The sequence below is a fragment of the Brachybacterium sp. P6-10-X1 genome, assembly GCF_001969445.1.
Lineage (GTDB): Bacteria > Actinomycetota > Actinomycetes > Actinomycetales > Dermabacteraceae > Brachybacterium.
In genome coordinates this window covers 3144057-3259399 of record NZ_CP017297.1, presented here as the reverse complement: position 1 = coordinate 3259399, position 115343 = coordinate 3144057, and the positions used below count along the sequence as shown (strand labels likewise).

Here is a 115343-nt window from a genome sequence, read left to right as displayed (position 1 = left end):
CCCTCCGCCCGCACCTGGATGGGCACCACCGGGTCGCAGCCGCGGTCCTGGACCGGGACCAGCAGCGCTTCGCCGGGTTCGGGGCCGACGAGACCACCGAATTCGAGATCGGGTCGGTGACCAAGACCTTCACCGGCGCCCTGCTGATGGACGCCGTCACGCGCGGCGAGGTCTCCCTGGATACGACGGTCGCCGAGATGCTCGGCGACCGCGCCGCCGGCGCCGAGGTGGCCGACGTGACGCTCGCCGAGCTCGCCTCCCATTCCTCCGGGCTCCCCCGCCTCCCGCTGACGACGCTGCTGACGAGCCTGCCGATGATCGCGCTGCGCAAGGACTCCTATCTGGGCAGTTCCGTCGACGACGTGATCGATGCGGCGCTGAGCGCCTCCCTGTCCGATCGCGGGGAGTACGGCTACTCGAATCTGGGCGTCGCCTTCCTCGGTCAGCTGCTGGCGGTCCGAGCCGGCTCCACGTGGCAGCAGCTGCTCACCTCCCGGCTGCTCGACCCGCTCGGCATGTCCGGGACACGCGCCCCGTTCGACCTCGAGGACGTCGGCGCCGATGCCCCGCGCGGCCGCATCCGCTCGGGCCTGTCCGCCGGAGCCTGGACCATGCACGGCTACGGCCCGGCCGGTGGGATCCGCTCCACCGGGCACGACATGGCGCTCTACCTGGCGTCGATGCAGGACGGATCGAACCCCGGCGCCGCCGGCCTGGAGCCGCGCGTGGACCGCGGCGAGGGCCGTTCGGTCGGGATCGTCTGGGGCATCCGGCGCACCGACAGCGGCGAGGAACTCATCCAGCACAACGGCATGACCGGCGGGTTCGCCGCATTCTGCGGATTCAACCAGGACTCCGGTCGCGGCGTCGTCCTGATGACCGCCTCGGCCCACTCGCCCGACGACCTCGGAGTCGGCATCATCGACGGGAGCATCGACCTATGACGCTGCTGCTGACGGTGATCGCCCCGCTGTTCCTCCTGGCGACCCTCCTCCCTGCTGCCATCGCCCAGCTGAGGCATTGGACGGGTCCGCGCCGTGTGCTGATCGAGGCATGCGGGGCCGGGATCGTGCTGATCGCCGGGTCGCTGGTCCTCCCGATGGCGGGGTGGACGGCGATCGCCTGGTGGGCGGTCCTGGCCCTGTGTGCGGCGGCAGCAGGGGTGGCGACCTGGCGCGCGTCGACCCGACCCGCCCCGCGCCGCGAGGACCTCGCCGGGCGCGCCGCGGTGAACGCCCACCCGGTCGGCGCCCGGGCCCTGCTCGGCAATACGGCGATCTGGATGCTCGCCGCCGTGGTGGTCCTCGTCGGCGGGTGAGAGGACGGCGGCCGCGGCGGCACGAGGCCCCGCGCGGTGGCGCGATGCCCCGCGCGGTGGTGCGAGGCCGCGGCCCGGGCGGATGGCGAGCCGCCGTCGGTCAGCGACGGATCGGCAGCCAGTCCAGGACGTCCTGGATGCCCTGGTCCCAGAAATCCCAGGTGTGGTCGCCGGGGCGCAGACGCGCGGTGAGGTCGACGCTGCGGTGCTCGGCGGTGTCGATGAAGCGGTGGTTCTGCTCGACCAGGGCGTCCTCGGTCCCGCAGTCCAGGAACAGGGCGGGCAGCGAGAGCGGATCCACGGCGCCGAGCCGGCCCAGGAGGTCGTCGGCGGTGCCCGCGATGCCACGTCCGCCCCAGATGCGCTCGGCGAGGTGGCCGGTGTGGTGCTCGAGCCCGAGCGTGGCCGGATCCAGCGCACCGGAGAGGCTGGCCGCAGCGGCGAAGCGCTCCGGATGGTTCAGCGCCAGCTTGAACGCACCGAAGCCGCCCATCGAGAGCCCGGCGACGAACGTGTCCTCCCGGGCGGTGGAGACGCGGACAGTGCGCGCGACCAGCCGCGGCAGCTCCTCGGCGACGAAGGTCCAGTACTTCTCGCCCACCGCCTCGTCGGCATAGAAGGAGCGGCGCACCTCGGGCATCACCACGGCGATGCCCTTCTCGCTGGCATAGCGCTCGATCGAGGTGCGGCGCTCCCAGATCGTGCAGTCGTCGCTGAGCCCGTGCAGCAGGTAGAGGACCGGCACGCCCGGGGCCGCGGCGCTGTGCCCGTCGGCCGCACCATCCCCCTCGGCCCTCGCAGCCCCGTCGGCCCCCTCCATGCCGATCCCGGAGGCGGCCTGCGGCATCAGGACCACCATCGAGGTGCCCATTCCGAGGGACTCGGAGAAGAAGTCGGTGCGCATGCGGATCATCGGGGGAGCTCTCCATCAGGGGTCGGCGTCGGGCGGGGCGTCGGTCGTGCAGCTGATCCCCGGTGTGCGAGGGGCCAACCCCATTGAACACCGCACGCCTACGATGGCGACATGAACACCACGGCGCCGTCCTCCCCGTCCTGGATCCAGGACGCGATCTGCTGGCAGGTCTATCCCCTGGGCTTCTGCGGGGCACCCCCGCATCGCGAGGACCTCGAGGGCGAGGGGTACGGCGGGGCCGCGGGCGAGAACGTCGTCCACCGGCTGCCGCGGCTGCTGGGCTGGCTCGACCATCTCGTCGGCCTCGGCGCGAACGTGCTGCTGCTGAACCCGATCTTCGACTCCGTCTCCCACGGCTACGACACCCTCGACCATCGCCGGATCGACCCGCGGCTGGGGAAGGACGAGGACCTCGACGCCCTGGTCGCCGCGTGCCACGAGCGGGGCGTGCGCGTCGTGCTCGACGGCGTCTTCAACCATGTCTCGGATCGGCATCCGGTGGCGCGCCGCGCGATCTCCGTCGGCCCGAAGGCTCCCGAGGGCGCGCACATCCGCTGGGCCGGCGAGCAGCCCTACGGCTTCGAGGGCAATGCCGACCTGGTCGAGCTGGAGCTGGAGGATTCCGTGGTCCAGGACGCGGTCGTGGACGTCATGACGAGGTGGTTGGACCGCGGGATCGACGGCTGGCGGTTGGATGCGATGTACTCCGCGGGGGCCGCCGCCTGGGCGCCGATCCTCGAGCGGGTCCGCGCCGCGCACCCCGGGGCATGGCTGCTCGGGGAGGTCATCCACGGCGAGTACCCGGAGTTCGCGGACGCCTCGGGCGCGGATTCGATCACCCAGTACGAGCTGTGGAAGGCGATCTGGTCCGCGCTGCATGATCAGAACCTGTTCGAGCTGGCCCATGCCCTGGGTCGCCACCAGGAGTTCCTCGAGGCCGACGGCGGCGCCCACCCGCTGACGTTCGTCGGCAACCACGACACCACCCGCATCGCCTCCCAGCTTGAGGACGGCCGTGACCTGGCCGCCGCGTACGCCCTGCTCGCGCTGCTGCCGGGCGTCCCCGCGGTCTATGCGGGCGACGAGTTCGGCGCGATCGGGGTGAAGGAGGAGCGCGCCGGCGGCGACCACGCGGTGCGGCCCGCCTTCCCGGACGATCCGGCCGACGCCGCCGACGGGACCCATCTCGCGGTGCTGCACCCCGCAGCCGCCCCGCGGATCCTCGAGGTGCATCAGCGCCTGTTCTCCCTGCGCCGCCGCGAGGCCTGGCTGGCCGGGGCGAACGTCGCGGTGCGCGAGGAGACCCTCGAGAACACCTACGCCGAGATCGTGCTGACCCCCCGCTCGGCCGACGGGGACGCCGCGCCTCTGACCCTGGTGCTGAACCTCGGCGAGGAGGACCGACCCGCCCCCGGCCAGGTGCTCGAGACGGTCAGCGGCGCCGACATGCTCGACGGCGTCGGCCGGGCCGCGGACGGCATGGTGCCCGCCCATGGGATCGCCGTGGGGCGGTGAGGGGCGCCCGCTGAGGAGATCCACACGGCGCGGAGAGAGCGTCGATGGGCGCCGCGGACGCCGCTGACGCAAATCAGCCGAGAGCGTAGCGAAACTGTAGAGGCATCCAGATCCGTCTTTATGTCCTTCCTACCAGGCGAAATGCAACCCCATACGCAAATGTCGCCGGGTCGGTCTACAATTCCCGCATGAACGGTGCCGATGGGCTGCGAGTCCCGAGCTTCCTCTTCGACTCACCCCTCGCCTCGAAAGCCGTCGCCCTGTAACGACTTCGCGGCGGCCTCCCTCGGACGACCGAGCATCTCCCCGGCTGTTCTCCTACGCGATGATCCGCACCAACGGCTTCGCTCCTCACGTCGAGTACCAGACGGTCAACCCCACGACGGCCTTCGGAGCTGATCGCGGACAGTACTGCGAACGCCTCTCCGCAGCCGACACTCTCGACAACGATGCCCTCGTCGAATGGGCGGACTTCGTCCTCGACGGGCTGCTCCGCGATCTCGAGGCGCTGCACCACCTGGCTCAAGGGGGCGCCTTGAGCCGCCTGGTCACCTCGTCGATCGACCGAGCACTGCGTGCGGCCCAACTCACTGGGCCCGAGGCTTCCGCCTTGACCGCCGTCGCATCCGGGACGCCTTTTCGGTCGCGAGATCTCACCACGGCTCTCGGACCGGACGCTTCTGCCCGTTCGCGACTCATCCGCGCTCTGCTCGAGCGCCACTCCTCAGAGAACACACACGGGCCCGGCGTAGGCTTCGGGGCCATGAGCACCGCGATCAAACCCGCCGAGTCCGTGAACACCGCCTCCGTCGTCACCGCGGGGCTGATCGGCGGCTGGCTGACCGCCCGCGAGACCGGCATCCGCCCGCTCGGCGGCGTCGTCCTGGCCGCCGCCGGGATCTACGCCGGCCGCACCTGGCTGGCGCGCCGCGGACCCGCCACCACCGCCGTGCTCGGCGCGACCTACGTGGTCGGCTTCGGCCTCTCCCACCCGCTCGCGAAAAAGATCGGCTCCTGGCCGGCGGTGCTCACCGTGACCGCCGCGACCGCCGGCGCCGCGGCGCTGCTGTCCGACGCCGCCTACGGCGAGTGGACCCCCGCCGAGCCCGACGCCTGAGCCGGCGCGCGGCAGCCGCGGCGAGGACCCGCGCCCCTCCTGCCGCCAGGATCCGCCCGTCGCACGAGGCACGCCGGCGACCGCTGTCGACGAGGTCATCGGTCGTCGGCATCGTGATGCATCGACGACGCGGCGCTGAAGCGCTATCCATCGTGGGAATAGTTGACTAGGCTAAGACACCGTTCCCGACCGCCGGGACAGCGCATATCCACTGAGGTCCCCTTTCCCCATGCTCGGCACCATGAGTCGCCTCTGGCAGACGGTCCGCCCCATCCGATTCCGCCTCTATCTGGGCCTGTTCAGCGCCCTCGCCGCCTCCCTCGTGGCGCTGATGATCCCCCAGGTCCTCGAATTCATCGTCAACCGCCTCGAGACCGACGCCGTGGCCTCGACCATCTGGACCGGGGGCGCGATCGTGCTGGCCCTCGGCCTGGTCGAAGCGACGCTGATCTGGATGCGGCGCACCTTCGCCGTGGCCCCCTCGACCACGGTCGAGAAGCAGATCCGCGTGAACTTCTACGAGAAGCTCCAGCACATGCCCGTGTCCTTCCACGACGGATGGAGCTCCGGCCAGCTGCTCTCACGCATGCTCAGCGACATCAATCAGATCCGTCGCTGGATCGCCTTCGGGATGATCATGGTCGTGACCAGCTCGGTGACGATCGTGGTGGGGATGGCGCTGCTGTGGCGCTCCTCCGGCATCCTCGCGATCATCTTCTTCCTGGCCGCGGTGCCGGTCTCGGTGATCGCCTACCGCTTCAACCGCAGCTTCTCCGTGCTCTCGCGCCGCGCCCAGGACCAGAACGGCGACCTGGCCACCACCATCGAGCAGTCGGTGCAGGGCATCCGCGTGCTGAAGGCCTTCGGGCGCGGCCCCACCGCGCTCGAGGACTTCACGGATCAGGCCGACGAGCTGCGCCGCACGGAGGTGCGCAAGGCCACCGCGATCGCGCGCTTCGACATGTCGATGTTCATGCTCCCCGAGCTCGCGCTCGGCATCGCGCTGCTGGCGGGGCTGTACCTGACCGCGAACGACGCGATCACCACCGGCCAGCTGGCCTCGTACTTCGCCACCGCCACCTTGGTGGTGGGCCCGGTGCGGCAGCTCGGCATGCTGCTGGGCCAGGCCGTCAACGCGACCACGGCGCTGGACCGCCATTACGAGGTGATGGACGCGGCCAATGCGATCACCTCACCGTCGGACCCGGCCCCCGTCGATCCCGCCCGCGCCGTGGGCGCCGTCCGCCTGGAGGGCGTCCACTTCCGGTACCAGGACGCCCCGGACCACGTCGGCGACGTGCTGGACGGCGTGGACCTCGAGATCCGCCCCGGCGAGACCATGGCCCTGGTGGGCGTGACCGGCAGCGGCAAGTCGACCCTGCTGCAGCTGGTGCCCCGCCTGTACGAGGTCTCCGGCGGCTCGCTCACCATCGACGGCGTCGATGTGCGCGCCATGGACCTGGTCGCCCTGCGCACCCTGACCGCCTTCGCCTTCGAGGACGCCACCTTGTTCTCCGACTCGGTGCGCGAGAACGTGCTGCTGGGCGCGAACCCCGCGCTCTCCGACCCGGAGCGCGAACAGCTGCTGGACCTCGCTCTGCGCACGGCCGACGCCACCTTCGCCTTCGACCTCCCCGACGGCGTGGACACCCCGATCGGGGAGGAGGGGATGAGCCTGTCCGGCGGCCAGCGCCAGCGCCTCGCCCTGGCGCGCTCGATCGCGGCCAAGCCCGCGGTGCTGCTGCTGGACGATCCGCTGTCCGCGCTGGACACCAAGACGGAGGAGACGGTCACCACGCGCCTGCGCGAGGTGCTCGAGGGCACGACGACGCTGATCGTCGCCCACCGCACCTCGACCGTGGCCCTCGCCGACCGGGTCGCGCTGCTGGACCGCGGCCGCGTGGTCGCCGTCGGCACCCACACGGAGCTGCTGAAGTCCTCGCCCCGCTACCGCTGGGTGATCGCCAATCAGGCCGAGGAGGCCCGACGCGACCAGGACATCGAGACCCTCACCGGGGAGCTGGAGCTGGCCGCGATCCAGCGGGCCGCCCGGGACGAGCCGCCGACCGCGGGCCCGGAGGGCACCCCCTCGGCCGCCCCACCGGGCGACCCCGCGACCGACGCGGACCGCGAACAGGCCGTGACCGCCGGGACTCCCTCCGTCGGGGGCCGACGGCCCGAGGGCGAGGACGGGGAGGAGCAGCGATGACCGCCACGGTCGAGAACAACCGCGATGACGAGCAGCACACGCCGGACGCCGCCGAGGTCAAGGACTCTCGCCGACGCTCCTTCGCCCTGCTCGGAGAGCTGATCTCCCCGGTCAAGGGCCAGTTCGTGGTCATGGGCATCATGGTGGTGATCGCCCAGCTGGCGGTCGTCGCCGGTCCCGCCATCATCGGCTGGGGCATCAACACCGGCCTGCCCGCGCTCCAGGCCGGGGATCCCGGCCGTGCCATACAGGCCGCGGCGCTGACGGTCGCCGCGGCGGTCGTCGGCGGCGTGCTGACCTTCGGCTACGTGCGCCAGTCGGTGGTGGTCGGCCAGCGCATGCTGCTGGCGCTGCGCCGGAGGGTCTTCCGCTTCACCCAGCGCCAGGACCTCGAGTTCCACGAGAGCTACACGTCGGGACGCATCGTCTCGCGGCAGACCTCCGACATGGAGGCGCTGCGCCAGTTGCTGGACTCGGGCGTGAACGTCATGGTCGGCGCGTCGCTGTCGATGGTGTTCACGATCGTGCTGATCGTCTGGAGCGACTGGGTGACCGGGGTCGTGATGCTCCTGATGCTGATCCCCTGCGTGCTGCTGACGATGTGGTTCCAGAAGCGCTCCAGCATCGAGTACCGCGCGATCCGCACCCACTCGGCGCGGCTCATCGTCCACTTCGTCGAGGCCATGGCCGGCATCCGCGCGGTCAAGGCGTTCCGCAAGGAGGACCGCAACCAGAAGGAGTTCGACACCCTCGCCCAGGACTACCGCGACGCCTCGCTGCGGTCCGTCAACGTGTTCGGCATCTACCAGCCCGCGCTGCGCATCCTGGCGAACGTCACCATCGCCGCCGTGCTGGTCGTCGGCGGGTTCCGTGCGCTCAACGGGGACCTGGAGGTCGGCACCCTGGTGGCGCTGGTGCTGTACGCGCGGCGCTTCTTCCAACCGGTCGACGAGATCGCGAACTTCTACAACGCCTTCCAGTCCGCGGTCTCGGCGCTCGAGAAGATCGCGAACCTGCTGGCCGTGCAGCCCCACGTCCAGGAGGCGACCGAGCCCACGCCGCTGCCCGCCTCCAGCGGCAAGATCGACTTCGAGGACGTCTCCTTCCGCTACACGGCCGACGGGCCGCTGGTGCTGCAGCCGATGGACCTGCACATCCCCGCCGGGCAGACGATCGCCCTGGTGGGCCAGACCGGTGCCGGCAAGTCCACCGTCGCCAAGCTCATCTCCCGCTTCTACGACGCGACCGAGGGCAGCGTGCGACTCGACGACGTGGACCTGCGGGACATCTCCATGGAGGATCTGACCCGCAACATCGTCATGGTCACCCAGGAGGCCTACCTGTTCTCCGGGACCGTCGCGGACAACATCGCGCTCGGCAAGCCCGGGGCGAGCCGCGAGGAGATCGAGACCGCGGCGGAGGCCATCGGAGCGGACTCCTTCATCGAGCAGCTCCCCTACGGCTACGACACCGACGTGAACAAGCGCGGCGGGCGCGTCTCGGCCGGCCAGCGCCAGCTGATCTCCTTCGCCCGCGCCTTCCTCGCCGATCCCCGCGTGCTGATCCTCGACGAGGCGACCAGCTCGCTGGACATCCCCTCGGAGCGGATGGTGCAGGAGGGGCTGACGAAGCTTCTGGGGCACCGCACCTCGCTGATCATCGCGCACCGCCTGACCACGGTGATGATCGCCGACCGTGTGCTCGTCGTCCACGGCGGCGAGGTCGTCGAGGACGGCTCCCCCACCGAGCTGGTCGCCGCCGGCGGCCGCTTCGCCGCGCTCTACCAGGCGTGGCAGGAATCGATGTGAGGCGCGTGCCCGGACGGCTCGCCCCGTGACGTCACCCCGCTCTCCCGCGCCGTCGTATCCACTGGCGCTGGGCGAGCAACGAGCCGTTCACACGGCTCCTGCGTGCTCGCCCCGCGCCGGTGGATGTCACGACGAGGCGCCGAGCAGCGCCAGCAGCTCCGCGGTGACGCCCTCGACCTCCACCGGCACCTCCGGCCGCCGGAACTGCTCGGGGGTCAGCAGGAAGCGCTGTTGGAGCACGGCCGGGCCGGGCTCGGTGGACATCTGGGTGCCGTTGTCCGCGTAGCCGCAGCGGCGCGAGACGGCGAAGGAGGCGTCGTTGCCCATCACGGCGGCCGACTCGGCACGCTGTGCTCCCAGGTGGTCGAAGGCGACGGTCAGCATCGCCTGGCGCATGAGCGTGCCCCAGCCCTTCCCGTGCGCGTCGCGCGTGAGCCAGGAGCCCGAGGTGACGGTGCGGCGTTCGGCGAAGCGGTGCGCGGCGATGTCCTGGCACCCGATGAGGCGCCCGTCGGCCCAGATCCCCAGCGGCATCGTCCACTGCTCGGCGGTCAGCTCGGCGCGCAGCCGCCACTGGAAGCGCAGCGCCTCCCGCACCCGGGTGTCGGGGTCATGGCGGTACCAGCCGAACACGTGCGGGGAGTCGGGGTCGGCGAAGATCGGCCGACGGATCAGCGCGGCGTACTCCGGCAGGTCCGCGTCGGCGAGCGGACGCAGGGTGAGGTCCCCGGCCGTGATGACGAGGCCGAAGGGCGGGTGCACGGTGGAGAACGGGGCGAAGGCGGTCATCGCCCCAGGGTAGAGAGCGGGCTCGCCGCGGGCACGCGGTTTTCGTCGGCCGCGGCAGGAGATGGACGGAGGGGCCGGCCGCCGCAGCGGCCGACCCCTCCGGTCGATGGTGCGCTCCGCGATTGCGGGGCGCGGGGTCAGGCCCCGGCAGCGACCGGGACGCGCGATCCGGCATCCTCGGGTGCCGCGGACGCCTCTCGCGTCTCCTGCTGCTCCCCGGCCGATGCCGAGCGCTCGGCATGGGAGACGGCAATCTTGCGGGGCTTGGCCTCCTCGGCCATCGGGATGCTCAGCCGCAGAACGCCATCAGTGTAGCTCGCGTCGATCTTGTCGAGGGCGACGCGGCTGCCCAGGGTGAGTTGACGGGCGAAGGTGCCCGACGGGCGCTCCCGGGCGAGCCAGGCGCGTGCTCCCTCTCCGTCGGCGGCGGGGACCGGGCGCTCGGCGCGGATGGTCAGGGTGCGGTCCTCGACGTCGACATCGATGCTGGACGGGTCGACGCCCGGCAGGTCGATCTCCGCCGTGAAGGCGTCGCCGTCACGGTAGAGGTCCATCGGCATGCCGACCGAGGCCGGGGTGCGGGCGAGGTCCGAGAAGAGTCGGTCGACCTCGTGGAAGGGGCTGAGGGTGCGAGCCATGGGTGTCCTCCTGGTGTGCTCTGGGGTGGCGCCGTCGAGGCGCTGACACCGGGTCCAACTCCCTGAGTCACCACCGTATTCCAAAGTTGAGCGTCAAAGACTCATGTCTTGTGCGTCACGGCTGGGGTGCGCCGCCCCTACAGTGGAGTCCATGGCGATCGACGTGCTGCTGACCGGGTTCGAGCCCTTCGCGGGGGCCGCCACGAACGAGTCCTGGGAGGCCGTGCGCGGCGCGGCGCCGCAGCTGCGCGAGCACGGGCTCGTGGTGGCCGCGGTCGAGCTGCCGGTCGAGTTCGGCCGCGCCGGGGACCTGCTCGCGGGCGCCGTGCGGGAGCATCATCCGCGGCTCGTCGTCGCCGTGGGACTCGCCGCCGGACGCCGCGGCATCACCCCCGAGCGGGTGGCGATCAACGTGCGCGATGCCCGGATCCCCGACAATGCCGGCGCCTCTCCCGTCGACGAACCCGTGGTGCCCGGCGGCCCGGTCGGACACTTCACCGTCCTGCCGATCAAGGCGATGGTCGCGGCCCTGTCGGAAGAGGGCGTCCCCGGCTCCGTCTCGCAGACGGCGGGCACCTACGTGTGCAACGACGTCTTCTACCGTCTCCAGCACCTGCTCGCGGCCGACACGAGCCTGACCGGCATCCGCGGAGGCTTCGTCCACGTGCCCGCGGCCGAGGTGATCGATGCCGTCACCGCCTCACGGGCCCTGGCCCTCTTGGTGAGGGTCGCCCTGGACACGCCGACCGATCTCGAGCGGGCCGGTGGCACCGAGCACTGACTCCGGCTCCGAGCCGCAGCACCCGTAGCAGACTCCCGCGCAGACGTCCACGGGGGTGCACGAACACTGTGCACATCGGCTCTCACTATCCACCGTGACGGTCTGTCAACACCGTCTCGACGCCTGGATCCAGACGTTATCCACAATGTTGTCCACAGACGGGGACGAATGACAGACTTGTAGTTTCGCAGGTACGGGCGATGTGGACGGCGTGTCGGATGTCAGGGGTCCGGGGTGTCTGCTGACCGATCAGTCACCTCGGCTCCCCCACACTGCTGCGCCGCGAAGACCTCGCCGTCACCCCAGGTCATGAAAGTTTCGTGACGCCTGGGGCCTGCCCGACCCGCGTCCTCCGGAACGGGCCGGCCAGAGAGGACGCGCTGGCCAGGAGCCGGTGCACCGTCTGCGCTCACGTCGTGATGCGTCGGGCTGTCGGTCCACCGCACCCACCTTCTGTCCACAACGAATCCTCGGTTATCCACAGCAAGTCCCTGATCGTCCCCCGCCGATCGCTCTTCGTCCCCAATTCCGTCCACAACTGGGGATAGTCACACCGGTGTCATTCACGTCGGCGACGGTGTGCGAGATCCCGCCGAGGCGGCGGTGGGCGGCATCGCGATCCGGGGACGCGGCATCGCGGGTCCGCAGAACGGGCATCTCAGACCCGCGGAGGCGGTGCCTCGGCCCCGTGGAAGCGGCATCCGGGGCCGGCGGACGGGGCATCCGGGGCCGGTGGAAGCGATGCCTCGGACCGCAGGGCGGCCTCTCGGCTCGGAGGAACTCTGCTCAGGCCGGGAGGGTCAGGGTCTTGACGACGATCAGCACCAGGCACAGCAGCACCATGGCGGCGATGGCCCCGGCGTGCAGCAGCGCCGAACGCTTGGCCAGGGCCTGCCGGTCGGCGCCGGGGGCGGCCTTGGGGCGCAGGGCGAACAGGGCCGCCGTCAGGAGGCCGCCGACCACGAGTCCGCCCAGGTGCCCCTGCCAGGAGATGTTGGGGAACGTGAAGGTGATGACGAGGTTCAGGGCGATCAGCACGACGATCTGCGCCGTCTGCCCGCCCAGGCGTCTGTTCACGATGAACATCGCCGCGAACAGGCCGAACACGCCACCGCTGGCGCCGAGGGTGCCGGAGTACCAGGCCTGGCTCATGGGATCGGCGATCAGGTAGACGGCGGTGTGCCCGCCCAGCAGGGACGTGACGTAGACGCCGGCGAACCGCGCATGGCCCATCGTCGGTTCGAGGTACTGGCCCACGACGTACAGCGCGTACATGTTCAGCAGCAGGTGCATGATCCCGCCGTGCAGGAAACCGGCGGTCAGGAACGTCCAGGGCATGGCCATCGCGTACCCGGGCACGAACAGGCCCAGCCCGTAGACGATCGCGGGCACTGCCATCTGGCCGAGGTAGGCGAGCACGCACAGGCCCATCACCGTGTAGGTGACCACGGGCTTGCCACGGCCCATCCCGCCGCCCATCGCGTTGCGCGGGCGCGAGGCGGCCTGCTGCTTGCTGATCTCCCGTTCGCAGTCCACGCACAGCACGCCCACGGACGTGGGCCGCTGGCAGTCCGGGCACGCCGGGCGGTCGCAGCGCTTGCAGCGCACATAGCTCACCCGGTCGGGGTGCCGGGGGCAGACGGGGGGTGCCTGCTGCTCCGGGTGGTCCTCGGCGCTGTAGCCGTAGCTGGGGCGTTCCATGGGGGCCATTCCACCATGGGGAGCTGGGCCGGCGCCGGGCCCCGGGCGGCGAGGAGCGCGACGCCTCGCTCAGGGCGCGGCGTACGGGAAAGCGGCGAAGAGCTTCTCGAACCGTCGGCGCTGCGGGTCGCTGATCGGCCGCTCGGCGGACAGGACGAGCCGGCGCCGCCCCGCCGTGCCGGTACGTGTCCAGGTGCCGACCATCTCGCCGCGACGGATCGCGGAGCGCTTGAAGATCCCGTTGTTGCCGGGCACGAGCGCGCGGTGCCGGGCCTCGTCCATCAGGTAGAGCCGGTCGCGATAGCCGAGCACGAGCTCGTCGAACCCCGGCAGCAGCAGTTCCCGCATGGTCTCCTTCTCCGCGGCGGCGTACTCCTGGACGAGCCCCGGTCGCCACCACAGCTGCTCGCCATCGCCGCCGCGGGCCGCGGCGGCGGTGGTGTGGAGCCTGCCGTCGCGGTCGGCGTAGCCGGTCTCGAGCTGGTCGGTGATCCGCGGCAGCGCGGCGCGGATCGTGCGCAGCGGCAGCTTCGACCACCAGGCGAGGTCCCGCTCCCCCGCCGGCCCGTGGCTGAGGAAGTACCGTCGGGCGAGCTCGCCGGCCGCCGCGGTCTCGTCCCCGCCGAAGGTCCCGTCGAGGTCGCTGCCCGTCGGCAGCCAGCTCCGCGCCAGCACGATCGCGGTCTCCCCCTCCCGCCACGGTCCGTAGGCGGCGACGCCGACGGAGATCAGCTCGCTGAGCAGGTGGTAGCCGCGGCCCTGCCCGGTGTCGATCCCGGCCGCGTCCCACGCCGCGAGCAGGTCCTTGCGCAGCACCCCGCGGCCGCTGCCCGGTCTCGAATGCTCTGTCGCGATCTCCTCGAGCACCTCGCGGGCTCGGCCCACATGGTGCTCGGCCAGGTCGAGCTGTCCGCGCCGGGAGATCGCCGCTCGCAGCGGGGCGGCGGCGCACAGCTCGGTGAGCCAGGCGAGCGTGTCGGCGGCGACGGCGAACACCGTGCCGCGCATGGGGTAGCCGCGCACGATCCCCCCGCGGTCGAAGGCCGCGAGCACCCCCTCGAGGTCTCCGCCGGTGCGCAGCGCGAGGGAGGCCATCACCCCGGCCAGGTCCTGGCCCTGGTGCGCCCCGAAGGCCCGGGCGGCCTCCGTCGGGCCCGCGAAGCGCGACGGCCCCACCAAGCCCTGGGCGAGGATCCGGGCACCGGCCAGATGTCGCTGCGTCATGGACCGAGCGTAACCAGCACCACCGACGCCCCACCGGCGAATACATCGATCGGTTGATCCGGGGCCGGCCCGACCTCCATAGCGTGAGAAGCACCCCCGTCCGGGGACCGTATCCCCTGCCGCCACCAGCGGTTTTCTCACGAAGGACCCACCGTGCCCGCACCCACCCGCACCACCGGCCGTCACCGGGCCGTCGACCCCGCCCCCACCGACCCGTCGGCCGACGGTCGCCTCAAGGACGCCGCCCCGGAGCCCACCGGGGCCGAGGATCCGCCCGGCCCCTTCGACCGTGCCGGCATCCGGATCGCCGCCGCCCTGACGGGCCGCCGCTCGGCCTGGGTGATGCTCGCCGTCTTCGTCGCGCTGCTGGTCGCCATGGCGGGAGGTCTGCGCGGCGCCGGCCCCGCCGCCGGCATGGACGCCCTGCCCGGCGCGTCGGAGTCCTCGCGCGCCGCCGCGATCGCGGACAGCATGGAGGACAACCGGTATCAGCCGGTGTTCGCCGTGGTCACCCGCGACGACGGCGCCGAGCTGACGGCCGACGACACCAGCGCGATCGAGACGCTGCGCGCAGACCTCGCCGAGGTCTCAGGCCGCGACGCCGTCGGCCCCATGCCTGCCGAGGACGGCGAGGCCGACCTGGTGATGACCACGGTCGATTCCGAGGCCGACGACGACGCGGTCGACGCGATGATCGCCGATCTGCGCACCGCGGCCGACGAATCCGCCCCGGCGCAGCTGACCGTGTCGGTCACGGGCGGTCCCGCCGTCGGCTCCGACATCCGCGGTGCCTTCTCCGGCGCGAACTTCACGCTGCTGGCGGTGACCATCGCCGTGGTGGCCGTGCTGCTCCTGCTGACCTACCGCTCCCCCATCCTGTGGCTGGTGCCGCTGTCCGTCGTCGCCCTCGCCGACGGCGCCGCGGGCGCCCTCACCTCGATGCTCGGCGAGCAGTTCTCCCTGGCGTTCGACGCGGGCGTGATCAGCGTCCTGGTGTTCGGCGCGGGCACCAACTACGCGCTGCTGCTGATCTCCCGCTACCGCGAGGAGCTGCACGGGACCACCGACCACCGCGCCGCCCTGGCCACCGCGTGGAGGCGCACCGCCCCTGCGATCATCGCCTCCAACGTGACCGTGGTGCTGGCGCTGATGACCCTCCTGTTCGCGGTCATGCCCGCCACCCGCGGGCTCGGGATCGCCGCTGCGGCCGGCCTGCTGGTGGCGCTGACGGCGGTGCTGTTCCCGCTCACCGCCCTGCTCGCCGTCGTGGGCCGGAAGGTCTTCTGGCCCTTCGTGCCCCGGGCGGAGAACACCGAGAACGCCGCCGACCGTCGGAACGACGCAGAGCACGGGCCGTTCGCGGCCGTCGCCCGCACCGTCACCCGTCGTCCGGCCGTCGCCGTCATCGTCTCGGTGATGCTGCTGGGCGTGCTGGCCACGGGCCTGATCGGCACCCGCGTGGGGCTGTCGCAGGATGAGCAGTTCGCCTCCTCGAACGAATCCTCCATCGGATTCGCCGCGATGGCCGAGCACTACGGCGCGGGGGAGAGCGCCCCGCACCGGATCGTGGTGCGCGAGGAGGCGTCCGACGCCGCCGTGGAGACCGCGGAGACGGTGCCGGGCATCGACCGGGCCTCGGTCACCGGCACCACCCCGCACGGCTGGGCCGTGCTCTCCGCGGTGGGCACGGCCGAGCCGGAGTCCCCGGCCGCGATCGACGAGGTCGAGGGCCTGCGCGATGCCCTGCATGCGCTGCCCGGGGCGGACGCCCTGGTGGGCGGGACCACGGCGAGCGCCTTGGACGTCCGCGCGGACTCCGCCCGGGACCTGCTGGTGGTGGCGCCGATGATCCTCGCGGTGGTGCTGCTGGTGCTGATCGCTCTGCTGCGGGCCGTGGTCGCACCCCTGGTGCTGCTGACGGTGAACGTCGCGAGCTCCGTGGCCGCGATCGGTCTGGGGCTGTGGGCCGGCCGGCTCCTGTTCGACATCCCCGCGCTGGATGTGACGGTGCCGCTGCTGGCCTTCCTGTTCCTGGTGGCCCTCGGTGTGGACTACACGATCTTCCTGGTCCACCGCGCCCGCCACGAGGCCGCGACCCACGGGACGACGCAGGGCATGGTGCGGGCCGTCGGCTCCACCGGCGTGGTCATCACCAGCGCCGGCGTGGTGCTGGCCGCCGTGTTCGCCGCTCTCGGGGTGCTGCCCCTGGTGGTGCTCGGCCAGCTGGGTCTGATCGTGGGCCTCGGCGTGCTGCTGGACACCCTGGTGGTGCGCACCGTGCTGGTGCCGGCGCTGTTCGCCCTGATCGGGGACCGCATGTGGTGGCCCTCGCGTCCGGCCGCCGCACACCGCGCCTGACCGGCGGAGCCCCGCCGCACGCAGAACCGCCCGGCCCTCGGCAGGAGGGACGGGCGGTTCTTCCCGCGAAGCCGGCCGCTCGCTCAGCGCGAGCGCGGCCGACGCCGGGTCACTTCTCGACGGTGACCTTCTCGATGACGATGTCCTCGAGAGGACGGTCGCGCATGTCGGTCTTGGTGACGCCGATCTCGTCGACGACCTTCTTGGAGTCCTCGTCGACGACCTGACCGAAGACGGTGTGCTTGCCCTGCAGATGCGGGGTGGGGCCGACGGTGATGAAGAACTGCGACCCGTTGGTGCCCGCGGGCTTGCCGGTGATGGCGTTCATGCGCTTGCCGGCGTTGGCCATGGCCAGCACGTAGGGCTCGTTGAAGTTCTTCTCGGAGATCTCGTCGTCGAAGGAGTAGCCGGGACCGCCGGTGCCCGTGCCCAGCGGGTCGCCGGTCTGGAGCATGAAGCCGGAGATCACACGGTGGAATACCACGCCGTCGTAGAACGGGCGGGTGACCTTCTCGCCGCTCTCGGCGTCGGTGAACTCGCGGGTGCCCTCGGCGAGGCCCACGAAGTTGTCGACGGTCTTGGGGGCATGGTCGGGGAACAGCTCGAGACGGATGTCCCCGCGATTGGTGTGCAGAGTTGCGAACATGGCGCAATCTTCGCACAGACGACCTCGCGCGCGGCATCGGCACACTCCGGCGACCCGTCGGCCGGAGCCGACCGTTCGGCAGGGAGCGAACCTGACCATTGTCCGAGGAGCACCCATACTCGGTCGCGTTAGAGTTGTCCCACACGGGTCGCGTCATCCTCCGGGATGCCCCGACCCAGGGACCACCGTCGGCCCGACCCGACGGATTCGACCGAAAGGGGAACCTCATGGCGCTGACCTCCAAGCGTGAGACCAAGAAGGCCAAGAAGCAGGCCCAGAAGACCGCCGAGGCTGCCGGTTCGACCGGGCAGCGTGCCGAGAAGGCCGTCGAGGAGCTGCAGAAGCTCGCCGCGACCGTCGGCCCGGTCGTGTCCGAGGGTGCCCGCGAGGCCCGTTCGCGCGCGACCGATCTGGTCGATCAGTACGGCCCGGGCGTCGAGGAGCGGTTCCGTCAGCAGGGCGAGAAGCTCTCCGAGCTGTCCTCGTCCTTCGGCCCGCGCGCCGACAAGTTCAAGCAGGACGTGCAGGACGATTACCTCCCGCGCGCCCGCAAGACCGCCGAGACCACCGGCTCCGTCCTCAAGGCCGCCGTCGACGCGGCCCGCCAGGAGCTCGACAAGGGCCAGGGCGACATCAAGGCCGCCGCCCTGCAGCCGGAGCCGGCCAAGAAGAAGAGTCGCGCCGGCAAGCTGCTGCTCGTCGTCGGACTGGCCGCCGCCGGTGCTGCTGCGGGCTACATCGCCTGGCAGAAGACCCGCCCGGTCGAGGACCCGTGGGCGCCGCCCGCGGACTTCGCCCGTGCGCACTACCCGGCCTCCGCCTCCTCCGACGCGGACTCCTCCACCGTCTCCGACACCGTCGGCTCGGCCGACGCCGGGGACGTGGCCCAGTCCCTGAAGGGCGACGACCGTTCCTCGGACACGGAGCCCAAGGAGGTCAAGGTCGACTCGGATGCGGACGAGGCCGCCGCGAGCGACGACGAGAAGCGCGGAACCCACCGCGGCGACTCCTGAGCTCCGTCCCGGCGCTCTGAGCCCGCAGCATCCCGTGCACGGCGCGGCGATCCCGTCCTCCGACGGTGATCGCCGCGCCGTGTCTCTGTCTGCGCTCTCGCCCGTGATCACGCCCCGGCTCCGGCTGGCGCCCGTCTCCTCGGCCGACCTCGCGGAGCTGTTCGACCTGCATGCGGACCCCCGCGCCTTCGCCGAGGACCTCACCGAGCCGCTCACCGAGCTCGCGCAGATGCGCTGGGTGCTCGGACAGTGGATCGACAGCTGGCGCCGTCACGGGACCGGGTACCTCACGGTGCGCCCCCGAGCGACGGGAGACGGACGCCGGCCCCTGCTGGGCGTCGTCGGACTCACCCCGCTCACGGGCGAGCAGGCCCTCAGCGCGTACTGGCGCCTGGACCCTGCGGCGACAGGTCACGGCCTCGCCACCGAAGCGATGAGCGCCGTGCTCGCCCGCCCCGCGCTCGGAGCCCGCCATCACGAAGTGCTCGCCGTGACGGCTGCCGAGAACCTTCCCTCCCGCGCCCTCGCCGCTCGGCTGGGCTTCTCCCCCGCCCCGCCGGACCGGCCCGTCCCCGGCGATCGGCCGCGCGACGTGCTGCTGATCCGCCCGCCCGACGCACCGCTGTCGCGGCGGAGCACCACCTAGACTCGGGCGCCATGGACACCCGGTCCCTCTCGCCCCCTTCCCCGAGTGCCGGCGCCGGACGCTACGCTCCTTCTCCCAGCGGTGACCTGCACCTGGGAAACCTGCGCACCGCGATCCTGGCCTGGGCGCTGGCACGCCGCACCGGACGTTCCTTCCACCTGCGCGTCGAGGACCTCGATCGTGTGCAGGAGGGCTCCGAGCAACGGCAGCTGGCGGATCTCGCCGCCCTCGGTCTGGACTGGGACGGCGAGGTGGTGCGGCAGTCCGATCGCGGCGTTGCCCATGACGCGGCCATCGACAGACTGGTCGATCGAGGCCTGGTGTTCGAGTGCTACTGCACCCGCCGCGAGATCCAGGACGCGCCGAGCGCTCCGCACGCCCCGCCGGGCGCCTACCCCGGCACCTGCCGCGATCTCACCTCCACCCAGCGCACAGCCGGCCGCGCGCGGATGCGCCAGCTGCAGCGGGAACCGGCTCTGCGCCTGCGCGCCGAAGTCCCCGAGTGGACCGTCGAGGACCTGTGGGCCGGCACGGTCACGGGCGCGGTCGACGATCTGGTGCTGCGCCGGGGCGACGGGGTGGTGGCCTACAACCTCGCGGTCGTCGTCGACGATGCCGCCGCCGGGGTGGACCAGGTGACCCGGGCCGACGACCTGCTCAGCTCCGCACCCCGTCAAGCGCACCTGGCGCACCTGCTGGGACTGCCCGAACCCGGCTACGCCCATGTCCCCCTCGCGGTGAACACCGCCGGGGCACGGCTGGCCAAGCGGGACGGCGCGGTCACGCTGCGCGAACGGCGCGAGCGCGGCGAGTCCGTCGCGGAGATCGTCGGGCGCATCGGGGACTCGCTGGGGCTGCCCGACTGCCGCACCGCCGCGGACGTGCTGGAGCGCTGGGAGCCCGCGTCCCTTTCCCCGGGGTCCCCGGCGTCGGAGCCCTGGGTGGTGGACCTGCCCACCTGAGGCAGTTCGACCACCCCCGGCGGACCCGCCCGGAGCGTCGGGGCCCGACGAACCATCACGACACGCAGCCCGAGCGTGCCGGGTCCACCGATCCGACCCGGAAACGACACGCATCGGTGGAACCGACCGGCGCGTCGCGCCGAGCTCCTCCCCGGAACGTCGCGCACGGCACTCCGGTCGCCGCAACCCCGGCATCCCGGCTGACCGCCGCGCCGTTCCTCGCGCCACACTTGCTACTCATGAGTAACACAACTCGATACATGAGTGTATCGTGTGAGGCGTGATGGAAATCCTCCGCGCACTCCTGACCATCTTCTCCTCCGTGCTCCGCGCCGTCCGGTCCGGGCTCGGCGCCGGCGCGCGCCGTCTCGGCGACGGCCTCGCCGCCGTCGGCCGTGGCCTGCGCGCGGCCGGCTCCGGGGCCATCGCCCTGCTGCCGGGCGAGTGGAAGAAGCCGATCGCGGCACTGTTCGTCGTGGGCCTCGCCCTGGTGCCGCTGATCTACTCCGGCAACATGACGTGGTCCTTCCTGGACCCCAGCAACAACCTCGACCGGGTCACGGCCGCCGTGGTCGACGAGGACGAAGGCGCCACCGTGACGACGCCCGGAGGGACCGACAGCAGCGACGAGAGCCACATCGACGTGGGCGCCGAGTTCACCGACACTCTGGTGGACATGGACAAGGAGACCGTCTACGACTTCGTCGAGGTCTCCCCCGCCGAGGCCCGGCAGGGACTCGAGGACGGCACCTACGGGGCGACCGTGGAGATCCCCTCGGACTTCTCCGCGAACGTGGCCTCGCTCGGCGGCGACGCCGAGGACGCCGCGCCCGCGCTGCTGACAGTCACCACCAACGACTCGGTCAACTACGTGGGCGGCAACTTCACCAAGTCGGTGGGCACGGCGCTGACCGACACCCTGCGGGCGAGCGTGCTCGAGGACTATCTCAGCAACGTCTACGTCGGCTTCACCACGATCCACGACGGCATCGCCGACGCGGTCGACGGCTCAACCGAGCTGGCGGACGGCTCCGCCGAGCTCGCCGACGGCACCGGTGACCTGGTCGACGGCACCGGGGAGCTCACCGACGGCACCGCCCAGCTGGTCGACGGTTCCGAGCAGCTCTCGGCGGGCGCCTCGCAGCTGCACCAGGGCAGCCTCGACCTGGTGGTGGGACTGGACCAGCTCGCCGCCGGCGCGGTGGAGCTCCGCGACGGCGCCGCTCAGCTCGACACCGGCGCAGAGCAGCTCAGCGCGGGGCTGGTCACGCTCGACGAGAAGGGCCGACCCCTGCAGGCCGGTGCCTCCGAGCTCGCCGCGGGCACCGGCGAGATCGCCTCGGGCGCCTCGGACCTCTCGACCGGGGCGAGCCAGGTCGCCGGCGGGACCGAGCAGCTCGACGAGACCGTCGCCGCCGCCCAGCAGCGCCTGGACGAGCTCGGCGTGAACTCCGAGAGCGTCCAGAACACCAGCGACGACCTGACCACCGCGATCGACGAGCTCGAGGGCGCCGCCACCGCGGCCGCCGACCGGCTCGAGCAGCCCGCGACCGACGCCGGCACCCTTACCGCGGCGGCCGACCGGCTGGACGAGACCGCGACCGGGGTCGACGACGCCGCGCAGCAGCTCGCCGACGACACCGCGCAGCGTGCCGAGGACGCCGGGACCCTCCAGGAGGACGCCGGGAGCATCTCCGCCGACGTCGACGAGCTCGACGGGGCGGTGCAGGGCACGCAGGACGCCACCAGGACCGCCGCGGACAGCGCCGCGACGTCCGCCGACGGCGTCCGGGAGTACACCTCCACGGTCGACGACCTCGCGTCCCGGTACTGCGCCGACGGCGGCGGGAACGGCGGGGACGCCGGCGACGGAGGTGGCGAGGACGATGCCGCGGGCGGGGCCGATCCGGCCCTGTGCGAGGAGCTCACGCAGCTCTCCGGGAGCTCGCAGGCCACGCGGGACGACGCCGATGCCGCCGAGTCCGACGCGACCACGGCCGACACCGCCGCCGGGGAGGCCGCGGACATGTCCACCGACGTCTCGGGCACCGCGGACCGGATCTCGTCGTCGGCCGGGGACATCGGCACCTACCTCGAGGACCTCTCGACCACGACCTCGACGCTCGCCGACGGCACGTCCCAGGTGGCCGGGACCACCGGCTCCCTCGCCGAGGACGCCTCGAGCCTGGACTCGGACCTCGCCGCCGTGCGGGAGGATGCCGTGGCGGCCGCGCCCGGAGCCTCGCAGGACGCCTCGGCCGCCGAGCTGGCCGCGGAGCTGGCCGATCAGGCCCGCACCGCAGCGGAGGCGCTGCCCGAGGCCTACTCCTCCCTCGAGCAGGGCGCCACGGACATCCATCGGCTGAACTCCGGCGCCCAGGACCTCTCCACCGGGGCGGAGCAGCTCGCGGCCGCCACCGGGTCCGCGAGCAGCGGCGCCTCCGACCTGGCCTCCGGCGTGGACCAGTACACCGACGGCGTCGGCACCGCCCGCAGCGGCGCCGAGGAGCTCGCCGCCGGGACCGAGCAGCTCGGCACGGGAGCCGACCAGCTCGTGGACGGCACGGCCGATGCCCGGTCGGGGGCCGGACGGCTCGCCGACGGCGCGGGACAGCTCGAGACGGGCACGGACGAAGCCGTCGACGGCACCCGGCAGCTCGACGAGGGCGCCCGCGAGCTCGACGACGGCGCGCAGGACCTCGACGAGGGCGCGGGCCAACTGGCCGACGGCTCCGCGGAGCTGCGCGACGGCCTCGAGGACGCCGAGGAGCAGGTCCCCTCCTACACCGACGCCGAGAACGAGCACCTCTCGCAGACCGCCTCCGACGCGGTGCAGATGGATCTGCAGCGCGAGCACGGCGTGGGGCGCTTCGGCGAGGGTCTGGCGCCGCTGTTCCTCGCGATCAGCCTGTGGGTGGGCGGCATGGCGATCTTCCTGATGATGCCGCCGTTCTCCGAGCAGGCCGCCGCCCGCGGGGCGGGCCCGGTGCGGCTGCTGGCCGGCGGTCTGGTCCCGGCCTTCCTGCTGGGCCTGGTGCAGTCCGCGATCGCGGTCGCGGCCCTCCACTGGGCCGTGGGCATCACCGTCCAGGACCTCCCGCTGATGTTCGCCCTGTCCGCCGTCACGTCCTTGGTGTTCGTGGCGCTGAACCACGGGTTCGGGGCTCTGTTCGGACCGGTGGGGAAGTTCGTGGCGCTGGTGCTGATCGCCCTGCAGATCTCCGGGGCGGGCGGCACCTATCCGGTGGCTACCCTGCCGCCGTTCTTCCAGGCCATCCATCCCTTCCTGCCGATGACCCATGCCGTGGACGCCTTCCGCGGCGCGATCGGCGGGGGCTGGATCGATCCGCGGGGCGACCTGCTGTGGCTCGGCGGCTGGCTGGTGCTCGGCGTCGCGCTGGGGCTGATCGGAGCGGTGGTGCAGCGGCGGGGGGCGCTGCGGGCGGAGGGCCCCGGCGATGGGCCGACGAGATAGGCGGGCCCCGCGGGGCAGGGGGTGGTGGAGCCTCGGGCAGGGATACGCACCTCAACACCGGCGGCGCCGAGGGCTCAGAGGGCACCGAGGGCACAGCGGGTACAGAAGGCACACAGGGCACAGCGGGTACAGAAGGCACACAGGGCACAGCGGGTACAGAAGGCACACAGGGCACAGCGGGTACACAGGGCACCAATTGCCTCGACGATCCCGAGCCCGAGAGGGCCTGACCTCTGGCCGCCCTGCTCGCGGTCGGGTACTGGCGCCATGGCGGGCTTCCTGGCTATATCGCCAAGGCATCCGCTATGTAGCCAGTACTCGACCATGCCCCGCCCCAGCGGCCTGCCCCCACGGACGTGCCCCGGGACCTGCCCCGGAGACCTGCCCCCGGGACCTGCCCCGGGGACCTGCCCCCAGGATCTGCCCCACTCCGGGCCCGCCTCTGCCCCACCCCACCAGCGGCCCCACCCCACCAGCGGCCCCGCCCCGCCGTTGAACCCATCCTCCCCACCGTGCAGCCCTCCACATCTGGTGCCGTCCTGGCCCGCGCCGGCATCCTGTTCGATGGACTGCCCCGATGAGGATTCCTGGAATCATCCATCGTTCGGGGCTGCCGTCCGTCGGGATCTCCGACGCGGATCGACGCCGACTGCTTCGGCAGGGGCATATCCGTCGTGTCGGCACCTGGTACGTCACGGCGGAGGCGCCTGCGGACCTGCTCCCGATCCTTGAGCTCGGCCTACGCGCCACCTGCCTGACCGCGGCGGCGCACCACGGGCTGTGGATACCGCTGCATTCCGGGACCCATGTCTACAGACCGCGCGATGCGCAGGTCATCGGGTCGGTGGCCGAGCTCGTCCCTCACGGGACGGGTCTGCGCAGCTGGCCGGACACCGATCCTGTGGCGGAGCTGTCCCTCGCCCTCGAGCATGCCGCACGATGCCTGCCGATCCCGGAGGCGGCGATCCTGTTCGAATCCGCTCTCCATCGGCACGATCTCACGATGCACGCCGTCCAGGAGTGCCTGTCGCGTCTGCCCCGGCATCTGCGCACGCCCCTCGGACGCGTCAGCCCGCTCGCCGAATCCGGCACCGAGACGGCTGTCCGGTGGTGGCTGGAGTCGCTGACCGTCTCGGTCACCCCCCAGGTGCTGATCGAGGGCGTGGGCCGCGTGGACCTTCTGGTGGGACGCAGCTGGATCATCGAGTGCGACAGCGTGCGGTATCACGACTCGATGGCGCAGTTTCATCGAGATCGGGCCCGCGACCTGCGGCTGCGCTCGCTGGGATACGTGGTGACCCGTCTGACCTGGGAACAGGTCTTCCTCCAGTGGCCGGTGACGAGGGGCCATCTGCTGGCCGTGCTGCGCCGACGCGACCATCGACGGGCACCCTCACGATGAGTCACCTTCGCCTGCTGCCGTTCCCCTCCCCGCCGAACTCCCTGCCCCGGGTGGTCGGGTACTGGCGTCACAGCGTGCGTCCTGGCGATATGGGCAGCGTGCACGCGGTGACGCCAGTTCCCGACGACTCTCCGCGTCCGGCCTGCTCCGGGACCCCTGGGCCCGCGCCGGTGCCCCCTGAGGCCCGCACCGATGCCCCCTCAGGCCCGCGCCGGGACCCCGGGGTCCGCACCGGTGTCACCTGCGGGCTGTGCCGGTGCCACCCGGGCGCTCAGCTGCGCACGAGCTGCCGCCGCCCGGCCCGGGAGGAATCTCCTCCTGGCGTCGGTGCAGCGTCGGCGACGAGCCGATGCCCGGCCGGGCGTGGCGTCGCGCGCGGGGAGGACACGCCACGTGGCAGCGGTGCCCGGCCGAGGCTGCGGATCTCCCAGCCGGCCTCGCGCCACTGCCGCGGGTCCAGGACGTTGCGGCCGTCGATCATCCGGGGCGCGGCGACGAGCTCGGCAGCGACCGCCGGATCGAGGTCGCGGTACTGGCGCCACTCGGTCAGCAGCACCACCAGCTCCGCCCCGGTCAGGGCGTCGTCGGTCCCTGCGACCACGCGGTCCTCGCCCAGGCGTCGGGTTGCCCCGGCCAGGGCCTCCGGGTCGGTGACGCGCACGTCGGCGCCGGCTTCCAGCAGCCGGGCGGCGACGTCCAGGGCCGGGGAGTCGCGCACGTCGTCGCTGTCGGGCTTGAAGGCCGCGCCGAGCACCGTGATGCGGCGACCGTCCAGCTCGCCCAGCGTCTGCTCGGCGAGCGTGACCACGCGGGCGCGGCGCCGCTCGTTGACGGTGTCGACCTCGCGCAGGAACCCGAACGCCTCGCCGACCCCGCGCTCCTCGGCGCTGGCGAGGAAGGCGCGGAGGTCCTTGGGCAGGCAGCCTCCGCCGTAGCCCACCCCGGCACGCAGGAACTTGCTGCCGATGCGGTCGTCCATGCCGAGCGCCCGGGCGACGTCGGTGACGTCCGCCCCGGTGGCCTCGCACATCTCCGCCACGGCGTTGATGAAGGAGATCTTGGTGGCCAGGAAGGCGTTGGCGGAGACCTTCACCAGCTCGGCGGCCTCGTACCCCATCACCAGCCGGGTCACCCCGTGCTCGAGGATCGGGGCGTAGACGGCATCGAGCAGGGCGACCCGCTCGTCGGCGACGTCCGGGTCCGGGATGCCGTAGACGAGCCGGTCCGGGGTCAGGGTGTCCTGGACGGCGAAGCCCTCGCGGAGGAACTCGGGGTTCCACATCAGGCGTGCCCCCGGCACCTGCTCGATCGTGGCGGCGAGTTCTCGGCTGGTGCCGGCGGGGACGGTGGATTTGCCGACCACGAGGGTGGTGGCTCCATCGCGCGCCGGCAGCACGGCGGCCAGGGAGGCGACGGCGGAGCGCAGGTGGCTGAGATCGGCGCCGAAGCCGTCGGCGCGCTGCGGGGTGCCGAGCCCCAGGAAGTGCACGTCGGCGTGGGCCAGCTCGTCGTAGTCGGTGGTGAAGCGCAGGCGCCCGCTGGCCAGCCCGCGCCCCAGCAGCTCCGCGAAACCGGGCTCGTGGAAGGGGGCGCGGCCGGCCTGCAGGGCGGCGACCCGCTGGGGGTCGACGTCCAGGCCGACAACCTCGTGGCCGAGCTGGGCCATGCTGGCGGCGTGGACGGCTCCGAGGTAGCCGATCCCGATCACGGTGATCTTCAGGGTCATGACGTCACGGTCCTCTCATCGGGGGTGGTCGAAGGGTCGTCGGGGATGCGCTCTCGCTCCTCGGGGATGCTCGCGCCGTCCCCGGGGACGGGCACCAGGTCGGCGGCGAGGGATCGTGCGAGGTCGCGCCAGCGGGGTCGGAAGGCGTAGACGCAGGCCAGGCGGGCGAGGGTGCCGGCCTCGTAGGCGGCGAGGGTCGCGGCGGGGATCCGGCCGCGCAGGGCGGCGGCGTCGATCTCCTCGCGCGCGATCCGGGCGTGCTCGGGGCCCCAGATCCGCTGTCTCTCGCGCCAGCTCGCATGGGCGCGCAGGTTGGCGAGGTCCAGGGCGGGGTCACCGATCGCGGCGGTGTCCACGTCGAGCAGCCCGGGGGCCAGGCCCGGCGCGTGGAGGATCTGCTTGTCGTGGAGGTCGCGGTGGATCAGCACGGGCCGGGGCGGGATCTCGAGCCGGGACAGCTCGCGCCGGGCCGAGCCGAGCGCCCGCTCGCGCACGGCGGCCCCGGCCGGGTCGACGTCGGCGGCCCGCTCGTGCCAGGTCTCCAGCACGGCGATCTCCTCGGCGGGGCCGTGGATCGCGGCTCCGCCGACGGGGGCCGGGGCGACGGCGAGCGCTTCGGCCCAGGCTAGGAGCGTGTCGCGCCAGGCGCGTCGCCAGGTGCCGTCCACGCTCGGGAGCGTCTCGTGCAGGGTGGTCCCGGCCAGGGCCGCGGTGGTGCTGGACTCCTCGTCGGCGGCGACCTCGCGCTGGAGGCGGAACGGGCCGTCGAAGGAGCTCGCGCGGGTCAGTGCGTCGTGGAGGCGGCCGGCGCGCCCGGGGCGGACGATCTTCACGTACCGCTCGCCCTCGGGATCCCCCGGGTTCCCGATCCGGAGCACGGCGCGTTTGCCGGGCCGGTGGGAGACGATATGACCCTCCGGGTGCGCGGCGAGGCAGCGGGCCAGGCCGGGCAGGCGCGGGTCCGTTCCGGCCGCGAAGACGGTGGCGGTGCCGGTGACGGGGTCCAGCCGGGCTCCGTGGAGCTGCTCCGCACCGGCCGAGTCGCCCTCCGCCGGATCACCCGTGGCAGGCCCACCCGCGGTCGATCCCCGCCCGGTCGACCCGCTCTCGCTCGAGCCGCCGTCGCGGCGCAGTTCGAGCGGCAGGCCGCGTCCGTCGTCGGGCCAGGCCCGCGCCACCTCCCAGACGGCGCCGCCCGCCACGACCTGCGCGGGAACGAGCGGTGCGGGGCCGGCGGCGGCCGCCCTCGGCAGCGGGAGCATCTCGGGGGCGGCGAGGATCTCCTCGGCCAGCTCCAGTCGGCGTGCGACGGCGACGGGCCAGTCGGGGTGGAACCGACGGATCGGGTCGGCCGCGGCGGCCACGAGGGCCCGTGCGGTCCAGACCGCCAGCTCCTCCGGGACGGGCACGTGCCCCTCCCGGGCGTACCCGTCCAGGAAGGCTCGGGCCAGCTCCTCGGTGTGGGTCACCAGGCAGGAGGCGAGCCACGATCCGAGGTCCGCGCCCAGCGGGCCCCGGCCGGAGCGGTCGAGATCGATGATCCGGATCTGCGCGGGCGACGGGTCGGCCGACGGCACGATCGACGGGTCGGCCGACGGCGCGATCGACGGGCCGGCCGACGGATCGAGGCTCACCAGCACCTGGTCCGGTGTGAGATCGCCGTGGATCAGGCCGTGCCGAGGACGAGTGGGAAGCCGACCCCGCAGCTGCCGGGTGAGGCGGCCGGTCGCGCCGGCGCTGCCGGGCAGCAGCTGCGTGATCGCCTCCAGGGCCGCGGGCACGGGGGCGCCGAGGCGTGCCTCGGGCAGGTCGTCGGCGGCGAGCGCGGCGCCGTGGAGGCGGGCGAGGGCCGCACCGGTCGCGGCCGCGGCGGGCACGGCCTGGTCGTGGCGGGCGTGGTGGGCGAGGTCGCCGTCCCCCCAGTGCTCACCGATCAGCACCGAGGACTTCCCGCGCCAGGGACGCTGCTCGAGAGTGGGCACCCCGAGGGCGAGCCAGGACCGGGTGACCTCCATGATGCCGTCCAGGTCCCGCGCGGCCAGGCGCAGCACCTGGCCGGATCCCGGCAGGTGCAGGACGGCGTGGCGGGCGGGGTTGAAGCTCAGCACGCGCGGTGCGTCCCCGTCAGCGGATCCGGCGGACTCGGCGTTCCCCGCGGAGACGTGGCGCCCGGCAGCGTCGCGGCGGCCGGCAGTGTCGTGACAGCCGGCAGCGTCGTGGGGGCCCGCAGTGTCGTGGCAGCCGGCAGTGTCGTGGCGACCGGCGGTATCGCGGGGGCCCGCGGGGCCGAGGGAGCTGAGCACCCGGTGCCCCGTGCGGCCGATCCGCGGATCGGCCTCGAGGCCGCCGCTGAGCAGGTAGGGACCGCCGGCGGGGCTCGGGTGCTGGGTGAGCGGGACCCCGGAGCGGGCGGCGCGGCGCAGCGCGCCGTCCCGCTTGTCGCGCGAGGCGATCAACAGCGTCCAGCCGACGTCGGACAGCGCGTGGCCGGGAGCTGACGCCTGGCCGGCCGACGCGGCCTCGGTCCGGTGGTGCGAGACCAGGGCGCTGGCGCCGGGCTTGAGGCGGGCGCGGGTCAGGGTGAGCGGGTGGCCGTGCACGGCGGCCAGGGAGGCGGCGTCCAGCAGCGTCCCGGCGCCGGGCAGGTCGGTGTAGGCGGCCAGCAGCGCGGTCGGGTCCAGGACGGGCGGACGGTTCGTGGTGGTCATGCCCGCACCTCCCTCGGCAGGATCGGGGTGCCCAGCTGCCAGACGTCCTCGGTCTCCGGGTCTCGCGCCTCCGGGTCCCGCCTCTCCGGGTCCCGCCTCTCCGGGCCCCGCGCCTCCGGGGCCCGCCCCTCCGAGTCCCGGGCCTCCGGGCCCCGGGCCTCCGGGTCCCCGTCGACGTCGAGCTCGTCCTCGGCGCCCTCCTCGGCGGCGCGCTGCTGGAGGAGCCAGCGGGCGTAGTGCGAGTCGGGGTCGGCGGCGAGCTCGGCGGGGCTGCCGTCCTCGCGGATGGCGCCGTCCTCCAGCCAGAGCACGCGGTCCAGGCCCTCGACGGCACCGACGTCGTGGGTGATGGAGATGGTGGTCCGCGAGCGGGCGAGCTCCCGCAGGGACTCGCCCACCTGGGCCCTCGAGGCGGGGTCGAGGCCGGTGGTGGGCTCGTCGAGCACCACCACGGGCGAGCGTCGGATGAGGGCGCGGGCGATCGCGATGCGCTGACGCTGGCCGCCGGAGAGGGTGTCTCCGCGGTGGCCGAGCTCGGTGTCGTAGCCCTGCGGGAGGCCGGTGATGAAGGCGTGCGCCCCGGCTCGACGGGCGGCCTCCTCGATCTCGGCATCGGTGGCGTCCTGGCGGCCGTAGCGGATGTTCTCCCGCACGGAGACGGAGAACAGCACGGACTCCTGGGGCAGGACGGAGACGTGCCGGCGCAGGTCCTCGAGGGTGACGGTGCGGGTGTCGTGCCCGCCGACGAGGATCGTGCCGTCCTCGGGCTCGGCGAGACGGATCAGGTAGGAGACCAGCGTGGACTTCCCGCCGCCGGAGGGGCCGAGGATGCCCAGGTGCTGACCGGCGGGGATCGTCAGGTCCAGGCCCTCGAACAGGGGCCGACCGTGCCCGTCGCGGGAGCGGATCCCGCAGAAGGAGACGGTGCCCGGGGCTCCGCGCAGCGGCACGGGATCGCTCGGGTCCTCGATCTCGACGCGCTCGTCGAGCAGGTCCGCGATCCGTTCGCCGGAGGCGGTGGCACGGGCGATGCGGCCGGTGTACTTGGCCATGTCGCGCAGCGGCTTCATCGCGATCTTCAGGTACATCATGAACAGCACCAGGTCGCCGGGGGTCATGGAGCCGCGCAGCACCTGCAGCGAACCCGCGACCAGCACGGCGGCCTGGGCGATGCCCACCAGCACGTCGGTGGAGCGCTCCAGTCCGGCCGCCAGGCGCTTGGCCGTCACCCCGGCCTTCATCGCCTTCTCGTTGCCGTCGGCGAACTCGTGGGCGACGGTCTTCTCCAGCCCGTAGGACTGCACCACGCGGATCGCGGCGAGCGCTTCGGCGGCCGCTCCCACCAGGGACCCCTCACCCTTGCGGGTGCTGCGGGAAGCGGTGACGATGTCCGGGGAGGAGCTGCGCGAGAGCAGCAGGTATCCGATCGCGGCCACCACCACGATCGCGGCCAGCGTCGGTTCCAGGATCATCATCACCGCCATCAGCACCACGAGGGTGATCACGTTGCCCACCAGCGGGAGGCCCGCGGTGACGGCGACGTCCTGCAGGCGGCCCATGTCCCCCACCAGGCGCTGGGAGGTGTCCCCGATGGAGGCCCTCTGGTGGTAGCGCAGGGACAGGGCCTGGACGTGGTCGAAGACGCGGGTGCGCAGCTCGGTGGCGATCCGGGCCCCGACCTTCGCGAAGGCGACGGTGGAGAGGTAGTTCGTGCCCGCGCGGCCCGCGATGATCACCACGAGGGCCAGGGCCGCGGCGATCACCGTCTCGGTGAGGTCGAGGCCGAAGGGGGTGACGTCGGGCAGGGAGGCGCCCAGCGACGCGGACACGGCGTCGATCGCGAACTTCAGCGGCCAGGGCTCGAGCACGCGGAAGACCACGTCCGCGAGCAGCGCGACCAGGCCCAGCAGGCACAGCAGCAGGTGACGCGGCAGGTGGGGCCGGACGATCCGCAGGGTGCGGCGCAGGGCCGACGGATCGATGCGGTCCTTCGTGGGGCGGGCGGCGGCGCTCATGAGACCGGCATCCGGGCGAGATCCAGCAGGGCTCGGCAGCGGCTGCGCCAGTCGTGTTCGGCGACCGCGGCCTCCCGCGCGGCGCGCCCCAGACGGGAGCGGCGGGCGGGGTCGGCGGCGAGCTCGTCGAGCGCCGCCGCGAGAGCGTCCACATCCCCCGGCGCGACGAGCACACCGAGCTCCCCCTGGCGCAGCACCTCGGGGATGGTGCCGATCGCGGAGGCGATCACGGGCAGTCCCGCGGCGAGGTACTCGTAGACCTTCAGCGGGGAGAAGTAGTGCTCGCCGGCCGGGTACGGGGCGGTGGCGAGGTCGAGACCGGCCAGCACCTCGGGGACGTGCTCGGGGGCGACGGCGCCGCGGAAGGTGACGCGGTCGGTGATCCCGAGGTGTGCGGCGAGCTGTTCGAGCTCGGGCTGCTGGGGGCCGGTCCCGCAGATGTCCAGGCGCAGGTCGGCCCGGGTGCGGGCGAAGGCCTGCAGCAGCAGGTCGGTGCCGTGCCAGGGCTTCAGGGTGCCGACGAAGCCGACGGTCACGGGGAGCGCGGCGGCCTCCGGAACCTCGGCCGCGGCCGACGGGGCCCGCCGACGCGGGGTGATCCGGGCGGTGTTGACCCCGTTGGGGGTGACGACGACGCGCTCGGGGTTCGCGCCCTGGCCGCGGGCCCATGCGGCCACGGGCTCGGAGACGCAGGAGACCACGTGGGCGGTCCGCAGCTGGGCGCGGGTGGCCGTCTGCGCGGCGGGCTCGTCGTGCAGGTGGCGGTGTCGGCGCTGCTCCTCGATCAGCGGGGCGTTGACCTCGAGGATCGTGGGGATCGGGGCGGCGGAGGCGGGTCCGGGGAGGCGGGTGAGGCGGGCCAGGGCGTCGGAGAACAGCGAGTAGCGCTCGTAGGCGAGGTCGAAGCCGTCGGCCGCGATCTCGGCGGCGATCTCCGCGGCGGCCTCGGCCACTGCGCGCTCGCGCTCGGCGCCGCTCCCCCGGGGCAGGCGGTGGCGACGCACCTCGAGGTCGGCGAGATCGGCGGGCACGTGGTCGTCGGTGCGGGTGCAGAACACGGTCACCTGGTGGCCGTCGGCCCGCAGCGCCCGGACGACCTCCTGGACGTGGACGGAGGCGCCCTTGGTGCCGAAGACCCCGATGCCGGGATCGAGCAGGATGTACGCGATGCGCATGGTCAGCTCCTCGGAGTGGGGGCGGCGGCGAGCACGGGCGCGATGGCACGGTCGCGGGCGACGGGCCGGTCCGCGACCTCGACGAGGTCGCGCAGCCGGGTGGCCTGCCCGTCCGAGGCGTATTCGGCCTCGATGAGCGCGCGGGCGGCGTCGGTCAGGCGGCGCCGCGCGGGGCCCGCCGCGATCGCGTCGCGCAGCGCGGTGGCGAGCGCGGCGGTGTCGTCGCTGCGGATCAGCCAGCCGGTCTCCCCGCTGCGCACCACCTCGGCGACCGCGGTGACGTCGGCGGCGACGCAGGGGATGCCGCTGGCCATCGCCTCGAGCAGCACGGTGGGCAGCCCGTCCGCGTTGCCGTCCTCGGCGATCACGAAGGGGGCGGCGAACAGGTCCGCCTCCTGCAGCAGGGTGCGCACCTCCTCCTGGGTGCGGGGGCCCAGCAGCTGCACGGACTCCTCGAGGCCGTGGGTCTCGATCCGCTCTGTGAGCGTCTCCTGCAACGGGCCGTCGCCGACGATCTCGGCGCTCACCGCGATCCCCGCCTCGCGCAGCGCGGCGACGGCGTCGATCAGGTGCACGAAGCCCTTCTTCTCGACCAGACGGCCGACGGCGAGGATGCGCGGCACGGTCCGGATCTCGGGCCGCGGCAGATACGGGAACCGTCCCAGCTCGAGTCCGTTGCGCACCAGGTGCAGGCGCTCCACCGCCGCGTCGCCGAAGCGCTCGCGCAGATGATCGAGGTTGTAGCGGCTGATGGTGATCGCGTGGTGGGCGTCGCGCAGCTTGCGGGCGAGGTCCTCGTCCCGGACGTCGCGGTGGAAGATGTCCTTGGCGTGCGCCGTGAAGGAATAGGGCACGCCGGCCAGACGCCCGGCGAGGCGGGCCACGGTGGTGGCCATCGAGGCGAAGTGCGCGTGCAGATGGGTGACGCCGTGCTCGCGGGCGAGACGGGCCACCGTGATCGACTGTTCGGCCTCGTCGGCCTCCACCGCGACCATCTCCTCCAGGCTCGACGCGAGGCCGTCGGCGATCTGCGGGTCTGCCATGGCCTCGCGCCAGGTCTCCCAGAGCCGACGGGGGCTGGAGGAGCGCCCGATCGGGATCACGGGGGCCTGGACCCGTGCCAGCTCGGGGTGGAAGCGGGCGTCGGTCGGGGGGCGCAGCGAGAAGATGACGATCTCCTCCCCGGCGGCTTCGCGGGCCAGGATCTCGGAGACGATGAAGGTCTCGGAGAAGCGCGGGTACATCTTCAGCACGTAGCCGATGCGGCGGGGCTGCTCAGACAGCATGGATGCTCACCTCAGCGGGGGTCGGGGCGGCGGCCCGGAGCAGGGCTGCGGCCAGAGGGGGGACGACGACCAGGCCGTCGAGGTCGAGGCCGTCGCGGACGGTGCGGCCGGTGACGGCGCGGCGCCACCAGGCGGTGATGTCGTCGGCGGCGATGTCGGTGATCTGCCGGGTCTCGAGGGCGCCGACGGCGGCCAGGGCCAGGGCGCGGCGCGGCTGCTCCTGACGGCGGCGGCTGCGGGGCACCACGAGCGCGGGGGTGTCGGTGACCAGCAGCTCGGCGACCGTGTTGTAGCCGCCCATGCACACCACGGCGGAGGCTCCGGCGATCAGCTCCGGCACGTCGGGGGCGCTGCGGGCCACCGTGGTGCGCTCATCGGCGATCTCCTGCAGCCCGGCGATCTCCTCGGGGGCCATCTGGGGGCCGGTGATCAGCAGGTGACGGTGGCCGGCGGGCAGTTCTGCGGCCACGGCCAATCGGGCGAGCTCCCCGCCGTCGGAGCCGCCGCCGAGCACCGTCAGCACGTACGGCGGCACCGGAGCGACGGGGGCCCGGCCGGGGGCGGAGGGACGCGCGGCGGGTCGGCCGTGAGCGAGGTACCCGGTGGCGGTGGCGAGCTCGGCGAGCGGCCGCGGCAGTTCCCCGGTGCGACGGGGGTCGTAGACGAGTTCGTCGCCATAGACCCACACCGCATCGAGGTGGCGGGCCACGTGCTCGGCGCCGCCGAGCCGGTCCCACTCCGCGACGGCCACGCGCGGGGCATCCAGGACCTCGCGCAGGCCGAGCACGGCACGGCCGCCGCGGGCGTGCTGGTGGCGCAGCACGGGCAGCAGTTCCCCGTCGATGCCGAAGGGGTGGCGGTCGATGATCAGCAGGTCGGGGCGAAGTGCGGCGAGCGCGGCGTCGATGGTGGCGCTGCGCAGGTCACGCAGGGCGGCGGCGTCGGTGCCGAGGCGGCGCGGAGCGTAGCCGTCACCGCGACGGGTCAGGCCCGGCAGCACCAGCCAGTCCCAGCCCTCGGGGAGCGGATCGCGGCCGGCGTCCGGGTGCCCGGCGATCAGCAGTCCGCGCACGGGGGTACCGGTCAGCGCCGGGAGGTGCTCGGCCAGCGTGTAGGCGAGCGCCCGATTGCGGCGGGCGTGGCCGAGTCCCACGGAGTCGTGGGAGTACAGCGCGATCGTGGTGGCCGCCATGGCTCATCCACCTCCTGTGTGCTCGATGAACACCAGGAGAATGACAAGAGGCCATGAGGGGACGATGAGCCGTCGATGAGGACTTTCTCAGACGCGTCGGTCCGGCGCCGGGCGACACCCGCGCCGCGGAGGGAGGTCGACATCGCGGACCCGCTTTCTCGCGCTGCCCCGGGAGCTCACCGGTCCGGCCGACGGACCCCGCGGGGCTCGGACAGTGGCCCCAGCCTCACCCTCCCGGGTGACGGGGAGGTGGCCGCACGGTGGAGTGCGGACGAGGGTCCCGCGACGTCTCGGGTCAGGTGCCGTCGGCCTCTCGCGTCAGGGGCCGTCGTCCGCCGCTCGCGTCAGACGCCTTCCCCCTGACTCCGCAGCCAGCGCGCGAGGCGGGAGTCCGGATCCGCGGCCAGGGTCGACGGGGCGCCGTCCTCGCGGATCTGCCCGGCCTCGAACCAGAGCACGCGGTCCAGGGTGGAGACGGTCTCGGGGTCACGGCTGCTGACGATCGCGGTCCGACCCTCCCCGAGGGTCGCCAGGGCCGCCATCACGGGGTGACGCTCAGCGACGGAGAGGTCCGCATCGGCGGCCTCGAGCACGACGATCGGGGCATCGCGCAGCAGCGCCCGGGCGATCGCGACCCGGCGTCGCTGCCCGTCGGACAGCACGTCCCCGCGTCGTCGCAGGACGGTGTCGAAGCCGGCCTCGAGCCGGGCGATGACGTCGTCGATGCCGGCGCGACGGGCGGCCTGCTCGACCTCGGCGTCGCTCGCCTCGGGGCGGCCGACGCGGATGTTCTCCCGCACCGTGTCGGTGAAGAGCACCGGTTCGCGCTGGACGACGGCGATCTGGCGGCGCAGGTCGGCCAGGGACAGGGTGCGCGTGTCGAAGCGGTCGAGCAGCACCCGGCCGGTGTCGGGCTGGTCGAAGCGCAGCAGGTAGGAGATCAGTGCCGCCGCCTCGGCCCCGGTGCCGTCCAGCAGGGCGACGTGCTGGCCGCGCGGGACCACCAGGGAGACGGTCTCGAACAGCGGCCCGCCGGTCCCGCCCGCGGTGTCGACGGCGGAGAACACGATCTCCCCGCCGACGCGGCCGACCCCCTGGGTGCGCTCCGGATCGGTGATCCCGGCCCGACGGTCGAGCAGCTCGGCGATGCGGCGCCCGGCCTCCGGGGCCGGCCGCAGGGCCCCGGTGTGCTCGAGCAGCTCGCGCAGTACCAGGATCATGATCAGGAGATCGGCGAGGACGAGCACGACGTCGCCGGGGGTCATGGTGCCGTCCGCGACCCGCGCCCCGCCCAGGAGCAGGGTCGCCAGGACGCCGGCACCGGCGATGACCTGGGTGGCCAGCTGGAGCAGGGAATCGGTGCGGCGCGCCCGGGTCAGGGCGCGGCCGTCCCGCTCCCCGGCCTCGGCGAGCCCGCGCTCGGCGCGGGACTCCAGGCCGTAGGACTGGATGGTGCCGGTCGCGGCGACCAGCTCGTCGGCGGTCTCGGCGAGCAGACGCGCCTCGGTCCGGGCCCTCAGCCGGGCCGCGCGGCGGCGACGCAGCACGAGCGTGGCGACCAGCGCCTGGACCGTTCCGGTCACCACCAGCACCAGCGCCGCCAACGGCGCGGCGATCACCGTGATGATCAGCAGGGACAGCAGGGTCAGGGCACCGGCGGCGACGCGGGGGCCGGCATGGGCGAGCACATCGCGCAGCGTGGCCACGTCGTCGATCAGCGGCCGCACCGCCTCCGGCTCGCTCGCGCCGTCGCGGCGCGACGGGACGGAGGCGGGGTCATCGGCCTGCGGAGTCAGGGAATGGAAGTGCCCGAGCAGTCGGGTGCGCAGGTCGGTGGCGATGCGGGTGCCGACCCGGCCGAGGGCGGCGAGCGCTGTGAACCGGGTCGCGACCTGCACCAGCAGCAGCACGCCGAAGACGATGGCGCTGATCGTCAGCGTTCGGTCCGGGTCGGGGATGCCGGCGAGGGCGGGCAGGTCCGCGCCGGTGGAGGCGACCGCGGCGTCGAGGGCGTACTTCAGCGGGAAGGGCAGGGCGATCAGCATCCACACGCTCAACAGCAGGGCCGAGCCGCCGGTGATCAGCGCCGCACGATGGGTGCGCAGCGAGGGGCCGAGGACCTGCACGACCGGCTGCAGCGGCCCGCCGGGCGCGGGCTCGTCGGCGAGGGCCTCGGCAGCGGAGGTGCCGGCGGCGGGATCGTCGGCGGACGCCTCGGGCGCCGGGCCGTCGGCAGGCGCGAACGCCGTCGAGGATCCCGGGGCGGGGACGGACGCGGAACCGGATCCGGGCGCCGGGATCGTCGGCGCGGGGTCGGGCGCGTCCGGGACGCGCGGCCCGGACGTGCTCGTCGCGCCGACCGGCGCTGCGGTATCCGTCGTCGAACGCGGCTCCGCGGCAGGGGTCCGCCCGCTCCCCGGTGCTGTCGCGTCCGTCGAGGACCACCCCGGGAGCAGTGACTCCCGCGCCCAGCCGTGCTTCTTGGCCCGCGGCGACATCGTGACCGGCACCGGGAAGGCCCGCACACGCTCGCTGTCGACCCCCGGGGGATCCCGGTCCGGATCGTCCGGGTGCTCGGCGTCGTCGGCGCCGGATGCGGGATCTGCGGGGGCCGACGGCGCGTCCTGGACCCACGCGTCCTCGGGCGGCGCCGGCTGCTCGGCACGGAGCTGCGACGAGCGGGCGGCGGCGTCTCCGGCGGGATCGCCCGACGGGATCCCCTCGGCGGGATCACCCGGGGCGACGTCCTGGGTGGGATCGTCCGGAGTGGGGGCGGAGCTCATCGGCGGGCCACCTTCGGGGCGGGCGCGGGCAGCACGCGGCGGGAGGTGACGGCGGGAGCGGGGTGCAGCAGCTCGGAAGGCATAAGGTTCCTGGTCGGCGGTGAGTCGGCCTGGCAGGGCAGCGACGGGCGATACGGCCAGTGTGTCACCACCCGGGCGCTCGCCGAGATGCCCGCCCCTGGAGCTGCATCAGCGAGGCCCGTCGGCGTCGTGCGGTGCTGCGCGTCAGCGGGCGAGCAGCTCCTCGGTGCTGGTGCCGGGCAGCGAGATGGTCACCGGCGTGCCCCACGGGTCCGTGACGCTCACGGAGCGGCCGTCGTCGGCGAACTGGCTGCGAGCCGCCGTCAGACGGCCGGTCAACGCGTCGAGGTCGTCGCGGCCGGGGACGGTGATGGCGACGTCGGCCAGGCCGAGGCTGGTGGCGCGCGGGCCGGCGCCGCGGCTGTTCCAGCTGTTCATGGCGACGTGGTGATGGTAACCGCCGGCCGCCGCGAACAGAGCGCCGGGGTGGGTGCCGACGGTGGTCTCGAAGCCGAGGGTCTCGACGTAGAACGCCCGCGCGGCGTCGACGTCGCCGACCTGCAGGTGGACGTGGCCGACGATGCCGGGGCGCAGACCTGGGCTGGTGGCGACGTCGTCGGTCAGGTGCCTGCGCAGGTACTCGTCGGGATCGAGGAACAGGGTGTCCATGGCGACCTGACCGCCGGACCAGGTCCACTGATCGCGAGGGCGGTCCCGGTACAGCTCGATGCCGTTGCCCTCGGGGTCGGCGAAGTAGAAGGCCTCGGAGACCAGGTGGTCGCTGCTGCCGACGAAGCGGGAGCGGGGGTCCTGGGCGGCGCGCAGCACGGTGCCGGCGAGGGACGCCTGGTCCTCGAAGAGGAAGGCCGTGTGGAACAGTCCCGCCTGGCGGGGATCGACGGCAGGCAGACCGGGCGTGGCGACCAGGCGCACGAAGGGCACGGCGCCGCGGCCGAGGACGCGGTGGACCTCGCCGTCCACGCGGGCCTTCTCCTCGATCGGGGCCAGCGCCAGGGCGTTCTCGTAGTAGGAGCTCATGAGCTCGAGGTCGCCGACGTGGAGGGTCACGGCATCCATGGCGAGGTCGGCGGAGAGGTGCTGGCCGTCCGTCGCGCCGGAGTCGCCGGGCACGGTCAGGGGCGAGGCGGTCATGGGGCGATCCCTTCGATCGATGTCGTCCCGCCCATCATGCCTCCGCTTCGATGAACTTTCAATCATCATGTGAGGAACCCCCTCCCCCGGCCGGGCGTTCGCCACGAGCGCTCGAGCGGCCACGAGGCCCGGCTCCTCGCCACGACCGCGGGGCTGCGGTCGGGCGGTTCAGTCCCCGTACGCGCGCAGCGCCACGAGGTGCGCCGACGGTGCTCCGTTCGTGTCCTCGACCACGACACGCAGGGAGGCGGTGTGCACCGGACGCTCGAAGGGGAAGCTCCGGTGGCGTTCGCGGTTCTCCTCGAGCCGCGCGATCTCCTGCCACTGCGCGCCGACGAGCGCCTCCAGGCGGGCTGTGCGCACCAGGGTCCGCATCGTGTCGCCCGGGGTGCGGTGGTGGTGCAGGTTGATGAGGTCCTCGTTCACGTCGTCGTCGAGCACGAGGTCGATCGTCGCGATCTCCTGCGGGGCCGACCAGCTGAGCTGCAGCCAGGGCTGCGGGTCCTCGGCGGCGTCGGCGGAGACCCACAGGGCGGGACCGCCGTAGGGCCGTGCATAGCCGCCGACCGCCTGCTCGGGGCCGAACGCGCGGGTCGGGGCGGTCGCGCGGAAGCAGATGCCGGTCCCGTGCAGGGTCTCCTTCCAGGACCGCCACTGCTCGGGGCTCTCCTCCCCCGGCGGCAGATCCCGGTGCCTCATCGTGACGGTCCCCGGCTCTGCCCGCTCGCCCTGATGGACCTCGAGCAGGGGGTTCCTCCGCAGCACGACGACCGCGTTCTGGGCGCCGTCGGGCTCCCAGCCCAGCTCGGCCCGCGCCCAGGACCGTCCCCGGCGGACCGGCACCACGACGCTGCGCTCGCGGGCCGCGGGCAGGTAGTTCTGCGGCTTGCCCACGCTGTGCAGCTCGACGAGGAGCTCGGTGTCCTCGGCGGCGTCGACCAGGATCTCCACCTCGGCCAGCATCGGATCGACCGGCAGCACGAGAGCGAGGTCGTGGTCCAGGGCGATCCGCCGGGTGCTCCGCGTCGAGGCGAGCGTCGACTTGCGGGAGGACGAGCTCACCTCGGCGGCGAGCGCGAGGTTCGCCGGGTCGTCGTCGACGACGCCGAGCAGCGAGGCGTCGGCGCGCACCATCGCCCGGTGCAGCTCGGGCAGGTGATCGGCGGCGAGGGAACGAGGGCCCACCCCGAGCCGGCCCGCGACCGCGGCACCGATGCCGGCGGCTTCGCCGAGGACGCCGCAGGTGGCCATCACCCGGGTGCTCCCGAACGCGACGTGGCTGGCGCTGATGTCGCGGCCGGCCATCCACAGGTTCGAGACGTTGCGGGAGTACAGCGCGCGCACCGGGATGTGGTAGTTGCCGTCGGGGTGCCAGTGCCGCGACCCCTTCTCACTGGCGTACACCCCGCCGACGGGGTGGAGGTCGATCGACCAGCCGCCGAAACCGATCCGGTCCTCGAACTCCGTCTGCCCGAGCACGTCGCCCTGGGTGAGGACGTGGTCGCCGACGAATCGACGGTACTCGCGCTTGCCGGGCACCGCGCCCACCCACTCGAGGCTGAGCGTGTCCGCGTCGTACTGCCCGGAGTTCTTGATGTGGTCCCAGAGTCCGTAGCAGACCGCCTGCAGCTCATCGCGGATCCGCTCGTTCTCGTGAACGACGTCGAGGTCGCCGCCCCATTCGATCCACCAGAAGTCGCAGCCGTTCATGGTCTCGCGGATCACCCGGTTCTGCGGGATCGAGGTGGCCGCGATGTCGACCGCGAAGGGCGGGGCGACGAACTTCTGCGGGTGCCCGACGTCCTTGGTGTAGAACAGGATCGTCGATCCGAGCATGTCCTCCCCCGGCCGCTCCGGGGCCCAGGACTCCCCGAACGTCTCGCGCGGCTCGCTGCCCCGCATGGACTCCGCCCCGGCCAGGTGCCCGAGCAAGCCGTCGCCGCTGCAGTCGATGAAGGTCCCGCCGCGGAAGGTGATCCTCCGCTCGGAGCCGCTCATCCATCCCGTGGCCGACCGGATCTCGCGCGCGTCGGCGGGACCGTCGGCCGCGACCTCGGAGACCTCGGTGTTCAAGAACAGCTCGATGCCGTGCTCCGCGCGGACCTTCTCGAGCAGCAGCAGGTCCCAGTAGTACGGGTTCCCGTCGGGGTTGCGGAACTGGTTCTCGACGTACAGCTCGCCCATGATCCCGGTCTCGCGCGCGAACAGATGGATGCCGTGCGCCGTGGCGCCGCAGACCCATACCCGCACCTCGCTCGAGGAGTTCCCCCCGAGGACGGGCCGGTTCTGGACCAGCGCGACCCTGCTGCCCTGCCGTGCGGCTCCGATCGCCGCACAGACGCCGGCGAGGCCTCCTCCCACCACGACGATGTCGGTGGTGACGGTTTCGGTGAGCATGGGGGTCCTTCCTGCAGGGGTGATGAGCGAGGTCAGCGGTCGGTGTCGCGCGGCGGGGCCGACAGGTGCGGCTCGAGGGTCCCGTCGTCCACGAAGCGCATGGTGGGGTCGGCGGAGCGCCGCTGTGCCACGAGCAGCCAGAGCATGCTGGTCAGCAGGGTGTCGCTGGCGCGGCCGGCGAAATGCTGCGTCCACACGGAGCCGTTCCGGATACCGGTGTACACAGCGATGTCGACCGCCTGATCGAGCGCGGAACCTGGCGCCCCGTGGACCGCGATCGTGGTCGTGCCGGCCCGCGCGGCGTCCCGGACCAGCCGCAGCGCGGTCTCGTCGTCGCCGGAGCGGTTGAGCACCAGGACCACATCGCGCGCGGTGAGAGTGCGCGCGACCAGGTCGAGCGTGTGCGGTCCGGTCTCGTGGCACCACACCGCGACACCGATCCGTTGGAGTCTCAGATACAGCTCCCGCACGGCGATGGAGTCCCCCCACTCCCCGTGCAGATGCACCCGCTCGGCGCCGGTGATCGCCTCCGCCGCGCGCTCGACCTGCACCAGGTCGATGACTGCGGCGGCGTCGCGGAGCGCGCGGGCCGCGGTGCCGGCCAGGATGTCCAGCACGTCCTGGGACGTGTCCGCCGGGGTGATCGCCGTGCCGATGTCCCGCTCCCACCCGGACTGGGCGGCCCGGCCGTTGTCGAGCGCGATCGCTGCCCTCAGGGCCGGGAACCCCGCATATCCGAGCTTGCGTGCGAACCGGGAGACAGCTGCGGGCGAGATCCGGGCAGCTGCGGCAACAGTGGTGATCGAGGAGTCCCCGGCGCCGAGCGGATCGGCGAGGATCGTCTCGGCGATCCGCCGATCGCCCGGGTTGAGCCCGGGCAGGCCTTCGCGAAGGCGCTGCAGGGCCGAGGGCGCGGTGGTGTCGGCGGGAGTGCTCATCGGGTGCTCGTCCTTGTGCGTTCTCGGGGGCTGCTGGCGTCGAAGGCAGGCCATGGGCCTGCTGCCTCGATCGACGTCCAGTGTGCTCGAGGCGGTCGGGGCCCGCGGATCACTTCAGGGCGCTCTCGGTCATCGCGCGCACGAACCGGCGCTGGAAGACCAGGAACACCAGCAGGATCGGGACGATCGAGATGACCGACGCCGCCATCGAGAGACCGGCGGCCATCGCCCCGTTCTCGTCGGTGAAGCTGGTCAGCCCCACGGGGAGGGTGTAGTTCTCCGGGCTCGAGAGGAAGACCAGAGGGGTCTCGTAGTCGTTCCAGGACCAGACGAAGGTGAGGATCGCCAGAGCACTGATCATCGACATGGCGTTGGGAAGGTAGATCCGGAAGAAGATCTGGAACTCGCTCGCACCGTCGATCCGCGCCGCCTCGGCGAACTCCTCCGGCTGGGAGACGAAGTACTGGCGCATCAGGAAGGTTCCCAGCACGGTGAACATGCCCGGCAGGATCAGCGCCCACAGCGTGTCGTACAGGCTGAGCTTCTCGAAGTACACGAAGCGCGGGACCAGCAGCAGCTGCGCCGGGATCAGGGACGTGGCGAGGTAGGCGATGAACACCTTTCCGCGCCCGGGGAAGCGGAGCTTGGCGAAGGCGTACCCCGCCAGGGTCGCGGTGCTCAGCTCGCCGAGCACGCGGAGCACGGCGACGAACACGGAGTTCCCGAAGGGGACGAGGATCGAGTTCTCCCCGAACAGGACCTCCGTGTAGTTCTCCCAGCGCGGCTCGTCGGGGATCCACTGCATGGGAATCCGGAAAGCTTCCAGATCCGGCTTCAGGGACGTGGAGATCATCCAGGCGAAGGGCAGCAGGAACAGCAGCGCGAGGAGCCACAGCGGGATGCCCCAGGCCCATCGGCGCACGCGGTCGCGGCGCGCACGCAGCGCCTGCCGCTCGTCCATGCCGACGCCGGGTCCGGGGCCCACGCTCCGTCCGGGGCCCGTGCCGGGGCCGGGGCCTCCGGCTCCGCGCCCCGCCTGCCCGCTCCGGTCGGTTCTCGTCGCGTCAGTCATGCAGCGCCCTCCCTCGCTGGGCTCGCCACATCAGCATCATGATGGCGAAGATGCCGATGAAGGTCACCAGGCCCACCGCGGAGGCGTAGCCGAACCGGTAGAACTGGAAACTGGTCTGATACATGTAGAACGACAGCGTGGTGGTGGAGCTCCCGGGACCGCCGTTCGTGATCAGGGCGATCATGCCGAAGGTCTGCGAGATCCCGACGAACAGCGTGACCAGCAGGAACACGGTGGTGGGGAGCAGGGACGGCCAGGTGATCGCGCGGAACGACGCCCAGGGCCCGGCGCCGTCGATGCGAGCCGCCTCGTACAGCTGGACGGGAGCGTCCTGCAGCGCGGAGAGGTAGATGAGGTTCGCGTACCCGGCCTGGGACCAGATCGTCACCAGGATCAGGGCGGGCAGGGCCCAGTGCGAGGAGGCGAACCATTGCGGCAGGTTCTCCGCCCCGAGGAAGCCGAGGAACTGGTTGACCAGGCCGGCCCCCGGATCCAGGAGCATCTGCCAGGTCATGCCGATCGCGACGATGTTCACGATGTACGGGACGAAGAAGGCGGCGCGCAGCAGGCCTCGGCCCGGGAGGTCGCGGTTCAGCGCCAGGGCGAGCGCGAGGCCCACCACGAGGGTCAGCGGCACGGCGACCCCGGCGTACAGGATCGTGATCACGAGGCTGCGCCAGAAGGTCGGGTCCCGGAACACGGCGATGAAGTTGTCCAGGCCCACGAACTCGATGCCGGCGATGCCCGACACCAGGTTCCACTGGGTGAAGGAGAGCAGCACCACCGAGATCAGCGGGACGAAGGTGAATGCCAGGACGCCGAGGAGGTTCGGCGCGATGAAGAGCCATCCCACGTACGGCGACGGCTCCGACGGCGCCCGTCCCCGTCGTCGCGGTCGGTCGCCCCCGGTCCCGCCCGGCTCCTCGGCCGCCCTGATGCTCGTGTCGACGGTCGCCATGTCAGTCCTCCTCGAACCGGTCGATGAGTGCCTGGGCGTTCTTGTCGACGGTGTCGATGGCCTTGGCCGGGGTGCGTTCGAGGAGCCAGCACACATCGCGCTGCTGCTCGTACTTCTGGGTGATCTCGGTGTACGCGGTCAGCTCGGTGTCCAGGTGCATCCTCGGCTCGTCCTCGAAGAGGGTCCGTCGGAAGGAGTCGACGTCGAAGAACTCCTCCGCGTCCTCGCCGAGGATCCCGGCCAGCAGCTGCTCGTCGTCGACGTCGCCCAGCAGGGAGATGTAGCCGGCATGGACCAGGTCCTCGGCCCCCTCCAGCAGCCAGAACTTGCAGAACTCCCAGGCCAGCTCCTGCTTGGGGCTCTTCGAGTTGATCTGGATGAAGGCTCCGTACTCCCCGGTGTTCCACTCATGTCCATCCAGCGTCGGCACCGGCGCGGCGGCGACCGTGAAGTCGTGGGGGTACTCCTCCTGGTCGGTGAGGAACCGCAGGGAGTAGGGGGCCGTGGTCCACAGTCCGAAGTCCTCGGCGATGAAATTGTTCTGCTGGTACGCCTCGAGCTGACGGGCCAGGGCCTGTGACCAGGGATAGAGCACGCCGTCGCGGATCAGCTCCGCGGCCAGGTCGAAGTGGCGCAGGAACGCGGGGTGGGAGAAGTTGGAGTCGCCCTCCGGGGTGTACCGATAGTTCGGCCCGAGCTCGATGCGGGCGAGGTCGGGCAGCAGATAGGTGCCGTACTTCCCGTCGCCGGCGAGCGCCCGGATGGCCTCGAGATACTCCTCGACGGTCCATGTCGTGGGCAGCTCGATCCCCGCGCGCTCCCTGAGAGTCTCGTTGAACAGCACCATCTGCGGGATCCGGGTCGTCGCCAGCGCCGTGATCTCGTCCCCGTCGATGAGGGCCTTCGGATCCTCTGTGTCCAGGAAGATCTCCAGCTCAGGGGTGGCCCGTACGAGATCGCCGACGTCGGCGGCCAGGCCGGAATCGACGCGCATGGTGAGGTTCGGGACGCCGTAGGTGAAGAAGACGTCGATGTCGACGCCGCCCTGGAGCGCCGTGTTCACCTTGAGGTTCCCCCGGTCGTCGTTGACGTAACGGGTGTAGGTGACGTGGGTGCCCGGGTACCGCTCGTGGAACTTGTCGATCAGCGCCTGGGGGCCGCTCTCGGCCGGGATGCCACCCCAGACCTGCAGGGTGTCCATGTCCTTCGCCGCGGTGGACGAGCAGCCGGCGACGGCGGCTGCTCCCGCAGCGGCTCCGAGCGCACCGGCGAACCGCCGACGACTCAGGGAGCGTCCGGATGCGAGGGGCATGCGAGATCCTTCCGACGCGGCGGTGCGTGGGTCGAGGTCCGGAGACGGTGCACAACTTTTGCATCAGCATCGCCACTCGTCAACCCTTGATGCACATCTTGTGTAGCCCTATCGTGAAGCGACTCCGCGGTCGGGCACCGCACTGGGCCGGCCCGACCAGGCCCGACCTGACCCGACCCGACCCGACCCGACCCGACCCGACCCGACCCGACCCGAGAGGATGCCCGATGGAGCCGCCGACCGACCGGGCACCCGAGGCAGTCCCGCCCCCGGACAGCCCCGCCCCCACCGGACCCGATGGGTTCGACGAGTTCTGGCAGGCGACGATCGCGGAGCACGCGGGCCGCGGCGTCGCCCGCCTCGAGACGGTGACCACTCCCCTGCGCGGCATCGTCGTCCAGGACGTGACCTTCCGCGGGTTCGACGGGCACCCCGTGAAGGGATGGTTGCTGACCCCCGCCCACGGCGGATCGCGCGGGACCGTGGTCCAGTTCCTCGGCAACAACACCGGTCGCGGACTGCCCGAGCAGTGGACGGTGCTGCCGAGCGCCGGGTACACGACATTCGTGATGGACAACCGCGGCCAGTCCGGCCCCGCCTCGGTGGGCGACACCCCGGACCCCGTGGGCAGCGGTCCACAGATCGTCGGCCGCATGACGATGGGGATCCACCGCCCGGAGTCCTACTACTACCGCCGCCTGTTCGTCGATGCCGTGTGCGCGATCGGCGCCGTCCGCCGTCTGGAGACGCCCGGGACCGAGCACGTCTTCGTGGCCGGCGGGAGCCAGGGTGGCGCCACCGCTCTGGCCGCCGCGGCGCTCTGCGAAGGGATCGCGGGCGCTCTCATCGAGGTGCCGCTGCTGTGCGACATTCCTCGCGCGGTGGACACGGCCACGGAAGGACCGTTCCGCCAGATCCGCGACTACCTGCGCACCCGGCGCGGGGACGAGGAGGCGGTCTTCGCCTCCCTGTCGTTCTTCGACGGGGTGCACTTCGCCTCCCGTGCCCGGGCTCCCGCCCTGTTCGCCGTCGGCCTGCAGGATCCGGTGTGCCCGCCCCAGGGCGTCATGGCCGCCTACGAGGCCTACGCGGGCGCCGGGAAGATCCTGCGCACCTACCCGTACGACGGGCATGAGCACGGCCAGTGGCAGCACAGACGTCTCCAGCTGGAGTTCCTGGAGCACCACACCGGGGGCCGCTGAGGACCGGGCCGCCGCCCCCGCGCCGGACGGGCGAGGCCCGACGCGATCAGTCCCGAACGGCGGCGCGGGCGCGGTGGGCACCCTCGAGCTCGGCGGCGCGGGAGCGCACTGCGGCACGCTGGGTGGGATCGGCGGCGACGGAGCGGACCACCCACGCCAGCGCGACGGCGGCGTCGTCCATCAGCCGGTACCCCTCCGCGCTCGCGGCGTGCCCGGCGAACTCCCGGGTGTGCAGGGCGGCCTCCGCGCCGGTGATGCCGACGAATGGGTGCAGCCCCGGCACCCGTCGGGACACGTTGCCCATGTCGGTCGAGGCATTGCTGACGCCGAGCGAGCCGGCCAGGGGACGGCCGAGCGCCGCCATCGCCTCGTTCCACGCGGTGCCGAGCACCTCGTCCTGATCCAACGGCTCGTAGACGGGCTCGGAGGGGTCGATCGCGAGCTCGAACTCGGGCATCGTCAGCGCACGGCACTCGAGGTCGACCACCGCGGTCTCGGGGACGATGTTGGTGACACCGGATTGCTGCGGGACCAGGGCCAGACGCTGGCCGTCCTTGATCCGCTGGCGCAGCAGACCGGCGGCGACCTGTGCGATCACCGCGGCGTCGTTCGCATTGATCCCGTCGGCCGGATGGGCGGCGGCGTGCGCGCCGCGACCGGTGTAGGTGGCACGCCAGCGGCCGACGGCCTGGCTGGCCGAGCCCAGCACGTCATAGGTGTCGGTGTGCGGCGTGGGGTGGGCCATGAGTGCGAGGTGGACGCCGTCGAAGACGCCCCTGTCGATCAGCAGCTGTTTGCCACCGCCGTGCTCCTCGGCCGGGGTGCCGATGACCTGCAGCGTCACGTCCAACTCGTCGACGAGGTCCGCCAGGGCGAGGGCCGCGCCGAGCGAGGAGCCGGCGATGATGTTGTGCCCGCAGCCATGACCGATGCCGGGCAGCGCGTCGTACTCCACGCACAGCGCGGCGACCAGGGAGCCGGAGCCGATGGTGGCACGGAAGGCGGTGGGCAGCTCGGCGAGGCCGCGCTCGAGGATGAAACCGGACCCCTGGAGCAGGTCCGCGCACCGGTCGTGGGCCCGGTGCTCCGCGAAGGCGAGCTCGGGGTCGGCGTGGATCGCTCGGGCGACGGCGTGGACGCGGTCGCGGTGCGCGCGGTAGGCGGCGGCGATCGTGTCCTGCTGGGGGTCAGGAGGCGGCTGAGCGGCGTCGATGATCACAGGCCGATCCTGTCACGGCAGGCGTCGACGCGGCGCGCTCCCCCGGAGCGGTGCCAGGCAGCCGTGCCACGCAGAAGTGCCGCGCAGCAGCGCCACGCTGCAGCGCCACGATGAATCGACCGCCGCGCGCGGGAGCGTCGGCCGCGGCCCCGTTACTGGCCGGAGCGAAGCAGGGGCGGGACCAGGGCGGTGCCTGCGCCGGCGCCGTACAGGCGGGCGGGACGGCCGCCGGTGGGGGCCGCGTGCTTGTCCAGCTCGAGGAGGAATCCGTCCGTGCGGGTGGCCTTGCGGTGGAAGTTGCCGGCGTCCAGCGTCGTGCCCCACACGCTCTCGTAGACCCCGCGCAGCTGGGAGATCGTGAACTCCTCGGGCAGGAAGGTGACGGCGAGGGTCGTGTACTCGAGCTTGGCGCGGGCGCGCTCGACGGCGCAGCCCAGCACGTCGGCGTGGTCGAAGGCGAGCTCGATCTCGGTCAGGTCGTCCACGCTCCACCAGCGGGCGTCGGCGACGTCCTCGCCGCGCTCCGGATCCGGCAGATCCGCACCCAGGGCCATGAACGCCACCGAGACGACGCGGCCGCGCGGGTCGCGGTGCGGGGTCCCGAAGGTGCGCACCTGCTCCAGGTGCACGGCGCCGCTGCCGAGGGAGGCCTCGTCGGACAGCACGCGGTAGGCGGCGTCCTCGAGATCTTCCTCGTACTCGATGAATCCGCCCGGGAGCGCCCAGGCACCGCGGTGCGGTTCGTCGTCGCGCCGGACCAGCAGCACGTTGAGGGCATCGTCCCGCAGGGTCAGGACGATGAGGTCGACGGCGACGCGGATGTCTTCGACGGAGGAGGCCATGGGGTCACCCTAGAACTGGTTATGGTCACGGTGACTCCTGGTGCAGTGCGGGTCACAGCATCACGCCGTGCGGCATCCCTCACAGCGCGGACGACCTGGGGCGTCACCGGTCGGTGACCTGTCACTCAGCAGGTCGGTCACCGTGCGGGCTCGCCACGGCGATGACCTGCCCCGCCGCGCAGAGGATGGGCCCGCCGCACCGAGGACCTGTCACTCGGCGATCCAGCGCGCCCACTTCTCCGGTCGGTGCTCGGCCTCGATGAGGCGCACGGTGCCCGAGGTGGAGCGCATGACGATCGACTCGGTGATGATGCGACCGCCCTCGTAGCGCACCCCGCGCACGAGGTCCCCGTCGGTGATTCCGGTGGCGGTGAAGTAGCAGTTGTCCGAGGTGACCAGATCGGAGGTGGTCAGCACCCGATCCAGATCGTGGCCGGCGTCGAGCGCCTTCTGCCGCTCCGCGTCGTCGATCGGGGCGAGGCGCCCCTGGATCATCCCGCCGGTCGCCTTCACCGCGCAGGCGGCGATGATGCCCTCCGGGGTGCCGCCGGTGCCCAGCAGCATGTCCACGCCGGCCCCGCGGGCCGCCGCGATCGCCCCGGCGACGTCTCCGTCCATGATGAACTTGACCCGCGCACCGGCCTCCCGGATCTCCGCCACCAACGGCTCGTGGCGCGGACGCTCCAGCACGCACACGGTGACCTGGCTGATGGGCTTGCCCTTGGCCTTCGCGACCAGGGCGATGTTCTGAGCGACCGGCAGGCGCAGGTCGACGAACTCGGCGGCCTCGGCCCCCACCACCATCTTCTCCATGTAGAACACGGCCGAGGGGTCGTACATGCTGCCCTTCTCGGCGACGGCGAAGACCGACAGGGCGTTGTTGTACCCGAGCGCGGTCAGCCGGGTGCCGTCGATGGGGTCGACGGCCACGTCGACGTGGGGGCCGGAGCCGTCGCCGACGCTCTCGCCGTTGAACAGCATCGGCGCCTCGTCCTTCTCCCCCTCGCCGATGACGACGGTGCCGTCCATCCGCACGGTATCCATGAAGGAGCGCATGGCGTCGACCGCGGCGCCGTCGGCCGTGTTCTTGTCCCCGGCTCCGACCCAGCGGGCCCCGGCGATGGCGGCCGCCTCGGTGACGCGCACCAGTTCGAGGGCGAGGTTGCGGTCGGGAGCGGTCGAGGGGTCGGAAGGAGTCGAGGTGCTGGAAGGAGTGGTCATGAGGGCCTCCGTCATCGTCGTCGGGGTCGTGGTGCCTCGCTGGTGCGGGCCGGTGGTTCGGCTGGACAGGTCGGTGGCTCGGCTGGGTAGGTCGATAGCTCGGCTGGGCAGGTCGATTGGTTCGGCGGTTCGGCGGAGCGGATCAGTGGTTCGGCTGGGCAGGTCGGCGGTTCGGGTGGGCGGATCAGTGGCCTGACCGGGCGCGGTGATGCCGTGCGGGTTCGTCGGACTCTACCCGGCGGACAGGTAGGGCCGAGGAAACAGCAGGTGAACGGCGCCTCGGGTCGCCGCCCAGACCGGTCCGGGCGCGACACGGGGCACTCGACATCGTTCGCAGGGACCCCGACCGCTCGCATCCGGTGGAGCTATACGAGCAGGCTCCGCCGTATAAGGCGGAGCCTGCTCGTATGACGCCAGTGGACGCGACGGGCACCGGTGAACTCGCTGAAGGGTGAACTCGCTGCAGGGAGGAGAACTCGCGTCACGGGAGAGACCCCGGAGCGGTCAGACGGTGACGGCGTCCTTCTCGCCGGCGGTGAGGCGGTCCTTGATCCCGCCGCGCAGGGCGAGGAACAGGGCGATCAGCCCGACGGCAAGGAGCATGTGGCCGAGCCCTGCGATGCCGGGGATGGCGGCGCTGGTGGTCGTCGGGTCCTGGCCGTCGAGGGTGAGGATGCCGCGCACGGCCTGCATCGCCACGGTGACCACGAGACCCACGTTGTAGGTCCAGAAGAAGACCGTGAAGGAGCGCCGACCGGTCAGGGAGAAGATCGCGTCCAGCGCCAGGATCAGCAGGAACATGACCATGCCGAGGACGAGCAGATGGGTGTGGAGGGTGTTCAGCTGGGTGTGCGTCCCGACGTTGTCGGTGGCTTTGACGAACTCCCGATAGAAGAGTCCGGAGGCGAGTCCGAGGAGGATGTAGGCGAAGGCGGTGTTCAGCAGTCGTGTCATGTCTTCGACTCTAGGAATCATGCATGACCAGGGGATCAACCGAATGATGGAGTGTGGTGGTGGTCCGTGCCACCACGGAGACCGCTGCCCCTCGCGACCCCACGGAGACCGCGGCCCCTCGCGACCCCATGGCGGCCGCGGTCAGCTCGGGACAGGAACGCGGCTCTCTGCCGGGGCACGGACGGCGCGCAGGTGCCAGGCCCACAGCGCCGTGCCCACCACGGCGAAGCCGAGTGCGGTGAGAGCGAGGACCTGAAGACTCGAGGTCACCAGCGGAGCGACCACACCGGCCAGCAGCGCGTTGAGCACGAGGCCGAAGAAGGTGCCCAGCGAGGCGGCGGCACCGCGCTCATGGGGGAACAGGTCCAGCACCTCCAGTTGGATCGGGGCGAACAGCAGCGCCACCGAGAAGGCGATCAGCATCGGCCCGACCACGGCCAGCAGCAGCGACCAGCTGAGTCCGCCGGTGAACGTCGGCGCGATGCTGACCAGCGCCAGGTTCAGGCCGGTCGAGAGCACGGTGCCGACGAAGCCGAAGCTGATCAGGCGCGCGCGGTCCATCACGTCCGCGGCGCGACCCACCAGCCAGGCGCCGGAGGTCATGCCGAGGATCAACGGCAGGAACAGCACCCAGAAGTCCTGCTCCCCCAGGCCCAGCAGGCGCACCACCACGATCGACGCGCCGGCGATGAACACGAACTGGGAGGCGAAGCCGAAGGCCGAGGCGGCAGCCACCCGCAGCATCACCGGGGAGCGTCCCACGTGCAGCAGGGACCCCAGCAGCGCTCCCACGCGCAAGGGGGTGCGGGCCTCGCGCGGCAGCGTCTCCGGCAATCGGGTGGCCGCCAGCAGCACCATCAGTCCGTACAGGCCCACCCCCGTGAACACCCACCGCCAGTCCCCCAGCAGCAGGAGCCAGCCGCCCAGGATCGGCGCGATCGCGGGAGCGACCGAGAAGATCATCATCACCCGGGCCATCAGGCGCTGGGCCTCGGTCCCGGAGAACATGTCACGGATGACCACGCGGGAGACGATGGTGGCCGCGCCGGCGCTCATCCCCTGCAGCACGCGCATCAGGATCAGACTGCCGAGCGTGGGGGCGAGCACGCTGCCGAGCATGCCGATCAGGTAGATCACCAGCCCGCCGATCATGACCTTCTTGCGGCCCAGCGCGTCCGAGAGGGGACCGTGGAAGATCGACATGATCGCGAAGGCGGCGAGGTAGGCGGAGACCAGCTGCTGGAGGGCGACCGTATCGCTGCCGAACTCCGCGCCGATGCGCGTGAAGGCCGGGAAGACGGTGTCGATGCTGAACGGCCCGATCATCGCCAACGAGGCGAGGGTCAACGTGATCCGGGCTCCTGCCGTCTCACGGTGCGGCGTGACGGGCGGGACGTGGGAGGAGGGGTAGGGCGTGGTCACCGGGTCCAGCCTAAGCAGAGGCAGGCAGGAGAGCATCCTCGTCCCGAAGGGTGGAAAGCGCTCGCGCGGAGGTGCGCTCCGTCTGCCGCCGGGCATAGGCTCGTCCCCGCACCGTCGTACCGCGACGACGCCGCGCCCGGTCCCGGCGACCAGGTCCCCGCGACACCCCCAGCGATCTGAGGTCATCCCATGAAGCATCTCGCCATGCCGCACACCGATATCTCCGCGCCGAACGTCGTGCTCGGGCTGATGCGCATCGCCGAGAAGTCCGACGACGAGATCCGCACCCTGGTGCGCACCGCCAGGGACGCCGGTATCGACTTCCTCGACCACGCCGACATCTACGGCGGTTCCGCGCACCGCTGCGAGGAGCGCTTCGCCCAGGCCCTGCAGCTGACGCCCTCCGAGCGGGATCAGGTGACGATCCAGACCAAGGCCGGGATCGTCCCCGAGGGTCCGTACTTCGATTACTCCTACGAGCACCTCATCGAGTCCGTCGAGGGGTCGCTGAGAGCCCTGCAGACCGACCGCATCGACATCCTGCTGCTGCACCGGCCCGACGCGCTGGTCGAGCCCGAGGAGGTCGCCCGTGCCTTCGACGAGCTGCACGCGAGCGGCAAGGTGCGCCACTTCGGTGTTTCCAACCACACCCCGCGCCAGATCGACCTGCTGGCGAAACATCTGAATCAGCCGATCGTCGCCAACCAGCTGCAGCTGTCGATCACGCACTCCACCTTCGTCGCCCAGGGCATCGCGGCGAACATGCAGGGCACCGACCAGGCGATCGTCCGCGACGGCGGCGGGATCCTGGACTACTGCCGCCTCCACGACATCACGGTCCAGGCGTGGTCGCCGTTCCAGGCGAAGTTCTTCGACGGCGTGTTCCTGGGCCATCCGGACTATGCGGAGCTCAACGCCGTCATCGACCGCCTGGCCGCACGGTACGAGGTCTCCCCCGAGGCGATCGCGACGGCGTGGATCACCCGCCATCCGGCCCAGATGCAGGTGGTCCTCGGCACCACCACCCCGCAACGGGTGACCGATTCCGCCGCCGGCTCCGAGATCCCTCTGACCCGGCCCGAGTGGTACGAGCTGTTCCGCGCGGCCGGGTGGATCGTGCCCTGAGCCGCGGCACCGCCTGACCACCGGCCCGCCAGGCACCGCGCGGCAACCTCTACCGTGAACTGCGCCGACCGGCAAGGATGGGACGGAGACCCTTTCACCCACGTGCCGCACCGCAGCGGCGAGGAGGCGCAGCACATGGCCCAGCGACGTATCGGTCTGGTCGGCTACGGGGACGTGTCCGTCGTCCACGTCGGAGCGATCGAGGCGATCGACGGCCTCGAGCTCGTCGGCATCGCCGACCGCGATCCCGCAGCCCGGGGCCGGGCCGCTGCCGAGACCGGTCTGCCCACGTATCCCACCGTCGAGGAGCTCATCGACGCGCTGGGACCGGACTGCGTTCATGTGACCACCCCGCACGACCAGCACGTCGGCCCCTCGCTGGCGGCGCTCGAGCGCGGGGTGCACGTGCTCCAGGAGAAGCCGCTCGCCCATACCCTCGCCGAGGGCTCCCGCCTGGTGGACGCGCTCGGCGCGGTGACCGCACCGCGGGCCGACGGCGGTGCGGGCGCGCCGAAGATCGGCATCTGCTTCCAGAACCGCTACAACCGGGCCGGCCAGGAGCTGGCGCGCCTGCTCGCGAGCGGACAGCTCGGCGCGGTGCAGGGCGCGTGGGCCTCGGTGGTGTGGAGCCGCACCGGCGACTACTACGCGGCCAAGCCGTGGCGCGGCCGGTGGGAGAACGCCGGGGGTGGGCTGCTGATCAACCAGGCGATCCATACCCTGGACCTGGTGCAGTGGTTGATCGGTCCGGTCGAGCGCACCGAGGGGCTGGTCTCCCAGAAGAAGTTCGCCTCGGTCACCGAGGTGGAGGACACGGCGGATCTGGTGCTCCACCACGCCTCGGGAGTGACCACCACCTTCTACGCCACGCTCACGGCGCCGGTGGCGCGCCCGGTCGAGTTCGAGGTGGCCACCGAGAACGCCTACCTCGAGGTGCGGTCCGGGCGCGGCGGCGGGCTCACCGTGCGCTGGGCCGACGGCCGCGTGGACACCTACTCCGACCGGGTCGCGACCGCAGGGGGCCGGGCCTACTGGGGCGTCTCCCACGAGGAGCTGATCCGCGACTTCTACGCCTCCCTGGACGGCCCCGACCCGTTCTGGATCGGTCCCGGCGAGGCCATGGCCTCGCTCGAGATCCTCAAGGACGCCTACGCCAACAGCGGCGTCGGGAACTGACGGAACGCGCCCGCCGGCCCGAGCCCGCAGGCACCGGAGGGCTCAGCAGATTCTGACGAGGCACCCGAGGCACCGCGCGACGGTGGCGTCCTCGGCCGTGAGGGCGGAGGCCGGCGACGGCGGCCGCGAGTTCGTCGTCGTCAGGGTCCCTCCTGTGGTGGGCTCGGGACCGCATCCACCCGGCGGTCTCCATCGAGACGTCACGGGCTGTCGTCCGTATGCGCCCTCACGCTGCGGTTCCGGGGGATCTTGGTGCTCCGTTCGGGGTGACCTCCGCCCCTCGGAAGGTGTTTCGATATGCCTGGGGAGAGACCCCCAGGGCCCGGTGGAACAACTGGCGCAGCGAAGCGCTCGTCCCGAATCCTGAGTCCGAGGCGATCCGCTCGATGCTCATGTCGGAGGCCTCCAGCAGCTCACGTGACACCCTCGCCGCCTTCTCGAACCTGACGTCCGCCGCATGGCTGAGCACGCTGTTCACCGTCGGCGTCTCGTCGTTGGTCGGCTACTCCCTCTGGAACTCCCTTCTCTGATGCTATCCACCGGCTGCGGTCGTGCCGTACACGCCGTCAGCCGCTCCCGGGCCTCCGGCGTCCTGTGGGCGGCGCAGTCGTCCCTCACCAGGCGCAGCACCTCAGAGGGGCAGCCGCAGGAGAACTGCTCGAGAAGCGCCAGGAAATCCTGATGGCGGTGACGCTTCGTGCAGGCCGCGGTCAGGGTGCCACGTCACCCACGCAACCTGTGTCGATGCAGTGATGCTCTTCGGTGGGATACAGGGGGAACGCACCGATCCGCAGTGCGTTCCCCCTGTCCATGCGCCCCTGATCAGCCATTGAACTCCGCAGGGTGCGGGCCGGTGCGTCCGTTCCTCTCCAGTGCATCGAGCTGGGCGATCTCCGCATCATCGAGCTCGAAGCCGAAGACATCGAGGTTCGCGGCGATCCGCTCGGGCGTCACGGACTTGGGGATCACGATGTTGCCGTGCTGCAGGTGCCACCGGAGGACGATCTGAGCGGGTGAGACATCATGCGTCGAGGCCGCGGCGAGAACAGCCGGATCCTTCAGCACCGCGCCCTGCGCCAGAGGGCTCCAGGCCTCCGTGGCGATTCCCAGCCGGGTGTTCGCGGCCACCGTCTCCCGGTTCTGCAGGGCGGGGTGCAGCTCGATCTGGTTGACGGCGGGCACCGTGCCGCCCAGGGCGACCACACGCTCCAGGTGTTCCGGAAGGAAGTTCGAGACTCCGATGGCGCGTGTCAGGCCGGCGGCGGCGAGATCCTCGAATCCCTGCCAGGTGTCGAGGTAGGCGTCCGTGGCGGGGGTCGGCCAATGGATCAGGTAGAGATCCACATGATCCAGGCCGAGGCGCTCGAGGCTCGCTTCCAGCGCCACTCGCGAGGCTTCTCGACCGTGGTCCTCGATCCAGAGCTTCGTGGTGACGAAGACGTCCTCGCGCGCTACGTCGGCGGATGCCAGCGCGCGCCCGACCCCCGTCTCGTTGCCGTAGATCGCTGCGGTGTCGATGCCGCGGTACCCGCTCGCCAGGGCGCTCTCGACGGCGCCCTGGGCGTCGTCATCGGGGACCTGGAAGACGCCGAATCCGAGCTGGGGCATCTGGATGCCTGCGTTGAGGGTGATGGCGGGAATGTTTGTCGACATGGTCTTTCTCTTTCTCTTGGTGGGTGCGTGACGTGGTGGGGTCAGAGCGCGAGCGACGGCTCGCTCACGCTGGCAGGGCGCGGCGCGATCTCGCCGCCGCGCAGGCGCCCGGCCACGAGGTAGACGGCGAGTCCGACCAGGGTGATCGCGGCGCCGCCCCACAGCGGGGCGGTGAATCCGAGCCCGGCGGCGAGGGTGAGGCCTCCGACCCAGGCGCCGAAGGCGTTGCCGAGGTTGAACGCTGCGATGTTCGCGCCCGAGGCGAGGCTCGGCCCGGCCGAGGCGTGGTTCATGATGCGCATCTGCAGTCCCGGCACGGTCGCGAACCCGAACCCACCCATCAGGACGAGCGCGATCACCGTGACGACCTGGGATGTCGCAGCGAGCGCGAACACGGCCAGGACCACGGCGAGCACCGCCAGGACGGTGACGAGAGTGGCGAACAGGTACTTGTCGGCGAAGCGGCCGCCCAGCAGGTTCCCGAGGAACAGACCTGCGCCGAAGAGGACGAGCAGCCACGGCACGGCGCCGGCGCTGAAGCCGCTCACGCCGGTGAGGGTGAAGGCGATGTAGGTGAAGGCTCCGAACATTCCGCCGTACCCGAGGATCGTCACCAGGATCGACAGCCACACCTGGGTGTTGCGGAAGATGCGGAACTCGCCCAGCACGCTGCCGGTGCGCTCGGGAGCGGGGGTCGCCGAGACGAGCACCGCGATGCCGATCAGCGCGATCACGCCGATCACGGTGATCGCCCAGAAGGTCGCGCGCCAGCCGGCAGCCTGCCCCAGGAAGGTGCCCAGCGGCACGCCGGCGACACTGGCGATGGTCAGCCCGGCGAACATGATCGAGATCGCCTGTCCGCGCCGATGGGGAGCGACGAGGTCGGCGGCGACGACCGCGCCGATGCCGAAGAAGGCACCGTGGCAGAGCGCAGCGATGATTCGGCCGAGCATCATCAGGGCGTCCGTATCGGCCAGTGCCGACAGCATGTTCCCGACGATGAACAGCAGCAACAGGGACAGCAGAGCCCTCTTGCGATCGATCTTCCCGAGTGCGGTGGTCAGCACGATGCCGCCGATCGCGACGGACAGGGCATAGCCGGAGATCAGGTAGCCGGCGACCGTCTCGGTCACGCCGAAATCAGCCGCGACCTCGGGCAGCAAGCCCATGATGACGAACTCGGTGAGCCCGATGCCGAAGCCGCCGAGGGCCAGGGCGAAGAGAGCTACAGGCATGAGACATGCTCCTCGAACACAGGGATTGGAAGCGTGTGCAACTGTTGCACACGCAGCCACAGATACTTGCACGCGCCGCCTATAGGCGCAAGCTGGTAGAGTTCCGAGCAACACGAGGAGGAGCATCCATGGGTATTGCGGACGACGCTGTCGAGATCCGGGCGCGCGGCTGGCGAACTCTCACGGCCCTGCACAGCCTGATCGAGACTCGGCTCGAGCGTGCCTTGCAGAGCGAGCACGCGATCTCCGTGGTGGAGTTCAGCGTGATGGACGCGCTGAGCAGGCAGGACGGCTGGCACATGCGGATGCAGCAGCTCGCCCACGCCGCCGCCCTTTCCAACAGTGCCACCACGCGGCTCGTCACCAGGCTCGAGGACCGGGGCTACCTCACGCGGATCCTCTGCCAGGACGATCGACGAGGCATCTACACGGAGCTCACGCCGGACGGATGGTCACTGCTCGAGCGCGCTCGACCCACGCACGACGAAGCACTGCAGGACGCACTCGACGAAGCACTCGAGACACCGGAGCTCCGCCCGCTCGCCGAGTCGCTCCCCGCACTGCGAGCGAGCAGCGCGCCGGGATGACAGAGCCGCCACCACGTCCTGGGCATCATGCAGCCAGGGCGCATCGGAAGCGCCACCATCTCTCTGCCCGGCCATGGGGAGCTCGGATCAGAGACCGGGACCACGAAGCGCTGTGACATCCGCTCCCTTCCGCTCAGTCCGGTCGTCGGCCTGATCCGACAGCACACACGAGGGCGCCCGCCGCCCCCGGTTCGGGAGCGGCGGGCGCCGTCGTGGTGCCGGAGCTGCCGTACGCGCCGACTCGGGCCCTGCCGACGTGCTGCGTCGCCCAGGGCCGGCCGGGGCCGGCCAGAGCCTGTCCGGACGGGTCAGATGACCGAGCGGCCCGCCTTGCGGGCTTCCTTGACGTCTTTCAGGAAGCCGCCGGCGATGGTGACCAGGATGCCGAACACGAGCACCGGCCACATGAGCACGTAGGCGGTCAGCAGAGCAGTCATGGGTCTCTCCTTCCGAGAGGGTGGCGGGGCGAGGCCCCGCCGTGGGGTGGCGAAGGGGTCAGTGGTGGGGGTCAGCGGTCGGTGGTGCCGGCGCCCTCGGCGGCCGGGGACGGACCGTCCGTCGCGGAGCCGTCGGAGGCAGGATCGCCCGCGATGGAGCCGACGCTCTCGTCCTCCTCGTCGAAGTCGCCGGTGACCCTGCGGATCACCGAGAAGTCGAAGTCCTGCTTCGAGCGGACGCTCATCAGGTAGCAGACCAGGAACGAGACCGAGTAGGCGACCAGCGAGCCGGACAGCGTCTCGTAGTCGCGCAGGTAGTCGAAGCCGAAGGGCAGCACGGCGATCGTCGCGATCGCGCCGATGATCACCGCCGGGCGCAGGCCGAAGAAGCCGAAGGACATGATGCCCAGCACCACGCCGACGCCGACGATCGCGAGCAGCTCGACGAACAGCGCCCAGGGCCCGACCAGAGGGATCAGCGCGAAGCGCACCGGCAGGAAGACGGCGAGCGCCGCGATCACGGAGACGGTGAACGCCTTGTTGGTGACCTTCTTCCAGTAGAAGGAGGCGATGACCGGGAAGACCAGGCAGCCCCACAGGGCGCCGACGAACACCAGTAGATCCAGGATGTTGAACTGCGCGGTGGCGAAGTACAGCGCCGCGGCGGTCGCCACGACCATGGTGAGGCGGCCGATCAGCAGCATCTTCTTGGGGTCGACCTTCTGGCGACCGACGGACTGGCCGTAGATGTCGGTCATCACGATCGAGCTGAGCGCCGACAGGTCGGAGTCGGCGGTGGAGGACAGCGAGCCGATGATCATGATGAAGGCCAATGCGATCAGGCCGACGGGCAGGTAGGTGCCGACCATCTGCGGCATCAGGTTGTTGATGTCGCCGTTCATGGGCTCGATGCCCAGGTACAGGGCCATCACGCCGAGCATGCCGATGCCGATCACGGTCGCGCCGTAGCCGATGGTGGCGGTGACGAAGGTGGGCTTGATGAGGTCCTCGCGCACCGCGAACAGGCGCTGGGCGATGGTCTGGTTGCCGATCGCGTAGGCGAGCACCGCGGCGATGTAAGGGGCGCCCTGGTTCATGAAGGCCTCGGAGGAGAAGAAGCTCTCCTGCTGCGGGGTGACATGGCCGGCGGCGACGCCGTCGGCGAACATCGACGGACCGCCGACGACGAAGAAGACGGCCGGGATGATCACGACCGCCGCGCCGAGCATGGCCATGACCTGTGCGAAGTCAGTCAGCACGGAGGCGCGGAAGCCGGACCACAGGGTGTAGAGCAGCACGCCGCCGGCGATGATGACGATGCCGTTGCCGAAGCTCATCGGGGAGAGCATCGCGATCAGCGCGCCACCAGCGATGAAGTTGGAGGTCAACGAGATGACCGAGCCGAGCACGTTGGAGCCGGCGAGCATCAGCTGCGAGGAGCGGCCGTGCCGGGCGTACATGACCTCGGCGAGGGTGTGCGCCTTGGGTGCGACCTTCCGGATCCGCTTGCCGAAGGGGTAGATGAACAGGATCATCAGCGCGCCCCAGAGCCCGTAGTGGATGGGGCCGGAGACGCCGTAGGTGTAGCCCGCGGTCACCGAGGCGTACATCGAGGACGCCCAGATCCAGGTGGCGGTCATGGAGGCGGCGGAGACGCCGAAGCCGATCTTGTTGCCGGCGGTCATGTAGTCGTCGGCGTTCTCCTTCCTGCGGGAGATCGCCACGGACATCCACATCGTGCCGCCGTAGAACAGCAGCAGAAGGAGGATCACTCCGATGGTTCCGAGCTGGGAGGTCTCTCCTGTGGGCGCGGGCGGCACTGCGTACTTCCTTTCATCGCGGGCATTCCGGTCACTCTCGGCCGGTGCACCGCGACGCCGGCGCGATGGCGCGCTGACGTCAGGGGTCCCTTCAGCGGGCCACCGGCAGGCGGCCCTGGAGCGCGTGCCGTCCGACGTCGACCCGGGCGGCGCCTCGCGCCTGCTCCGGGGATGTGCCTCTCGACGACTGCTGCAGAACTCGACCTCGTCGCGAAGGCGGTCCTGCGCATCACCAGCACCCTTAGGGCCGCATAGATACTCGCACACGAGGACTCTGATTGCCAGCTGGAGATACCCGTGAACGCTCACACGTGCAGGTCAGAGCGTCAAAAGTAATTGTCGGACAAGCAGATTCCGACGCTGTCAGCTCGCCCTGCATGGTGATGCAGCACACGGAGTGGTCAGCCGCCTGCGTGGGCCGTGCAGGGGCCCGGTGTCGTCCGTGCCATCGTCGCGGGCCCGCCCTCGTGATCGGAAACCCCACACGCGGAGGCCCGGGCGCCCCGCCCCTCGAGCCCGCCCAGCTCGCCCCGCCTCCCGGTCGACATCGCGGGCACCCACCGTTGCTAAGGTCAGGCCCATGACCCGCATCGGCCTCGTCGTCACCGATCCCACGACCTTCACCGCGGCCGATCCCCATCTCGACGCGGCGCCGCTGCGCGAGGCGCTCCGGCGTCGCGGTGCGGACGCCGAACTCACCGTCTGGCACGACGAGACCGTGGACTGGGCCGCCTTCGACCTGCTCGTGCTCCGCAGCCCCTGGGACTACGCCGGGCGGCCCGCGCAGTTCGCGGCCTGGCTGGAGCGGGTCGATGCGCTCACCGCCGTGCTCAACGAGCCCGAGCTGGTGCGATGGAACATGGACAAGCGCTATCTCGCCCAGCTCGAGGGCGTCGGCGTTCCCGTCGTGCCCACGAGCTACCACCACGAGATGTCCACCCTCGAAACCGCGCTGACGTCCCAGGCGGCCTCGACGCCGCACGTGGTCGTGAAGCCGACCGTCGGCGCGGGAGCACGGCACACGGGCCTGTTCGCCCGCCACTCCCCCGCCGCGCTCGAGCTCGGTCGCGCGATCCTCACCGAGGGCGGTGTCGTGATGCTGCAGCCCGAGGTGCCGGAGCTCTCCGAGGGCCGGGAGAAGGCGCTCTATGTGGTCGACGGTCAGGTCACCCACGCGATCGCGAAGGGAGCCCTGCTCCAGCGCGGCGGAGGCCTGCGCGGCGGCGCCTACCAGGAGAGCCCCGTGGTCCTCGAGGCCACCGCGCAGGAGCAGGCGTTCGCCGGGACGGTGCTGGCTGCGGTCGAAGAGGTGACCGGCCTGCCCCTGCCGCTGTACGGCCGGATCGACACCGTCGACTCCGCCCCGCACGGCCTGGTGCTGCTGGAGGCCGAGCTGTTCGAGCCCCTGTTCAACCTCCAGCTCGTCCCCGAGGTCACCGAGATCTTCGCCGACGCGATCCTCGCGCGGGGGTGAGGGGCACCGAACCCGACCGCCTCACAGCGCAGTGCGCCCGCGCACCCTGCGATTCCAGGCATCGTCCCGGGAGGGGACGGGCCGCCTCACGAACGGGCATGAGAAGAATCAGTGCGCTCGTCACCCTTGAAGGATCGGACACTCAGCGTTCTGATCCCAGGAGGCCATGGCGGCCTCCCCCGGCGACCCCGGACACTGGGCAGACCGCGCCCCCGCGATCGAGGAGATGCTCGCCCGCGACCGTCCGGACCTGCTGGGCCTCCACGCTGATCGCCGACCTCCTCCGGCAGGTCCATCTGCTGGGACTGCCCACGATCGTCACCGGCGATCTCAACTCCGTGGCCCAGGATTCCCCGGCCTCTGCGGTGCTGGTGGAGGACTCCGAGCAGCAGGACTCCTGGCTCGCCGCGGAGAAGCGGCTCAGCCCGAGCTGAGGCACGTTCCGCGCCTTCGAGGATGCGCGAATCCCTGAGTTCCGCATCGACGGGATCCTGCTCAGCCAGGACGTCCGCGTGCTCGACGCGCGCGTCGACGGCTTCCGTCTCGACGGAGCCCTCCCGCGCGACCATCTGCCCGTACGGACGCACGTGGAGCTGCCGGCGCAGCGCGCCGAGCAACCGCGATCCGTCGCTGCCCGACGGATCACGGCGGCGAGGCCGACAGATGCGGTCCTGGCGGCGGCGTGTTCAACGGCCTGTTGCTGCCAGAGGCTGCAGCTCCAGCAGGTGGCGGCCGGGCTCCCGCCCGCGCCGCCACGGCAGGCGGAGGCGCGGCCCGATCACCCCGTCGGCGACTCGCGCCACTCGGAGTCCGGGACCCCGTTGACCTCTTCGTGGCCCTCCGGGACGTCGAACCGCTGAGCCGTCAGATCACGAGGCTGCAGGGCGAACCCCTGCCAGTGCATCTCCATCGGAGACTGGTCCTCGTCGCGGGGAACATGGTGATATCCGACGGCCACCCAGGAGACGACGTCGTCCAGCGTCTCCTCGGCGCCGTCGTCCACGAAGTCCTCGACCCCGTCCCCGCAGTCGCCGGTGTTCTTCACGGCGAAGCGCTCGCACTCGTCGAAGTTGGTGAAGGCGACGTCGTATCCCGTCTCGTGCGCGTGGGCATGGGCATCCGTTCCGGCGTCGGCGAGGACATCGGCGAAGACGAACGAATCGGTCTTCTCCATCTCGATCTGATACGAGATCGGATGGCCGTCCTCGTTCAGCACCTCGGGATTGAGCACCCTCCACCAGCGCCGATCCTGCCACTTCGCGGTCGTGGGGTGCGTCAGCGACGTGAGCTGCCCCGTGAGCTCCGCCGATTCGTCCCCCATCTCTCCGGTGCGCTCGGCATCGAACTGCTGGACCTGCATCCCCCCGTCGCCGCCGAGGGCCCAGTTCACGCGCCAGACCGCGTTGTGCGAGTGGCTGGTGGCGTGCTCGTCCTCCCCCACGTCCCATCCGTGCTCCTCGTCGCTGTAGTCCACGGGCGAGAGGTCCCCGGTCGCGCCGAGCTGCACGTCGATCGAGCCGTCGGCGCCGAAGGTGTACTCGGTGATGTACTCGTACCAGCCGACGCGGGACACGGTGAACAGCTGCAGATCCGTCTTCCGGGTCGCGGCGGGGGCGACGGCGTCGCTCGAATGGTAGGCGACGCCGCCGTCGACCTCGGAGGAGCACAGCACGCCCCGGGTCTCCGATTCGCCGTACGTGCCGTCGCCGATGTTCGGGATGTCCGCGTCGAGGATGCTCCCGGTGCAGATGTCCTCGCCGAGGGTCTTCATCTTGGTGCCGCCGAACCCGGATTCGGTGATGTCATGGGTGTTGCGCCCGCCGTCGTCGTACGGCACCTCGAGCTGCGACAGCGACAGCGAGTCGATGATGCTGATCGGCTCCTCGCCGGGCGGGGTCAGGTGGATGTCGGAGACGACGAGGCCCATGTCCGGGTCGATGGACCAGCACATCGACCAGGTCGCCCCGCTCGAGAGGGACCTGGAGATCTCCTGCCCCTCGCCGCAGTCCAGCTCGGCCGCGGGCGCAGCCGCCGTCGTCTGCTCCTCCGACGCGTCGGGCGGCGATCCCTGGGGGCCGACGGCCACGACCCACACGAGTACCCCGGCGCAGATCGCCAGAAGCGCCGCCACGGCGATCCTGCGCTTGCTCACGGACTTCATCGACTTCATCGACCTCTCCCAGTACGACCTGCCGGCCGACATGCTGACCCTTCTTGGGTCCGACGCGTTGATGTCTGTGGACAGCGGAATGGTGGCGACCCGCAACGGGCCGCCACCATTCCTGTTACTGCCTCATCGGATGGTGTTCGCTCACACCTTCCGACGGTGATGCGTCACCAGTGCGGCAGCACCGGCCATGGTGAGCAGCGCAGCGACAGCCGCCACCGGGAGGACGTCGAACCCGGTATGCGCCAGGTCGCCGCCGGTCCCGGTCCCGGACTCGTCGCCATCGTCGCCCGCACCGGCGCCGGAGGACGAATCGTCGCCGTCGCCGGAGCCGGAGGACGAATCGTCGCCGTCGCCGGAGCCGCTGCCATCGCCCGAGCCGCCGCCGACGGTCGAGTCATCCTCGCCGCCCGGCGCCGGATCACCGCCGCCCTGCGCCTCGGTGACCGTGATGGCGTCCGAGGCGGAGTTGCCGTCACCATCGGTGACGATCAGCTCGTAGTCGCCGGGAGCGACATCTTCAGAGACCGTGACCTCGCTCACGAAGCCGCAGTCGTCACCGACCTCGATCTCCACCGTGGCTCCGACCTGGTTGCCCTCGGCGTCGACCAGCGCGACCGTCGCGGCACCGGGGGCGAACCCGCTGCCCGAGACGGTCACGGTTGCACCGGCCTCGGCGGAATCCGGCTCGATCGCGACAGTCTGATTGCTGACGCAGGAGCCTTCGCCCGGAGTCACCTCGAGGGTGTCCGTGGCCTCGTTGCCCTCAGGATCCGTCGCCGTGACGGTGTAGCCCTCGCCCGGGGTCGCATCCTCAGGGATCGGGAGCACCGTGCCCTCGGGGAAGGCACCGTTCTCATCCGTGGTGACCGTGACCGGATCGCCGACGGCATTGCCCTCGGCATCAGCCAGCTGCACCGAGACCTCGGTATCCGGGGCCCAGCCGCTGGAGACCAGCTCGGAGTCGCTGCCGACAGCCACCGGGGACGACGCGTCGATCGTGGCCTCGGTCGAATCCGCCGGAGTGATCTCGAGCGTGTCGGTCGCCTCGTTGCCCTCGGGATCGGTCGCGGTGATGGTGTAGCCATCGCCGGGCGTCGCATCCTCGGGGATCGGAAGCACGGAGCCCTCGGGGAAGGCACCGTTCTCATCGGTGGTGATGGTGACCGGGTCGCCGACGGGGTTGCCCTCGGGATCGGTCAGCTGGACGGACACATCGGTGTCCGGGGTCCAGCCGTCACCGGTCAGGTCGGACTCGCCACCGGCCGGAGCCGGCGAGGCGTCCACCAGCGGCGCATCCGCCGCGACGACCTCGATGGTGTCGGTGACCTCGTTGCCCTCGGGGCCGACCGCGGTGACCGTGAAGTCACCGGGCTCGGTGCCCTCGGGGATCGGGAGCACCGTGCCCTCGGGGAAGGCACCGTTCTCATCGGTCGTGACCGTGACCGGATCGCCGACGGCATTGCCCTCGGCATCGGTCAGCTGCACCGACACCTCGGACTCCGGGGCCCAGCCCTCGGAGACGAGCTCCGAGTCGTCACCGACGCGCACCGGAGAGGACGCCTCGAGGGTCGCCTCATCGGCCGAATCCGCCGGAGTGACCTCGAGATTGTCCGTCGCCTCGTTGCCCTCAGGATCCGTCGCGGTGACGGTGTACCCATCTGCCGGCGTCGCATCCTCGGGAACCGGGAGCACCGTGCCCTCGGGGAAGGCACCGTTCTCATCGGTCGTGACCGTGACCGGATCGCCGACGGCGTTGCCGTCCGGATCGGTCAGCTGGACGGACACCTCGGTCTCCGGGGCCCAGCCCGCCGATTCCAGGGTGGACTCGCCACCGGCCGGAGCCGGCGAGGAGGCATCCAGCGAGAACAGCTCGGCATCGGCCGCCACCACCTCGATGGTGTCGGTCGCCTCGTTGCCCTCGGGATCCGTCGCGGTGACGGTGTAGCCCTCACGCGGCGTCGCATCCTCGGAGATCGGGAGCACCGTGCCCTCAGGGAAGGCACCGTTCTCATCCGTGGTAACCGTGACCGGATCGCCGACGGCATCGCCCTCGGGATCAGTCAGCTGGACAGACACCTCGGTGTCCGGGGCCCAGCCCTCAGAAGCGAGCGTGGACGCATCGCCCACGCGCACCGGCGAGGACGCGTCGATCGTGGCCTCGGCTGCATCGGCCGGGACGATCTCGAGCGTGTCGGTCGCCTCGTTGCCCTCGGGATCGGTCGCGACGACCGTGAAGTCACCGGGCTCGACACCCTCCGGGATCGGAAGCACGGAGCCCTCGGGGAAGGCACCGTTCTCATCGGTGGTGACCGTGACCGGATCGCCGACGGCATTGCCGTCCGGATCGGTCAGCTGCACCGACACGTCCGTGTCCGGGGTCCAGCCCTCACCGGTCAGAGTGGACTCGCCACCGGCCGGGGCCGGGGTGGACGCATCCACCAGCGGGGCGTCCGCCGCGACGACCTCGAGGGTGTCCGTCGCCTCGATGCCCTCGGGATCCGTCGCGGTGACGGTGTACCCATCAGCCGGCGTCGCATCCTCGGGAACCGGGAGCACCGTGCCCTCGGGGAAGGCACCGTTCTCGTCCGTGGTGACCGTGACCGGATCGCCGACGGCGTTGCCGTCCGGATCGGTCAGCTGCACCGACACGTCCGTGTCCGGGGTCCAGCCCTCGGAGACGAGCTCGGAGTCATCACCGACGCGGACCGGGGAGGACGCCTCAAGGGTCGCCTCATCGGCCGAATCCGCCGGGGTGACCTCGAGCGTGTCGGTCGCCTCGTTGCCCTCGGGATCCGTCGCGGTGACGGTGTACCCATCAGCCGGCGTCGCGTCCTCAGGGATCGGGAGCACCGTGCCCTCGGGGAAGGCACCGTTCTCGTCCGTGGTGACCGTGACCGGATCGCCGGCGGGGTTGCCCTCGGGATCGGTCAGCTGCACGGACACGTCCGTGTCCGGGGTCCAGCCCTCACCGGTCAGAGTGGACTCGCCACCGGCCGGGGCCGGGGTGGACGCATCCACCAGCGGGGCGTCCGCCGCGACGACCTCGAGGGTGTCCGTCGCCTCGATGCCCTCGGGATCCGTCGCGGTCACCGTGAAGTCACCGGGCTCGGTGCCCTCGGGAACCGGGAGCACCGTGCCCTCGGGGAAGGCACCGTTCTCATCGGTCGTGACCGTGACCGGATCGCCGACGGCGTTGCCGTCCGGATCGGTCAGCTGCACCGACACGTCCGTGCCCGGAGTCCAGCCCTCGGAGGTCAGGTCGGACTCACCACCGGCCGGGACCGGCGAGGACGCCTCAAGGGTCGCCTCATCGGCCGAATCCGCCGGAGTGATCTCGAGCGTGTCGGTCGCCTCGTTGCCCTCGGGATCCGTCGCGACGACCGTGAAGTCACCGGGCTCGACACCCTCCGGGATCGGGAGCACGGAGCCCTCGGGGAAGGCGCCGTTCTCGTCGGTGGTGACCGTGACCGGATCACCGACGGCATTGCCGTCCGGATCGGTCAGCTGCACGGACACGTCCGTGTCCGGGGTCCAGCCCTCACCGGTCAGAGTGGACTCGCCACCCGCCGGAGCCGGGCTCGAAGCGCCGATCAGGGGGTCCGTGGCGGCGAGATCACACGCATCGACCCGGACGCCGGCGTTGCCGATGCCCAAGCGTGATGTGCCGTCCAGGACGCCGATGCTCAATGCCGAGACCTCGAGGCCCGAGACTGCTTCTGAGCCATCCGGCATCTGGCAGGTCTGCGTCTCCTGGTGGTTGATCTGCACCGAGAACAGGTTGTTGGCGATCAGCTCGAGGAAGGGATCCAGAGCGGCGCGCACCGGGACCGTCATCAGGTCGGTCTTGATGGTGGTGAACGCTTCGTAGATCACGCCCTCGGGGTTGGTGATCGTCTCGTTGATCGGAGTCATGATCGGCCCCATGGCGCTCATCGCGCCCTCGAGGGCCGCGCAGGTCGCCGCTCCGGTGAGACCGCCGGGGGCGCACTCGAAGTTCGTGACCTCTCCGGCCAGCGTCATGTCCCACGAGGCCGTGGTGCCGTCGGGGGCGGACACCGAAGAGCTGATGCTCACGCTCTCCAGAGAGTCCATCGCGGTCCCGACGGAGAGGTCGACGGTCTCGTCGATGACATCGTGCACGCTGCTCGCGATGAACGGGTAGGTCTCGTCATCGATGAGCTCGGTGTTCGGGTTCTGGTTGTTGATGCCGACGGGACGATCGATGAGACCGTCGTCGTTGCCACCGATCCGGCCCAGGTCGACCACGACGGTGCCCTCGCTGAGATTGATCTCGGCGAGGCCGTCATCCGTGGCGATCGGTCCGAGGAGGGTGGCGTCGAGGACGTCCTCCTGCAGAGTGCTGGAGACTTCGGTGTCCACCGTGAGACCGGGGACCGGCAGTGCACCCGCCAGGTCCAGGCTGTCGTTGATGGTGCCGGTGACCTCCTGCTCCATCTGTCCGGCTGCGTCGCTGAGTCCGTCGCCGGCGGCCTGGACGGCCGGGGAGTGGAGTTCGAGCTTCATATCGCCGACGCGGTACTGGCCCATCTCGCCCACGGCGTCGGGATCCTGGAACTCACCGTTGACCGACTCGACCCACGCACCGCCGAGCCCGAAGCTCAGATCGGCTTGATCGATCATCTGATCGGTGATCGTGTCGGCCCCGCTGGCCTTGGCGATGGACAGGAGATCAATCCGGGCCGTGCCGAATTCGCCGTCCGTGCCATCGAGGGTGAGCCCGCCATCGGCCCCGGCGATACCAGTGATGGCCTCGCCGTTCTGGGCGTCCGTCGCGGTCGACTGGCTCTGGATCGTCCCGACCTCACCGAACTCGAGGAATTCATCGAGCGGGATCTGGTACCCGGAGCCGAAGTCGACGACCTCGTTGCCACCGATGGCGCCGTTGAACGCTTCGGTGTTCGGGCCCGGGTTCGAGTCGGAACCGGCCTGGGACTGCCCGAGGCCGATGATGTCCTCGTCCCCGAGCGACATCCCCACGACGCTGGCCTCGGATTCCGTCGGCTCGTCGGGGTACGTGTTCAGGCCGAGCGCTGAGGCGGGGCCAGCGGTCAGAAGAGCACCCGCCACCCCGAGCGCTGCACCGCGAGCGACCCGGCGTCGCCAAGGGCGCCGTCGTCGAGGTGGGGGTGGGTTGACGAGTGGTCCTCGTTCGGGATCAAGCATGGTTTCCCTCTCTCGCGCGACGTCACCGGGCATTATTTTGCTGACGATCGTCGAAGAGGTGAGCGAAGAATTCCGCCTGGTCCTGATCGTCAACGTACCCAGCCAACATGGAGGAAAGAGAGTCCGTCAAGGGTTGACGCGTTCTTTCCTGAGAATTTCCTCAACGCGCGTGATACACGACCTTCACGCGCCCCGCAAGTGTGGTCCGCGTCGGAGGCACAAACGTCAAAGGAGCCCACGACCTGGCGATACGCATGCACGCAACGCCCTACCAGGCGGTCGAAACGGTCATATCCGTCGGGTCACGACCGGGTAACGAAGCTTGAATCAGCCGCACCGAGCTCGCCATACATGATTTTCAGCGACTGCCCAGGTGGCGAGCCCGAGGATTGCATTGACATCAGGGGGAACGCCCTTGATGTCCGAAATGGGACGCTTACAACAATCGCTTTCAGTGGTCACCCAATTGTTCGATGCCAGCCATGAGAGAAGTTGTGCTCCCTACCGTGCGTCGCACATCCGAGCCACAGTGGCCCATCCCCGGGGCAGACGGACGGGTGCCTGGGCCCTCCGGGCGCCCGGCTTCGGGGGTGAGTCCGAGCGCGACGTCAGCTCTCTGCGGCCCGTGCGGTCGACTCCCGCTCGATCACCTGGGTCTCGAGCTTGAACGGGTGGGCGAACAGACCCGGGTCCGAGGACAGCGCCAGCAGGCGTTCCACGGCGACCTGACCCATCGAGAACAGCGGCTGGCGCACGGCCGTGAGCTGCGGATGGGTCCAGCTGGCGATCATGGTGTCGTCGAAGCTGACCACGCTGAGGTCCTCCGGAATGGAAACCCCGCGCCGGCGGGCGGCCCGCAGCACGCCGACGCCAAGGGTGTCTGCCACCGCGAAGATCGCCGTGGGCGGCTCGGGCAGGTCCAGCAGCGTCTCCGCGCTGCGCTGACCGTCCTCGTAGCCGAAGCTGCCGTGCTCGATGAGCGCGGGGTCCACGGGGACCCCGGCCTGGGCGAGGGCGCTGTGATACCCCTGGACGCGCTGCCGGGCGGGAACGGATTCCTCCGGGCCGCCGATGATGCCGATCCGCCGGTGCCCGAGGTCGAGCAGATGCTGGACGGCGCTGTTGCCGCCCTCCCAGTTGGTTGCGGAGATCGCGACGATGCCCTTGGTGTCGGGACCGATGGTCACAGGGTCGATGGCGATCAGCGGCAGCTTGAGGTCTCGGCTCCAGCGGGCGTGCTGCGGGCCGACCGGCGAGGTCACGGCGATGAGCCCCTCCACCCCGCGGGCGGAGAGGTCCGCCATCATCGCCCGGGTCGGGCCCTGGTAGCCGGGGCCGCGCTCGTCCACGCTCACCACCAGCAGGTCGACATCGGCCCGGCGGGCGGACTGCTCCGCGCCTTCGAGCACCTGGAGCGCGTAGGGGCTGGTGAGGGTGTCGAAGTGGATCATCACGGAGCGTCGGCGGTCGGTCTCGCGCCGCTTGGGCTGATAGCCGAGCGTCCGCGCGGCGGCGGCCACCTCTTCGCGCGTCGAGTCGCGTACGTCGGCCCGCCCGTTCATGACCTTCGAGGCGGTCGCGAGAGAGACCCCGGACCGCTCGGCGACGTCCTTCAAGGTGACGCGGCCCTGCCGCGAACCGTCCTCCGGCATCTCCACATCCTCCCCGTCGATCGCGGCACCGTCACAGCGCGGCACCATCACGGCATCGTCCTGTGGAGGATATCCGCCCGGCGGCGCGCTCTCCGCACCCGATCGCCGTGACCGCGGATGCCACTCCCCATAGCGTAAACCAAATCATAGTTTTCCGACAGTTTTCGTTCCTTTTCTGGTCGTGTCCGGGTCGTGGGACCCGGCCGGCCCCGGTCCCGCCGCCCCCGGATCGCTGACCCGCGGCAGGAGTCCCCCGAGCCCGCCGCCCCTGGCTGCTGCCCGCGACACGCCTGTCGGCCCCCGGCAGCGTCCGTGCGGCATCGACGGCGCGCACCGCGTCGGTCCCACCACGAGGGCGGCGGCTCGCTCCAGCAGCGCCGCCAGCTCGACCGCCAGCTCGACCGGCTGCGCGACCGCCTCTGAGCCCGAAGCGTCCATCCGCCGACGGCCGCAGGCCCCCGCTCGATATCGGGGCATGTCGTCTCAGCCCTTGACGGAGCCGAGCATGACGCCGGTGACGAAGTACCGCTGCACGAACGGGTACACGCACAGGATCGGGATCAGGATGAGGATCATCGTGACCGACTGGATGTTGGCGTTGATCGCGTCGACGCTCCCGCCGGACGCGGCGGCACCTTCGGATGCCGCCGTCGAGGCCCCGGCGATCAGGTTCCGCAGGAACAGCGTCACGGGGAACAGATCCGTCTTGTCCAGGTACAGGAAGGCGTTGAACCAGTCGTTCCAGTATTGCACCGAGTAGAACAGGACCATCGTGGCGATCACCGCCTTCGACAGCGGCAGCACGATCCGGAAGAAGATGCCGAACCAGGAGAGTCCATCGATCTGCGCGGCCTCCTCCAGATCATTCGGCAGGTTCTCGAAGAAGGCCTTCATGACCAGGAGGTTGAACACCGACAGTGCTGGCGGGAGGATCACCGCCCACATCGTGTTCTTCATGCCCAGCGAGGAGATCAGGACATAGTTCGGCACGATGCCGCCGTTGAAGAACATCGTGAAGACGGCGATGCCGATCAGAAGGCTACGGCCTCGCAGATGCTTCTTCGACAGCACCCAGGCATACGTGGTGGTCAATGCCATCGCGATCGTCGTGCCGAGGACGGTGTACAGCACGGTGTTCCCGTAGCTGCGCCAGAAGTCCTCGTTGCGCGCCACCGCCCGGTAGGTGTCGAGGTTGAAGTCGACGGGGAACAGGCTCACCTTGCCGGCGTTGATCGCCCCGGCCGAGCTGAACGACTGAGCGAGCAGCATGACGAACGGGTAGAGCATGATCGCGCACATGATCAGCAGCGCGGTCATGTTCAACACGGTGAAGATCCGGTAGGACCGGGAATCCTTGATCGCCGTGCTCCGTCGGACGACAGGGTCGGGCCTGCGGGCCTCCGCCTGCATCGATTCGATCACCATAGGCTCGTCCCCACCAGTCGTTTCGAGATCATGTTCGCGCCCATGACCATCACGAATCCGATGATCGCCTGGAACAGGCCGATGGCGGCCGCGTAACTGAGGTTGTTGGACACCAGACCCACCCGGTAGAGGTAGGTCGAGATGACGTCGCCGGTCGAATACGTCATCGGGTTGTACAGCAGCAGGACCTTCTCGAAGCCGACCTGAAGGAAGTTGCCGATGTTGAGGATCAGCAGCGTCACCATCGTCGGCCGGATGCCGGGGAGCGTCACGTGCCAGGTCTGCTTCCAGCGATTGGCGCCGTCGATGCGGGCCGCCTCGTACAACTGATCGTCCACCGCGGTCAGCGCCGCCAGGTAGAGGATCGTGCCCCAGCCGACGGTCTGCCAGGCTTCGGAGGCCACGTAGATGAAGCGGAACCACTCGGCCTGCTGCAGGAACGAGATCGCATCCCCGCCGAAGGCTTCGACCAGCTGGTTCACCGTGCCCTGCAGGGACAGGAGCTGGTAGATCATGCCGACCACGATCACCACGGAGAGGAAGTGCGGCAGGTAGCTGATCGACTGCACGATCCGCTTGAAGTGCCGACGGCGGACCTCGTTGAGCATCAGCGCCAGGATGATCGGCAGCGGGAAGCAGACCACCAGGGTCATCGTGCCGATGATCGCCGTGTTCGCGAAGACGTTCCAGAACGCGGGGTCGGTGATGAACAGCTTGATGTAGAACAGGCCGACGAACTCTTCGCCGAAGATGCTGCCGCCCGGACGGAACCGGCGGAAGGCGATCGCGTTGCCGAGCATCGGCACGTAGCGGAAGATCGCGAGATAGATCAGGGGCAGCACGACGAAGGCATACAGCGGCCAGTCGCGCTTCAGCGTGCGTTTCCAGGAGCCGGGCCGCCGCTTGAGCGGCGCCGGCCTCGACACCGCATCCTGCGTCGCGGCCCTCCGTGTCTTGGTCGTCGTCATGGAAGGGTCCCTTCGTCGTCGGTGGGATCGTTCACCCATTCGCCTCGACGAAGCGGGAGCGCGCAGTGTTGATGAGCTCCATGTAGCGGGACATGCCCGCGGCCTCGAGCTCGGCGACGAAATCGTCCCATTCGCCCAAGTCGCGCTCGCCCATGATGAACTGCAGCGTCGCCGTGTCGACGGCGTCCTTCAGGGGGGTCGACATGAGGGAGGCCTTCTCGAGCTCTGCCTCCTCCAGGGGAACCGGCGGGATCGGGTCCCGCGGATCGCGGGTGGACAGCACGTCCTCGATGTACTGCACGAACTCCGGCGTGCTGTAGGACTCCTTGAGCGATCGCGACTCGGTCGACTCCGCCGGGAAGGTCGCGAACCCGAGGTCGGCGTTGATGTCGACCTCGGCGCCGCTGTTGATGTTGTACGACTCCATCGCGAACCCGTCCTTCAGCTCGATCGTGCCGTCGTCCGCCTTCGTGTATGTCTCTCCCTCGATACCCCATCGCAGCATCTCCCGAGCGGCGGGATTGAAGTACAGCCAGTCGGTGAACTGCAGGGTGGCCAGGAAGTTCTCGGACTGGGTGATGTCGGAGTTGAGCATGAAGCCGTGCCAGAAGTTGCGGGGTTCGACGTGATCACCGGCCGGGCCGGCCGGCGGTGGGATCAGAGAGACCTCGAAGTTCCCCTCGCCGACGGTCTCGTTCAGCGCCTGGGCGAACTCGATGGCCGTCCCGGAGGAACCGGATGCCGCGAAACACAGCTCGTTGGCGAACTTCTCGCTGACGTCCGCGGCACCGGAGCCGTCGTTGGACGCGGTGAGCGATTCGCGGTCGATCAGCCCCTCCTCGACCAGCGAGTGGAAGTACTCGACCAGCGACTTGTACTCGTCGGTCGCCGGCGCGTAGACGAGCTCGTCCCCCTCGGAGTCGATATAGCCGCCGCCGAAGCCCCAGCCGGCGATGGTGCCGAAGGCGTGCGCGGCGTAGTTGAGCATCGACTGCGCTTCGAACCCGTCCGCCAGCGGCACCGAGTCCGGGTACGCCTCCTTGACGGCGCGCAGCCCGTCTCGCAGCTCCTCCCACGTGGTGGGGACGGCGCCGACGACGTCCTCGAAGACGTCCTTGCGCACGACCAGGGAGAAGACAGGGACGGAGACCTCCTGCAGGCCGGGGAGCATGTAGTACTTCCCGTCGGCCTGCTTGATGTTCTCGATCATCTGGCCGAGCTCCCACTCCTTGACGTACTTCTGGAAATTGGGCATGTGCTCGACGTAATCGCTCATCGGGACCACCGCCCCGGAGGAGACGTACGGAGAGTCCTCTCCCGTATAGACCAGGGGGATGAGGGTCGGCGCGTCGCCTGCGCTGATCAGCAGGCTGCGCTTCTCCTCGTGGTCGCTGAACGGGATATGCGTCAACTTCAGCTCGACGTTCGTGAGCTCCTTGATGTGGTCGAAGATCCTCCAGGATTCCTCGACCGGAACTTCCGGCCAGTCCGTCCACAGGATGCCGACCTCGATCGGCTCGGTCGCCGTGAACTGGGTGTCGGCGGCGAAGTCCTCCATGGCGCCGACGTTCTGCGCGTCGACGTCGACGGGCTCGTCCTCGGCGCTGCTCGCACCACATGAGGCGAGGGCGATCGAGCCGAATGCGGCAGCGGAGAGACCGACGAAACCTCGTCGGGACTGCGAGAGGTGGAAGGGGTTGAGCGTCATTGCCGTCTCCTCATCGGGATGGTCGCAGCACCGGGACGGTGCGGCGGAGGCATCGGAACGGATGCCCGACGTGCCCTCATCGGTTCATCCGCCGCCACGAGGGCGGAAGGACGGGCCGGTCGGGCCGCCGGTGGGGCCGGCAGCACTCCTGCACGGAGAGCGCGGGCCCCGATCGTGCTGGGTACCGCAGCATCGCGGCACCGACTGCATTACCGAGACTTTCGTTGAAGTTTCGTTGTTGCACTTAACTTAATGGCGAGAGTAACGTAGGTCAAGAGATCCCACAAATACGCCCGCGACGCCGCGGTCGAGGATTGGAGCTGCCATGACCAGGTCATACACCTCAATCTCGCGGCCACCCAGCACGCACAGCCACCGAATCGGCAGGTAACAGTCTTGCAACTTCGAACACGATCGTCACGAAAGTTTCGTTTTCGATGGCATGCTAGGGTCCTGGCAGACCGTCGGACACCGTCTCGGACACCGTCCAGGAGGACTCATGGCGCCACCTCGCCGATCACGCGGTCTTTTCACCGAGATCACCGAGACCGTCTACTGGTTCCTCGTCATCGACGTGATGCTCGTGCTCACCTCGGCGCCCACGATTGTGGTCTGGACGCTGATCGCCCAGGGCGAGCTGAACGCGCTGCTGTTCGCGATCGCCGCGCTCCCGCTGCTGCCGGCGATCTCGGGGGCCCTGTACACCTGGAGGGCCCGGAGCACGGATGACGAGCTGGTCCCGGCGCGCCGCTTCCTGCACGGCTATCGGGTGAATCTGCGCGACAGCATGTCCGTGGGCGGGCCCGCGCTGCTGGTGCTCGGGCTGCTCCTGTTCAACATCGCTCACGGGGATGCCGCGGACACCCGCGCCCTCAACGCGGTCTTCGGGGTGCTGGCGGTCCTCGCCCTGCTGGTCCTGACACGGGCACTGTCGATCGTCTCGGCCTTCTCCTTCCGGACCATCGACGTCTACCGCCTGACGGCGTTCACCCTGCTGACCAAGCCGCTGTCGACGCTGGCGCTGATCTCGCTGGGCGTGCTGACGCTGGGGCTGATCCTCGTGATCGGCGAATTCCTGCTCCTGGTGACCGGATCACTCCTGACCTTCGCCCTCTGGGTCTCGGAGAAGCCCGTCGCCCAGCTGCTGACCGAGAGGTTCGTCCTCACGGACGAGACGGCGCAGGCCGAGTGAGCTCCACCGATCCCCCGCCGCGCGGGATCGAGATCTGTGACCTCTGCCCTGCGACGCCGATCTCGTAGTCGCCGGCGAAGCCACGGACCGCGACCGCTCCGTCGTCGTCAGTGCGAAGCACGTGGCGGCCCATCCACCACTCGTCGCGGATCAGCTGCTTCAGCGCGTGGTAGCCCGGCTTGGGCGACCCATCCGCACGGACCAGGCCGGCCGGCGCCCCCAGCCACGCTCCCGCGTCCCCCAGGCCCCAATAGGTCAGCGACTCGACCGCGGGTCGGGCGAGGACGGTGCGGTAGTGCCGCACCAGTTCATCGGCCTGCCGGTCCTCCCCCTCAGGCGTGGTCGGCCAGGACTCCACGACGTGGTCGTTGAGGTCGACGATGTGGGACGGCATGAGATCGCCGGAGACCAGCGTGGTCTCGGTCAGCTGGATCGGCAGACCGAAGCGGGAGAAGCGCTCGATGACCTCGGTGATCTGCTCCTCTCCCCGGAAACCCTGGTGCATATGGGTCTGCAGCCCGATGGCGCCGATGTCGATCCCTGCGTCCAGGCATTCCTCGATGACGTCCTCGAAGGCGGAGGAGAGATCGAAGTCGTTCAACACCAGACGGGCGTGCGGGTTCGCGGCCCGCGCCGTCTCGAACGCGAGGCGGATGACATGCATCCGCCCACGGGCCCGGGCGAGCCGGGTGACGGCGTTGTCCTCCGCCTCGAAGGTCGGCAGGATCACCGTCTCGTTGATCGCGTCCCACTGGTCGATGAGGCCTGCGAAGTCCGAGGCCTCCCGCGTGATCCGGGTGGTGATCGCCCGCTCGACGTCCTGCGCATCGAGGTCGAGCAGCCACGACGGGGCGAGGGTGTGCCACAGCAGCGGGTGCCCCTTGAGGGTCACGCCCCGGGCGTGCAGGAATCCGGCCAGGCGTCGGAGCCGTTCGGTGTCGGGAGCGCCCGGAGCGGGTTCGAACCATCGCCAGTAGAACGGCAGCGTGGCCATGGTGAACAGGTCCAGCCACAGGGACGTGCACGCATCGGGCTCATCGGGCCGCAGCTCGAAGGCCGTGCACCCGAAGCCGAACGCATGCCGGATCTGCTCGACCTCGACGTCGGCGCCCACCATCGGCTCACCGTGCTCGTCCACGATCCGCACCCGAGCATCCTCGACCCGGGCGGACCTCACGTCGGACCCGACGGACGGCCCGCTCACTCGGCCCCGGCCGGCGCTGAGCCGGCAGTTCCCGCCAGCACGGAGGCATCGATCCTGCCGGGTGCGTCAGGACGCACATCCACCGGGGTCTCCAGCACCCGTTCCCCGTCACCGACCACCCGCGCGTCCCCGACCACGCGGAAGGAGCCCTCGAGGGTGAAGTCCTCGCTGGAGGCGCCCACCCGCACCCGGAACTCGCCCGGCTCGACGATCCGCCGATGATCCTCCCCCACGAAGGAGGTGCGGTCGGTGTGGAGCCGGAAGGTGACCTCGGCGCTCTCGCCGGCGGCGAGGGCGACCTTGGTGAATCCGACCAGGCGCTTCAGCGGCCGCACCACGGAGGCGACGGGATCGCTGAGATAGAGCTGGACGACCTCCTTGCCGTCGCGGTCGCCGGCGTTGGTGACGGTCGCCGAGATCTCGACGGTCCCGTCGGCGGCGATCTCGTCGGCCGACAGGCGCAGGTCGGAGTACTCGAAGGGCGCGTAGCCGAGTCCGAAGCCGAAGGGGAACAGTGGCTTGGGGTCGATGTTCGAGATGCCGTCGCTGACCCAGGCGAGGACCGGGGCGAGGTAGGTGCCGGGCTGGCCGCCCATGCCGCCGGGGATGCCGATCGGCAGGCGTCCGGAGGGGTTCACGCGGCCCGAGAGCACGCCGGCGAGCGCGCTGCCGCCCTCCTCCCCGGGCATGAAGGCCTGCACGATCGCGTGGCAGCGGTCGACGTAGTCCCCGAGGGCGTAGGGCCGGCCGGTGACCAGCACCAGCACCACCGGGGTGCCGGTGGCCAGGACGGCTTCGACGAGCTCGTGCTGGGCACCGGGCAGCTGCAGATCGGCGACGTCGCAGCCCTCCCCGGAGGTGCCGGCCCCGAACAGGCCCGCGATGTCCCCGACGGCGAGGACGGCGACGTCGGAGGCTTCCGAGGCGGTGACGGCCGCGGCGATGCCGGAGGTGTCGGTCCCGGTGAAGTCGGTGCCCGCGACGGTGGTGAGCACGGCGGCCGGGAACTCATCGGCCAGCGCCTCGGCCAGGGAGGGCACGGCGACCGAGGTCCCCTTGTCCTCCAGGCGCGAGAGCACGTGGTTGGTGAAGCTGTAGCAGCCCAGGAAGCTGCGCGGCTCGACGGCGCTGGGGCCGATCAGGGCGATGCGGCTCGGTGCGACCAGCGGCAGGGTCTGGTCCTCGTTGCGCAGCAGCACGATCGATTCCTCGGCCAGGCGCCGGGCGAGGTCCCGGTTCTCGGCCGGGTCCAGGTCGATGGCCTCGCCGGTGGTGGCGGGGTCGAAGTCGGGGTCCAGCAGTCCCAGCTCGACCTTCTGGCGCAGCACGCGGCGCACTGCGGCATCGAGCACCTCGGTCTCCAGCTCCCCGGCCGCGATCGCGTCCAGCAGCTCCGGGAAGGTGTTGGTCTCGGGCAGCTCGACGTCCATCCCGGCGCGCAGCGTGGTCACGGCCGCGTCGCGCGTGGTCCCCGCGACGCGGTGCATGGACTGCAGGAAGTTGACGGCCCAGTAGTCGGAGACCACCGTGCCCTCGAAGCCCCAGGTCTCGCGGAGCAGCTCGGTGAGCAGCCACCGGCTGGCGGCGGGGGCGATGCCGTCGAGGTCGGCGTAGGAGTTCATCACGGAGCGGGCCCCTCCCCGCCGCACGGCCATCTCGAAGGGCACCAGGTCGATCTCGTGCAGCTCGCGCATGCCGATGGAGACGGGTGCGTGGTTGCGGCCGGCGCGGGAGGCGGCGTGGCCGGCGAAGTGCTTCAGGGTCGCGATGACGCCGGCGCCCTGGAGCCCCTTGACGTACTCGGCGGCGAGGACGCCCGTGAGGTACGGGTCCTCGCCCATCGTCTCCTCGATACGGCCCCAGCGGTAGTCGCGCACGATGTCGAGCACCGGGGAGAGCCCGTGGTGGGTGCCCAGCGCCCGCATGTCCGCCCCGATCCGGCCGGCCATCTCGCCGATCAGCTCCGGGGCGAAGGAGGCGCCCCAGGCGATGGCCGCAGGATAGGTGGTCGCCTCGTGGGCCATGAGCCCGGTCAGGCACTCCTCGTGGGCGATCGCGGGGATGGCGTGCGGGGAGCCCGCGGTGACCGCGCGCTGCATCCGGCGGAGGTTCTCCACGCCCTCCTCGGCGGTCTGCGGTGCGCTGCCGTAGGCCCGGGTGATGTGCCCCAGCCCATGCTGGACCGCCTCCTCGAAAGGATCGCGGTCCGCGTCGAAGGTGGACTGCATCGGGGCGAAGCCCTCGGCGTCGCCGATCTCGGGACGCTTCCAGTAGCTGCCGAGCTGAGCGATCTTCTCCTCGGGGCTGAGGTCTGCCAGCAGCGCCTCGGCGCGCTGTGCGGTGCTCAGCGAGGGATCCCTCCACGGATCAACGGTCATGAGGTGCTCCTTCGCACGACCGTCGAGCGCGCGAGGACTCGCATCGCCCGACATTTTCTGACTCTTTGTGAAAGCTTTCTCTAAGCTTTCGGGCGTCGTCAGGTTAGAACAGTCCGAGTATCGCGGTCAATGCTCTATCACCTGGGCATCATGGCGTTCACGACAGAACACCTCCACCTGAAAGTTTCAGGGGAGGTGCTCCGGGTGGAGGTCCGAGGGCTCGGACCGGTGGCTCCGTGTCCGGCAGGGAGGGGTTCCTGGCAGATCGGCAGGGTCCGTGTCGAGCCGGGAGCGCCGACGGCTCAGGCCGGGTGGGTCCAGCCCTCGGTGCGATCCTTCAGGTCGCGGTAGGCATCGAGCACCTCCGGAGTGGGATCGGCCCCGACGACCCGACTGCCGGAGATCTCCCAGGCCGGCGGCTCCTGCTGGCCGGACAGCGCCCAGGCGGCCTGGCGGGCGGCGCCGAGCGCCACGTACTCCGCGGCCGGGGCCACGGTGACCTCCCGGCCGAAGACGGCGGGGGCGAGCTGCTGGACCGCCTCGCTCCGAGCCGCGCCGCCGATCAGGGTGATCCGCGCGGCGGCGGTTCCGGTGATGTCCTCGAGCGCGGTGATGCCGTCGGCCAAGGAGCACAGCAGGCCCTCGACATAGGCGCGGGCGACGTCCTCGCGGGTGGTGGACGTGCTCATACCGGTCAGCGTCGCCCTCGCCTCGGGGCGGTTCGGGGTGCGCTCGCCGTCGAAGTAGGGCAGCAGCGTCACACCGTGCGCTCCCGGCACGCTGGCCAGGGCGAGCTCGGCCATCTCCTCGTGGCTCACCCCCAGCAGGGAGCGACCGGCGTCGAGGATGCGCGCGGCGTTGATGGTGGTGGCCATCGGGAGGAAGCGGCCGGTGGCATCGGCGAAGCCGGTCACCGCGCCGGTCGAATCGTTCGGGCGGGTGGGGCTGACCATCGCGCACACCCCGGAGGTGCCGATCGAGACGGAGACGTCGCCCTCGCTCTGGGACAGTCCGAGCGCGGCGCCCATGTTGTCGCCGGTCCCCGCGGCGATCGCGGCGCCGTCCGGTGTGCGGGCCATGATCTCCTGCGGCGCGTCGGGAAGGCGGGGCAGCTCGAGGGTACGGCCCAGCGCCAGCTGAACCAGCTCGGGCTTCCACTCCTCGGTGGCCGTGGAGTAGTACGCGGTGCCGGAGGCGTCGCCGCGATCGGTGAAGGCCTCTCCCCCGCCGGCCAGGTGCCGGGAGACGTAGTCGTGGGGCAGCAGCACGCTCGCGGCCCGCTGCGCCGTGTCGGGTTCCTCGTCGCGCACCCAGCGCAGCTTGGAGGCCGTGAAGGAGGCGACCATCAGGCTGCCGATCTCCGCGACCGATGCCTCGGGGCCGCCCATCTCCTCGATGAGGGCCTCGGCCTGCGGGGCGGAACGGGTGTCGTTCCACAGCAGGGCGTCCCGCACCACCTCGCCCCGGTCATCGAGCAGCACCATGCCGTGCTGCTGCCCGCCGACGGAGACCGCCTCGGCCCGCTCGAGCAGGGGGCATGCCGCCTCGTCGACCGCCGCGAGCCAGGCCCGCGGGTCGACCTCGGTGCCCTCGGGGTGGGCGGCGCGGCGCTCCTCGAGCACCTCCCCGGACTCGGCGTCGACGAGCAGAGCTTTCGTGGCCTGGGTGGAGGAGTCGATGCCGAGAACTGTGGGGGCCATCGGGGATCCTTTGCGGGTCGTGGGCGGAGAGGGGCGTGCGAGCTAGCGTACGGGGCGCGTTCGCATCCACTGGCGTTATACGAGCAGGCAAGCCTGATATCGAGGGAGCCTGATATCGAGGGGCCTTGCTCCTATATCGCCAGTGGACGCGATTGCCACCAGCGCATCCGGCATCCCCGCGAGCACCGTCCGAGGACGCAGGACCTGCCGGACCCCACCCAGGCATCGAGCCGGTCCGCGGCCCGGGGTGGTCCGCGGCCCGGGCCGGCCCGGCGGGGGCCCGAGCCGCCCCGGGCCGGCCTCAGGCGCGGAAGCCGAGCAGATGCTGCAGGGCCAGCTGCTGCAGGCGCACGAAGCCGTAGTTGCGCTCGCCGGCCTTGTCGGGATCGAACTCCTCGTAGGTGGAGCGGTCCGCGAGCAGGTCCGCGAGGGACTCGCCCTCGGCGATGGTGGGCTGCGCGAGCTCGTCGACGCCGGAGTAGCTCAGCGCCTCCTGCACCTCGGCGTCCTGACGGAACGCGATCGCACGCTCCTTGAGCATCAGGTACATCTCCATGTTCGCCGCCGCCGCGTCGTACTGGCCCTTCTCGTGCTCGGTGCGCGAGGGCTTGAAATCGAAGTGGCGGGCGCCCTCGTAGGCACCGGGCTTGGACGGGAACCCGTTCTCGAGCAGGTCAACCGTGAAGAAGGCGCTGATCAGGTCGCCATGGCCGAACACGAGGTCCTGGTCGTACATCGGGCCGTGCTGCCCGTTGAGGTCGATGTGGAACAGCTTCTCGGACCACAGCGCCTGGGCGAGACCGTGGGTGTAGTTCAGCGTCGCCATCTGCTCGTGACCGGTCTCGGGGTTGATCCCCACGATGTCGCCGTGCTCGAGCTGCTCGATGAAGGCCAACGCGTGGCCGACGGTGGGCAGGAAGATGTTGCCGCGGGGCTCGTTGGGCTTCGGCTCGAGGCCGATGCGCAGGTCGTAGCCCTTGTCCTTGATGTAGCCCGCGACGGTGTCGATCCCTTCGCGGTAGCGCTCGAGCGCGGCGAAGAGATCCTTCGAGCCGTCGTACTCGGCGCCCTCACGGCCACCCCACATGACGAAGGTGCTCGCGCCCAGTTCGGCGGCGAGGTCCACATTGGCCAGCACCTTGCGCAGGCCGAAGCGGCGCACGTCGCGATCGTTGGAGGTGAACGCGCCGTCCTTGAACACGGGATGGGCGAAGGTGTCGGTGGTGACCATCTCGATCACCAGGCCGGTCTCCTCGGTGACCTTCTTCAGCTGGTCGATGATCCGCGAGCGCTCCGCAGCGGTCGCGTCGAAGGGGACCACGTCGTTGTCGTGGAAGGTGAAGCCCCAGGCACCGAGCTCGGAGAGCCGACGGATGTGGGCGCTCAGCTCCAGCGGCGGGCGGGAGGCGGACCCGAACTGGTCCTGGGCCTCCCAGCCGGTGGTCCACAGACCGAAGGAGAACTTGTCCTCGCGGGTGGGGGTGGGTGCAGTCATGGTCGAGCTCCTTGGTCGGACGGCCTCGTCAGGTCCCTCGCGGCCCGGGGCGTCGTCATACGATGCCCGCAGCAGAACCGGTGATTCCGGGGAACCCCTGTCCTCGAGCCGCTTAGTATGTTTGAGTAACTAACATACGACGGTCTGCCCTCGGATCACAAGCCACCCGGCCACAGACCGCCCGACGAAGAGGGTCCCCATGCAGTCCACGCACCTGCGCGAGCACAACCTCTCGGTCGTCATGCGCGCCGTGGCCACGGCGACCGAACCGATCTCCCGGGCGACGCTGGCCCGATCCACGCAGCTGACCAAACCCACGGTCTCCAAGCTGGTCGAGGAGCTGATCTCCGCCGGGCTCGTCGAGGAGCACGCCCCCGTCTCGCAGGGCAGCGGTCGCCCGATGGTCCCCCTGCAGCCCGCGAAGGGCACCGTGCTCGGCATCGGACTCGAGATCGCCGCCGAGCACATCTCCTGCCTCGGGATCGATCTGGCCGGTCGCCAGCTCAGCATGCACACCGAGTACCTCCGGGTGGATGCGGACGCCGTCGAGGAGACCGCCCGAGCCTGCGCCCGGCTCGTCGACCGGGCGCGGGCCGACGTGCCCGGGGCCACCCTCGTCGGTGTCTGCGCCGCCGTTCCCGGACGCATGTCGCCCGACGGGCAGTCCGTGCTGGCCGCCCCGAACCTCGACTGGACGGACGTCCCCCTGGGCCTCGAGCTCGCCCGGACCCCTCAGCTGGACGGGGTGCCCGTCCAGGTGCACAACGACATCCGCCTGTCCGTGCTCACCGAGATCGCCCGGCGGCCCGAGCAGTCGTTCATGTACGTGCGGGGCTCCACCGGCGTCGGCGGCGCGATCGTCCTCGACGGCACGGTGCTCGACGGGGTCCACGGCTGGGCCGGGGAGTTCGGACACACGGTCGTGGAGCCGGGCGGCGCCCTGTGTCGCTGCGGCCGGCGCGGCTGCCTGGAGGCCTACATCTCGTACCACGCCCTGCGGGAGCGGGCCGGCCTGCGCACCGACGTCCTGATCGACGAGCTGGTCGAGGAGCTCTCGCGCAGCACCGACCGTGCGGAGGTCATCGGAACCATCGGTCGCTCCCTCGGCCTCGCCCTGGCCAATGCGCTGAACGTCCTGGACCTGTCCACCGTGGTGCTCTCGGGATACCTCGGCCCGATCGCCGGCGAGATCGCCCCGTTCATCCGCGAGACGGTGGACCGCCATGCGCTCGCGGCCGAGGTCGACGAGGTCGTCATCGAGCGGTCCGACGACCTCGAGGCGCCGGCGCTGTGGGGTGCCGCCCGCGCGGCGATCTGGCCGATCCTCGATTCCCCGGGCGCCTGGATCGCTCGCACCGTCGGCCCGGCGGACTGACGCGCCGCGCGAAGGCTCGAGCGACGACGGCGAGCTCCCGGGTCTGCCGCTGCGCGCCGAACGCAGTGCGCCGCACGTGCCCGCTCCTCCCGCCCCTGATGCTCCCGTCTCGATCCCGCAATCGATCGGCCGGTCGGCGCAAAATCTTTCGGATACCTGTCGACATCATGTTGTGACCATCGTGGGCGCGACCGGCTGATCAGGGCCATGTCCAGCGCAGACCTCCCTCCCGAGATGCGGCGCCCCCGGTGCAGCGATCCCGAAAGTTCGAACTCTCTTGACCCCAGAACTTTCGGTTTGTAAGTTAGGCACACTTACCTGGGTGCGCCTCTCGACCCTCGCACCGCTGCACCCCGTCACCGTCGACATCAGGAGTAGGTCATGAAGAACCTCCAGCTCTCCCGCCGGACCCTGCTGGGCGCCACGGCCGGCGCCTCCGCCCTCGCCCTCGCCGGATGCGGCACCTCCGGTCCCGGCGGCTCCGGCGGCGGTGGTGGCAACACCGCCACCTACTGGGACCTCTCCGGCGAGCCCGGTGAGGGGATCACCCAGGGCGCCGTGGACGCCTTCAACGAGCTCGACCAGGGCACCGTCGACCTCACGTTCTTCCAGAACGACGCCTACAAGCAGAAGATCCGCACCGCGATCGGGGCCGGCGAGGCGCCGACCATCATCTACGGCTGGGGCGGCGGCGGTCTGCGCACCTACGCCGCCGCCGAGCAGGTGGAGGACCTCACCTCGTTCTTCGAGGAGAACTCCGAGGTCAAGGATCGCTTCGTGGAGGCCGTCTGGGGCGCCGCCACCGTCGACGACAAGATCTACGCGATCCCCAACGAGTCGACCCAGCCGATCATCCTGTTCCACAACAAGACCGTCCTCGGGGACATCGGCGCCGAGGCGCCGACGACCTGGGACGACCTCATGAGCATCGTCGAGAAGGCGAACTCCGCCGGCGTCGCCCCGATCTCCCTGGCCGGCCAGTCGCGCTGGACCTCGATGATGTGGCTGGAGTACCTGCTGGACCGCATCGGCGGCGCGGAGGTCTTCGAGCGGATCGCGGCCGGGGAGCCCGACGCCTGGCTCGACGACGCTGTGGTGGAGATGGGCAAGAAGGTCGAGGAGCTGATCGACGCGAAGGCCTTCGTCGACGGGTTCCAGTCCATGGCCGCCGACTCCAACAGCGACCAGGCGCTGCTGTGGACCGACCAGGCCGCGATGATGCTCCAGGGCGGCTGGACCTACGGCTCGATGAAGACCAGCGGGGACGGCTTCGTCCAGGACGGCCGGCTCGGCTACGACCCCTTCCCCACCATCGAGGGCGGCAAGGGCGATCTGGCCAACCTCGTCGGCAACCCGGCGGGCTACCTGTCGATCTCCGCCGACGCGAGCGACGAGGAGAAGGAGGTCGCCCGGGCCTACTTCACCGACGGCGTGATGACCGATGCGGTGGCCGAGTCCATCATCGCCACCGGCGGAGTCCCCGTCGTCACCGGTCAGGACGATGCCATGGCCGCGAGCGAGGACTCCGACTATCTGGAGTGGATCTACGCTGCGATCCAGGAGGCCCCGGACTTCACCCAGTCCTGGGACCAGGCGCTCCAGCCCACCGTCGCCGAGGAGCTCCTGGTCAACACCGAGCAGCTCTTCCTCGGCTCGATCACGCCGGAGCAGTTCGCCGAGACCATGAACGCCGCATCGGCGAGCTGAGCATGACCACCACCGCCACCTCGCACCTGCCCGCCTCCCGGGACGATGCCCCGTCCACCACAGGCCGACCGACGAGGGACCGGCCCCAGCTGTCCCACGTCCTGTTCGCCCTGCCGGCCCTGGTGATGTTCGGCGTCTTCGCTCTGCTGCCCCTGATCGGGGTCATCGCCCTGTCGTTCACCACCTGGAACGGGATCGGCCCGATCGAGTTCACGGGTCTGACGAGCTGGAAGGAGGTGCTCACCCGCAGCTCGACGTGGAACGGGCTGGTGCTGGTGCTGCTGATGGTGGTCGCCACCTGGCTCACGCAGACTCCGCTCAGCATCCTGCTGGGGGCCTTCCTCGCCGGGCCGCAGCGCTACCGGAACGTGCTGGCCGTGCTGTACTTCCTGCCGCTGCTGCTGTCGTCGGCCGCGATCGCCATCACCTACAAGTCCCTGCTGGACCCGAACTTCGGCCTGGCCAGCGGGCTGAACCTGGATTCCTTCGCCCTGAACTGGCTGGGGGACACCACCCTGGTCTGGTACGTGGTGCTGTTCGTCATCGCCTGGCAGTTCATCCCGTTCCACACGCTCATCTACCAGGGGGCCGTGCGCCAGATCCCCCAGAGCATGTACGAGGCGGCCCAGATCGACGGGGCGGGACGCGTGCGCCAGTTCCTCTCGATCACCCTCCCGCAGCTGAAGTACACGATGATCACCAGCTCGACGCTGATGGTCGTCGGCGCCCTGACCTACTTCGACCTCATCTTCGTGCTGACCCAGGGCGGGCCGGGAGTCGCCACCCGGATCCTGCCGCTGGACATGTACCTGACCGGATTCCGCGGCAACGAGATGGGCGTCGCCAGCGGCCTCGCGGTGCTGCTGGTCGTCATCGGCCTCGGCCTCGCCCTGGGCGTGCAGCGCCTGGGCGGCAAGGACGCCGGCGCCAGCCAGATGGAAGGAGCCTGACATGAAGAGGAACTGGCTCGGAGGCACCCTCGGCTGGCTCTGGCTGCTCGTCGTACTGCTGCCCATCTACTTCGTGCTGATCACCAGCTTCAAGTCGATGGCCGCCTACTTCGGCTCGAACCCCGTGGTCCCGGCCATCCCGCCCGTCATCGAGAACTTCATCGCGGTCCTCGAAGCGGACTTCGGGATGTACCTCGTCAACAGCGTGGTCGTCGCCGTCGGCACCGTGGTCCCGATGGTGATCATGTCCTTCATGGCCTCGTACTCGATCGTCCGCGGCCATCGGCGCCTCTTCACTCCGGTGCGCAACCTGTTCCTGCTGGGGCTCGCGATCCCGGTGCAGGCCACCATCGTCCCCATCTACCTGATCATCATCCGCCTGCACATGTACGACTCGCTGGCGGCGCTGATGCTCCCGGGGATCGCCTTCGGCCTCCCGCTGAGCATCCTCATCATCGCCAACTCGATGCGTGACGTGCCCAAGGAGCTGTTCGAGGCGATGGACATCGACGGATGCACCGAGTGGCAGAAGATGTGGCGACTCGCCCTGCCGATGACCAGCCCGGCGCTCGTCACCGTCGCCGTCTACCAGGCGCTGCTGTCCTGGAACGGGTTCCTGTTCCCGCTGATCCTGACGCAGAGCCCGGACAAGAGGACCCTCCCTTTGGCATTGTGGTCCTTCCAGGGCGAGTACGCCACGAACATCCCGGTCGTGATGGCCGCCGTGACCCTGTCGTCGATCCCGATCGTGATCCTGTACGCGGTCGGCCGCCGATACCTGGTCAGCGGCATGACCGCCGGCGCCGGCAAGTGACCACCGCATAGCATGGACAGCGGCGGCTCACGGGAACGTTCCCGTCGGCCGCCGCCGCCCTCCACCGTTCATCTCCCGAGGAGCCGTGAGACCTGCAGTGACCACCCCTTCCACCTCCACCCGACCGCTGCGCATCGGCATGGTCGGCTACGGCTTCATGGGCGCCGCCCACTCGCACGCCTGGCGCACCGCCCACCGCTTCTTCGACCTGCCGCTCACCCCGGTGCTGTCCACCCTCGCCGGGCGCACCGAGAGCTCGCTGGCCGCGGCCGCCGAGCGCTACGGCTTCGCGCGGACCACCACCCGCTGGCAGGATCTCGTCGAGGACCCCGAGATCGACGTGATCGACATCTGCACCCCCGGGGACACCCACGCGGAGATCGCCCTGGCCGCCCTCGCGGCCGGCAAGCACGTGCTGTGCGAGAAGCCGCTGGCGAACTCCGTCCAGGAGTCCGAGCGGATGGCCTCCGCAGCGGCCGAGGCCCGCTCCCGCGGGGTACGGTCGATCTGCGGGTTCTCCTACCGCCGCACCCCCGCCCTGGCCTACGCGCGTCGGCTCGTCGCCGAGGGCTTCGTCGGGCAGATCCGGCAGGTGCGCGCCCAGTACCTCCAGGACTGGCTCTCCGACGCCGACGCCCCCATGACCTGGCGCCTGGACAAGGACACGGCCGGCTCCGGGGCGCTCGGCGACATCGGTGCCCACATCATCGACCTCACCCAGTGGATCACCGGACAGGACATCGCCGCGGTCGCGGGCACGCTGGAGACCGTGGTGGAGACGCGCCCGGCGGCCGGGACCGCCCAGGGTCTCGGCGGCACCGGAGACGTCTCCGGCGAACGGGGGCAGGTCACGGTCGACGACCTCGCCCTGTTCACCGCCCGCTTCGCCGGCGGCGTGCTGGGATCCTTCGAGGCCACCCGCATGGCGCAGGGCCGCAAGAACGCGATGCGCGTCGAGATCAACGGCTCGGCGGGGTCGATCGCCTTCGACTTCGAGCGGATGAACGAGCTGGAGCTCTACGACGCGACCGCCCCCGGCGGCCGGCAGGGCTTCACCCGCGTGCTGACCACCGAGCCCGAGCACCCCTACGCGGCGGCGTGGTGGCCCACCGGGCACGGATTGGGCTACGAGCACACCTTCACCCACGAGATCGCCGACCTCGTGCGGGCGATCGGCGAGGGCACGGACCCGTCCCCGTCGTTCGACGAGGCGCTGCAGGTCCAGCGCGTCCTGGCCGCCGTCGAGGGCAGTTCGGCCGACGGCTCGCGCTGGCAGGACGTCCCCCCCGCGGCCGCGGACGCCCCGGGCGATGCCCCGGCCGGCGACCCGAGCGCCCCAGGCGCCGCGGCGACCAGCGCCCCCACCACCTCCCAGTCCCCCACCACGCAGGAGCACACCCGATGACCGACCCCCGGACCACCGCCTCGACCCGGATCTTCCTCGAGGAGGACCCCGCGCCCCGCACCGCCCTCGTCGTGCGCGGAGGCTGGGACGGGCACCAGCCCGTCGAGGCGACCGACATGTTCATCCCCTTCCTCGAGAAGAACGGCTTCACGGTGCGGGTCGAGGAATCCCCCGCGATCTATGCCGACGCCGAATACATGGCCACAGTGGACCTGATCCTCCAGTGCGTGACCATGTCCAGCATCGAGCGACCCCAGTTCGAGGGGCTCCGGGCGGCGGTCGAGGCGGGCACGGGTCTGGCCGGCTGGCACGGCGGCATCGCGGACTCCTATCGCCACGAGTCCGACTACCTCACCCTGATCGGCGGCCAGTTCGGCTGCCACCCGGGCAAGCATCCCGAGGAGCGTCGGGGCGAGCAGGCCGACAACTACGTGCCGTACACCGTGAACATGCTCCCGGCGGCGTCCCACCACCCCATCACCCGGGGCATCAGCGACTTCGACCTGGTCACCGAGCAGTACTGGGTGCTGTCCGACGACTACGTCGACGTGCTCGCGACCACCACCCAGAAGGTGCGCGAGTGGGACCCGTGGCATCGCGAGATCACCTCCCCGGCGGTCTGGACCCGGCAATGGGGCGAGGGGCGGATCTTCGTGTCCACCCCGGGGCACCGTGTCGAGGTGCTCGAGGACGAGAACGTCCGCACGATCATCGAGCGGGGCCTGCTGTGGGCCGCGCGCGGCAGCGACCAGCCCTACGGCGACCACGGCGGGCAGACCGGCCAGGGCGGGCGCGGCGAGCAGAGCACGAAGGGGGCGACCCGATGAAGGTCGGCATGATCGGCTGCGGAGTCATCTCGCGGCAGTACCTGGCGAGCTTCGATCAGCTGCCCGACGTGCAGCTGGTGGCGGTCGCCGACCTGGACCGGGCGCGCGCGGAGGCCGCCGCCGAGGGTCGCGAGGGGGTGCGGGCGCTCAGCGTCGACGAGCTGATCGTCGACGCCGAGGTGGACACGGTCCTGAACCTGACCATCCCCGCCGCGCACGCGGACGTGGACCTGCGGGCGATCGCCGCCGGCAAGAACGTCTACTCGGAGAAGCCGTTCGCGGTGACCACCGAGGAGGGGCAGCGGGTGCTCGCGGCCGCCGCCGCGGCCGGCGTGGTCGTCGGTAGCGCCCCGGACACCGTGCTGGGCACCGGCACCCAGACGGCGCGCTCCGCGATCGACGACGGCACCATCGGCACCCCGATCGCGGCGATGGCCACCATGGTCACCCCGGGGCACGAGCGCTGGCACCCGCAGCCGGACTTCTACTACGTCCCCGGCGGCGGCCCGCTGCTGGACATGGGCCCGTACTACATCCATGCCCTGGTCACGCTGCTGGGCCCGGTCTCCGCGGTGATCGGGGCCTCCAGCCGTCTGCGCAGCGAGCGGACCATCGGCTCCGGCCCACGCGAGGGCGAGACCATCCCGGTCAGCACCGACACCCACGTCACCGGAGTGCTGGTGCACGAGTCCGGGGTGCTGTCCACGCTGGTCATGAGCTTCGACGCGGTCGCCACCACGATCCACCCGATCGAGATCCACGGCACCGGGGGCACGCTCGCGGTGCCGGATCCGAACCGGTTCGACGGGGACGTGGAGGTCCGCCGACTGGGCGGTGACGCCTGGGAGACGCTGCCCGTGGCCGCCGGTTACGTGGAGGCGTCCCGCGGCATCGGCCTGCAGGACATGGCGGTGCGCGGCAGTGAGCTGCGGGCCGGCGGAGCGCTCGGACAGCACGTGCTCGAGGTGATGAACGCGGTTCTGGAGTCCTCCCGCAGCGGATCTCGTGAGGAGATCACCAGCACCGTCCGGCGGCCTGCGGCGGTCGCCCTGGATGACGTGCGCATCACCGTCTGATCTGACCGGCGACGCGACGCCGCCTCGGCCGCCGGAGCGCGGGGCAGCGGCGCGCCCGGCCGCCCGGACACCCGTCCGGCCGGGCCCGCGTACCCCCGCTACAGGTTCCAGATCACCGGGACCAGCAGGATCTTCACCACGATGGAGAAGGCGAAGAGGGTGGCATAGGCCGTCTCGATGCGTTCGTCGGCGCGCTTGGCGTTGGCGGCCTCGAGCACCGCGGGCTGGCCGAGGAAGCCGGCGACGGCCCCGGCGGCCCGCGGGGCGGACAGGTCCAGCACCCACCGCGCGGCGAGCAGCATCGCGATGCAGCTGATCGCGGCGACGGCCACGGACAGCACGGCGGCGCGCCAGGCCGTCGGGGAGGTGAGCACGGCGGCGACGTCGGGCCCTGCCGTCAGGCCCAGTCCGGCCAGGAAGAGCAGCAGGCCGAGCTGGCGCAGCGTGGTGTTGGCGCTGCCCGGCAGGGCCCACACCACGGGCCCGGTGCGGCGCAGCGCGCCCAGGACCATGCCCACCAGGAGGGGGCCCGCCGCCGGCCCCAAGGAGAAGCTGCCGCCGCCCGGCATCGGCACCGTCACCAGGCCGAGCGCGAAGCCGAGCACCAGGCCGAGCCCGAGCGAGAGCACGTCGAGCTCGCTGGCCTTGCGGTCGGAATCGCCGAGGACGGCGTGGACGGCATCGAGCCGCGAGCGGTCCACGACCACGGCGAGGCGGTCGCCGGGCTCCAGCACCAGGTCGTCGCGGGCGAGCAGCTCGAGGTCACCGCGCCGCACCCGGGTCGCGACGGCCCCGAAGCGGACCGACAGGTTCAGCTCGGCGATCGACCGCGAGGCCAGATCGGGGTTGGAGACGGTCAGCCGCGTGAACTCCACCAGCGAGCGGTCGTGCGCGATGTGCTGGTCGCTGTGCTCGCCCAGATCCCGGGTGACCGCCTCGACCGCTTCCGGCATGCCGACGGCGACCACCTCGTCGCCGGCCAGCAGGTCCTCCCCCGGCACGATCACCCGCACCGTGCCCTCGCGGCGCAGGTAGGAGAAGCGCACCTGCTGCTGGCTCCATTGCGGGACGTCGCGCAGGTTCACCGGATGCAGCACGTGCACGGTCGTGGAGGTCAAGCCGGTGCCGGCCAGGGACGGGGTGTCCTTGCGGCCGGGCCAGCTGCGCGAGACGACCGTGGAGACCAGCACGATCCCGACGATCACGCCGATCGGGTAGCCGAAGGCGTAGCCCACCGAGGGCGCGGAGTTCCCGGTCACGCGCCCGGCCGCATCCAGAGCGGGTGCCGCGGTCAGCGCGCCGGTGAACAGCCCCAGGGACAGGTCCCTGGCGATCCCCAGCACATGCCCCAGCACGATCGTCGCGATCGCCGCCAGGACGGTGCTGACCGTCGCCGCGGCCAGCAGCGGCAGCTGCCGGTTCAGGGTGGCGAAGAAGGCGGCGCCGGCGGAGATCCCGACGGTGTAGACGAACAGGGCGAGCCCGAGGGACTGCACGATGTCCATGCCGGCGCCCAGGTGGGGTGCGACGGCCGAGAGGGCGAGACCGGTGAACAGCGCGCCGGCGGCGCCGAAGCGGACGCGACCGAAGGGGACGGCGCCCAGCACCGCCCCGGTGGCGACGACCAGGAACAGCGTGAGCAGCGGGCTCCCCTCGAGGACCTCGATCACGATCAACCTTTCCCGGGCCCGCAGCCGAGCACCGGGCCGGTGCGCCTCGAGCGCGGGCACTGCGGTGTGGAGTTCTCGTCCACGATAGTCGGGGCCGACGGGCCATGCCCCGGGGAGTTGTCCGAGGTCACGACGGGACGTCGCGAGGTCCGGCGAGAGGCCGGCAGCACCTGGTCCGCGGGGCCCGGTCCGCCGAGTCCGCGGAGCCCGGTCAGCCGAGTCCGCGGAGCCTGGTCAGCCGAGCGAGAGCGGCAGCATCTGGCCGCGGACGCCGAGGGCGTCCAGCTCGGCGCGCTCGGCCCCGGTCGCGGGCCGTCTGCCCGTGGCGACCCCCAGCGCATCGGCGTCGACCCAGGTCGCAGGCAGGTTCACCCGCAATCTGCGCTCGAGCATCTCCCGAGCGGCGGCCGTCCCCTCGTGCGGCGGAGCGGCGGCTGCCGACAGGTGCGCGACCAGATCGAGGTGGTGCAGCGTCCACTCGAGCACGTAGGCGCCGAGGTAGTCCCGCACCGTGAGGGTCTTTCCCTGGGTGCTCACCGGCAGCTCGGGGTGGGCGAGCAGGGCGGCCCGGCCGGCCGCGCCGCCCACGTCCTCGAGATGGTCGCGCAGCAGCCGCGGGTCCTCATAGGCCCCGGCCAGGCGCACGGTGAGCGCGTCATAGGGGTCCGTGCCGTCCGGCATGGCGGACGACGGGGCCCAGTAGCTGAGCGCGTCGTGGGTGGGAGCGGTCTCGGCCGGAGTGGCGAGGGTCATCAGCACGTCCTGGGCGTCGATGACCAGGTGGCACACCAGGTCCCGCACCAGCCAGCCGCGACACCCGGAGGGCTGGGCGAAGGCCGTATCGGGCAGCTCGGCGACCGCGGTGAGCAGCGCGGTCAGGGAGCGGGAGAAGAGGGCCACGCCTGCACGCTAGCAAGGCGGGGACCCGGGTCCGCCCCGCACGGGTCGTCTGCGGCGCGGACAGCTCGTGCCGGCGCCGTTCCACCTGTGGTGCCCGTCCACCCCGGCCCGTGGTCCTCGGCCCCGACCCCAGGCCCCAGGCCCCTGGCAACATCCGGCACCTCACTGCCCCCGAGCGAGTGGTGCAGGACACTCCTGGGACGGCCCTCTGCGGCCCGAGTGCCCACCCGCGACGATGCGGCCGGTTGCCCCACCCCGTCCCACCGACCGTTCCCCGGCTCGTCGGCGTCTCCGCTCGTCTTCTGGTCGGCCCTCCCCCCGCCCGGCCCCGTCACGCAGAATCCTGATCACCACCGATCACCGTCGAAAGGACCCCCATGGCTGTCTCCGAAGGAGCCAACTACGCCCCCGCCGCGATGCCGAAGCCGGTCGTCGAGCCCGGCGAGTTCGTCTTCGCCGTCATGCATCTCGACCACGGCCACATCCATGGGATGACGCAGGGGCTGATCGGCGCCGGCGGCACTCCGAAGTGGGTCTACGACCCCCAGCCCGAGCGCGCCCAGGCCTTCGCCGAACAGTTCCCGGAGGTGAGGATCGCCGGCAGCGAGGAGGAGATCTTCGCCGACGAGCAGGTGCTGCTGGTCGCCGCCGCCGCGGTGCCCGCCGACCGCGCCCCGCTGGGAATCCGCGTGATGGAGGCCGGTAAGGACTACTTCACCGACAAGACCCCGCTGACCACCCTCGACCAGCTCGCCGAGGCCCGGGCCGCCGTGCAGCGCACCGGCAAGAAGTACATGGTCTACTACTCCGAGCGCCTCCACGTGGAGGCCGCCGTGCTGGCCGGGCAGTACATCGACCGCGGTGCGATCGGTGAGGTGATCCAGGTCCAGGGCATGGGCCCCCACCGGATGGGCGATCCGTCCACTCGCCCCGACTGGTTCTTCGAGCGCGCCCGCTACGGCGGGATCCTCACCGACATCGGCAGCCACAACTTCGAGCAGATGCTCACCTTCACCGGCTCGGACGACGCCGAGATCCTCTCCAGCTCCATCGGCAACTTCGGCCACGCCGAACACCCCGAGCTCGACGACTACGGCGACGCCCACATCGCCCTGTCCTCCGGGGCGAGCGGCTTCGTGCGAGTGGACTGGTTCACCCCTGCCGGGCTGCGGACCTGGGGCGATGGCCGCACCTTCATCCTCGGCACCGAGGGGTACATGGAGCTGCGCAAGTACGTCGACGTCACCACCGACAACGGCGGCGGCCAGGTCATCCTGGTCGACGCCGAGGGAGAGCACCGCATCGACGCCACCGGGAAGGTCGGCTACCCGTTCTTCGGCGAACTCGTCCTGGACGTGCTGCACCGCACCGAGAACGCCATGACCCAGGATCACGCCTTCAAGGCCGTCGAACTGGCGCTGACGGCCCAGCAGCAGGCCCGCGTGCTGCGCGCCCCCGCACGCTGAGAGCTGCGACGACGTGCGGCCGGGGCCCGGGGCACGACGGCGCCCGGGCCCCGGCCCGTCGCGGGGAGGGCCGGCTCGAGGGTGGTGCGGCGGCCCGGCTCGTCGGCGCGGCGGCCCGGGGCGATCAGAACAGATTGACCACCCCGTAAACGGCCAGCACGATCGCGAAGGCGACCACGGACTCGATCGCCTGCTGGACGGTCCACACCCGCAGGGTGGTCTTCACGTCCATGTCCAGCAGTCGGCCGACGAGCCAGAAGCCCGAGTCGTTGACGTGCCCGGCGAACACCGAGCCCGCCGCCAGTGCCAGCACCATGCAGGCCGTCTCGATCCCGCTGAAGTCGCCGCCGATGATGCCGGGGGCGATCAGGGCGGCGGAGGTGGTCAGAGCGACGGTGGCTGAGCCCTGGGCCAGGCGCAGCGCCACGGCGATGAGGTAGCCGGCGAGGATCAGGGGGATGCCGATGCTCGCCAGCGAGTCCGCGAGCGCGTCGCCGATGCCGGTGGCCTGCAGCACGCCACCGAACATGCCGCCGGCGCCGGTGATCAGGATGACCGCGCAGACCGGGCCGAGGGCGTTGTCCATCGTCTTCTCGATGGTGGTGCCGCTCTTGCCGCGTCGGAAACCGAGCACGATGACGGTGAACAGCACCGTGATCAGCAGGGCGATGGGGGTCTCCCCGACCATCCGCATCACCTGCACGATCGCCGAGTCCGGGTCGACGGCGCCGATGCTCCCGAGGGCGTCGAACCCGGTATTGAGCAGGATCAGGATCAGCGGCAGGATCAGGATCAGCAGGACGGTCGCAGGGCCGGGAGGGTTCGTCACCTCCTCCTCGTCGCCGGTGAGCCCGGCGAAGGCCGTGTCCGGCACGTTGATGCGGTGGCGCCGGGAGACGAACATGCCCCACAGGTGGCCGGAGATGAACCAGGTCGGGAAGGCCAGCAGCAGGCCGAGGATCATCACGTACCCGAGGTTCGCCTCGAGGAACGTGGTGGCGGCGACCGGCCCGGGATGGGGCGGCAGGTACACGTGCATGACGGACAGGGCCGCGGCGACCGGGATGCCGAAGGCGAGCAGGTTCCCGCCCAGCCGCCGGGCCACGGCATAGATGATGGGGACCATCAGCACGAATGCGGCGTCCATGAAGATCGGGAAGCCGATGAACAGGGCGGACACGCCCAGCGCGAAGGGAGCGCGTTTCTCCCCGAACAGTCGGATCATCCATTCCGCGAGCGCCCGCGCGCCGCCGGAGGTCTCGACCATCGCCCCGAGCATCGCGCCGATCGCGACCAGCAGGGCGACGCTGGAGAGCGTGTCCCCGAAGCCCCAGATCATGGTCGGCACCACCTGCCCGGCCGGGATCCCCGCGGCCACAGCGGTGAACAGGCTGACGAGGATCAGGGCGAGGAACGCGTGGATCTTGAGCTTGATCACCATGACCAGCAGCGCGGCCACGGCCGCGACGGCCACGGCGATCAGCCCGCCGGCACCGAGCCAGCTCTCCCATCCGGTCTCTTGTATCCAGTCCATGTCTGCTCGCTTTCGTCGGGATGGGGCGGGGCCGCCGAAGTCGGCCGCACCGTCGGTTCGAGGTGACGCCGGGGTCAGTGCGGCCCGCGGCGCACGGGCCTTCGGCGGAATCGTCCGCGCGGCGGGGCGACGGGCACGGGCCCCGTCGGGCGCGACCACGGCACCCTCCGAGCGGGACCACCAGCGGGGCACGGTACCGGTTCGCACCGGCGAGGACTCATTCAGCCTCTCGGCGCCGCCCCGTCGCCCCCGGGGGCCGGGCGGACGCCGCCGACGGGCCGGCCGGAGGCCGCCGGGGCGGGCCGGGGTCGCCGGGGCGGGCCGGCCGGAGGCCGCCGGGGCGGGCCGGGGTCGCCGCCCTCACGCCCGGGTCTCCGCAACACGCTCATCGATTCCACCGATGCGCTTCAGCAGCGGGCCGGATCAGTGGAACCGGCAGCGCCCACGGTGCGTGTCGCTCCAGCGCTCGCGATCACACCCGCTCGACCTGGCCACCCTCGCGGCGTGACTCGGAACTCAGGGGCCCCGGGAGCCCGCCGGGCGCCGCCCTCGCCCCGAACCGCCTACCGTGGACCGCATCGAGGATTCCCCCACCGCCTTGATACGCTGTTACGGTCCACAAAACTAGTGTTCCGAATCGCAAAATAGGCTCGTCAGGTGTCCGGTGCGCACCGCTGACGCGCGCACCACCGTGCGACCGGGCATCGACCAGGAGGTCCACGTGTCGTCTTCCGGCTCCGTCCCCGCCCTCGGCCGCACACGCCTCGACAGCCTCCCGCTGCTCGGCGCCGCCGCTCCGCGCGACCCCGCCCGCGCCGGCATCATCCACCTCGGGCTCGGCGCCTTCCACCGCGCCCATGCCGCGGTGCACACCGCCCGGGCGCTCGCGGCCGAGGAGGGCGACTGGGGCATCGTCGGCTTCGCGAACCGCTCCCGCTCCGTGACCGACCCGATGCGCAGACAGGACGGCCTGTACAGCGTGCTCGAGCTGGCGGACACCGGCACCCGGGCCGACGTGGTCGACGTGCACCGCGGGTTCGGCGTGATGGCCGAGGACCCCCGCGCCGTCGTGCGCGAGATCACGACCGCCGCGCGCCGGATCCTCACCCTCACCGTCTCCGAGGGCGGGTACTCCGTCTCCCCGCGCACCGGGCACCTCGACGTCGACTCCCCCGCGATCCGCGCGGACCTCTCGGATCCGACGACCCCCCACAGCGTGATCGGCCTGCTCGCCCGCGGCCTCACCGAGCGCTCGACCAGCGGCGACCCGTTCACCGTGCTGCCCTGCGACAACGTCTCCTCCGCCGGGCGGACCGCCCGGCGCATGGTCACCGAGTTCCTCGAGCACTCCGGCGCCGCCGAGGACGTGCTGTCCTACGTGCGCGAGCAGGTCGCCTTCCCCGACGCGATGGTCGACCGCATCGTCCCGGCCACCACGCCCGGCACCACCGACCAGGTCGCCGAGCTGCTGGGGGTGCGCGACGACGCCCCGGTGCGCGCCGAGCAGTTCTCCATGTGGGTGATCGAGGACCATTTCCCCGCGGGCCGTCCCGCCTGGGACCTGGGCGGCGCGATCATGTCCGACGAGGCCTCGGAGGTCGCGAAGTACGAACAGGTCAAGCTGCGGATCCTCAACGGGCCCCACTCCCTGATCGCCTACCTCGGGGCGCTCGACGGCCGCGCCACGATCCCCGCCTCCTTCGAGCAGGACTGGATCGCGGAGTCCACCCTGGCGCTGATCCGCGGCGAGAACCTGCCCACGATCGACCTGCCCTCGGGCCTGGACGTCGAGGAGTACATCGAGGACCTCACGCACCGCTGGCACAACCACGACCTCGGCCATCGCACCCGTCAGGTGGGGTCCGACGGGTCGATGCGGCTGCCGCAGCGGATCCCCGCCCCGGCCCTGTTCCATCTGGAGGAAGGGCGGATGCCGGCCCTGCTCGCGCTCACCGTCGCCGCCTGGTTCGCCTGCGTCGTCCCGCCCCGCGGCTTCGAGCCCGGCGAGCAGGCCCGGGCGATGACCGATCCCGACCGGACGCGCCTGCAGGAGATCACGGCGCGCGCCACCACGCCCGCCGAGCACGCCCGGGCCCTGCTCGAGAGCGGGTGCCTGTCCGAGCGGCTGGCCGAGCGCGAGGACTTCGTCGTCGCCGTCGGCGAGCTGCTCACCACCATCGTCACATCGGGACCGCGCGCCGCGGCCGCCGACGCCCTCGCCGCATCCTTGAAGGAGAACCGCTGATGAAGGCCCTGACCATCCACGCTGCCGAGGACATCCGCTGGGAGGAGGCTCCGGACGTCGAGCCGACCGGGGACGAGGTGCGCCTGCGCATCGCGTACGTCGGGATCTGCGGCTCCGACCTGCACTACTACTTCCAGGGCGCGAACGGGGCGTTCGTGATCACCGAGCCGCTGGTCCCGGGCCACGAGCTCTCGGCCGTGGTCGATCTCGACCCCCGCGGCGAGTTCGCCCCCGGCACCCCGGTGACCGTGCACCCCGCGCGCTACGGGACCAGCGCCCCCGATATCGAGGACCGCCCGCACCTGTGGCCCGGCGGCGACTACCTGGGCAGCGCGAGCGTCACCCCGCACCGTCAGGGGGCCGCCGCCGAGTTCATGGTGATCGACCGCGCGAACCTCCGTCGCCTGCCGGAATCGCTGCCGCTGCGCCGCGGGGCGCTGGCCGAACCGCTCGCTGTGGCGCTGCACGCCGTGAGCATCGCAGGCGACGTGACGGGAAAGAAGTGCCTGGTCCTGGGATCGGGCCCGATCGGTCTGCTGGCCGTGGCCGCGCTCCTGCACCGCGGGGCCGCCTCCGTCGATGTGACCGATGTGCGCCCCGAGCCGCTCGAGCGTGCGACGGCCCTCGGTGCCACCACCACCTTCCAGGTTCCCGACGAGTCCCCGCAGGAGAACACCTACGACGTGGTGCTCGAGTGCTCCGCGGCCCCGGTCTCGCTGTCGTCCGGGGTGCGCGCCGTGCGCCCCGCGGGGATCATCGTGCAGGTCGCGATCCTGCCGAACACGGACATCCCCGTGAACCTCGCCGCGCTGGTGGCCAAGGAGGTCCAGCTGCGCGGCACCCAGCGCTTCGACACCGAGATCGAGGAGGCCATCGAGGTGCTGGCGTCCGACGCCCGCTTCGATGCGGTGGTCACCCAGTCCCTCCCGGCCGCCGACGCGGTCGAGGCGTTCGCGACCGCGAAGGACGCCTCCCGCTCCGCCAAGGTGCTGCTGGAGCTGTGAGAATCGGAGGGCCGACGGCGTGCGCGTCGACCCTCCCGACCCGGCACCGTCGCCCGGCATACCGCACTGCGGCACACTCGTTCCCCCGTGACCCTCCCCCCCCCCCGCTACCTGACCAGGAGATCGTCATGACCAGCACTGACCGCCCCTCCCTCCCCGAACGCACGGCCGCTGCGCGGCTGATCGTCGTGATCCGCGGCGAACGCGCCGACCAGTACGCCCCCGTGCTCGAGACCCTCGCCGGCGCCGGGATCCGCTCCGTGGAGCTCACCCTGTCCACCCCCGGCACCCTCGAGGAGCTGCCGGGCCTGCTGGAGCGGTTCGGCGAGCAGCTCGACATCGGCATCGGCACCGTCACCGACCCCGAGGACCTCCGCACCGCCGCCACCCACGGCGCGCACTACATCGTCACCCCGATCACCCGCGCCGACCTGCTCGAGGCGGCCGCCGAGACCGGCATCGCGATCGTCCCCGGCGGCCTCACGCCGAGCGAGCTGCACGCCGGCTGGGTCGCGGGGGCGGCGGCGGTCAAGGTGTTCCCGGCGAGCGTCGTCGGGCCCGGCTACGTCAAGGACCTCCGCGGGCCCTTCCCCGGCATCCGGGTCATCCCCTCCGGGGGCGTGGACCTGCAGGCGGCCGCGGCCTGGCTGCAGGCCGGGGCCGATGCAGTCTCCGTCGGCGGCCCGCTGCTCGGCGACGCCCTCACGGGCGGAGACCTCGAGGCCCTGGCCGACCGCGCCGCGCAGTTCGTGGGCGTGACCACCCGGGAAGCCGGCGCATGAGCACCGAGTCCGCAGTCGCCGGCGCGACCACCATCGGCCCCGGCCCGCGGGTGGTCGCGATCGGCGAGACCATGGCGATGATGCGCAGCGGCACCGTCGGCTCCCTCGCCCATCTGCCCTCGGTGGACATCTCCCTGGGCGGCGCCGAGTCGAACCTCGCCATCGGGCTGCGGCGCCTGGACGTGCCCGTGGCCTGGGTGAGCCGGGTGGGCGATGATCCGCTGGGCACGCGCGTGACGCGGGAGATCCGCGCCGAGGGGGTCGAGGTGCACTGCGCGATCGATCCGACACGGCCGACGGGCCTGATGATCAAGTCCCGCCCCACCGGGACCACCACCCGGGTCGACTACTACCGGGCCGGCTCGGCCGCCTCCGCGCTCACCGCGGGCGACCTGCCCACGGGGCTCATCGAACAGGCGGACGTCCTGCATCTCAGCGGCATCACCCCGCTGCTGTCGCCCACCGCCCACGCCACCAACGTCGCCGCCGTCCAGCGCGCCGCGGCCGCCGGGACACTGGTCAGCCTCGACGTGAACTACCGCTCCCGCCTGGGCTCACGCGAGCACCTCGCCGAGCTGCTGGGGGAGATCCTCGAGCGCGTGGACATCCTCTTCGGCGGTCCGGAGGAGCTGTCGATCCTCGCCCCCGGCGTCGCCGAGGACGACCATCGCGGCCTTCTGCGGGCCCTCGCGGTCGACGGTCGCCAGGTGGTCGCCAAGCTCGGCGCCGACGGCGGGGCCGCCGTGGCCGGCGCAGCCGTGCCGGTCGGCGGCCACGCCTCGCTCGCCGGCGGCGCAGCCGTGCCGACAGGGGGCGAGATCGTCGAGGCGCCCGGGCACCGGGTCGCCGTGGTCGACACCGTCGGGGCGGGCGATGCCTTCGTCGCCGGCTACCTCAGCGCCCAGCTCGACGGGCTCGACGTGCCGGCGCGTCTGGCGCGGGCGAACGCCTGCGGGGCCCTGGCCTGCACCACTCCCGGGGACTGGGAGGGAGCGCCGCGACCGGCGGACCTCGACGCCCTGCTCGGCGGCGGCGCCGCGGACCCCGTCAGCCGCTGAGCCCGCCGGCCCCCGGAGGGACGCCCTCAGCGGGGGCGCGCGCCGCGCAGGATCAGCGCCATGGCCCGTGCGGTCAGCCGTTCCAGCTCCTCCTGCGTGGTCATGCCCGTGTTCGCGAGGGCGGCGAGGCCCAGGAGCGTGGCGAACAGGACCGTGCCCACGTCCGTCGCGCTGCCGGCTTCCAGATCCCCGGTCCGCTCCCCCTCGTGGATCAGCTGATCCAGCAGACCGAAGGTGCGCTCCGCGGCGGCTCGGACGTCGTCGGCCCCGGGACGATGCTTGCCGGCGAACATCAGCTCGAGCAGTGCCGCGTCGCGTGTGGCGAAACGGAGGCAGGTCTGCACCGCGGCCTCGAGCCGCGCCGCGAAGCCGCCGTCCGGATCGGCGGCCGGCCCGTCGCGCAGCTCGGCGTGGAGGCGCTCGAATCCGACGACGGCGAGGGCGTCGAGCAGAGCCTGCCTGTCCGCGAAGTGCCGGCGCGGGGCGGCGTGGCTGACGCCGGTCTCCCGCGCGAGCTCACGCAGGGAGAGCTGGTCCGGCCCCTGCTCGCGCACGGTGCGCTCGGCCGCCTCGAGCAGGGCCTCCCGCAATCGACCGTGATGGTAGGAACCCTCCCCGGATGCTGGCATGACCGCCATGCTAGGCGATGTTGCTCTTGACAACATGTGTTGTCACTGTCTACTTTTGCGCCATGTCACCGACGCTCCGCCCCGCACCGTCCCGCCTCGCCGGCCGCACCGTCGTCATCACCGGCGCCAACAGCGGCATCGGCCGCATCGTCGCCCGCTCCCTCGCCGCCGCCGACGCCCACGTCGTCCTCGCCGTCCGGTCCGTCCAGAAGGGCAGGGATGCCGCCGCGACCATGCCCGGGGACGTCGAGGTGCGACGACTCGACCTGGCGGACCTCTCCTCGGTCCGCACCTTCGCCGAGGAGCTCGACGGCCCCGTCGACGTGCTCATCAACAACGCGGGGGTGATGGTCCCTCCGCTGGGTCGCACCGCGGACGGATTCGAGCTGCAGTTCGGCACCAATCACCTCGGCCACTTCGCCCTGACCGCCCGGCTGCTCCCCCGGCTCCGGGACCGGGTCGTCACCATCTCCTCGCTCGGCCACCGGTCCGGGAGGATCGTGCCGGAGGACCTCGGCTGGGAGCGCCGCAGATACCGACCCCTGACCGCGTACACCCAGTCCAAGCTCGCCAACCTGCTGTTCACCAGCGAGCTCCAGCGCCGGCTCACCGCGACCGGATCGACGGTGCGCGCTCTGGCCGCCCATCCGGGCGTCTCCGCCACTCAGCTGCTGAGCCGCGGACAGCGCCTGACCCGGATCGAGCGGCTCAGCATGCGCCTGGCGCAGCCCGAGGAGATGGGCGCGCAGCCCGCCCTGGTGGCCGCCACCGTCGATCTGCCGGGAGACACCTATATCGGCCCTGGTGGGTTCCTGGAATGGCAGGGGGCTCCCGCCCTCGCGCGACGCTCCCGACGAGCGCGGGACACTGCCATGGCGCGCCGTCTGTGGACCGCCTCCGAGCAGCTCACCGCGGTGAGCTTCCCTCGGGACGCGTTGGTCCCGTGATCCGCTGACCGGGAGTGGTCAGACGGTCAGCGGGGCCTCGACCATCGTCGGGTAGTCGATGTAGCCCACGGCGAGAGGCTCCCCGGTGTCCGGGTAGAACGTGGCGGGGTTCTGCGGGTTCGGGGCGGCGCCGACCGCGATGCGCTCGGCGAGATCCGGTGTGGCGATGTAGTCCCGGCCGAAGGCGACGGCATCGGCGGTGCCGTCCTCGAGATGGCGACGGCCGTCGTCGGCGTCCATCTCGTCGTTGGCGATCACCGGCCCGCCGAACAGCGTCCGCATCGTGCCGACGAGGCTGTCGGCGGCCTCGACCTCACGGACGAACAGGAAGGCCGCCCTCCGCCTGCCCAGCTCCTCGGCGACATGACCGAAGATCGAGCGCGGATCGCTGTCACCCATGTCGTGCTCCTCGCCGCGCGGGCGCAGATGCACCCCCACGCGGTCGGCGCCCCAGACGTCCATCACGGCGTCGGTGATCTCCAGCAGGAACCGCGCCCGGTTCTCCACCGAGCCTCCGTACCGGTCCTCGCGACGGTTGGTGCCGTCCTGGAGGAACTGGTCGATCAGGTAGCCGTTGGCGGCATGGACCTCGACCCCGTCGAAGCCGGCGCGCAGCGCGTTCTCGGCGCCGCGCCGGAAATCCTCGACGATGCCGGGGATCTCCTCGGTCGCGAGCGCTCGGGGCTGGACGTAGTCCCGCTTCGGGCGCAGCCGCTTCACGCGCCCGGCGGGGGCGATCGCGCTGGGGGCGACGGGCAGCTCGCCGCCGAGCAGCTCCGGGTCGGAGATCCGCCCGACGTGCCACAGCTGCAGGACGATGCGGCCACCGGCGGCGTGGACCGCTTCGGTGATCATCCGCCACCCGGCCACCTGCTCGTCGCTCCAGATGCCCGGGGTGCCGTGGTAGCCGACGCCCTGCGCACTGACGCTGGTGGCCTCGCTGATGATCAGCCCGGCCCCGGCCCGCTGCGTGTAGTACTCGGCCATCAGCTCCGTGGGGACGCGGTCGTCGCCGGAGCGCGCCCGCGTCAGGGGTGCCATGACGATCCGGTTCGGGATCGTGAGCGCTCCGAGGTCGAGCGGGGTCATCAGATCGGACATGCGGGGAGTCCTCCTTCACGGCGCGCGGCCGCTGGTCGAGAGTGGGGCCGTCGGCTCCGGGAGGGACGACGCACCCGCCCTCGGCAACGGGAGGCGGAGGGCGACTATTCCGGTGACCAGGCGATACGAATATCACTTGCACTGGTTCGCATTGCTAACTACTATGGATAACCGTGACGACGAACCGCACGCCCGACGGCAGCCTCCCCCAGCACCTCGCGCTGGTGTGCAGCCAGTTCTCCCGGCTCGCCGCCCGGCGCTCGGACGTCGGCGTGGGGACCGTCTCCTGGCGCGTGGTCGCCACCATCGAGCGGCACGGCCCGCTGCGCCTGAGCGAGATCGCCGATCGCGAGCGGGTCTCGCGCCCCACGGCGACCACCGTCATCAAGCGGCTCGAGGAGGAAGGGCTCGTCCAGCGGGCGACCGACCCGACCGACTCCCGCTCCTCGCTGGTGCGCACCACGGAGCAAGGGGCCGCGCAGCTCGCCACCTGGCGCGCTCAGCTGGCCGTCGGCGTCGGGGGCCTGCTCGACCCGCTGCCCGCCGAGGACCGGGCGACCCTCGACCGGGCCGCCGAGATCCTCGCCCACCTCGTGGACGCTCACGACGGGTGACCCCGCCCGGCGCGTGCTGCGCCCGTCCGCCGGCCCGGCCCTTCCGGCCCGGTCCACGAATACGCCCGGCCTCGCTCCGGGGTCGTGCCGCCCCGTCGGGCCGCCCGCCCCGACGCTCCCTCCGATCGAAGGACTCCTCTCCGCATGACCCCCCACGCTCCCGAGTCGACGGCGTCGGCCGCCGCACAGCACCCCGCCCCCTCGTCGGCCGCCCCCACGCTGCGGGACGCCTTCCATCAGCCCAAGGCGGTCTGGGCCATCGCCTTCGCCGCGACCGTGTCCTTCATGGGCATCGGATTGGTGGACCCGATCCTCCCCGCGATCAGCACGCAGCTGGACGCCTCCCCGTCCCAGGCGATGCTGCTGTTCACCAGCTACCTGTTCATCACGGCGATCGCCATGTTCTTCACCAGCTGGTTCGCGAGCCGCATCGGCGTCAAGCGCACCCTCCTGATCGGCCTCGCGCTCGTCGTGATCTTCGCGGCGCTCGCCTCCACCGCCGGCTCTGTCAACGAGATCATCGGCCTCCGCGCCGGCTGGGGCCTGGGCAACGCCCTGTTCATCTCCATCGCCCTGGCGGCGATCGTCGGTGCGACCGCCGGTCCCTCCGGCGGCGCGATCATCCTGTACGAGACGGCGCTCGGGATCGGCATGGCCTTCGGGCCGCTGGTGGGTGGACTGCTCGGCTCCGTCTCCTGGCGCGCCCCCTTCGCCGGCACCGCCGTGCTGATGGCCGTCGGTTTCCTCGCGATCGTCCTGCTCCTGCGCCGCGAACCGCTGCCCGCCCCCGTCTCCCCGTTGGCCTCGCTGCGCGCCCTGTCCCACCCGGCGCTGCGCACCCTCGCCCTGACCGCGATCTTCTACAACTTCGCGTTCTTCGTCCTGCTGGCCTACTCCCCGTTCCCGCTGGAAGCGGCGGCGGCCGCCCAGGGCACCGAGTTCGGCGCGATGGGGATCGGCGGGGTGTTCTTCGGCTGGGGGCTCGGCCTGGCGATCACCTCGGTGTTCGTCGCCCCCGTCCTCACCCGCCGCCTCGGGCTGGTCCCGACGCTGCTGACCACGCTGTCCCTGCTCACGGCGGTGATGCTGGCCCTGACGCTGTTCCACAGCTCGATGGCAGGGATCGTCTCGCTGATCATCATCGGCGGCCTGCTGCTGGGCATCATGAACACCGCACTGACCGAGACCGTCATGGAGGCCACCGACCTCCCGCGTGGCGTGGCCAGCTCCGCCTACTCCGGCGTGCGCTTCCTGGGCGGCGCGATCGCCCCGGCCGTCGCGGGCCCGCTGGCGGAGGCCACGAACGCCGGCGCCCCGTACCTGATGGCCTCCCTCGCCCTGGTGGTCGCGATCGCCATGCTGCTGATCGGCCGACGCCACCTCAGCGCGATCGGCCGGCACCACCAGGAAGCTCCCCTGGATGCGGCCGACGAGGCCGAGGCGATCACCGTCGGCGACGAGGTCTGAGGCCCGCCGCTGCCGACGTGCGGGCCGACGCGGGGCGCCGGCGGCTTCCCGCTGGCCCGTGCGCGGACGCTCGGCAGATCGACAGTGTTGTTCCGGGGTCCTCCCGATCACCGGAGGCGCCCGACACTGCACTCTCGGTGCACAGCATCGCGGGCTCAGGTGCTCGGATGCTCGGGGGCTCGGTGCCCGGGTACAGGGGTCGGGAACCCGCGGGCTCAGGTGCCCAGGTGCTCGGGTAGCCAGGTTCTCGCGTGCGCCGCCTCGCACGAGCCCGGAGTTCGCAGATCATTCACAGCCCCAGCACGGCGGTGGCGATCGTGAAGTAGATGATCAGCCCCGTCGCGTCGCAGAAGGTCGAGATGAACGGGTTGGAGAACACGGCCGGGTCCGCACCGACCTTCTTCGCCACGAGCGGCATGAGGCCGCCCACGATCGCGGCCATGGTGCACACGGACAGCAGCGTCGTCCCCATGACCAGCCCGATCGGCCATCCGTAGACGAGCCCGGAGATCACGAAGCCGAGAGTGCCCAGGACGCTGCCGAGCACCAGGCCGACCCGCAGCTCCCGCCAGATCACACGGGGCAGATCGCGCAGCCTCACCTCCCCCGTCGCCAGGGCACGGGTGACCGTGGTCGCCGCCTGGTTGCCCGTGTTCCCGCCCGTCCCGGTCAGCAGCGGGATGAACACGGCCAGGACCGACAGCTGCTGGAGGCGGTCCTCGAAGATCTCCAGCACCTGCACGGTGAGGATCGCGGAGATCGCCAGCACCAGCAACCACACGATCCGGCTGCGCACGATGCCCAGGATCGTGGTGGACAGGTACGCGCGCGACAGCGGCTCGGCACCGCTGGTGCGGGCGGAGTCCTCGGCGTTCTCCTGCTCGAGGATCTCGACGGCGTCGTCGACCGTGAGGATGCCGACCAGCCGCTGCTCGGAATCGACGATCGGCATGGCCAGCAGCTTCGCGGTGAAGAAGCGTCGGGCCACGTCTTCACGATCATCGGTGGCGAGGGCATGGACGGCCTCGTGGGCGACGTCGCCGACCACCTCGTCCCCGTCGCTGAGCAGCAGACGGCGCAGCCCGATCACACCGAGCAGGCGCCGGGTGCGGTCGACCACGGGGAGCATGTAGATCGTCTCGGGCTCCTCCGCGTGGGTGCGCACGTGCTCGAGGGCCTCGCGGGTGGTCATCGTGGGCCGCAGCGGCAGCACCTCGGGGGACATGTACCGCCCGATCGCATCGCGCGAGTACCCCAGCACAGCGGTCGTCATGGCGCGCTCGTCGGCGTCGAGACCATGCATCAGGCGCTCGGTGACGGAGGCCGGCAGCTCGTCCAGCAGCAGGGCGCGGTCGTCCGGGTCGAGCTCGCCGATGATGTCGGCGACCTGCGGCGTGCGCAGGGCGGAGATCAGGTCGGCCTGGTGCTGGGGCGGCAGCGCCTCGAAGACCGAGAGCGCCAGCTCCTTGTCCAGCACGCGGAACAGCAGCGCGGCCTCGGTCTCGGCCCGGGTCTCCACCAGATAGACGAGTTCGCCGACGGGCAGCCGTCGCACCTCGTGCGCGAGGAGCTCGAGCTGCTCCTCTCCGTGCGGCTGCGCACGCAGCAGATCGAGGACGGAGTCGAGGGTGGCGGAGGAAGTGGTCACGCGCCCATTGTCGCCGACCACGCTCACCTCAGGAGGCGGCGAACCAGAACCCCGCGAAGGGGTCCTTGTAGACGCGGTAGCCGTGGCTGGCGGAGTCGTAGCGGTAGGAGGCCAGCACCGTCCCGTCGGCCGACCGTTCGGAGTATTCGTTGGCGCGCCCGGAATTGACGACCATCGGCTGGTCGATCCCGCCGTCGCCGAGGCGGTACACGCTGGAGACGACCGAGGAGTAGGGCAGCTCCACGGCCTCGTCCTGTCGGTAGGTGCCGGCCGCCTCGTCGACCTCGTAGCGCAGGGCGTGGCTGACCCCGTCGTGCTCGTCCGTGGTGGCGTCCACGGGGCCGACGTCCTGCCATTCCGCGTCCTCGCGGGTGCTCAGCCGCCAGTAGTTGTTGTTGAACATCTCCAGGTAGAACTGCCCCTCGGGCAGGGCGTCGTCGTCGATGCGGTGCACCGTGTGCTGACCGGCGTTGCCGATCACGGTGCCCTCGGGGGCCAGGAAGTGGCCCTCGTAGCCGGTCCCCTCCCAGAGCGCCTCGACCCCGATCATCCAGCGCACCGACGGTTCGGAGCCGGGCTCGAGCGCGTCGTCCAGGGCGATGATCGTCGAGGTCTCGCGGGCGGAGAGGATCATGACGCCGTCGGTGACGTCGATCGAGTTGATGTGGATCCAGTCCTTGCCCTGGACGACGGATCCGCCGGCCTCGCCCTCCTGGGCGTGCGTGACGCTCTCGTACTCCGGCAGCACGGTCTGCAGGTCGACGACCTGGGCCACTTCCCCCGTGCCGAGGTCCACGCGGATCACGCGGTCCTCGACCCGGCCGGAGGATGCCTGGGAGGTCAGCAGGTACGCGCGGTCGTCGACGACGGCGAGGTCATGGTGGACGCTGTGCTCGCCCAGGTCGATGAGGGTGGTGGCGTGGCCGAAGGGGTCGAGGACGCCGAGCTGGCGGGATCCCGTGGTGGTGACGATGCGGCCGCCCTCGGGGACGACGTGGTGGGCGGCGGTGTCCTCGGCGTGCAGCTCGGCGCGCATCGTGCCGGTGTTGTCGAACAGGTAGGTGTTGTTGCTGAGGTCGGTGACGCCGTTGAGGGCGAAGAGGCCCGGGGTCAGGGCGTCGGCGTCGAGGATCTCGGCGGTCACGGCGGTGCCGTATCCGGAGGCAGTGGTGGGGGCCTTGATCCGCAGCTCTGCGGTGGCCTCGTCGCCGCTCTCGGGCCGCCAGGTGAAGGTCAGGGTGTTGTGGGCGCCGGGGATCGCCCCGATGACCAGGCCCTCGAATCCGGTCTCCGCTGCGTGGTTGGCGGCGGTGTGGGTGAAGTCCTCGGTCGAGGCCGCCTGGCAGAGGACGTCCAGCCGCCCGCCCGCGGCGTCCTCGAAGTGGACGTACAAGCCGGTGCGGGTGCTGCCGTAGGGGTCGAGCACCACCAGGGGATCCTCGAAGGTCCACTGCTTCTCGGCCTTCTTGGACTCCAGCGCCTCGTGCCGCGCTTGCTGGGTGGAGGCGTCGTACAGCGGCGGCGCCTCCTGGTCCTCGGCCAGGTCGTAGGAGACCGACCAGACCGTCCAGTCACCGCGGGCGCTGGGGTTCTCGCTGTAGACGACCGCCAGCGCTGAGACCTGTTCGCTGTCGGGCTCCTGGGGGCCGGGCTCGGTGTCCTCATCGGTGCAGGCGGACAGCGCCAGCAGGGCGAGGGAGGCGCTCGCGCCGCCGGCGAGGAGGGTCCGCCGCCGCAGCGGCGAGCGCTCCGGGGAGGGGCCGGAGGGCGGGAGGGCGCGTTCGCTCAGCATGGCGTCAGCCTAGGCAGGCGAGCACTGCCCGCGCCGCGCGCCCCGCCGGTCCGAACCCACCGCGCGCCCCGCCGGTCCGAACCCACCGCGCGGCCGGCGGTCCGCACCCACCACGCGGCCGACGGTCCGAACCCACCACGCGCCCGCCGGTCCGGGCCGGCGCCGCCCCGTCGGCTCACCAATCGTGCACGGTGCCGTCCCGCAAGCGGTTCACGGGCAGGTAGGCGGGCACGTACTCGTGCTCGGCGGCGGCCTCCCCGTCGAGCTCGACGCCGAGACCGGGGGCCTCGCCCGGATGCAGCAGCCCGTCCGCGAAGCGGTAGCTGGTGCGGAACACCGACAGGGTGGTCTCGGAGTGGGGCATGTACTCCTGGATGCCGAAGTTGTGGATCGCCAGGCCCAGATGGAGGTTCGCCGCCATGCCCACCGGGGAGACGTCCGTCGGCCCGTGGAAGCCCGAGCGGATGCCGTAGATCGCCGCGAAGTTCATGATCTGACGCAGTCCGGTGATGCCGCCGGCGTGGGTGGCGGAGGAGCGCACGTAGTCGATCAGCCGCTCGGTGATCAGCGTCTGGTAGTCGTGGACCGAGTTGAAGACCTCGCCGATCGCCAGCGGCGTCACCGAGTGCTGGCGCACCAGGCGCAGCACCGTCTGGTCCTCGCCCGGGGTGGCGTCCTCGAGCCAGAACGGGTCGTAGCGCTCCAGGGACTTCGCGAGCTTCGCCGCTTCGATGGGGCTCATCCTGTGGTGGCCGTCGTGCAGCAGACGCAGCTCGGGGCCGAACTCCTCGCGCACGGCCGCGAAGACCGTCGGCAGATGGCGCAGGTAGGCGGCGGTGTCCCAGGTCTCCTCCGTCGGCCGCATGGCAGCGCCCGACGCGGCGCGCCCGGCCGGCTCGTACTCGTACTTCCCGCCGGGGGCGGCGTCGTGGACGCCGTAGATCTGGCCCAGCCCCGGCACGCCGGACTGGATGCGCACGGCCTGGAATCCCTGGTCGACGTAGCCCCGGATCGCGTCATGCAGCGAATCGATGGTGGTGCCGGAGGCGTGGGCGTAGGTGAGCAGCCCGGTGCGCGAGGCGCCGCCGAGCAGCTTGTACAGCGGCTCGCCGGCCTTCTTGGCGGCGATGTCCCACAGGGCCATGTCGATCGCGGCCACGGCGGCCATGGTGACCGGTCCGCGACGCCAGTAGGGGCTGCGGTAGAGGTACTGCCAGGTGGACTCGATCTGCGACTCGTCGCGACCGATGAGGGTGGGGGCGACGTGGTCGCGCAGGTAGGAGACGACCGCGAGCTCCCGGCCGTTCAGCGTGCCGTCGCCGAGGCCCACGATCCCGTCGGACGTGGTCACGACGGCGGTGACGAAGTTCCGGCCGGGGCTGGTGACGGTGACGTCGATGTGTTCGATGCTCATGACAGGATCCTCCGGCGTGGTGGATGGGATGGACCGCCCCGACGTCGAGCGGCACCAACAGCACCACCGCCCCGTGACGTTCCGTCGTGCGGAACCTCAGTTCCGAATGATGCATGGATTATACGGGGCCTTCGGGGGCTCTGAGCTTGTCCTGAGCGGCGGTGACCCTGCCTGCGCCCCCGATCGCGGGCCTCTCACCCGATGACGCGGGGATGATCGAGCGCTGCGGGATTCAGGAGGTTCCGCGGACTCCGGCCGGCGAGGACGTCCGCGACACCTTCCAGTGTGCGCCGCTTCAACTCGACGTAGGACTGCTCGGTGTACCAGGCGGCATGGGGCGTCAGCACCACGTTGTCTAGCGCAGCGATGGGATGGGTCGCGGGCAGGGGCTCCTGTTCATGGCAATCGATGCCCGCGCCGCCGATGCCGCCCGCGCGCAGAGCCTCGACGAGAGCGTCGGTGTCGATGATGCCGCCCCGCGCGGTGTTGACGAGCAGAGCGTCCGATCGCATGGCAGCGAGCTGGTCCCGGCCGATCATGCCGCGGGTGTGCTCGGTCAGCGGGACGTGCACCGAGAGGACCTGGGACTGCTCGATCAGCTCCTCGAAGCTGACGACCTCGACGCCGTGGTGCCGTGTCCCGGACTCGATGCCGAAGTCGTGGCCGATCACGCGGTAACCCAGCCCTGCGGCCTTCCGCGCGGTGGCGGTGCCGATGCGCCCGAGACCGAGGACGCCGAAGGTGCGGTCCGTCATCTGGAACAGGGGCTTCGCGAGCGACACATCGTACTGGCCGGCGCGGATGCTGCGGTCCAGCAGGGGGATGCCCCGCGCGAGGGAGACCGCGAGGCCGATCGCATGATCGGAGACCGCCTCCGTGCCGTAGTCGGGGACGTTGGTGACCGCGATGCCCCGGTCGGTCGCCGCGTCGATGTCGACGGTGTCGACCCCCACGCCGTACCGGCCGATGGCCCGCAACCGCGGGGCCTGGTCCATGACGTCGGCCGTGATCTGCGAATACTGGACCAGGATGCCGTCGGCGTCCTGGATGTTGGCGACGAGGTCCTCCGGCGTCGACTGCTCGATGCGCAGAGTCAGGTCGTTCTTGGCCGCCTCAGCGGATTCGGGATCGAAGCCGTCGTGGTCGCACTCGGTGATGACTACCGTGTGATCGGTCATGGTCTGGAGCCTTTCGTAGATCTGTCCGGGGGAAGAGCTGGGGGCCAAGCGGCGAATCCCGCGCACGATCATGCGGTCGGCGCGGAGACGACGGGTGCTCACCGCATGTCGGAGACGGGGAACGTGTCCATGTCGTCGAACGACTTGTTCTCACCGGCCATGGCCCACACGAAGGAGTAGGCGGACGTGCCCACCCCCGAGTGCACAGACCAGCTGGGCGAGATGACCGCTTCCTGATCAGCGACGGTCATGTGACGGGTCTCGTCCGGGCGCCCGAGGAGGTGGATGACCCGCGCGTCCTCCGGCAGATCGAAGTACAGATAGCACTCCGTGCGCCGGTCGTGGGTGTGCGCGGGCATCGTGTTCCACATGGAGCCGGGATGCAGGGTGGTGACGCCCATGACCACCTGGCAGGACTGGACCCCGTTCTCGTGGATGTACTGGTTCAGCGTCCGACGGTTCGAGGTGAGCGGGTCGCCGAGTTCCCGCACCGTGCCCTGGCCGGGCGCGACGGAGGTCGTCGGGTACGCGGTGTGGGCCGGTGCCGAGACGACGTAGAAGCGCGCCTCGGCCCCCTCCTCCGAGGAGAAGGTCACGGACGCTGCTCCCCGACCGATGTACAGGCATGCGCCATGGGCCAGGGGGTGGACCTCGCCGTCGACGTCGACGATGCCATCCCCGCCGACGTTGACGACGCCCGCCTCACGATGGGCGAAGAACTGCTCGGAGCGGATCTCGGGGAAGCCCTCGAGCGACAGCGGTCGATCGGTGGGGGCGATCCCGACCAGCACCATGCGGTCATGGTGGGTGTAGACGGCCCGGATCTGGCCGGGGGCGAAGAGGTCGTCGACCAGATAGCGGTCGCGGATCTCCCCCGTGTCCATCCGCGGGATGTCCCCGGGGTGCGTGGCGTAGCGCTGTTCGATCTTGTCCATGATGTCAGTCCTTTCAGAGGCCCAGCAGGCCGGGCAGCCAGGTGGAGAGGAAGGGGGTGTAGGCCACGATCGCGAGAAGGAGCACGAGAGCGAGGAAGAACGGGATCAGGTGACGAATGACGTCCTCGATCCGGCGGTTCGCGACGCGGACCCCGACGAATAGGACGGGCCCCACGGGCGGGGTGATGGTGCCGATCGACAGCGCCATGACCATGAAGACCCCGAAGTGGAGGGGATCCATGCCGAACGACGTCACGATGGGCAGGAGGATGGGGGCGAAGATCAGCACGGCAGGCGTCGCATCCATGAACGCACCGACCACCAGCAGTCCCGCGATGATCAGCGCGAGGAGCACGTACGGGTTCTCGCTGATCGCGAACAGACCGTCGGCGACCAGCGCCGGGATACGGGCGTAGGACATGACCCAGCTCATGACGCTGGAGACGGCGATGAGGTACAGCACGACGGAGGTCGTGCGTGCGGCATCGAGGAAGATCGGCTTGAGGTCCGACAGCTTGATCGCCCGGTAGACGAACGACAGGATCAGGGCGTACAGCACGGCAATGCACGAGGCCTCGGTCGGCGTGAAGACGCCGGCGAGGATCCCGCCGATGACGATGACGATCAGCAGGAGCGAGGGCACCGCATCGAGGATGACCTTCCCCCGCTGACCCCAGGTCATGTGCTCGCTGACCCTCAGCTCAGGACGCTTGCGCGCGTACAGGTACACGATGAACATGCATGTCAGCGCCCAGAGGATCCCGGGGATGTACCCGCCGACGAAGAGCCCGGCGATCGACGTCGCTGAGACCAGCGAGTACACGATCATCAGGTTGCTCGGCGGGATGATCATGCCCGAAGGAGCCGAGGCGATGTTCGTCGCGGCGGAGAAGTTCCGGTCGTACCCCTCTTTGGCCTGCAACGGCGCCATCGTCGAGCCGACCGCCGCCACGGACGCGACGGCGGAGCCGGAGACGGAGCCGAACAGAGCGTTGGCCGCCACGTTGGTCTGCATCAGCGAACCGGGCGCCCACCCGACGAGCACCTTGGCCGCATTGATGAGACGCAGCGCGATGCCGCCGTTGTTCATGATCACCCCGGCCAACACGAAGAACGGGATGGCGAGGAGCGCGAACGAGTCGACCCCGCGGAACATCTGCTGGGCCGAGGTGAGCATGGCGTTGTCGAAGCCGATTGCGACGACCGCGGCGACCGCCGAGGGGATGGCGACGGCGACGGCGATCGGGAGACCGATCGCGAGCAGGAGGAAGATCCCGACGAGGAGGATGAGTCCGATGAGGGTGCTGATGTCCACAGTGACTCCTAGAGGGCTTCTGCCTGGTCGGCCTCGACGGGCGCCTGCCGGCCGGTGCCGATGGCGATGAGGTGGTGGACGCAGTAGAAAAGCGTCAGGATCCCGGACACCGGGATGGCCAGGTACATGTGCCCGGCGTTCACCGGAAGAGCGGGGATCGTCTGCTCCCACGCGAGCTCGGAGATGGCGAAGCCTCCGTACACCAGCACCAGTGCGGTGAAGGCGAGGACGAGCAGGTGGGTGAGCATGCCCATCGCCTTCTGCGGGGTCCCCGGCAGCTTCCTCACGAGGAAGTCGACGGCGATGTGCCCGCGCTCGCCGAACACCAGCGCCGCCCCGAACAGGCCGAGCCAGACGAAGATGTACTTGGCGAGCACCTCCGACCAGCCGCTGGGGTTGTTGAGGAGCTGCCGGGAGAAGACCTGCCAGGCGACAGTGGCCACGAGAGCGACGAAGAGCCCGAAGCATGTCCATTCGAGAGCTCGGTCGAGCCCTCCTTTGATCTTGTTCATGTGATGATTCCCTTCCGGCTCACTCGGCGGCTGCGCGCACGTCGTCGTAGAGGTTGCGCGTGACGGGGCTGTCCAGGCTCTCGTCGACGAGCGGCTGGACAGCCTCGCGGAAGGCGTCGATGTCCACCTCGTTGAACTGGGCACCCGCTTCCACGGCCATCTCGTGCGAGCGCTCGACCTCTTCCGTCCAGAGCTCGCCCTCCTCGGCGGTGGCGTTGGCGATGTCCTCCTCGAGGAACTCGCGGCACTCCGGGGCCATCCGATCGAGGGTGGTGGGGTTGGAGA

The 115343-nt window shown here is 71.1% G+C and carries 86 protein-coding genes (2 of these 86 cut by a window edge); 34 read left to right on the top strand and 52 right to left on the bottom strand.

Features of this window, described 5'->3' with window-relative positions; all coding sequences use genetic code 11:
• A protein-coding gene (locus BH708_RS14635; protein ID WP_076809794.1) for a serine hydrolase crosses the window boundary here: on the top strand, positions 1-944 show its 3' portion. The gene continues 277 nt to the left of window position 1, outside the view; only the last 944 of its 1221 coding nucleotides appear in the window; its start codon lies off the left edge, out of view; it ends in the stop codon at positions 942-944.
• A complete protein-coding gene (locus BH708_RS14630) occupies positions 941-1318 on the top strand; it encodes a hypothetical protein (RefSeq protein ID WP_076809792.1) in 378 nt (125 codons plus the stop codon). Before BH708_RS14635 ends, BH708_RS14630 begins: the two co-directional genes overlap by 4 nt.
• 100 nt (positions 1319-1418) lie before the next feature.
• On the opposite strand, the gene BH708_RS14625 is transcribed toward BH708_RS14630, so the two are convergent.
• The gene (locus BH708_RS14625) at positions 1419-2231 is read right to left on the bottom strand and encodes an alpha/beta hydrolase family protein (protein WP_076809791.1); all 813 of its coding nucleotides are present in this window, start codon (positions 2229-2231) and stop codon (positions 1419-1421) included.
• Between the two features lie 111 nt (positions 2232-2342).
• Between BH708_RS14625 and BH708_RS14620 the strand changes: the two genes are divergently transcribed.
• From BH708_RS14620 to BH708_RS14605, 4 genes are all read left to right on the top strand, one after another.
• Positions 2343-3746 carry an alpha-amylase family glycosyl hydrolase gene (locus BH708_RS14620; RefSeq protein ID WP_076809789.1) on the top strand — a complete coding sequence of 468 codons (1404 nt, stop codon included), beginning with the start codon at positions 2343-2345 and terminating at the stop codon, positions 3744-3746.
• A 763-nt stretch (positions 3747-4509) separates the two neighbouring features.
• Positions 4510-4863, top strand: a complete 354-nt coding sequence (locus BH708_RS14615) for a hypothetical protein (protein ID WP_076811360.1) — start codon at positions 4510-4512, stop codon at positions 4861-4863.
• A 229-nt stretch (positions 4864-5092) separates the two neighbouring features.
• Positions 5093-7072, top strand: coding sequence for an ABC transporter ATP-binding protein (locus BH708_RS14610; RefSeq protein ID WP_083713627.1), 1980 nt, complete (start codon positions 5093-5095; stop codon positions 7070-7072).
• Complete coding sequence (locus BH708_RS14605; protein WP_076809787.1) at positions 7069-8880, top strand: ABC transporter ATP-binding protein; 1812 nt, start codon at positions 7069-7071, stop codon at positions 8878-8880. The genes BH708_RS14610 and BH708_RS14605 overlap by 4 nt, the downstream gene beginning before the upstream one ends.
• Before the next feature lie 126 nt (positions 8881-9006).
• Here BH708_RS14605 and BH708_RS14600 read toward each other — a convergent pair whose 3' ends face one another.
• Both BH708_RS14600 and BH708_RS14595 read right to left on the bottom strand, forming a co-directional pair.
• Positions 9007-9669 (bottom strand): GNAT family N-acetyltransferase, encoded by a 663-nt coding sequence (locus tag BH708_RS14600; protein WP_076809785.1) that lies wholly within the window; start codon positions 9667-9669, stop codon positions 9007-9009.
• A gap of 137 nt (positions 9670-9806) precedes the next feature.
• On the bottom strand, positions 9807-10307 hold the full coding sequence (locus BH708_RS14595; protein ID WP_076809783.1) for an Hsp20/alpha crystallin family protein: 501 nt from the start codon (positions 10305-10307) through the stop codon (positions 9807-9809).
• A gap of 151 nt (positions 10308-10458) precedes the next feature.
• On the opposite strand from BH708_RS14595, the gene BH708_RS14590 reads away from it, so the two are divergent.
• On the top strand, positions 10459-11088 hold the full coding sequence (locus BH708_RS14590) for a pyroglutamyl-peptidase I (RefSeq protein ID WP_076809780.1): 630 nt from the start codon (positions 10459-10461) through the stop codon (positions 11086-11088).
• A 786-nt stretch (positions 11089-11874) separates the two neighbouring features.
• Here the strand turns inward: BH708_RS14590 and BH708_RS14585 are convergent.
• Together BH708_RS14585 and BH708_RS14580 are read right to left on the bottom strand one after the other, a co-directional pair.
• The gene (locus BH708_RS14585; protein ID WP_076809778.1) at positions 11875-12789 is read right to left on the bottom strand and encodes a rhomboid family intramembrane serine protease; all 915 of its coding nucleotides are present in this window, start codon (positions 12787-12789) and stop codon (positions 11875-11877) included.
• Positions 12790-12858: 69 nt separating this feature from the next.
• Positions 12859-14013, bottom strand: a complete 1155-nt coding sequence (locus tag BH708_RS14580) for a DNA glycosylase AlkZ-like family protein (RefSeq protein WP_076809775.1) — start codon at positions 14011-14013, stop codon at positions 12859-12861.
• A 153-nt stretch (positions 14014-14166) separates the two neighbouring features.
• On the opposite strand from BH708_RS14580, the gene BH708_RS14575 reads away from it, so the two are divergent.
• Positions 14167-16371 (top strand): MMPL family transporter, encoded by a 2205-nt coding sequence (locus BH708_RS14575; protein WP_253705345.1) that lies wholly within the window; start codon positions 14167-14169, stop codon positions 16369-16371.
• 109 nt (positions 16372-16480) lie between these two features.
• Here BH708_RS14575 and BH708_RS14570 read toward each other — a convergent pair whose 3' ends face one another.
• Positions 16481-17017: a peptidylprolyl isomerase gene (locus BH708_RS14570; protein WP_076809773.1), complete on the bottom strand. Its 537-nt coding sequence runs from the start codon at positions 17015-17017 to the stop codon at positions 16481-16483.
• Positions 17018-17244: 227 nt separating this feature from the next.
• Here BH708_RS14570 and BH708_RS14565 point away from each other — a divergent pair, with 227 nt between their 5' ends.
• The 5 genes from BH708_RS14565 (at position 17245) to BH708_RS14545 (ending at position 24515) form a co-directional block, all read left to right on the top strand.
• Positions 17245-18030, top strand: a complete 786-nt coding sequence (locus tag BH708_RS14565; RefSeq protein ID WP_076809772.1) for a hypothetical protein — start codon at positions 17245-17247, stop codon at positions 18028-18030.
• Between the two features lie 103 nt (positions 18031-18133).
• Positions 18134-18676 carry a GNAT family N-acetyltransferase gene (locus tag BH708_RS14560; protein ID WP_172805762.1) on the top strand — a complete coding sequence of 181 codons (543 nt, stop codon included), beginning with the start codon at positions 18134-18136 and terminating at the stop codon, positions 18674-18676.
• A gap of 11 nt (positions 18677-18687) precedes the next feature.
• Positions 18688-19638, top strand: a complete 951-nt coding sequence (gene gluQRS / locus BH708_RS14555; RefSeq protein WP_076809768.1) for a tRNA glutamyl-Q(34) synthetase GluQRS — start codon at positions 18688-18690, stop codon at positions 19636-19638.
• Positions 19639-19921: 283 nt separating this feature from the next.
• A complete protein-coding gene (locus tag BH708_RS14550) occupies positions 19922-23113 on the top strand; it encodes a YhgE/Pip domain-containing protein (protein ID WP_083713624.1) in 3192 nt (1063 codons plus the stop codon).
• A 577-nt stretch (positions 23114-23690) separates the two neighbouring features.
• Entirely contained in the window at positions 23691-24515 is an 825-nt protein-coding gene (locus BH708_RS14545; RefSeq protein WP_076809766.1) for a hypothetical protein, read from the top strand.
• A gap of 271 nt (positions 24516-24786) precedes the next feature.
• Here BH708_RS14545 and BH708_RS14540 read toward each other — a convergent pair whose 3' ends face one another.
• The 13 genes from BH708_RS14540 to BH708_RS14480 form a co-directional block, all read right to left on the bottom strand.
• Complete coding sequence (locus tag BH708_RS14540; RefSeq protein WP_216639476.1) at positions 24787-26241, bottom strand: UDP-glucose/GDP-mannose dehydrogenase family protein; 1455 nt, start codon at positions 26239-26241, stop codon at positions 24787-24789.
• Complete coding sequence (locus tag BH708_RS14535) at positions 26238-28949, bottom strand: phosphotransferase (protein WP_076809764.1); 2712 nt, start codon at positions 28947-28949, stop codon at positions 26238-26240. Before BH708_RS14535 ends, BH708_RS14540 begins: the two co-directional genes overlap by 4 nt.
• Positions 28946-30964 carry an ABC transporter ATP-binding protein gene (locus BH708_RS14530; RefSeq protein WP_253705344.1) on the bottom strand — a complete coding sequence of 673 codons (2019 nt, stop codon included), beginning with the start codon at positions 30962-30964 and terminating at the stop codon, positions 28946-28948. Before BH708_RS14530 ends, BH708_RS14535 begins: the two co-directional genes overlap by 4 nt.
• On the bottom strand, positions 30961-32139 hold the full coding sequence (locus BH708_RS14525) for a glycosyltransferase family 4 protein (protein ID WP_076809761.1): 1179 nt from the start codon (positions 32137-32139) through the stop codon (positions 30961-30963). The genes BH708_RS14530 and BH708_RS14525 overlap by 4 nt, the downstream gene beginning before the upstream one ends.
• Before the next feature lie 2 nt (positions 32140-32141).
• Entirely contained in the window at positions 32142-33425 is a 1284-nt protein-coding gene (locus BH708_RS14520) for a glycosyltransferase (protein WP_076809759.1), read from the bottom strand.
• Entirely contained in the window at positions 33415-34617 is a 1203-nt protein-coding gene (locus BH708_RS14515) for a glycosyltransferase family protein (protein ID WP_076809757.1), read from the bottom strand. The genes BH708_RS14520 and BH708_RS14515 overlap by 11 nt, the downstream gene beginning before the upstream one ends.
• A gap of 344 nt (positions 34618-34961) precedes the next feature.
• Positions 34962-37400, bottom strand: a complete 2439-nt coding sequence (locus BH708_RS14510; RefSeq protein WP_076809755.1) for an ABC transporter ATP-binding protein — start codon at positions 37398-37400, stop codon at positions 34962-34964.
• Positions 37401-37625: 225 nt separating this feature from the next.
• Positions 37626-38573, bottom strand: coding sequence for a VOC family protein (locus BH708_RS14505; RefSeq protein WP_076809753.1), 948 nt, complete (start codon positions 38571-38573; stop codon positions 37626-37628).
• 168 nt (positions 38574-38741) lie between these two features.
• Positions 38742-40970 carry an FAD-dependent oxidoreductase gene (locus tag BH708_RS14500; RefSeq protein ID WP_076809751.1) on the bottom strand — a complete coding sequence of 743 codons (2229 nt, stop codon included), beginning with the start codon at positions 40968-40970 and terminating at the stop codon, positions 38742-38744.
• Between the two features lie 32 nt (positions 40971-41002).
• A complete protein-coding gene (locus tag BH708_RS14495) occupies positions 41003-41908 on the bottom strand; it encodes a MurR/RpiR family transcriptional regulator (RefSeq protein ID WP_076809749.1) in 906 nt (301 codons plus the stop codon).
• Between the two features lie 109 nt (positions 41909-42017).
• Positions 42018-42980, bottom strand: coding sequence for a carbohydrate ABC transporter permease (locus BH708_RS14490; RefSeq protein ID WP_253705343.1), 963 nt, complete (start codon positions 42978-42980; stop codon positions 42018-42020).
• Positions 42973-43938 (bottom strand): carbohydrate ABC transporter permease, encoded by a 966-nt coding sequence (locus BH708_RS14485; protein ID WP_076809748.1) that lies wholly within the window; start codon positions 43936-43938, stop codon positions 42973-42975. The genes BH708_RS14490 and BH708_RS14485 overlap by 8 nt, the downstream gene beginning before the upstream one ends.
• A 1-nt stretch (position 43939) precedes the next feature.
• Positions 43940-45250 carry an ABC transporter substrate-binding protein gene (locus BH708_RS14480; protein ID WP_076809747.1) on the bottom strand — a complete coding sequence of 437 codons (1311 nt, stop codon included), beginning with the start codon at positions 45248-45250 and terminating at the stop codon, positions 43940-43942.
• Positions 45251-45477: 227 nt separating this feature from the next.
• Between BH708_RS14480 and BH708_RS14475 the strand changes: the two genes are divergently transcribed.
• A complete protein-coding gene (locus tag BH708_RS14475; protein WP_076809744.1) occupies positions 45478-46452 on the top strand; it encodes an acetylxylan esterase in 975 nt (324 codons plus the stop codon).
• Between the two features lie 46 nt (positions 46453-46498).
• Here the strand turns inward: BH708_RS14475 and BH708_RS14470 are convergent, their stop codons facing one another.
• The 5 genes from BH708_RS14470 to BH708_RS14450 form a co-directional block, all read right to left on the bottom strand.
• A complete protein-coding gene (locus BH708_RS14470; RefSeq protein ID WP_076811349.1) occupies positions 46499-47668 on the bottom strand; it encodes a M20 family metallopeptidase in 1170 nt (389 codons plus the stop codon).
• A gap of 155 nt (positions 47669-47823) precedes the next feature.
• Complete coding sequence (locus BH708_RS14465) at positions 47824-48513, bottom strand: NUDIX domain-containing protein (protein ID WP_076809742.1); 690 nt, start codon at positions 48511-48513, stop codon at positions 47824-47826.
• Positions 48514-48723: 210 nt separating this feature from the next.
• The gene (gene glpX / locus BH708_RS14460) at positions 48724-49734 is read right to left on the bottom strand and encodes a class II fructose-bisphosphatase (protein ID WP_083713619.1); all 1011 of its coding nucleotides are present in this window, start codon (positions 49732-49734) and stop codon (positions 48724-48726) included.
• A gap of 504 nt (positions 49735-50238) precedes the next feature.
• Positions 50239-50688 carry a DUF2871 domain-containing protein gene (locus BH708_RS14455; protein ID WP_076809737.1) on the bottom strand — a complete coding sequence of 150 codons (450 nt, stop codon included), beginning with the start codon at positions 50686-50688 and terminating at the stop codon, positions 50239-50241.
• 141 nt (positions 50689-50829) lie between these two features.
• Positions 50830-52110 (bottom strand): MFS transporter, encoded by a 1281-nt coding sequence (locus BH708_RS14450; RefSeq protein ID WP_076809735.1) that lies wholly within the window; start codon positions 52108-52110, stop codon positions 50830-50832.
• 189 nt (positions 52111-52299) lie between these two features.
• On the opposite strand from BH708_RS14450, the gene BH708_RS14445 reads away from it, so the two are divergent.
• Positions 52300-53235, top strand: a complete 936-nt coding sequence (locus tag BH708_RS14445; protein WP_076809732.1) for an aldo/keto reductase family oxidoreductase — start codon at positions 52300-52302, stop codon at positions 53233-53235.
• Positions 53236-53370: 135 nt separating this feature from the next.
• Positions 53371-54411, top strand: a complete 1041-nt coding sequence (locus tag BH708_RS14440; protein WP_076811348.1) for a Gfo/Idh/MocA family protein — start codon at positions 53371-53373, stop codon at positions 54409-54411.
• A 226-nt stretch (positions 54412-54637) separates the two neighbouring features.
• Here the strand turns inward: BH708_RS14440 and BH708_RS20610 are convergent, their stop codons facing one another.
• The 3 genes from BH708_RS20610 to BH708_RS14425 form a co-directional block, all read right to left on the bottom strand.
• Positions 54638-54805 (bottom strand): AraC family transcriptional regulator, encoded by a 168-nt coding sequence (locus BH708_RS20610; protein WP_083713616.1) that lies wholly within the window; start codon positions 54803-54805, stop codon positions 54638-54640.
• 428 nt (positions 54806-55233) lie between these two features.
• Positions 55234-56064 (bottom strand): aldo/keto reductase, encoded by an 831-nt coding sequence (locus BH708_RS14430; RefSeq protein WP_076809728.1) that lies wholly within the window; start codon positions 56062-56064, stop codon positions 55234-55236.
• Positions 56065-56105: 41 nt separating this feature from the next.
• Positions 56106-57299, bottom strand: coding sequence for an MFS transporter (locus BH708_RS14425; RefSeq protein WP_076809726.1), 1194 nt, complete (start codon positions 57297-57299; stop codon positions 56106-56108).
• Positions 57300-57427: 128 nt separating this feature from the next.
• Here BH708_RS14425 and BH708_RS14420 point away from each other — a divergent pair, with 128 nt between their 5' ends.
• Complete coding sequence (locus BH708_RS14420) at positions 57428-57886, top strand: MarR family winged helix-turn-helix transcriptional regulator (protein ID WP_076809724.1); 459 nt, start codon at positions 57428-57430, stop codon at positions 57884-57886.
• 308 nt (positions 57887-58194) lie between these two features.
• On the opposite strand, the gene BH708_RS20160 is transcribed toward BH708_RS14420, so the two are convergent.
• Positions 58195-58323 (bottom strand): putative transporter small subunit, encoded by a 129-nt coding sequence (locus tag BH708_RS20160; protein WP_216639475.1) that lies wholly within the window; start codon positions 58321-58323, stop codon positions 58195-58197.
• A 71-nt stretch (positions 58324-58394) separates the two neighbouring features.
• The gene (locus BH708_RS14415) at positions 58395-60143 is read right to left on the bottom strand and encodes a sodium:solute symporter family protein (protein ID WP_076809722.1); all 1749 of its coding nucleotides are present in this window, start codon (positions 60141-60143) and stop codon (positions 58395-58397) included.
• Positions 60144-60723: 580 nt separating this feature from the next.
• On the opposite strand from BH708_RS14415, the gene BH708_RS14410 reads away from it, so the two are divergent.
• The gene (locus BH708_RS14410; RefSeq protein WP_076809720.1) at positions 60724-61617 is read left to right on the top strand and encodes a RimK family alpha-L-glutamate ligase; all 894 of its coding nucleotides are present in this window, start codon (positions 60724-60726) and stop codon (positions 61615-61617) included.
• Positions 61618-62395: 778 nt separating this feature from the next.
• On the opposite strand, the gene BH708_RS14400 is transcribed toward BH708_RS14410, so the two are convergent.
• From BH708_RS14400 to BH708_RS14370, 6 genes are all read right to left on the bottom strand, one after another.
• Positions 62396-63820 carry a copper amine oxidase gene (locus tag BH708_RS14400; RefSeq protein WP_253705341.1) on the bottom strand — a complete coding sequence of 475 codons (1425 nt, stop codon included), beginning with the start codon at positions 63818-63820 and terminating at the stop codon, positions 62396-62398.
• Positions 63821-63928: 108 nt separating this feature from the next.
• Positions 63929-69064, bottom strand: coding sequence for a choice-of-anchor G family protein (locus BH708_RS14390; RefSeq protein ID WP_157235978.1), 5136 nt, complete (start codon positions 69062-69064; stop codon positions 63929-63931).
• Between the two features lie 515 nt (positions 69065-69579).
• Positions 69580-70671, bottom strand: a complete 1092-nt coding sequence (locus BH708_RS14385) for a LacI family DNA-binding transcriptional regulator (protein WP_253705340.1) — start codon at positions 70669-70671, stop codon at positions 69580-69582.
• Between the two features lie 435 nt (positions 70672-71106).
• The gene (locus BH708_RS14380; RefSeq protein ID WP_076811345.1) at positions 71107-72033 is read right to left on the bottom strand and encodes a carbohydrate ABC transporter permease; all 927 of its coding nucleotides are present in this window, start codon (positions 72031-72033) and stop codon (positions 71107-71109) included.
• A gap of 8 nt (positions 72034-72041) precedes the next feature.
• The gene (locus BH708_RS14375; protein ID WP_157235976.1) at positions 72042-73016 is read right to left on the bottom strand and encodes a sugar ABC transporter permease; all 975 of its coding nucleotides are present in this window, start codon (positions 73014-73016) and stop codon (positions 72042-72044) included.
• Between the two features lie 31 nt (positions 73017-73047).
• Positions 73048-74724, bottom strand: coding sequence for an extracellular solute-binding protein (locus BH708_RS14370; protein ID WP_076809710.1), 1677 nt, complete (start codon positions 74722-74724; stop codon positions 73048-73050).
• Between the two features lie 499 nt (positions 74725-75223).
• Here BH708_RS14370 and BH708_RS14365 point away from each other — a divergent pair, with 499 nt between their 5' ends.
• On the top strand, positions 75224-75916 hold the full coding sequence (locus BH708_RS14365) for a DUF624 domain-containing protein (RefSeq protein ID WP_076809708.1): 693 nt from the start codon (positions 75224-75226) through the stop codon (positions 75914-75916).
• Here the strand turns inward: BH708_RS14365 and BH708_RS14360 are convergent.
• The 4 genes from BH708_RS14360 to xylA all read right to left on the bottom strand — a co-directional run bounded on the left by BH708_RS14360 (position 75888) and on the right by xylA (position 82693).
• Positions 75888-77063: an endo-1,4-beta-xylanase gene (locus BH708_RS14360; RefSeq protein WP_371329848.1), complete on the bottom strand. Its 1176-nt coding sequence runs from the start codon at positions 77061-77063 to the stop codon at positions 75888-75890. The two genes, BH708_RS14365 and BH708_RS14360, sit on opposite strands and share 29 nt — an antisense overlap.
• Before the next feature lie 53 nt (positions 77064-77116).
• Complete coding sequence (locus BH708_RS14355; protein WP_076809704.1) at positions 77117-79498, bottom strand: beta-glucosidase; 2382 nt, start codon at positions 79496-79498, stop codon at positions 77117-77119.
• 302 nt (positions 79499-79800) lie between these two features.
• A complete protein-coding gene (gene xylB, locus BH708_RS14350) occupies positions 79801-81198 on the bottom strand; it encodes a xylulokinase (RefSeq protein WP_076809701.1) in 1398 nt (465 codons plus the stop codon).
• A 301-nt stretch (positions 81199-81499) separates the two neighbouring features.
• Positions 81500-82693: a xylose isomerase gene (gene xylA, locus BH708_RS14345; RefSeq protein WP_076809699.1), complete on the bottom strand. Its 1194-nt coding sequence runs from the start codon at positions 82691-82693 to the stop codon at positions 81500-81502.
• A 199-nt stretch (positions 82694-82892) separates the two neighbouring features.
• Here xylA and BH708_RS14340 point away from each other — a divergent pair, with 199 nt between their 5' ends.
• From BH708_RS14340 to BH708_RS14310, 7 genes are all read left to right on the top strand, one after another.
• Entirely contained in the window at positions 82893-84068 is a 1176-nt protein-coding gene (locus BH708_RS14340) for an ROK family transcriptional regulator (protein ID WP_076809698.1), read from the top strand.
• Between the two features lie 381 nt (positions 84069-84449).
• Positions 84450-85775: an extracellular solute-binding protein gene (locus BH708_RS14335; RefSeq protein WP_076809697.1), complete on the top strand. Its 1326-nt coding sequence runs from the start codon at positions 84450-84452 to the stop codon at positions 85773-85775.
• A 2-nt stretch (positions 85776-85777) separates the two neighbouring features.
• A complete protein-coding gene (locus BH708_RS14330) occupies positions 85778-86725 on the top strand; it encodes a carbohydrate ABC transporter permease (RefSeq protein WP_083713615.1) in 948 nt (315 codons plus the stop codon).
• A 1-nt stretch (position 86726) separates the two neighbouring features.
• A complete protein-coding gene (locus BH708_RS14325) occupies positions 86727-87539 on the top strand; it encodes a carbohydrate ABC transporter permease (RefSeq protein ID WP_076809696.1) in 813 nt (270 codons plus the stop codon).
• 139 nt (positions 87540-87678) lie between these two features.
• Positions 87679-88944 carry a Gfo/Idh/MocA family protein gene (locus BH708_RS14320; RefSeq protein ID WP_083713955.1) on the top strand — a complete coding sequence of 422 codons (1266 nt, stop codon included), beginning with the start codon at positions 87679-87681 and terminating at the stop codon, positions 88942-88944.
• Complete coding sequence (locus BH708_RS14315) at positions 88941-89771, top strand: ThuA domain-containing protein (protein ID WP_076809695.1); 831 nt, start codon at positions 88941-88943, stop codon at positions 89769-89771. The genes BH708_RS14320 and BH708_RS14315 overlap by 4 nt, the downstream gene beginning before the upstream one ends.
• On the top strand, positions 89768-90847 hold the full coding sequence (locus BH708_RS14310; protein ID WP_076809694.1) for a Gfo/Idh/MocA family protein: 1080 nt from the start codon (positions 89768-89770) through the stop codon (positions 90845-90847). Before BH708_RS14315 ends, BH708_RS14310 begins: the two co-directional genes overlap by 4 nt.
• Positions 90848-90945: 98 nt before the next feature.
• On the opposite strand, the gene BH708_RS14305 is transcribed toward BH708_RS14310, so the two are convergent.
• Positions 90946-92517 carry an aspartate:alanine exchanger family transporter gene (locus BH708_RS14305; protein WP_076809693.1) on the bottom strand — a complete coding sequence of 524 codons (1572 nt, stop codon included), beginning with the start codon at positions 92515-92517 and terminating at the stop codon, positions 90946-90948.
• 234 nt (positions 92518-92751) lie between these two features.
• Complete coding sequence (locus tag BH708_RS14300) at positions 92752-93417, bottom strand: maleylpyruvate isomerase N-terminal domain-containing protein (RefSeq protein WP_076809691.1); 666 nt, start codon at positions 93415-93417, stop codon at positions 92752-92754.
• A gap of 377 nt (positions 93418-93794) precedes the next feature.
• Between BH708_RS14300 and BH708_RS14295 the strand changes: the two genes are divergently transcribed.
• The gene (locus BH708_RS14295) at positions 93795-94883 is read left to right on the top strand and encodes a Gfo/Idh/MocA family protein (protein WP_076809690.1); all 1089 of its coding nucleotides are present in this window, start codon (positions 93795-93797) and stop codon (positions 94881-94883) included.
• 124 nt (positions 94884-95007) lie between these two features.
• On the opposite strand, the gene BH708_RS14290 is transcribed toward BH708_RS14295, so the two are convergent.
• A complete protein-coding gene (locus BH708_RS14290; RefSeq protein ID WP_076809689.1) occupies positions 95008-96417 on the bottom strand; it encodes a GntP family permease in 1410 nt (469 codons plus the stop codon).
• 721 nt (positions 96418-97138) lie between these two features.
• Here BH708_RS14290 and BH708_RS14285 point away from each other — a divergent pair.
• The 4 genes from BH708_RS14285 to BH708_RS14270 all read left to right on the top strand — a co-directional run bounded on the left by BH708_RS14285 (position 97139) and on the right by BH708_RS14270 (position 101506).
• Complete coding sequence (locus BH708_RS14285) at positions 97139-98662, top strand: mannitol dehydrogenase family protein (RefSeq protein WP_076811341.1); 1524 nt, start codon at positions 97139-97141, stop codon at positions 98660-98662.
• Positions 98662-99666 carry an L-idonate 5-dehydrogenase gene (locus tag BH708_RS14280; RefSeq protein ID WP_076809687.1) on the top strand — a complete coding sequence of 335 codons (1005 nt, stop codon included), beginning with the start codon at positions 98662-98664 and terminating at the stop codon, positions 99664-99666. The genes BH708_RS14285 and BH708_RS14280 overlap by 1 nt, the downstream gene beginning before the upstream one ends.
• Positions 99667-99794: 128 nt before the next feature.
• The gene (locus BH708_RS14275; protein WP_076809685.1) at positions 99795-100448 is read left to right on the top strand and encodes a bifunctional 4-hydroxy-2-oxoglutarate aldolase/2-dehydro-3-deoxy-phosphogluconate aldolase; all 654 of its coding nucleotides are present in this window, start codon (positions 99795-99797) and stop codon (positions 100446-100448) included.
• Entirely contained in the window at positions 100445-101506 is a 1062-nt protein-coding gene (locus BH708_RS14270) for a sugar kinase (protein ID WP_076809683.1), read from the top strand. The genes BH708_RS14275 and BH708_RS14270 overlap by 4 nt, the downstream gene beginning before the upstream one ends.
• Positions 101507-101532: 26 nt before the next feature.
• Here the strand turns inward: BH708_RS14270 and BH708_RS14265 are convergent, their stop codons facing one another.
• Positions 101533-102135 (bottom strand): TetR/AcrR family transcriptional regulator, encoded by a 603-nt coding sequence (locus BH708_RS14265; protein ID WP_076811340.1) that lies wholly within the window; start codon positions 102133-102135, stop codon positions 101533-101535.
• A 62-nt stretch (positions 102136-102197) separates the two neighbouring features.
• Between BH708_RS14265 and BH708_RS14260 the strand changes: the two genes are divergently transcribed.
• Complete coding sequence (locus tag BH708_RS14260) at positions 102198-103082, top strand: oxidoreductase (RefSeq protein WP_076809681.1); 885 nt, start codon at positions 102198-102200, stop codon at positions 103080-103082.
• Between the two features lie 18 nt (positions 103083-103100).
• On the opposite strand, the gene BH708_RS14255 is transcribed toward BH708_RS14260, so the two are convergent.
• Complete coding sequence (locus tag BH708_RS14255) at positions 103101-104183, bottom strand: alkene reductase (RefSeq protein ID WP_076809679.1); 1083 nt, start codon at positions 104181-104183, stop codon at positions 103101-103103.
• Positions 104184-104356: 173 nt separating this feature from the next.
• Here BH708_RS14255 and BH708_RS14250 point away from each other — a divergent pair, with 173 nt between their 5' ends.
• Together BH708_RS14250 and BH708_RS14245 are read left to right on the top strand one after the other, a co-directional pair.
• Positions 104357-104797, top strand: a complete 441-nt coding sequence (locus tag BH708_RS14250; protein WP_076809677.1) for a MarR family winged helix-turn-helix transcriptional regulator — start codon at positions 104357-104359, stop codon at positions 104795-104797.
• Between the two features lie 144 nt (positions 104798-104941).
• The gene (locus BH708_RS14245) at positions 104942-106264 is read left to right on the top strand and encodes an MFS transporter (RefSeq protein ID WP_076809675.1); all 1323 of its coding nucleotides are present in this window, start codon (positions 104942-104944) and stop codon (positions 106262-106264) included.
• 289 nt (positions 106265-106553) lie between these two features.
• On the opposite strand, the gene mgtE is transcribed toward BH708_RS14245, so the two are convergent.
• The 8 genes from mgtE to BH708_RS14205 all read right to left on the bottom strand — a co-directional run.
• Positions 106554-107912, bottom strand: coding sequence for a magnesium transporter (gene mgtE, locus BH708_RS14240; RefSeq protein WP_076811339.1), 1359 nt, complete (start codon positions 107910-107912; stop codon positions 106554-106556).
• Positions 107913-107940: 28 nt separating this feature from the next.
• Complete coding sequence (locus tag BH708_RS14235) at positions 107941-109704, bottom strand: aryl-sulfate sulfotransferase (RefSeq protein WP_076809674.1); 1764 nt, start codon at positions 109702-109704, stop codon at positions 107941-107943.
• A gap of 175 nt (positions 109705-109879) precedes the next feature.
• Complete coding sequence (gene manD, locus BH708_RS14230; protein ID WP_076809671.1) at positions 109880-111118, bottom strand: D-mannonate dehydratase ManD; 1239 nt, start codon at positions 111116-111118, stop codon at positions 109880-109882.
• Between the two features lie 194 nt (positions 111119-111312).
• On the bottom strand, positions 111313-112296 hold the full coding sequence (locus BH708_RS14225) for a C-terminal binding protein (RefSeq protein WP_076811338.1): 984 nt from the start codon (positions 112294-112296) through the stop codon (positions 111313-111315).
• Positions 112297-112394: 98 nt separating this feature from the next.
• Positions 112395-113231: a 5-dehydro-4-deoxy-D-glucuronate isomerase gene (kduI, locus tag BH708_RS14220; RefSeq protein ID WP_253705339.1), complete on the bottom strand. Its 837-nt coding sequence runs from the start codon at positions 113229-113231 to the stop codon at positions 112395-112397.
• 13 nt (positions 113232-113244) lie between these two features.
• The gene (locus BH708_RS14215) at positions 113245-114546 is read right to left on the bottom strand and encodes a TRAP transporter large permease (protein WP_076809670.1); all 1302 of its coding nucleotides are present in this window, start codon (positions 114544-114546) and stop codon (positions 113245-113247) included.
• Positions 114547-114554: 8 nt separating this feature from the next.
• Complete coding sequence (locus BH708_RS14210; RefSeq protein WP_076809668.1) at positions 114555-115058, bottom strand: TRAP transporter small permease; 504 nt, start codon at positions 115056-115058, stop codon at positions 114555-114557.
• Positions 115059-115077: 19 nt separating this feature from the next.
• On the bottom strand, positions 115078-115343 hold the final stretch of the coding sequence (locus BH708_RS14205) for a TRAP transporter substrate-binding protein (protein ID WP_076809667.1). Its footprint extends 769 nt past the window's final position; the window shows 266 of its 1035 coding nt (coding positions 770-1035); its start codon lies beyond the right edge, outside the window; it ends in the stop codon at positions 115078-115080.

Bases quoted from the DNA above. Each gene is read 5' to 3' on its own strand.
- BH708_RS14630 (WP_076809792.1), top strand. From the start codon at position 941: ATGACGCTGCTGCTGACGGTGATCGCCCCGCTGTTCCTCCTGGCGACC.
- BH708_RS14625 (WP_076809791.1), bottom strand. From the start codon at position 2,231: ATGATCCGCATGCGCACCGACTTCTTCTCCGAGTCCCTCGGAATGGGC.
- BH708_RS14620 (WP_076809789.1), top strand. From the start codon at position 2,343: ATGAACACCACGGCGCCGTCCTCCCCGTCCTGGATCCAGGACGCGATC.
- BH708_RS14615 (WP_076811360.1), top strand. From the start codon at position 4,510: ATGAGCACCGCGATCAAACCCGCCGAGTCCGTGAACACCGCCTCCGTC.
- BH708_RS14610 (WP_083713627.1), top strand. From the start codon at position 5,093: ATGCTCGGCACCATGAGTCGCCTCTGGCAGACGGTCCGCCCCATCCGA.
- BH708_RS14605 (WP_076809787.1), top strand. From the start codon at position 7,069: ATGACCGCCACGGTCGAGAACAACCGCGATGACGAGCAGCACACGCCG.
- BH708_RS14600 (WP_076809785.1), bottom strand. From the start codon at position 9,669: ATGACCGCCTTCGCCCCGTTCTCCACCGTGCACCCGCCCTTCGGCCTC.
- BH708_RS14595 (WP_076809783.1), bottom strand. From the start codon at position 10,307: ATGGCTCGCACCCTCAGCCCCTTCCACGAGGTCGACCGACTCTTCTCG.
- BH708_RS14590 (WP_076809780.1), top strand. From the start codon at position 10,459: ATGGCGATCGACGTGCTGCTGACCGGGTTCGAGCCCTTCGCGGGGGCC.
- BH708_RS14585 (WP_076809778.1), bottom strand. From the start codon at position 12,789: ATGGAACGCCCCAGCTACGGCTACAGCGCCGAGGACCACCCGGAGCAG.
- BH708_RS14580 (WP_076809775.1), bottom strand. From the start codon at position 14,013: ATGACGCAGCGACATCTGGCCGGTGCCCGGATCCTCGCCCAGGGCTTG.
- BH708_RS14570 (WP_076809773.1), bottom strand. From the start codon at position 17,017: ATGTTCGCAACTCTGCACACCAATCGCGGGGACATCCGTCTCGAGCTG.
- BH708_RS14565 (WP_076809772.1), top strand. From the start codon at position 17,245: ATGGCGCTGACCTCCAAGCGTGAGACCAAGAAGGCCAAGAAGCAGGCC.
- gluQRS (WP_076809768.1), top strand. From the start codon at position 18,688: ATGGACACCCGGTCCCTCTCGCCCCCTTCCCCGAGTGCCGGCGCCGGA.
- BH708_RS14550 (WP_083713624.1), top strand. From the start codon at position 19,922: ATGGAAATCCTCCGCGCACTCCTGACCATCTTCTCCTCCGTGCTCCGC.
- BH708_RS14545 (WP_076809766.1), top strand. From the start codon at position 23,691: ATGAGGATTCCTGGAATCATCCATCGTTCGGGGCTGCCGTCCGTCGGG.
- BH708_RS14540 (WP_216639476.1), bottom strand. From the start codon at position 26,241: ATGACCCTGAAGATCACCGTGATCGGGATCGGCTACCTCGGAGCCGTC.
- BH708_RS14535 (WP_076809764.1), bottom strand. From the start codon at position 28,949: ATGACCACCACGAACCGTCCGCCCGTCCTGGACCCGACCGCGCTGCTG.
- BH708_RS14530 (WP_253705344.1), bottom strand. From the start codon at position 30,964: ATGAGCGCCGCCGCCCGCCCCACGAAGGACCGCATCGATCCGTCGGCC.
- BH708_RS14525 (WP_076809761.1), bottom strand. From the start codon at position 32,139: ATGCGCATCGCGTACATCCTGCTCGATCCCGGCATCGGGGTCTTCGGC.
- BH708_RS14520 (WP_076809759.1), bottom strand. From the start codon at position 33,425: ATGCTGTCTGAGCAGCCCCGCCGCATCGGCTACGTGCTGAAGATGTAC.
- BH708_RS14515 (WP_076809757.1), bottom strand. From the start codon at position 34,617: ATGGCGGCCACCACGATCGCGCTGTACTCCCACGACTCCGTGGGACTC.
- BH708_RS14510 (WP_076809755.1), bottom strand. From the start codon at position 37,400: ATGAGCTCCGCCCCCACTCCGGACGATCCCACCCAGGACGTCGCCCCG.
- BH708_RS14505 (WP_076809753.1), bottom strand. From the start codon at position 38,573: ATGACCGCCTCGCCCCTGACCGTGCCCGGCGACTCCGGCGCGACGGAC.
- BH708_RS14500 (WP_076809751.1), bottom strand. From the start codon at position 40,970: ATGCTCACCGAAACCGTCACCACCGACATCGTCGTGGTGGGAGGAGGC.
- BH708_RS14495 (WP_076809749.1), bottom strand. From the start codon at position 41,908: ATGAGCACTCCCGCCGACACCACCGCGCCCTCGGCCCTGCAGCGCCTT.
- BH708_RS14490 (WP_253705343.1), bottom strand. From the start codon at position 42,980: ATGACTGACGCGACGAGAACCGACCGGAGCGGGCAGGCGGGGCGCGGA.
- BH708_RS14485 (WP_076809748.1), bottom strand. From the start codon at position 43,938: ATGGCGACCGTCGACACGAGCATCAGGGCGGCCGAGGAGCCGGGCGGG.
- BH708_RS14480 (WP_076809747.1), bottom strand. From the start codon at position 45,250: ATGCCCCTCGCATCCGGACGCTCCCTGAGTCGTCGGCGGTTCGCCGGT.
- BH708_RS14475 (WP_076809744.1), top strand. From the start codon at position 45,478: ATGGAGCCGCCGACCGACCGGGCACCCGAGGCAGTCCCGCCCCCGGAC.
- BH708_RS14465 (WP_076809742.1), bottom strand. From the start codon at position 48,513: ATGGCCTCCTCCGTCGAAGACATCCGCGTCGCCGTCGACCTCATCGTC.
- glpX (WP_083713619.1), bottom strand. From the start codon at position 49,734: ATGACCACTCCTTCCAGCACCTCGACTCCTTCCGACCCCTCGACCGCT.
- BH708_RS14455 (WP_076809737.1), bottom strand. From the start codon at position 50,688: ATGACACGACTGCTGAACACCGCCTTCGCCTACATCCTCCTCGGACTC.
- BH708_RS14445 (WP_076809732.1), top strand. From the start codon at position 52,300: ATGAAGCATCTCGCCATGCCGCACACCGATATCTCCGCGCCGAACGTC.
- BH708_RS14440 (WP_076811348.1), top strand. From the start codon at position 53,371: ATGGCCCAGCGACGTATCGGTCTGGTCGGCTACGGGGACGTGTCCGTC.
- BH708_RS20610 (WP_083713616.1), bottom strand. From the start codon at position 54,805: ATGAGCATCGAGCGGATCGCCTCGGACTCAGGATTCGGGACGAGCGCT.
- BH708_RS14430 (WP_076809728.1), bottom strand. From the start codon at position 56,064: ATGTCGACAAACATTCCCGCCATCACCCTCAACGCAGGCATCCAGATG.
- BH708_RS14425 (WP_076809726.1), bottom strand. From the start codon at position 57,299: ATGCCTGTAGCTCTCTTCGCCCTGGCCCTCGGCGGCTTCGGCATCGGG.
- BH708_RS14420 (WP_076809724.1), top strand. From the start codon at position 57,428: ATGGGTATTGCGGACGACGCTGTCGAGATCCGGGCGCGCGGCTGGCGA.
- BH708_RS20160 (WP_216639475.1), bottom strand. From the start codon at position 58,323: ATGACTGCTCTGCTGACCGCCTACGTGCTCATGTGGCCGGTGCTCGTG.
- BH708_RS14410 (WP_076809720.1), top strand. From the start codon at position 60,724: ATGACCCGCATCGGCCTCGTCGTCACCGATCCCACGACCTTCACCGCG.
- BH708_RS14400 (WP_253705341.1), bottom strand. From the start codon at position 63,820: ATGTCGGCCGGCAGGTCGTACTGGGAGAGGTCGATGAAGTCGATGAAG.
- BH708_RS14385 (WP_253705340.1), bottom strand. From the start codon at position 70,671: ATGGTGCCGCGCTGTGACGGTGCCGCGATCGACGGGGAGGATGTGGAG.
- BH708_RS14380 (WP_076811345.1), bottom strand. From the start codon at position 72,033: ATGCAGGCGGAGGCCCGCAGGCCCGACCCTGTCGTCCGACGGAGCACG.
- BH708_RS14375 (WP_157235976.1), bottom strand. From the start codon at position 73,016: ATGACGACGACCAAGACACGGAGGGCCGCGACGCAGGATGCGGTGTCG.
- BH708_RS14370 (WP_076809710.1), bottom strand. From the start codon at position 74,724: ATGACGCTCAACCCCTTCCACCTCTCGCAGTCCCGACGAGGTTTCGTC.
- BH708_RS14365 (WP_076809708.1), top strand. From the start codon at position 75,224: ATGGCGCCACCTCGCCGATCACGCGGTCTTTTCACCGAGATCACCGAG.
- BH708_RS14355 (WP_076809704.1), bottom strand. From the start codon at position 79,498: ATGACCGTTGATCCGTGGAGGGATCCCTCGCTGAGCACCGCACAGCGC.
- xylB (WP_076809701.1), bottom strand. From the start codon at position 81,198: ATGGCCCCCACAGTTCTCGGCATCGACTCCTCCACCCAGGCCACGAAA.
- xylA (WP_076809699.1), bottom strand. From the start codon at position 82,693: ATGACTGCACCCACCCCCACCCGCGAGGACAAGTTCTCCTTCGGTCTG.
- BH708_RS14340 (WP_076809698.1), top strand. From the start codon at position 82,893: ATGCAGTCCACGCACCTGCGCGAGCACAACCTCTCGGTCGTCATGCGC.
- BH708_RS14335 (WP_076809697.1), top strand. From the start codon at position 84,450: ATGAAGAACCTCCAGCTCTCCCGCCGGACCCTGCTGGGCGCCACGGCC.
- BH708_RS14330 (WP_083713615.1), top strand. From the start codon at position 85,778: ATGACCACCACCGCCACCTCGCACCTGCCCGCCTCCCGGGACGATGCC.
- BH708_RS14325 (WP_076809696.1), top strand. From the start codon at position 86,727: ATGAAGAGGAACTGGCTCGGAGGCACCCTCGGCTGGCTCTGGCTGCTC.
- BH708_RS14320 (WP_083713955.1), top strand. From the start codon at position 87,679: ATGGTCGGCTACGGCTTCATGGGCGCCGCCCACTCGCACGCCTGGCGC.
- BH708_RS14315 (WP_076809695.1), top strand. From the start codon at position 88,941: ATGACCGACCCCCGGACCACCGCCTCGACCCGGATCTTCCTCGAGGAG.
- BH708_RS14310 (WP_076809694.1), top strand. From the start codon at position 89,768: ATGAAGGTCGGCATGATCGGCTGCGGAGTCATCTCGCGGCAGTACCTG.
- BH708_RS14295 (WP_076809690.1), top strand. From the start codon at position 93,795: ATGGCTGTCTCCGAAGGAGCCAACTACGCCCCCGCCGCGATGCCGAAG.
- BH708_RS14290 (WP_076809689.1), bottom strand. From the start codon at position 96,417: ATGGACTGGATACAAGAGACCGGATGGGAGAGCTGGCTCGGTGCCGGC.
- BH708_RS14280 (WP_076809687.1), top strand. From the start codon at position 98,662: ATGAAGGCCCTGACCATCCACGCTGCCGAGGACATCCGCTGGGAGGAG.
- BH708_RS14275 (WP_076809685.1), top strand. From the start codon at position 99,795: ATGACCAGCACTGACCGCCCCTCCCTCCCCGAACGCACGGCCGCTGCG.
- BH708_RS14270 (WP_076809683.1), top strand. From the start codon at position 100,445: ATGAGCACCGAGTCCGCAGTCGCCGGCGCGACCACCATCGGCCCCGGC.
- BH708_RS14265 (WP_076811340.1), bottom strand. From the start codon at position 102,135: ATGCCAGCATCCGGGGAGGGTTCCTACCATCACGGTCGATTGCGGGAG.
- BH708_RS14260 (WP_076809681.1), top strand. From the start codon at position 102,198: ATGTCACCGACGCTCCGCCCCGCACCGTCCCGCCTCGCCGGCCGCACC.
- BH708_RS14255 (WP_076809679.1), bottom strand. From the start codon at position 104,183: ATGTCCGATCTGATGACCCCGCTCGACCTCGGAGCGCTCACGATCCCG.
- BH708_RS14245 (WP_076809675.1), top strand. From the start codon at position 104,942: ATGACCCCCCACGCTCCCGAGTCGACGGCGTCGGCCGCCGCACAGCAC.
- BH708_RS14235 (WP_076809674.1), bottom strand. From the start codon at position 109,704: ATGCTGAGCGAACGCGCCCTCCCGCCCTCCGGCCCCTCCCCGGAGCGC.
- manD (WP_076809671.1), bottom strand. From the start codon at position 111,118: ATGAGCATCGAACACATCGACGTCACCGTCACCAGCCCCGGCCGGAAC.
- BH708_RS14225 (WP_076811338.1), bottom strand. From the start codon at position 112,296: ATGACCGATCACACGGTAGTCATCACCGAGTGCGACCACGACGGCTTC.
- kduI (WP_253705339.1), bottom strand. From the start codon at position 113,231: ATGGACAAGATCGAACAGCGCTACGCCACGCACCCCGGGGACATCCCG.
- BH708_RS14210 (WP_076809668.1), bottom strand. From the start codon at position 115,058: ATGAACAAGATCAAAGGAGGGCTCGACCGAGCTCTCGAATGGACATGC.